Below are 111,682 nucleotides of genomic sequence, written 5' to 3' on the forward strand. Positions count from 1 at the left end.
CATCCACCGGAGTGGACGGGGTATCAACTTCTGGCGTTGATTTTTGGCACGCTGTTGAGTTCTCAAGGAACGGACGCTTCCTTTGTACTCACCCTCTCGGGCTTTCCTCCGGGCTTTCGTTCTTGCGTTTCCGACTCTATCAGACTCTTTCGGGCCTGACCCCCAGTCAGCGGGGTTTGTCTTCCGGGCTGTTGGGCCCTTCCGACTCCCAGAACTCTAGTGGATTTCCCGGTCGATTCATAATCGGCCTTCGGGAATTAATTCGGGCATGCCAAATTCGTTCCCGGTGGGAGATCGTGCTGAGTTGGGTGCCGCAACGAGGCGGCGGGATGTGTCGTCGCCAAAACCTTCCGGCTCTGGGGCAACTCGAAGAACCTTACGGATCCGCGGGGCCGGTGTCAACCCCACGACTCGCGGCAGGTCAGCTCCGCGACTGGAGGTCCTCCACGCGGTCCAGGAGCCGGGTGAGCATGTCGCCCAGCACGCCGCGTTCCGCCGTGGAGAGGTCCTGGAGGAGGTCCTCCTCGAAGACCGTGGCCGCGCGCATCGCGTCGAGCCACTTGCTGCGGCCCTCGTCCGTGAGCTCCACGATGACGCGGACCCGGTTGGACTCGTCCCGCTCGCGGGTCACCAGTCCCTCTGCCGTCATGCGGTCGATCCGGTGGGTCATCGCCGCCGGCGTGAGGCCCAGCTGCTTCGCGAGCTCGCTCGGGCCCATCCGGTACGGAGCTCCGGAGATGACGAGGGCCTTGAGGACCTCCCACTCCGCGTTGCTGATGCCCAGAGCGGCGGTCTGGCGTCCGTATGCGACGTTCATCCGGCGGTTCAGTCGGCTCAGCGCCGAGACCACCTTCTCGACCTGGGGGTCGAGGTCCTGGAACTCGCGCTGGTAGACGGCGATCTGCTCGTCGAGGGTCGGCTCGTGGACGGGCGCAATGCCGTCGGGGGTGTCACCCATGGTTCGAAGTATCGCATGTGCCCGTTGGCATCTAACTCCTTCGATGTGTAGAGTTAAGGATCAAAGTTTAGCTATGAAGTCTTCGGGCTTCAGTTCTCAAGGCAGGTGAGAAGTGACCAAGGTGATGGGCGCTGCGATGCGGCGGATCCAGGCCGGCAACGCGTTGACCGCGTTCGGCATCGGTTTCACGGTTCCGTTCCTCTACATCTACGTGGCGCAGGTGCGGGGTCTGGGTTCCATGGCGGCCACGAGCGTGTTCGTGGCCTTCGCCGTGAGTGCCCTGGTCGCGCTGCCCCTCACCGGTCGGGTCATCGACCGCCGAGGTCCCGTCCCCGTGGTCATCGGTGCGGCCGTCGCCGCCTCGGCCGGCGCCCTGTCGCTCGGGCTGTCCACCGGCATCGCGGCGATCCTGCTGTCCGCCCTGGCGCTCGGCGCCGGGCAGGCCGTCATGCAGCCCGCGCTGGCCACGATGATCGTGTGGTGCTCGACCCCGAGCACCCGGACGCGCGCCTTCGCCCTGCAGTTCTTCATGCAGAACCTGGGTCTGGGCATCGGCGGCCTCATCGGCGGCCAGATCGTGGACGAGAGCCGGCCCGCCAGCTTCACCCTGCTGTTCGGCATCGAGGCCGTGATGTTCCTGGTCCTGGCCGGGGTCATCCTCACCGTGCGGATGCCGCACGCGCCGAGCATCAGGGACGCCGTGCCGAAGGACCCGTCCCGGGCGGGCGGTGCCTGGAAGCGGCTGCTCGGGCACCGGGCCATGGTCGAGCTGCTGGTGCTGGGTTTCGTGATCTTCTTCGCCTGCTACGGGCAGTTCGAGTCCGGTCTCGCCGCCTTCGGTACCGAGGCCGCCGGGATCTCCCCCTCCACCCTCGGCTTCGCGCTGGCCGCCAACACCGGTGCAATTGTCGTGGCGCAGTTCGTCGTGCTGAAGCTGGTCGAGAAGCGCCGCCGGTCCCGCGTGATCGCGCTGGTCGGCCTGATCTGGACCGTCGCGTGGGTCATCGCCGGGTTCTCGGGCCTGGGGCACGGCAGCGCGATGATGGCCGCCGCCGCATTCGTCACGGCGTACGCGCTCTTCGGCATCGGCGAGGCGATGCTGTCCCCGACCCTGGCGCCGCTCGTGGCCGACCTGGCGCCCGAGGGTTCGGTGGGCCAGTACAACTCGGCCTTCGCGCTGGTCAAGCAGATGGCGCTGGCTCTGGGGCCGCTGGGCGTGCCGTTGGGTGCGGGTGTGCCGATGCTCTACGTCGGGGTGTTCATCGCGGTCTCGCTGGGCATCGCGTGGTTGGCGCTGCGGCTCGGCAAGCAGCTGAGCGCGGTGCAGGACAAGCCGTCGCTGCTGAAGGGCGGTGCGGTGCCGGCCGTGGCAGTGAAGGCCGCCGAGCCGGAGCGTGTGCCCGCGTAGCAGCCGGCCGTGCGCCCGTACGGGTGTGGGCACAAGGCCCGGTCCTCCTGGACCGGGCCTTCGTCGTGTCCGTACGCGGCTACTTGTCCGGCAGGGCGAACTCGCACCAGACGGCCTTGCCGCCGCCCGGGGTGCGGCGGGAGCCCCAGGAGGAGGCGATGGTCGCGACGATCGAGATGCCGCGGCCGGTCTCGTCGGCCGGTTCGGCGCGGCGGCGGCGCGGGAGGTGGTCGTCCCCGTCGGTGACCTCGATGATCAGGCGGCGGTCGGTGCGGCGGAGCCTCAGCCGCATGGGCGGGGTGCCGTGCTGGAGGGAGTTCGCGACGAGCTCGCTCGCGGCCAGGACGCCCAGGTCGCACAGTTCGACCGGGAAGCGCCAGGAGGCGAGGACTCCGGACGCGAAGGCGCGGGCGCGCGGGGCGGCCTCGACGCCGCCGAGGAGTTCCAGGGCGGCGTTGTGGAACAGCTCGGCGTCCGCACCGATGCGATGCGGCTGCTGGAGGACCATGACGGCGACGTCGTCGTCGTGGTCGGCGTCCACGCCGAGGGCGCGCATCAGGCGGTCGCAGATGACCGCCGGGGTGCCCTGGGCGCCGGAGAGGGCGCGCTCCAGGGCGGCGACGCCCTCGTCGATGTCCTCGCCGCGCCGTTCGACCAGGCCGTCGGTGTAGAGGACGGCGGTGGAGCCGGGGCCCAGGGCGATGGTGCCCGAGGTGTGCAGCCAGCCGCCGGTGCCGAGCGGCGGGCCGGTCGGGTCGGCTGCGCGGCGTACGGTGCCGTCCTCGTCGCGGACCAGGATCGGGAGGTGGCCGGCGGAGGCGTACGCGAGCAGGCCCTCGTTGGGGTCGTGGACGGCGTAGACGCAGGTGGCGATCTGGCTGGCGTCGATCTCGGCGGCGAGGCCGTCGAGGAGCTGGAGCACCTCGTGCGGGGGCAGGTCGAGGCGGGCGTAGGCGCGGACTGCGGTGCGCAGCTGGCCCATGACGGCTGCGGCGCGCACTCCGCGCCCCATGACGTCGCCGATGACGAGGGCGGTGCGGCCGGCGCCGAGGGTGATGACGTCGTACCAGTCGCCTCCGACGGCGGCTTCGGTGCCGCCGGGCTGGTAGGTGGCGGCGATGCGGAGGTCGTCGGGCTGTTCGAGTTCCTGGGGGAGGAGTGAGCGCTGGAGGGTGACGGCGGCTTCGCGCTGCCTGCGCTCGCTGGCGCGCAGCCGTTCGACGGCTTCGGCGTGGTCGGTGACGTCGGCGAGGTGGATCAGGACCCCGGTGTGGTGGGGGTCGAGGTCGCCTTCGGCGGGGGCCTTGGGGAAGTCGACGGGGGTGCAGGTGACCGTGTACGAGCTGGCGCCGCCGGGGGTGGTGCGGTTCTTGGCGGTTCGGGGCTTGCCGCTGCGCTGGACCTGGTCGAGGAGCGGGAGGAGGCCGAGTTCGCCGAGTTCGGGGAGGGCCTCGTGGGCGGGTGCGCCGGTGGGGCGGGGGCCGAAGCCGGCGGTGTAGGCGTCGTTGACGTAGGCGACGCGGTGTTCGGGGCCGTGGACGAGGGCGACGAGGGCCGGGAGCCGGCCGAGGACCTCCCGTACGGAGAGTTCGTCGAGGGAGGGCACGGCGGCGAGGACGCTGCTGCCGGTGCCCGGGGCGGTGCCCGTGCCGGAGACCGTGGGGTCCGTGGGGATGACGGGGCTGCCGTCCGGCGCCGTGGCCGGTCGGGCGGCGGCGCCGCGGGCTGCCGGGACGGCCCCTTCACCCCGCTTGGCATGGGCGGCGGCGTGTTCGGACCGGGCGGCGGCGCGGCGCTGCGTTCCGGGAAAACGGGCGCTCCAGCGCGTGAAGTTCACTGCGTTCAAGCCTCGTGGTGTCGCAAGTGGTCGCTGTTCCCCCAGCTACCGCTGGGCGGTACCCCCAAGGTGGTCGGTCGCTGGCCGGTGTCGCTCGGTGAATGTCACTGTGTGCAGGTGTGAGCCCACCTATGGTCACACGCCCAGTGTGGCCGACCGCACTGACAACGTCAGCCCTGGTCGTCCTGCGGGGGGTTGGGAGGGGGCGGGGGCGGGGTGTGTCTGTGGCCGTGTCCGGCGGCGAGTTCGAATTCTGCCCTGGGGTGTTCGAGGGAGCCGAGGGAGACGATCTCACGTTTGAAGAGGCCCGAGAGGGTCCATTCGGCGAGCACCCGCATTTTGCGATTGAACGTGGGGATCCGGCTGAGGTGGTAAGTGCGGTGCATCAGCCAGGCGGGGTAGGCCTTGAGCTTGCGGCCGTAGATGTGGGCGACGCCCTTGTGGAGGCCGAGGGAGGCCACGGAGCCGGCGTATTTGTGGGCGTACTCGGTCAGGAGCTCGCCGCGCAGGGAGGCCAGCAGGTTGTCGGCGAGGACCTTGGCCTGGCGGACGGCGTGCTGCGCGTTGGGGGCGCATTCGCCGCCGGGTTGGTCGGCGGTGATGTCGGGGACCGCGGCGGCGTCGCCGGCGGCCCAGGCGTGTTCGACTCCGTCGACGGTGAGGAAGGCGGTGCAGACGAGGCGGCCGCGCTCGTTGCGCGGGAGGCCGGAGGCGGCGAGGACCGGGTGGGGTTTGACGCCGGCGGTCCACACGACGGTGCGGGTGGGGAAGCGGGCGCCGTCGCTGAGGACTGCGACGCGGTTCTCGCAGGATTCGAGCCGGGTCTCCAGGCGCACGTCGATGTTCCGGCGGCGCAGTTCACGGACGGTGTAGACGCCCAGTTCGGGGCCGACCTCGGGGAGGATGTGGTCGCTGGCCTCGACCAGCACCCACTTCATGTCCTCGGGTTTGACGTTGTGGTAGTACCGGGTCGCGTAGCGGGCCATGTCCTCCAGTTCGCCGAGGGCTTCGACGCCCGCGTAGCCGCCGCCGACGAAGACGAAGGTGAGGGCGGCGTCACGGAGGGCGGGGTCACGGGTGGAGGAGGCGATGTCCATCTGTTCGATGACGTGGTTGCGCAGGCCGATGGCTTCTTCCACGGTCTTGAACCCGATGGCGTAGTCGGCGAGTCCTGGGATGGGCAGGGTGCGGGAGACGGATCCGGGGGCGAGGACTAGTTCGTCGTACTCGATCTCCAGGGCGCCGGTGCCCTCGTCGGCGGTGGCGAGGGTGGTGACGGTCGCGGTCCGCTTGGCGTGGTCGATGCTGCGGGCCTCGCCGGCGACGATGCGGCACTTGTCGAGGACGCGGCGGAGCGGGACGACGACGTGGCGTGGGGAGATCGAGCCGGCGGCCGCCTCGGGGAGGAAGGGCTGGTACGTCATGTAGGGCTCGGGGCTGACCACCGTGACCTCGGCTTCGCCGGATCTGAGTTTTCGCTGGAGCCGGAGGGCCGTGTACATGCCGACGTAGCCGCCGCCGACGACGAGGATGCGCGTGCGGGGCGGGGTACCGGGGGCCGTGCCCCGCGAGTTAGCAGCCTTCACCATCCCATGACGCAACGTGGCCGGGAGTTTGTCCACAGGCCTGACACATTGTGTGACCGGAGAGGGTGCCGGTACGGGGCTGCTGGATGGCCTGAGTGGGGGTGGAGTTCCGCAGGTCAGGCAGTGCGGAAGGGGTGATTCCGGAGACTTGGGTCGGAAAAGTGGGGGTGAATGCTCCGATCGGGCGGTGGTCCGTCGGGGGCTGCCTCTTCTGAATTGACTCTGGCTCAACTATGTTCGTATCTCGTCGAGGAGTAAGACCGGGGCCCACCTGACCGTGGCCCACCTCGGCGCGAAGGCGGGGAATGTCTCCGGGGGGAGACAAATGATTACCGGGGGATACATATGCATATTTCCGATTTCCATGGTTCCGCGACCGCACTCTCGGGTGAGAGCAACGGGCGCCTGATGACAGGCGGCACCACGCACGGCGTGGGGCGCTCCACGCCGCTGCGCGTCGACGCCCAGCGCAACCTGGAGCACGTGCTGCGCGCGGCCCGCGAGGTCTTCGGCGAGCTGGGCTACGGAGCTCCGATGGAGGACGTGGCGCGGCGCGCACGGGTCGGCGTCGGCACCGTGTACCGGCGCTTCCCGAGCAAGGACGTCCTGGTCCGCCGAATAGCCGAGGAGGAGACTGCCCGGCTGACCGAGCAGGCCGAGGCGGCCCTGGGCCAGGAGGAGGAGCCGTGGCAGGCGCTGTCGCGCTTCCTGCGCACCTCCGTGGCCTCGGGCGCCGGGCGGCTGCTGCCGCCGCAGGTGCTGCGCGTCGGGTCGGCGGGCGAGGACGGCGTCGACGAGGCGGAGACGGCGCGGGTTCCGCAGCAGCGCCAGGCCGGCGTGACCGGTGGCGGGGCTCCCGAGCTGCGGGTCGTGGGCGGGCGGATGCCCGTCGAGGACGAGCCCTCGGAGGACGCGGGCGCGGGCGCACTGCTCGAAGTGGTCGGCCGGCTGGTGGACCGCGCCAGGGAGGCCGGTGAGCTGCGCGGCGATGTCACGGTGGCCGATGTGCTGCTGGTGATAGCGACGGCCGCTCCGGCGCTGCCGGACGCGGCGCAGCAGGCGGCGGCTTCGTCCCGGCTGCTCGACATCCTGCTCGAAGGGCTGCGGTCCCGGACGGCCTGAGCCGTACGGGAGGCAGTCCTCGCGGACGCCCCTGCAGGGGTGCGCGCGGCTGCCCGTTCCACCCGTTCCACCCGTCCACCGGCCCGCCCGGTTCGTCGACCTGTTCGTCGAACGGTGCCCCGAACGGCTGCTCGCTCGAAAGAGTGAGGATCGGTACGGGGTTTGACCGGATGCTGCCCGGACGGGTGGATGGTGTGGAGTGGGGTCCGGCACGCGCCCCCCGTGTGACAGGCTTCGACGGTGTACCGGTTGAGTCTGTCCTGCGGGGGCTTCCGCGATGAGCGTTGACGGTCGGGAAGAGCCGCTCGGTGGTCCCGGCGGCGAGGTCGAGGCGGACAGCCCGGCCGTACGGCAGGTCCCGGCGCAGCGCCAGCCGCGCCGGCGGCACGCGGCCTCCGGATACTCCGGTGCCGAGCTGCCGCCGTCCGACGGGGACCTGATCGCCCGGATGCGCGGGGGCGACGACGGTGCGTACGAGGAGCTGTTCCTGCGGCACGCCGATTCCGTTCGGCGCTACGCGCGTACCTGCTGCCGGGACGCGCACACGGCCGACGACCTGACCGCCGAGGTGTTCGCCCGGACGCTGAAGGCAGTACGGGGCGGGGCCGGGCCGGACCAGTCGGTGCGCGCGTACCTGCTGACCACGGTGCGGCGGGTCGCGGCGGCGTGGGCGAAGACGTCCCGGCGGGAGCACCTCGTCGAGGACTTCGCGGTGTTCGCGGAGCAGGCGGCCTCGGGGACCGAGGTCGGCAGCGGGCTGTCCGGCCTGTCCGGGGACGACACCCTCGAACTGGGTGCGGATGTCCGGGCGATGCGCGAGGCCGAGCAGTCGCTGGCGATGCAGGCCTTCCGGAGCCTGCCCGAGCGGTGGCAGGCCGTGCTGTGGCACACCACCGTCGAGGACGCCTCGCCGAGTGCGGTCGCCCCGCTGTTCGGGCTGAGCGCCAACGCGACGGCGGTGCTGGCCGGCCGGGCCCGGGAGGGGCTCAAGCAGGCCTACCTGCAGGCGCACGTGAGCTCCGCGCTGAGTGCGGGCGGGGATTGCGCCCGGTATGCGGACCGGCTGGGCGCGTATGCCCGGGGCGGGCTGCGGATGCGGGCCGAGCGGGGGCTGCGCAGGCATCTGGAGGAATGCGTGAAGTGCCGGCTGGCCGCCGGGGAGCTCAAGGACGTCAACGCGGGCATTCCCGCGCTGCTGCCGGTCGCGGTCATCGGGTGGCTCTCTGCCGGGTACGCGGCGAAGGCGGCCGGTGTGCTGGCCGGCGGAGCCGTCGTCGGGGGCGCGGGGGCTGCGGCTGCGGGCGCAGGTGGATCGGGCGCGGGAACAGGTGCCGGGGCCGGTGGAGGGACCGCGGGGGCCGGTGGATCGGCCGCGGGGGCCGGTGGAGGGACCGCGGGGGCGGGTGCCGGGGCCGGGGCCGCCGGGTCTGGTGCCGGAGGGGCCGGGTCCGGGCTCGGGAGTGTGGCGGTGTCCGAGGGGCTCGGGCTGCCGGCCAAGGCCGCCCTCGCCGCCGGGATCGCGGTCGCCACGGCCGCCGGGGTGGTGTTCGCACTGGCCGGGGACGATCCCGAGCCGGGCGTCCGGGCGCAGCCCGCGCCGAGTGTGGCGGCGCCGGCCGTGCCGCCGGCCCCGGCTCCGCGCACACCGGCGCCGGCCGATGCGGAGCCCCCGGCCGCGCAGGGCACCGCAGCGTCCGAGCCGGGCATGGCTCCCGCTTCGCCGGCTCCCTCCGCGCCGCAGCCGAAGGCCCCTGCCCCGGCCGTGTCCCGGGCACCGGAACCCGCGCCGACGGCGAGCCCCGTACCGAGCCCGAGCGCGAGCCGGGGCAAGCCGACTCCGGCCCCGTCGCCGTCCGCGCCGAAGCCGCCGCAGGAGTTCCGGCTGGCCGGGCTCGGACACTCGGCGTTCGGCGACCACAGCGGTCCCGAGCTCGACACCTGGCGCAGCAGCTGGGTGTGGCAGCGGTGGGGGCTGCGGATCGCGGACGGGCGGTTCACGCAGGGGATCACCGTGAACTCCCGTTCCTCGGTGGAGATCACCCTCAACCGGCAGTGCGCCGCGTTCTCGGCGCGGGCCGGGGTGGACGGCATGTCCCTGTTCACCAACGGCACGGTGCGGTTCTCCGTCTACGCCGACGGGCAGCGGCTGTGGCGGTCGGGCGCGCTCGGGTACCGCGATCCGGCCGCCGTCGTCGACGTCCCCCTGACCGGGCGCAAGACGTTGCGGCTGGTGGTGGAGCAGGCCGGGCAGGGCAGGGTGGCGACCCTGGCGAGCTGGGCCGACGGTGTGATCAGCTGCCGGTGAGGAGGGCGACGACGTCGGCCGGGGACAGTTCCGCGCCCGCCGTCTCCTCCTCCTCGTAGCGGTCGGGACCCAGTACGGCGCGGGCGTCGTCCGGGACCCCGCCGACGGCGCTCTGTTCCGGGACCGAGCGCGGGTGGCCCGCACGCCAGGCGGTGGCCGCCGCAAGCACCCGTACGGCCTCCGCGCTGCGGCCGGCGGCTGCCAGCAGCACGGCCGCGGTGTCGGCGAGCGAGGCCAGGACGCGCTCGGCGCAGTGTGCGGCGACGGCGGCGGCCAGAGCCGGTCCGAGCTTGGCGAGGCCGGCCTCCGGGACGTGTTCGCGGGCGGTGAGGGCGGCGTCGATGTTGTCGAGTCCTGCGGTGAGCTGTACGGGCACCGAGGTCTTTCGGGCTGCGGCCCGGGCGCGTTCGTACTCGGTACGGGCCCGCACGAGGTCCCCGCGGACGAGGGCGAGGAGCGCTGTGAGCATGCCGCCGTAGGCCCGGACGTCGTACACCCCGCCGTAGCGGTCGGCTTCGGCGCTCGCCTCCGCCAGCAGCTGCTCGGCGCGCGTGAAGTCCCCCGAGCAGAAGGTGGCCTCGGCGATGCGGGCGAGGGCCAACGGCGCCTCCATGTGGGCCCCGACCTCGCGGGCCAGGCGCAGGCACTCCTCGTACTCGGCGCGGGCCCGGTCGTACTGGCTGCGGGAGAGCGCGACCTCACCGGCGGCGCTCGCGACTTGGGAGCGGGTCCAGCGGTCGCCGACCCGGTGTGCGATCTCGTGCAGTTCCGCAAGGTCGGCGTCGACGGCGGGCAGGCCGCCGGTGATGTCGATGGCCACGTGGGTGCGGAGCATGAGGGTGACGCCCAGCTCCCAGTCGCCGCCGTGGCGGCGGCAGTTGTCGACCGCCTCGTCGAGCCCGTCGCGGAAGTCGAGGGCGTCGCCGGTGAGGAGGGCGGTCATCGGCCAGAGCATGCCGGGGAAGCAGGCGGCTTCGGGGCCGCCGCCGCGCAGGACCCGCCGGAGCCGGTCGGCGTGAGCGATGTTCTCGGGGGTGCGGAACTCCTCGGGCGAGTGGGCCTCGGCGAGCAGGAAGACGTGGAACATCTGGACGCGTATGAAGCGCCAGTACTCGGGAGTGCCCTCGGGCGGCTCCTCGGCGGGGCTGCACTCCAGGACCCGCCCGACCCATTCCGCGCCCTCGGTGCGGTAGTTGCGCAGCCACCAGAACCAGCCGAGGGCGAGGACGAACCGCTCGGCGGTCTCGGTGGCGCCGGTTTCGGTGGTGTGCAGGAGTGCGGCGCGGAGGTTGTCGAGCTCGGTCTCGATGCGCCGGATCCAGGGGAGCTGGACGGCGTGGCGCAGCAAGGGCTCGGCCTCCTCGGCGAGGGCCAGGAAGTGCGCGGCGTGACGGTGGGCGGCGGCGCTGCGGTCGGCCGGGTGCGCGGCCGCGCGCTCGGCGGCGTACTCGTGGATGGTCTCCAGCATGCGGTAGCGCATGCCGGTGCCGTCGGGGCCGGGGGCGGCGACGACGAGGGACTTGTCGACGAGGGAGCCGAGCAGGCCGAGGGTGTCGGGGTCGGCGCACACGGCTTCGGCGGCGGCCACGTCGCAGCCGCCGGCGAAGACGGACAGCCGGCGCAGTACCGCCCGCTCGGGTGCGTCGAGCAGGTCCCAGGACCAGTCGACGACGGCCCGCAGGGTCTGCTGGCGGGGCAGTACGGTACGGGATCCGCTGGTCAGCAGCCGGAAGCGGTCGTCGAGCCGGTCGGCGATCTGGCGCGGGGTGAGCAGCCGCAACCGGGCCGCGGCCAGCTCGATGGCGAGCGGCAGCCCGTCGAGGCGGGCGCAGATCTCGGCGACGGCGGCCGGGTCGGCGGCGGGGGTGAAGCCGGGGCGGACGGCGGCGGCGCGGTCGGCGAAGAGCCGCTGCGCGGGGTCGGGAGGCAGCGGGTCGACGGGGCGGACCGTTTCGCCGGGTACGCCGAGGGGTTCGCGGCTGGTGGCCAGGATCCGGATGCCGGGGCAGTGGGTGAGGAGGTGCTCGGCGAGTTCGGCGGCGGCGCCGATGACGTGCTCGCAGTTGTCGAGGACGAGGAGCAGGCGGCGGTTCGCGCAGTGTTCGACGAGCTGGGCAGCGGGGTCGGCTGTGGTGGTCTTCTCGCGGGCGACGAGGGTGTTCTCGCGCAGGCCGAGGGCGCTCAGGACGGCCCCGGGTACGGCGGCGGGGTGGTCGAGGCGGGCGAGTTCGACGAGCCAGCCGGGTTCGGGGTGGGCGCCGGCCGCGTGCTCCGCGAGGCGGGTCTTTCCGGAACCGCCGGGGCCGGTGAGGGTGACGAGGCGGAAGCGGGCCAGGTCGTCGTGGAGGGCGGCGAGTTCGGGCTCGCGGCCGACGAAGGAGGTGAGGCGGGGGCGCAGGTTGCCTTCGGGTGCCGCGGGCGCCGCTGCCGGCGGTGTGGGGGGCGCGGGCCGGAGCAGCTCCGCGTGCAGGGCGGCGAGTTCGGGCCCGGGGTCGGCGCCGAGGGCGTCGGCGAGGGTGCGGCGGGTGCGCTCGTACGCGGCGAGGGCGTCGGCGGGGCGGCCGGCCGCACGGAGGGCCCGGAGCTGCCGGGCGCGCATCGGCTCGTCGTACGGGTGCTCCCGGATCAGTGCCTCGATCTCCGGCAGGAGGGACGCCGGGTCGGCGGAGCCGCTCCGGAGCTCGGCGTCGATCCGGTCGCGGAGGGCGGCGGTGCGGTGCGCTTCGGGGGCGGCGGCGTGGTCGGTACGGGCCGGCTCGGCGAGGTCGGCGAGGGCCGGGCCGCGCCAGAGGGCGAGGGCGGCCCGGAGGGTTCCGGCGGCGGTGCCGGGATCGGCGGCCAGCTCACGGGCGCCTTGGCGGGCGAGCCGGGTGAAGCGGTGCAGGTCGACGTCGTCGCGGTCGGCGACGGCGAGGCGGTAGCCGCCGGCGGGGTCGGCGTGGACGGTGTCCCGCCCGCCGAGGGCCTTGCGGAGGCGGGCGACGAGGGCCTGGAGGGCGGCGGGTGCGTCCTGGGGCGGGTCGTCGCCCCAGATCTCGTCGACGAGATCGGCGACGGACGCGGCGGCCGGGCCGCCGGCGCGGAGCGCGAGGGCGGCGAGGAGCGCGCGCAGGCGGGCGCCGCCGATGGGGAGGGGGGCGCCCGTCTCGTCACGCGCCTGGGTGACGCCGAGGATGAGATACCGCACCGGTCAATTCTGCCTTGCCACCGGAGGGTTCAGGGCTGCCGGTGAAGGGCTCCCGCACCCCACCGCGCCCCCGCGCCTCAAAACGCCGGCAAGGCCGGCCGTGCCGGAGCGGCCCCGGACAGCCGACAGCGGGCGCGGGGACGGGCACGCCGGGCAGCGGACCCGCACACGGCCGCAGGCAGGAGGGCGCACACGGCCCCGGGGCGCGCGGCAGCCAGACACGGGACGGGCACAGCCGCAGGCAGGCGGCCGCAGGCGGGGTCTGCGCGCCCCGGCCGGGGGCGGGGGCACGGGGTCAGGAGAGGGCCGGGCGGCGGACCGGGACTCCTGTCGGGACCGCTCGGCGGCGGGGGGTGGAGGTACCCGTCCAGCAGGTGCCGCGGCGGGCGAGGAGGCGGCCGAGCCACAGCTCCATCGAGACGAGCTCGGCCAGGCCGTCCAGCGGGACCGGGCAGCCCTCCGCCGCGTCCAGCAGGGCCTGTTGGACGACGCGGGCCTCGATCAGCCCGGCGTCCGCGAGGAGCGGGGACGTGAAGAGGGCCAGCAGGGAGGTGAGCGCCGCGCGCAGGCCGACGCGGGTGGCCGTCTCGTTCGGGGTGTGCGCCGAGGCGCCCCAGCCCGGCGGGAGTTCGCGTACGCCCGCCGAGGACAGCACGCTGCGCAGGATCGCGGCCCGGGCGCCCGGCTGGACCCGCAGGGATTCCGGGAGGGCCCGGGCGGCCCGTACGACCTGGTTGTCCAGGAACGGGGCGTGCAGGCGCTGGCTGCGGACCTCGACGGCCTGTTCGAAGACCCGGTGGTCCGCCGCGTGGCGGGTCAGCGCGGCGCGGGCCCTGGCCTCGCCGGGACGCAGCGAGAGCGGGGGCCGGCCCGCGGCGGCCGCAAGGCGGATCGATACTTCCGCCAGGGCTTCGCCGGTGAGCCAGCCCGCCGCCGGGCCGGGGCGGGACCAGGTCAGGGCGGCCAGCGAAGCGTCGACCGGGTTCGACGCACCCCCTGCGACAGAGCCTTCGCGCAGCCGGGCCGCCGCCGCCTCCATGCCCGCACGGTACGGGGTACGGGCGAGCCGGCGGGCCGCCGAGTAGACGGAGAACGGGACCAGCAGGGAGAGGGCGGAGTCGCCCGGCGCCGAGCGGGCCAGTGCCGCGACGGGGCGCAGCAGGTGGCGTCGGCGGCGGTCCATCAGGAGGTCGGCGAGCCGGGCCGGGTGTGCGTCGAGGACCTGGCGGGCGCCGTGCCCGGTGAAGTGGTCCGCCGAGCCGGCCGCCAGCCGGCGCCGTTCGCGGGCGGCGGTGACGAGGGAGGGACCGGGTTCGTCGGTGAGGGGGCCGTCGAGTTCCGCGTACGGGAGGGCTTCCTCGGCGGCGGCCACGACCACGTGGTGCAGCCGGGGGCTGGCGGCGATGGCCCGGGCGCGTTCGAGTTCGGCTTCGCGGCCCTGTGGGGTGGCGAGGTCGTTGAAGGTGACGGCGAGGAGCCGTTCGCCGGTGCGGTTGACGATCGTGCCGGGGGCGCCCGGGAGGCCGGCGGCGAGCAGCGCGAGGGTCGCGGAGGCGCTGCCTCCGGAGAGGTCGGCGCCCACGCCGGGCACCGGCGCGGGTGCGCCCCGGGCCGCACGCCGGTCGGCGGGGCCCATTCCGGGCACGGGGCCGGGGTCGTGGGGCAGTGTGTCGGGGGCATGCCGCGGTGCCGTGAGCCGGGCGCGCACCGCGTCCACCAATGCTTCGCGTACGCCCTCCACCGCGGCCTCGGGATCGGCCGCGGGCGCCGCGACCGCGAGGGAGGCCACCGGTTCGTACCCGGTGATCTCGCGCGAGCCCTCGCGCAGGATCAGCGCGTGCCCGGGCGGGATGCGCCGCACGCCGACGTACGGTGTGCCGTCGCCCAGTGCCTCCGGGCTGTCGGGGCAGGCCAGCAGGGCCGCGAGGTGGCCGATGTCGAGCTGGGCCTCGATGAGGTCGGCGAGCGGCAGCGCGGCGGTGGCGTACGCCGTCCCGCCGGCCCAGGGCGTGTAGAAGACGGGCCGCGCGCCCGCGAGATCGCCGACGACGGTGATCCGGCGGCCGGTCTGGACGACGGCGGTGTAGCTGCCGGACCACTGGGTGAGGTGGCGCAGGGCGCCGCCGCGGGCGGCGAGGAGGGCGCTGCGCAGCTCGGCGTCGGTGGCGCCGCAGCAGCCGAGGACGGCGAGCCGGGTGAAGGGGTCGCCGGGGTCGGCGGCGAGGGTGCGGATCTCGTCGGGGCGCCAGTCGCCGACGGCCCAGAGGGGGTCGGGGTCTCCCCAGAGCAGTTGGGCGCCCACGGGCACGACGGTGCGTTCGGCGTCCTGGGCGGCCGGGTCGTCCGGATGGCCGGCGTCCGCGATGCCGCCGGTCAGGGGTCCGCCGGAGGAGCCGGAGGAGCCGGGTCCGCCGGGTCCGCCCTGGCCGGAGACGCGACCGGCCGTGCCGAAGCTCGCGGCGATACTGCTCCACCCCACCAACCAGCGCACCGCCGCCTCCCCAGCCCGTGGGCAATTGACCGGGGCATGAACGGCGTGGTCGGCGCTGAGGGCGCGGCCGAGGGGACCCCGGGTGGCTCGGGGTCCATGCTGCCACGAGACAGGCGTGCGAGAGTGACCGAGGAGGGCGCACATGCAAACGAACACACCCCGGCCACACGGTATTTGACGTTCCGTTCCCACCGTCCCATAGGTCGGTTTCGGCCATTCTTCGGCCGTACTGAGTGCCGTCGCACGCCCAGGGGCGCCCGGCCGCGGCGGTGCGCGTGGCGCGGTCCGAGAGGCGGGACTCGCCCCCCGGACCGTTCCGCCACCCGCGGGGATTGGGGCGGCGGCATCCCCCGGCCCGCCGGATCCACGCAGCGGGCCGACCCACGCACGGCACATCGAATCGCCGGGCCCGGTGACCGGCCAGAGCGCACGGACGGGCGCACGGCCACACGGACGGAGCACGGGAGGGGGCGTACGCCCTCGGCGCGGGCCCCTCCCCGACTGTGCATGCGGACAACAATCCCGCCATCCGGAAGTCGGGGCCTTAACGCTTGGGAGGCGGGGAACTACGCTGGGTTTACGAAATGCCGGGCAACTATGCCTCGGCGGCGTATGCGTTGTGTGCGTTCCGCGTGTGACGAGGGGTGGCGCATGTCCAGGGAGCTCCGCGAGCCCAATGAGAAGCTCGGCGCCGTCCTCGCCCTCGCCGGCATCAGCAACGCAGGGCTGGCCCGGCGGGTCAACGACCTCGGCGCACAGCGCGGCCTGACGCTTCGTTACGACAAGACGTCGGTGGCCCGGTGGGTGTCGAAGGGAATGGTGCCGCAGGGCGCGGCCCCGCATCTGATCGCCGCCGCGATCGGCGCGAAGCTGGGACGCCCGGTGCCGCTGCACGAGATCGGGCTGGCGGACGCGGACCCCGCGCCCGAGGTCGGCCTCGCCTTTCCGCGGGACGTGGGCGAGGCGGTGCGCTCGGCCACCGACCTCTACCGGCTCGACCTGGCCGGCCGCCGGGGCGGTGGCGGGATCTGGCAGTCGCTGGCCGGCTCCTTCGCCGTGTCCGCGTACGCAACGCCCGCCTCGCGCTGGCTGATATCTCCGGCCGACGGTTCGGTGGCGCGCGAGCCCGCTCCGTCCCGCGAGACCGTGGCGTCGCGCGAGCCGGTGGCGGACACGGCGTCCGCGGCCCCGGCGCAGGGGCCGACGGCGTCGCCGGCAGCGGCGTCTTCGTCAACGGGTCTGCCCGCACAGTCTTCGGGTGAAACACCGCACGCCCCGCCCGCAGCGGTGCCCGCGACCGCCCCCGTGGCCGTGCCCGTATCCGTGACCGTGCCGGCCGCCGTCGTGGGGCTGTCGGATCCGTCGCCGCAGCGGGTGGGCCACAGCGATGTGACCAAGCTGCGCGAGGCGGCCGAGGACGCGCGCCGCTGGGACTCCAAGTACGGCGGCGGGGACTGGCGTTCGTCGATGGTCCCCGAGTGCCTGCGCGTCGACGCGGCGCCGCTGCTGCTCGGCTCGTACAGCGACGAGGTGGGCCGCGCCCTGTTCGGAGCGACCGCCGAACTGACCCGGCTGGCCGGGTGGATGGCCTTCGACACCGGCCAGCAGGAGGCGGCCCAGCGCTACTACATCCAGGCGCTGCGCCTGGCCCGCGCGGCCGCGGACGTGCCGCTGGGCGGGTACGTGCTGGCCTCCATGTCGCTCCAGGCGACCTACCGGGACTTCCCGGACGAGGGCGTGGACCTCGCGCAGGCGGCCGTCGAGCGCAACCGCGGCCTGGCCACCGCCCGCACCATGAGCTTCTTCCGGCTCGTCGAGGCGCGGGCGCACGCGAAGGCGGGCGATTCGGCGGCCGCCGAGGCGGCGCTGCGGGCGGCGGAGGGCTGGCTGGAGCGGGCGCGGGCGGGTGATCCGGATCCGACCTGGCTTGGTTTCTACTCGTACGACCGTTTCGCGGCGGATGCTGCGGAATGCTACCGGGACCTCAAACTCCCCCGGCAGGTCCGGCGCTTCACCGAGCAGGCGCTGTCGCGGCCGACGGAGGAGTACGTACGCTCGCACGGGCTGCGGCTGGTGGTGAGCGCGGTCGCCGAGCTGGAGTCGGGCAACCTGGACGCGGCGTGCGCGGCCGGTACGCGGGCGGTGGAGGTCGCGGGCAGGATCTCCTCGGCGCGGACGACGGAGTACGTACGGGACCTGCTGCACCGGCTCGAACCGTACGGGGACGAGCCGCGCGTGGCGGAGCTGCGGGAGCGGGCACGACCGCTGTTGGTGGCCCCCGCGTAGCCCCTTTGTCAGTGGCGGGGTGCAGTATGCAGGGGTGGGAGGTGGCAGCTTGGGCGGCGGCATGGGCAGCGTGGGCAGGATGGACTGCGATGTTCTGGTGATCGGCGGTGGCATCGTCGGCCTGTCGACGGCGCATGCCCTGGCGCAGCTCGCCCCGGGGACGCGGGTGGTGGTGCTGGAGAAGGAGTCCGGCCCGGCCCGCCACCAGACGGGCCGCAACAGCGGGGTGATCCACAGCGGGATCTACTACCGGCCGGGGTCCCTCAAGGCGCGCTTCGCGGTGCGCGGGGCCGCGGAGATGGTGAAGTTCTGCGCCGAGCACGGGATCGCGCACGAGGTCACCGGGAAGCTGATCGTCGCCACCGGGCGGGACGAGCTGCCGCGGCTGCACGCGCTGGTGCAGCGGGGCCGGGAGAACGGCATCCCGGTGCGCGAGCTGGGCCCGGCGCAGATCTCGGAGTACGAGCCGGAGGTGCGCGGCCTGGCCGCGATCCACGTCGGCACCACCGGGATCGTCGACTACGGGCAGGTGGCGCAGCAGCTCGCGGAGTCCTCCGGGGCGGAGATCGTCTACGGCGGGGCGGTGGACCTGGTCTCCCGGCGGGCGAGCGGGGTCGCGGTCCGGACGACGGCGGGGCTCGTGGTGCGGGCGCGGGTGCTGGTGAACTGCGCGGGGCTCCAGTGCGACCGGGTCGCGCGGCTGGCCGGGGACGACCCCGGAATGCGGATCGTGCCGTTCCGTGGGGAGTACTACGACCTGGCGCGGCCCTCGCTGGTCCGGGGGCTGGTCTACCCGGTCCCGGATCCGGCGTTCCCCTTCCTCGGCGTGCACCTGACGCGCGGGATCGGGGGCGGTGTCCACGTCGGGCCCAACGCGGTGCCGGCGCTGGCCCGCGAGGGGTACGGGTGGGGCGTGGTCCGGCCGCGGGACGTCGCGGACGAGCTGGCCTGGCCGGGATCCTGGCGGATGGCCCGGCGGCACTGGCGGTACGGGGCGGGCGAGATCCACCGGTCGCTGTCGAAGCAGGCCTTCACGGAGGCGGTACGGCGGCTCCTGCCCGGGGTCTCGTCCTCGGACCTGGCCCCGGCCGGGTCGGGGGTCCGGGCGCAGGCCGTCCTGCGGGACGGGACTCTGGTGGACGACTTCCTGATCCGGGACGCCCCGCGTACGGTCCACGTCCTGAACGCGCCGTCCCCGGCGGCCACGGCCTCGCTCCCGATCGGCCGCGAGATCGCCCGCCGAGCCCTGAACACCCTCCGGGTGTCCTGACCCCTCCCGATCCGGAGCGCCTCAAACGCCAGCGGGGCTGAAGGAGCCGGGCCCCTGCCCCCGGTCCCCGGGCGGAGGCGGCGGGGGACGGGGGAGGGGTCGTAGAATCTGGGCATTGTGTCTGAGTCCCTCACCCCCCAGCCCAGCGCCCCGGAAACCGCTCCGGAGGCGAACTCCTACGTGCCCCCGAAGTGGCGGACCGAGCCCCGTTTCCCCGACGGGCCCTCCCCCGACCCGGCCGGCTCGCACCACGAGCGTCGGATCCGGAGCTTCCAGCCGCGGCGCAGCCGGGTGACCACCGGGCAGGGCGAAGCCCTGAAGCGGCTCTGGGGGACCTGGGGGCTCGACATCGACGGGAACTCCGTCATCGACCTCGAACAGCTCTTCGGCGGGCTGCCCGTCGTCCTGGAGATCGGGTTCGGGATGGGTGAGGCCACCGCGCAGATGGCCGCCGCCGACCCCGCGACCGGCATCCTCGCGGTCGACGTGCACACCCCCGGCCAGGGGAACCTGCTGGCGCTCGCCGAGCGCGGCGGTATGACCAATGTCCGCGTCGCCAACGGCGACGCGATCATCCTGCTCCGCGAGATGCTGCCGCCCGCCTCCCTCGCCGGGCTCCGCGTGTACTTCCCGGACCCGTGGCCCAAGGCCCGCCACCACAAGCGGCGGCTGATCCAGCCCGAGTTCCTCGACCTGGCCGCCACCCGGCTGGCCCCCGGGGCCGTGCTGCACTGCGCGACCGACTGGGAGCCGTACGCCGAGCAGATGCTCGAAGTGCTCACCGCGCACCCGGAGTTCGAGAACACCCAGGCGGACGGCGGCTACGCGCCGCGGCCCGCCTTCCGGCCGCTCACCCGCTTCGAGGGACAGGGCCTGGACAAGGGTCACGTGGTGCACGACCTGCTCTTCGCCCGCCGGGCGGCCCCGGACGCGTAGCGCTTACGGGCGGAGAAACGTCAACGTCACTCCCCGTGTCGGAACGACTCGCTAGAGTCATCGCGTGTTCCGAGCGCTCCCTGGTGTCCGTGCGTGCGTGTTCGCCGTGCTGTCGCTGTCGGGGCTGGCGATCCTCGAACTCGTGCGGGAGCAGACCGGCACCGCCGGGTTCTTCGCCGGCCTCGGTCTGGCCGTGCTGCCGGTGCCGCCGCTCATGGCGGCCTTCCGGTGGCTCGGCCGGGCCGCGCCCCGGCCCTGGGCGCAGTTGCTGTTCTGCTTCGGCTGGGGCGCCTGCACCGCGGCCCTGATCTCGATACTGGCCAACAACTTCGCCACTGAGTGGATAACCGCGGCCACCGCCGATGCCTCCGCCGCCGACCGGCTCGGCTCGGTGGCGGTCGCCCCGGTGGTCGAGGAGAGCGCCAAGGCCGCGGCCCTGCTGCTGCTGTTCGCGTTCCGAAGGCGCCAGTTCACCGGCCCCGCGGACGGATTCGTGGTGGCCGGGTTCACCGCCACCGGCTTCGCCTTCACCGAGAACATCCTCTATCTCGGCAACGCCTTCGACGAGGACGCCCAGAGCGGCGCCGCCGCGCTGGACTCGGTGACGGCCGCGACGTTCTTCGTGCGGATCATGGTCTCGCCTTTCGCGCACCCCCTGTTCACGGTGCTCACCGGGCTCGGGTTCGGCGCGGCGGCGCTCGGCACCGGCCGGGCGCGCAGGACCGGGCTGCCACTGCTCGGGCTGCTGGCCGCGATGGGCCTGCACGCGCTGTGGAACAGCTCCTCGCGATTCGGGGAGTACGGGTTCTACGTGGTCTACGGCTGCGTGATGGTCCCGGTGTTCGGGCTGCTGCTGTGGCTCGCCGTGCGGATAAGGCGGCACCGGCTGCGGGCCGTCGCCGGGGAGCTGGCGGTGTACGCGGCCGCCGGGTGGCTGCGTCCGGCGGAGGTGCCGGCCCTGGTGTCGATGCCGGCCCGGTCGCTGGCCCGCGCGCTGGCCCGGAGCACCGGGGGCCGGGCGGCGGGCAGGGCGGTCGCCCTGTACGAGGCGGATGCGGCCGCGCTGGCCCTGCTGCGGCACCGGGCGCGGCACGGGGGACCTGCGGGAGAGCCGGATTTCGCCTGCCGGGAACGGGAGTTGCTGCGCCGGCTGTGGCTGCGCAAGGCGACGGCGGGGCCCGCCCTGGCCCGGGCCGCGGTCCTGGAGGAGCTCCTTCCGCCGCGGCCGGTGCCGCTCGGGCCGCTCGAACCCCTGGAGCTGGTCTTCGTACCGCCCGCTAGACGCTCAGGCCCTTGGACTCCAGCCACGCCAGCGGGTCCGTCGTCGCACCGCCCACGCGCACTTCCAGGTGGAGATGGGGTCCGGTGACGTTGCCGGTGGCGCCGACGCGGCCGATGGTCTCGCCGGCGGAGACCGTGCCGGAGGTCACCGACATCGAGGACAGGTGGCAGTACCAGATCTCCGTACCGTCTTCGAGCTCCAGCACGATCCGGTAGCCGTACGCCCCGGACCAGCCGGCCGAGGTGATCTTCGCGCCGGCGACGGCCTTGACGGGGGTGCCGGTCGGGGCGGCGAAGTCGAGGCCGGTGTGGTAGCCGGAGGACCACATGGAGCCGGCGTCGCCGTAGTGCGAGGTGAGGGTGTAGGCGGAGGTGGGGAGGGAGTAGCTGCCGGCGGGCTGGGCGGGGCGCTCCTGCTCGGCCTTGGCGTCGGCGGCCTCCTTGGCGTCGGCGGCCTCCTTGGCCGCCTTCTCGGCGGCCAGGCGGGTGTCGTCGGCCTCCTTCTGCGCGGCCTCCCGACTGGCCTTGGCCTCCGCGGCGGCGGCTTCCTGCGCGGCGCGCTCGGCCTGGGCCCGGGTCTGGGCCTCGGCGGCGCTCTCCTGGGACTCGGCCTGCTGGAGGATGCGGCCCAGGAGCATCTCCCCGGCGTCGGTGTGCTGCCCCGCCTGCTGCGCGATGATGCCGGTCGACCGCGCGGAGGCTCCGGCGCCGTGCGCGGTGTCCGACGCGTTCGCGTGCTGCGCGTCGGCCTCGGTGTGGCCCAGGCCGAGGTCGGGCAACGAGGGCATGGATATGGCGACTTGGGGCCGGTCCTGTGCCGTGGCGATGCCGCCCGCGCCGACCGCCGCGATGACGCCGACGCCGAGCACGGTGGAGCTGCGGGCAAGTCCCCCGCGCTGCTTGGCGACCCGGTGCTTGCCGCGGGGCGGGCGGGCGGAGTCCTCGGTGGGGTTCCACTCGCCCCAGGCGCCCGCGGTGGGCTCTTCCTGGAGCTCGATGCCTTCGGGGGCAGGCGAGTTGGAGGCCACCGGGCCACACTCCTCATGGACGCGCACGCGCACGGTGCCGTCTCTTGCGACGGCTGGGACGACCGCGCTGCGTTATCGAACGGTAATAGACGGAGGGGAATGATTCCAAGCTGTTGCGATTGATCGTTAGCGGCAATCAGCCACTCCCTGCGGAACCTTGGCCATCACTAATGCCGTTTAAGCGGATCAATCAGGGCAAAAATCAAGCAAGATCCACATCTCTCCAGCCACACCCGTGCATTGACGGCCCGTCATAAACCTTGCGGAGCGCACTTTTTCAATTACAGACCGTCACGGAGCGACCGCGGGTACGGCATCCCGCCGCTCCGGCCGGCCCACCGCGAGCAGCGCCATGTCGTCGGTCGCCGCGCCGCCCGTGTGCCGGCGCACGTCGCTGCCGAGCGCCCCGAGCAGTTCGCCGGGCCCGCCGAAGACCCGCCCGCTCAGCCGGGCCGCCGGATCGTAGAAGACCCCCGCCGCGTCGCGGGCCTCCGTCAGCCCGTCCGTGTACAGCAGCAGGGTGGCCCCGGCCGGGAAGGCCCACTCCTGCGCCCGGACCGGCCAGGCCTCGGCCAGCTCGCCCATGCCGAGCGGCAGCGCGGGTTCCGCCGGGGCGAGGACCGCCAGGTGCCCGTCCGCGTGCAGCAGCAGCGGCTCGGGATGGCCCCGGTTGAGCAGGCGCAGCCGCTCCGCGCCCGCCGGGATCTCCCCGAGCACGCAGGTCGTGAACCCCTCCACCGAGTCCAGGCCCTCGCGCCGGTCACCCTCGCGGGCCAGGGACCGCTCCATCCGCCGTGCCAGACCCTCCAGCGTGGGCTCCGTCTCCGCCGCCTCCCGGAAGGCTCCGAGGACCACCGCCACCGCCTCCACCGCCCCGAGCCCCTTGCCCCGTACGTCGCCCACCGCCAGCCGCACTCCGTACGGGGTGTCCTGGACGGCGTACAGGTCCCCGCCGATGAAGGCGTCGGCCTGTGCGGCCTCGTACCGGGCGCAGACGTGCAGGCCGGCGATGCGCTCGGCGGGCGTCGGCAGCACGGCGCGCTGGGCGGCCTCGGCGATCCCGCGCGCCGAGGCGAGCTGCTCGCCGCTGCGCCGTACGACCCGGTTGATCAGGACCGCGAGTCCGGAGACCGTCAGCACGGTCACCAGCTCGGTCAGCGCCTCCACCTTCCAGGTGGTGCTGTTGAGGATGTGCAGCAGGACCACCGCGAGCGAGGCCAGCACACCGGTGAGGACCGTGGCCACGAGGGAGGCCAGCGGGGCGGCGATCAGCGGGGCCGCGGAGAAGAGGGGGGACCCCGTGTAGCTGGGCGGGGTCAGCATGTCGAAGGCGAGGCCGAGCGCGATCAGTGCGACCGGGAGCGTCCGGACCACCTTCCGGGCCGTACCGCTGCCGGCGCCGGTGCCGCCCGTGCGCCCGCCGCTGCCCTGCTGCCCCAGCCCCACCACGCTGCTCTCCTGCCCGGTCCCTCACACGGGTGCGGGCCGCTGCCGCATCGCCCCTCAAGGCTGGGGGCGGCAGGGGCGGTACGGCGACCCGGCCCGGGCCGATCGGGTGAGGGTGCACCAGGGAACGACGAAGGCCCGGTTCCCAAGGGAACCGGGCCTCGTACTGAGTAGCGGGGACAGGATTTGAACCTGCGACCTCTGGGTTATGAGCCCAGCGAGCTACCGAGCTGCTCCACCCCGCGTCGGTAGACACAACTCTACGTCATCGGTGGGACCAGTCGCGCCAATTAACCTCCCGGCCACCCTCAGGACCGACATATGTGCAGGTCAGAGCCGTCCAGACCGGTGAAATCCCGGTTCCGTCAGCCGGTGATCATGCGGAGCAGGGCCAGGGATCCGATGCCGAAAGCGATCGTGAGGTAGAAGTTCCGGGTGTGCCGGGCCAGCAGCAGGGTCGGCACGGCCAGCCAGAGTCCGTAGTTGCCGGGACCGAGGTCCAGCGTGCCGGCGGGCGCGAACAGGGACGGGGCGAGCAGGGCGGCGATCACTGCGGGCGGTACCTGCCGCAGCCAGACCACGACGGGCCGGGGCAGCGCCGCCGCCGCGAGGAAGAGCGTGGGCACCAGGCGGGGGCCGAAGGTGACAGCGGCCATGCCGACGATGGTCAGGGCGAGCGTGAGGCCGCTCATCGGACCGGCCCTCCTTCCGGGCCGGGGTTCTCCGAACCGGGGGCTGCCGTCCCGTCTGCCGCAGTTCCGGCGTGTCCCTCACGGGGTGCGATGACCAGTCCGAAGGTGGCCGCGGCGGCCGCCGCGGCCAGGACGGCCCAGTACTGGAGGCTCAGCAGGGTCAGCCCCACCGCGCCGGCGCCCGCGACGACGGCGACGGCGAGCCCGCGCCGGTCGGTGATGATCCCGGCCGCCAGCAGGGCCATGAACATGGCGGGCAGGGCGTAGTCGAGGCCCAGCGCCTCGACGTCGGTGACGAGGTCACCCGCCAGCACGCCCACGAGCGTCCCCGCCACCCAGGAGCCGTGCACGGCGGTGTTGAAGGTGAAGACCTCGGCCTTGGGGCGCTCCGCGCGGTCCGCGTACTGGGCGGAGTGCACCGCAAAGGCCTCGTCGGTGAGTTCGTACGCGAAGAGCGCCTGCTCCCGGCGCCGCCATCCGGCGAGCCGGGGGGCGATCGCGGCGGACAGCAGCAGGTGGCGCAGGTTGACCACGAAGGTGGTCAGGACAACGGCGTACGGGGCGGCGCCGACGGCCAGCAGCTGGAGGGCCGCGAACTGGGAGGAACCGCCGTACACGAAGGCCGACATGGCGACCAACGCCCACCACGGCAGTCCGGCGGTGTGGCCCAGCACGCCGAAGGCGAAGGCCACCGGCACGTATCCGAGCATGACGGGGACGGCCTGCCCGAATCCCGCCGCACCGGCGGCCCGGGCCCGGCCGGCCGGAGCGGGGGCGGCCGGTCGGGCGGCCCCCGCCCCGGGGGCCCCGGCCGCGGCGTGGTGCGCCGGGGCCGGGGGGTCGGTCGCTACAGATCGCACTCGAAGGTCCTCTCTCCGAGGGCCGGACGGAATCCCACGCCCGTCCAGAGGGCGGTCGCGGCCTCGTTCCCGTCGAGGACGGCGAGGAAGATCCGGTTGACCCCGCGGCGGCGGAAGGCCGCCAGGGTGTCGACCGCCATCACCCGGGCCAGCCCGAGCCTGCGGTGGCCGGGGTCGACCACGGCGTGGCTGATGCTCCCCCGTACGCCGAACGAGCCGGCGAGCAGCGCCGCGACGACCCGGCCCGAGGGGGTGCGGACCACCCGGCACAGGTCGCAGGAGTGGGCGAGGTGCCCGGCGAGCAGCCTCTCGTCCTCCCATTCGCAGTACGCGGCCTGCGGCGCGGCCCGCAGCAGCTCGATGACCTGCGGGATGTCGGCCGCCGTCATCTCCGCGGACACCGCTGTGGCGGCCGGTACGGCGGCGGGCGCCTGGGGCTCGTACGGCCCGACCAGTACGTGCGGCTCTTCGAGCGCCAGAGCTGCGGCGCTCATCAGACCAGCGTCTCGTACGGAGAGCCGGGCAGGGAGAAGGAGATCGCGAGGACGTCGCGGTAGCCGCCCTTGTCCTCGGCCGCGCTCAGGCCCGTGACGTGGTGCTTCATCGCGCGGTCCTCGAAGATCAGCGAGTCGAGCGGGGTGAGGAAGGTGCCCTTGGCGAGCGGCTCCTCGTCCCAGGTGAAGACGGTGCTGTGGCCGCCCTCGACGTCGACGCGGGAGATGAGGTGCAGGCCGGCCCACGGGTAGCCGTCCGAGTGGATTCCCTCCGGGACGAGCTCGTTGTACCGGCCCGGGTTGATCTCGATGCGGATCTGGTGGATCTGGCAGACCCAGGCGCGGTCGCGGTACTCGTCCTCGATCGGCAGGTTGTCGAAGTCGTAGCGGACCAGGGCCTGGAAGAGCGGGTTGCGGTACGTGGCCTCCTCGACGTCGCCGAAGTGGCGCTCGATGCCGCCGACGAAGGCGTTCATGGCCTCGCTCTGGTAGTACGCGACGTGGTCGAGCGGGGCGAGCTCGCCGGTGGCGGGCACGTACGTGAAGTCGCTGTAGCGGCGGGTGCGTACGGCGCGGTCGCCGCCGCCGAAGTGGGTGTCGGGGGTGAGCCGGCCCCAGGACGCCTGAAGGCCGTCGAAGGCGGCGGCGAGTTCCGGGGACAGGGTCAGGTCGGCGGCCGCCACGAGGGCGTAGCGCTGCTCGCGCAGCGCGTCACGGAGGTCGGGGCCGACGGCGGTGATGGTGTCGGGGGCGGGCGTCCGGGCAACGGTGGTCATGGCCGTGTTCTCTCTGTGGAGGGGTCGGGATGCGGCGGGCAGGCCTCAGCGCAGGCCCAGCGATTCGTACGTGGCGTCGAGTTCGGCGACGTCGAGGCCGGCGGCCTGGCGGACGAGGCGGATGGCCCGGTAGATCTGGTTGATGTGGGCGATGTCGTGGCCGATGACCTTGCGGATCATGACCTCCATCGTTTCGCCGCCCTGCTCGCCGTGGCGTCCCGTGCGCTGCCAGTCCTCGGGCGGGAGCGCCGCGAGGAGGGCGACGTTGGAGGCGCGCAGGCCGGTCCAGGCGTCGAGCATCCGGCGGAACGGGAGCCGGGGCAGCGGGGCCCACAGCTGCTCGTCGTAGCCGGGGTAGACGGGGTTGTCCTCGGTGGCCACGAGGCGCCAGCGGAAGCCGTAGACGATGTCGACATCGAAGAGGTGGCCGACGATGAAGGCGGCGGGCCACTCGCCCGGCTCGGGGACGGTCTCGGCGAGGTCGGTCGGCAGGTCGGCGAAGAGCTGCGCCGCCCAGACGGGGGTCTTGGCGAGGACGTCGAACGCGTCGCGGTCGCCGGCGACTTCGAGGAGCGCGGCGACGTACGCGGCGGGGTCCTCGGTGGCGGAGGGGATGTCGATGCGGTGGACGTCGGCGCCGGCTGCGGTGGTCGTGGTCATGCGGATTGCCTTTCGGGTGGGCTTGTACAGGGGACGGGGTCGGGGCGGCTGCGCGGGATCTGTCAGGGGCTCCGCCCCCGGACCCCCGCGCCTCAGACGCCGGCGGAGCTGAAAGAGGTCAGGCCGCGGGGGCCGGTTCGGGGGTTTCGGACTGCTGCGGGGTGCTCGCCTCCCCCCGCGCGCCGGGGTCGGCACCCAGGATCAGGAGGGCGCCGAGGGCGGCGACGGCTGCGCAGACCGTCCAGTGCAGCGGCGGCGAGATGCTGTAGAGGAGGCCGCCGACGGCCGGGCCGAGGGCGCCGCCGAGGGTGTGGGCGATGCCCTCCGCGCCCTGGTAGCGGCCGCGCAGGTGCGCCGGTGAGAACTCTGCGGGGTAGGCGTTGGCGATCGGCGTGTAGACCGTCTCGGCGACCGTCCACACCACGACGGTCAGCGCGAGCAGCCAGACGGCGTGCATCACGCCGGTGAGGGCCATGCCGATGCCCAGCAGGGCCAGCCCGGCGGCGATCACCCGGCGCGGGTTGCGGCGCTCGGTGTGCTTGGTGAGCGGGAGTTCGACGACGACGCAGAGCAGGGCGTTGAGGCCGAGCAGCAGGCCGTAGACCTTGTTGTCGAAGCCCGCGTCGGTCACGTGCAGCGGCAGTGTCGCGGTGGACTGCCCGTACACGAAGGTCGCGGCGCCCATCGAGCCGAGGAAGAGCAGGTAGGGGCGGTCGGAGAGCACTTCGCGGTAGCCGCCCCTGTTCTTGCCCTTCGTCGTGTCCGGTGCGGGGGCTCCGGTGCGCGGGCGCCCGCCGGGCAGCGTGCACAGGGCGAGCACGCCGAACGCGAGGGAGAACAGTGCGTCGCCGAGGAAGACGTACGTGTACGAGGCCCCGCTGAGCAGGCCGCCGACGAGCGGGCCGACCGCCATGCCCACGTTGATGGCGAGCCGCAGCACGGCGAAGGCCGTCACCCGCTGCTTCTCGGGGACCACGTCGACCAGCAGCGCGCCGGCCGCGGGCCGGTAGAGCTGGGCGAAGACGCCGACGAGGCCGACGAGCGCGGTGGTCGCGAACAGCCCGTGGGTCAGCGGGACGAGGGCGGTGGCGGCGCTGCTGCCGGACATCGAGACGGCGATGGCGGTGCGCCGGCCGAAGCGGTCGGCGACGGCGCCGCCCACGGCGTTCCCGACGAAGGCGCCGACGCCGACCACGCCGAGGGCCGCGCCGGCCTGGAACGCGGAGAATCCCTGGGCGACCAGGAAGAGCACCAGGAATACGTTCAGGAAATTGCCGAATTTGATGAGGAACATTCCGGAGAAGATCACCCAGGCGCTTCTGGGCAGGTCCTGCAATCGTCGGCGCAAGGGGTCCTCGCCGGCCATGGGGGGCTCCTTCTCGATGGGGGGATGAGGTGGTGCCCACCATGAAACCCACCGGTCAAGGCCTTGCCCATAGCTGAGTGCTGGCACAAAAGAGGCTGGCACATTCCTGCCCGGACGCCCTCCCCCAGATCACCAACGGCCCTGTCCTGCGTCATTCGTGCCGGGCATTGTTGTGCCAGCCCGAATCCATTTCCCGGCCCGGAATTCTGCTGCAGAGTTCCGGCCATGACCGAACACAAGCTTCTCGTCGTCGGCGGACGGATACAGACGCTGCGCAAGGCGGCGGCCCTCGGAATCCGCTTCGTGCTGATCCAGCACAAGGACCAGTTCGTACCCGAGGCCGCCGAGCTCGCCGAGGCCGTCCTCATCGCCGACTACACCGACTGGGACGTCACCCGTCCGCTGGTCGAGGCCGCGCAGCGGGCGTACGGCTTCACCCGGGTCGCCTCGATCACCGAGCCGGGCCTGGTCCCGGCCGGCCGGATCAGCGACCACCTGGGGCTCGGCAACACCTCCGAGCAGGTCGCCGAGCTGCTGCGCGACAAGCACGCGATGCGCCGCCACCTGGCCGCGTCCCCCTCCCCCGAGGTGCGGGCCCTGTCGGTGGCCGCCGCCGAGGTCGACAGCGCCGAGGCGCTGACCGCCTTCGGCACCGAGCACGGCTACCCGATCGTGCTCAAGCCCGTGGACGCGACCGCCAGCCTGGGCGTCGTACGGATCGACGGGCCGGGGCAGGCCGCCGAGGCCTGGGCCGAGGCGCGGGCCCTGCGGGCCCGCACCGACCTCCAGTGGGGTGCGTTCTTCACCATCGGCCGCTTCATCGCCGAGCAGTACATCCCCGGCCCCGAGTACAGCGTCGAGAGCTTTTCGTTCGGCGGCCGGCACATCGTCCTGGCGGTGACCGAGAAGCTCACCGGCGAAGGGTTCGTCGAGCTCGGCCACGCCCTGCCGGCCCGCCTCGACGCGGCCGACGAGCGGAGCATCGAGGAGGCCGTCGCCCGCTTCCTGGACGCGATGGGGCTCACCGACGGGGCCGCCCACACCGAGCTGCGGCTGTCCCCGGCCGGCCCGCAGATCATCGAGAGCCACAACCGCATGGGCGGGGACCGGATCTTCGACCTGCTGCGCTCCGCCTACGGCATCGACCTCGAAGAGTGGATCGTGGCCTGGCAGTTCGGGCTGATCCCGGCCCTCACCGGGCGCCCCGCCCCCCGCCACGCGGCGGCCACCCGCTTCCTGTCCGCCGAGCCGGGCACGGTCGTGGAGATCCAGGGCGCGGACGAGGCCAGGGCCCTCGACGACGTCATCGACGTGGAGACCACCGTGCGGCCCGGCGACACCGTCGAAAAGCTGCGCGGCAACTGGGACCGGGTCGGCCAGGTGCTGGTCACCGGGGCGGACACCGAGGCGGCCGTCGCCGCCGCCGAGCGGCTCACCCAGAAGGTCACCGTCGTCACCACCCCCTCCTCCAGCAACGGAAAGACCGCGTCATGAAGATCCTGCTGATCATGCGGAACACGTACGCGTGGCACCGCGAGCACATCGAGACCCTGGAGCGGATGGGTCTGGAGATCCACCTGGCGACCCGGGTCGCGCAGGCCGCGGACGACGGCCGGTTCGCGAACGTCGTGCCGCTCCCGGAGGAGCTGGAGGGCACGGAGCTCGCCGAGTACTGCGCCGCCGCGGCCCGCCGGCTCGGCATCGCCTCGGCGATCACCTTCTACGACAGCGACATCGCCGTCACCTCCAGGGTCAACCAGCTGCTCGGGCACACCTGGCCGCGGCCCGAGGCCGACCTGGTCTCCCGTGACAAGCAGCTCCAGCGGTCCTTCCTGGAGCGGCACGGGCTGCCGGGGCCGCAGTTCGCGGGCGTCACCGGCGTCGAGGCCGGTCTCGCCGCCGCGGAGGCCTTCACGTACCCGTTCATCGTCAAGCCGAGCGCGCTGGCCGCCAGCATCGGTGTCAGCCTGGTCCGCGACCGCGCCGAGCTGGAGCGGGCGCTGACCGACGTCGCGCGGCTCGCCGAGGAGTGGGGCGGCTACTTCCCCAGCGACGGCCCGGAGATCGCGCTGCTGGAGGAGTTCCTGCCGGGCAAGGAGGTCACCCTCGACGGGGTGGTCCTGAACGGGACGTTCCACCTGGTGGGCGTGACCAACAAGATGCAGATGCCCGGCCCGTACTTCGAGGAGGACTTCTACACCCTTCCCTTCCGCACCCCGGAGGAGGAGCCGGAGCTGGTCGCGGTCGCCGAGGGCATCGTGGCGGGCCTGGGCGTGCGCCACTGCCTGTTCAACGCCGAGTTCCGGCAGGACTCCGAGGGCCGCTACCGGGTCGTGGAGTTCGCCACCCGGATGAGCGGCGGACAGAACTACCGGAACCTGCGCGAGGTCCACGGCATCGACGCGGTCCGCCTCTACGCCAAGGCCGTGCTCGCCGGGGACGACGCGTACGCCCTCGCCGCGCTCCTGGACGGCGAGGTGCTGCGGGCCGCGGTCCCGCGCGCCGCCACCTGCATCAAGTTCGCGTACCGGACCGGGACCCTCGTCCGCAACAACCCCGGCGACGCGACGCACTCCCCGTACTTCCGCTCGTACATCCCCGCCTCGAAGCCGGGCGACCGGCTGCGGCGCGCTCCCGAGGGCTGGTACGAGATCGCCGGCTCGCTCGCGGTGGCCGCGCCCTACCGGAGCGCCGCCGACATCGACCGGGTGGAGCGGATCGCCGCCGACCTCGACGAGCGGCTCGACGTGGTCGTCGTACCGGCCTGACCTGTCACCCCACCCGGCGCGCTGTTTCACGTGAAACATCGCCCGCCGCCCCTTCACTCCACACTCCGCCGACCACGGAAAGAGCCCCACGTGCACGCCAACGACCCCGTGTTCCGGATGGGAATCACGGAGCCCACCGCCATCGACCCGTACAAGGCCCAGGAAGGAGAGGGGATCCTCGTCTGCAAGGCGCTGTTCACCGGGCTCCTCGCCCTCGACGCGGACGGCGCCCTCGTCCCGGCCACCGCCCGGTCCTGGGAGAGCGACCCGACCGCCACGACCTGGACCTTCACGCTGCGCGCAGGCACGGTGTTCAGCAACGGGGAGCCGGTCACCGCGCACAGCTTCGTGCGGGGCTGGGCGCGGGCCCTGGACCCCGAGGCCAACACGGAGACCGCGTACCACCTGGCGGGCGTGCGCTCCTTCACCGCGGTCGACGACACCACGCTGGTGGTGCGGCTCTCCGAGCCCGACGTGCAGTTCGACCTGAAGACCCTCCAGCCGATCTTCAGCCCGGTGCCGGAGTGCGCCGGTCCGGCGCTGAACCCGGCGTACAACGACCTCCCCGTCGGCAACGGCCCCTTCAAGATGGCCGGTCCCTGGGAGCACGGGGTCGCGATCCGGCTGGAGCGCAACGAGCTGTGGGCGGGGCCCGCGCCCGAGGTGCGCGAGGTGCACATCGACATCCTCGACGCGGTCACCGGCCTGGACGACGAGTACGAGCGGTTCCTGGCCGGCACCTACGACTACGCCCGGATCCCCCCGGCGCGCACCGCCGAGGCGGCTGCCCAAGGCGGCTTCCTCGAACAGGAGGGCGCGGGCCTCTTCTACCTGATCCCCTTCTGCCACCAGGCGCCCATGGACTCGCTGGACGCCCGCCGTGCCCTGTCCGCGGCCATCGACCGCCAGGCCCTGATCGACACGTACTTCCAGGGGCGGCGCAGCGCGGCCCACTCCCTGCTCTCCCCCTGGTTCGGCAAGGCACACACCCCGTACGCGGAGCCCGGCGACGGCCCGGACGGCGGCTGGACGGCGTACGACCCGGAGCGGGCCCGCGCGGCGGCCCTGAGGGCGGGCCTGGGGCCCGGCAGCCGCGTCGAGTTCGCGTACAACACCGGCGCCGGGCACGACGACTGGGTCCAGGCCCTCGCGCGGGGCCTGGAGGAGGTCCTGGGCTGGCGGGTCGAGCTGCTGCGCACCGACGCCCGCGGGCTGGTCGACCACCGCACCTCGATCGCGGCGGCCGGTTTCTGCCGGGCCGGCTGGGCCTGCGACTATCCGACCCCCGACAACATGCTCTTCCCGCTGCTGCACTCCTCGTGCACGGCGCCCGACGCCGAGGGCACGGCCCACGGCGACAACGAAGGCCGGTACGCGAACCAGGAGTTCGACGCCCTCGTGGCCCGCGCCCGGGCCTCGACGGACCCGGCCGAACGCGCCGACGCCTGGCGCCGCGCGGACCGCGCCGCGATGGCGGACCTGGCGCTGATCCCGCTCTGGTACCGGACCGACCAGCGGGTCCACGCCGCCGGCCGGATCACGGACCTGCGCATCGACTTCGACGGAAACCCCACCCTCACCACTGTCAAGGCAAGGAAGACCACCCGATGAGTGCGAGCACGACTCCCGTCCACGACATCCTCGGCATCGGCTTCGGCCCGGCGAACCTGGCCCTTGCCATCGCCCTGGAGGAGCGCGAGTCGCCCCTCACGGCCCGCTTCCTGGAGGCCCGCCCGAGCCCCGAGTGGCAGCCCGGGATGCTGCTGGACGGCTCCGACATCCAGAACCACCCGAGCCGCGACCTGGTGACCCTGCGCAACCCGCGCAGCCGCTACACCTTCCTGAACTACCTGCACGAGCAGGGCCGGCTGCTGCGCCACCTCAACCTCCCCTCGGAGTTCCCGCTCCGCAAGGAGTACGCGGGCTACATCCGCTGGGCCGCCGGCTTCTTCTCGCACCTGGTCGACTGCAACCAGCGGGCCGCACGCGTCGAGATCGTCGAGGAATCCGGCGAGCGCGTCTACGAGGTCACCACCATGTCCGGCAGCCGCTACCTGGGCCGCACGCTGGTGATGGGCCCGGGCCGCACCCCGTACGTCCCCGCCCCGTACGACACGCTGCGCACCCCGCGGATCTTCCACCTGACCCAGTACCTGCCGAAGCTGGCGGAGCTGACCGGCCAGGGCCGCGCACCGGAGTCGGTGGCCGTCATCGGCGGCAGCCAGAGCGCCGTCGAGCTCGCTCTCGACCTGCACCGCCGCTTCCCGCGCACCAAGGTCACCACGTACACCCGCTCGCACTCGCTGCGCCTGAAGGACACCAGCCCGTTCAGCGAGGAGGGCTACTTCCCCGAGTTCACCGACTACTACTTCCGGGCGTCCCGCGAGGGCAAGAAGGCCCTCGACGCGTACATGCACGGCACGAACTACTCCTCCGCCGACGGCGACGTGCTGCGCGATCTGTACATGACCATCTACGAGCAGGAACTCGACGGCGACCAGAAGGTGTTCGTCCGCGGCAACCACGAGGCCGTGGGCGTGGCCCCGGAGACCGGGGACCGGATCGCCCTGGACTTCGTCGAACGCACCACCGGCGAGCGGATCAGCGAGGTGGTGGACTTCGCGGTCCTCGCCACCGGCTTCCGCAACATGGGTCCCGGCCCGCACGAGGAGCTGTGCCCGCCGCTGATGGCCCCGCTCACGCAGCTCTTCGCCGCCGAGCCGGACGGCCGTCTCCGGGTGGCCGCCGACTACGCGCTCGAACCGGTCGCCGACGGCACCCCGCCGCTCTTCCTGAACGGCCTGTGCGAGTCCAGCCACGGCATCGGCGACGCGGGCTCCTTCAGCCTGCTGTCGCTGCGCGCCGCGACCCTCACCGACGCCCTCACCGCCCGCCTGACCGCCACCGCCACCGCCACCGCCACCGCCACCGCCACCGCCACCGCCGACCGCAGCACCGTACTCGCCGCCGCCTGACCGGAAAGGTCCACGTTCCCATGACTGCCACCATCGACCCCCCGGTCTCCGCCCCGCGGGTCTACAGCGCCCCCGTGATCACCGGCCCGCTGCCCGGTCCGCGCAGCGCCGAGCTGCTGGAGCGCCAGGCCGGCCGCGAGTCCAACTCCCGCTCGTACCCGCGCAAACTGCCGATGGCGATCCGCCGCGGCAAGGGCAGTTACGTGGAGGACCTCGACGGGAACGTCTTCCTCGACTTCCTCAGCGGCGCCGGGGTGCTGTCGCTCGGCCACAACCACCCCGAGCCGCTCGCCGCCGCCCACCGCCAGCTCGACGAGTTCGTGCACGGGCTGGACTTCCCCACCCCGGTCAAGGACGAGTTCACCGACCTGACCATCGGGATGCTGCCGGAGCCGATGCGCGAGCGCACCCGGATCCACTTCTGCGGGCCGACCGGAGCCAACGCCGTCGACGCCGCCCTCAAGCTCTGCAAGACCGCCACCGGCCGCGAGGAGGTCATCACCTTCCAGGGCGGGTTCCACGGGGCGACCCTGGCCGCGCTGAGCGTCACCGGCCTCGTCGAGCAGAAGGAGCCGGTCCGCGGCCGGATGCCGGGCGTGCACTTCTTCCCGTACTCCAACTGCCACAACTGCCCGCTCGGCCTCAAGCGCGACAGCTGCCAGGTCAACTGCGCCGCGTTCCTGGAGAAGGCGCTGACCGACGTCAACGGCGGGATCACCCTGCCCGCCGCCGTGATCATGGAGCTGGTGCAGGGCGAGGGCGGGGTCATCCCGGCCGAGGTCGAGTTCGTCCAGCGGATCCGCGAGGTCACCAGGCGGCTCGGCATCCCGCTCATCGTCGACGAGGTGCAGAGCGGCTGCGGCCGCACCGGGACCTGGTTCGCCTTCGAGCAGTACGGCATCGAGCCCGATGTCGTGTGCGCCTCCAAGGCCCTGTCCGGCATGGGCCTGCCGGCCTCCGTGATCCTCTACGACGAGAAGCTGGACGTCTGGAAGCCCGGCGCCCATTCCGGCACGTTCCGCGGCAACCAGCCCGCCTTCGCCGCCGGCGTCGCCACCATGAAGGTCGTCAGGCGCGAGCGCGTCCTGGAGAACGTCCGGGCCCGCGCCGACCAGCTGATGGTCCACCTCCAGGGCCTGCGCGAGCTCACCCCTTACGTGGCCGACGTACGCGGCCTCGGCCTGATGACCGGCGTCGAACTGACCGACCCGGACACCGGTCTGCCCGCCGAGAAGCTCGCCAAGCGGGTGCAGTGGGAGGCGGTCAGCCGCGGCCTGATCATCGAGCTCGGCGGCCGCGACGACTGCGTGGTGCGCATGCTGCCGCCGCTGAACTGCTCGGCCCGCGAGATCGACCAGGCCGGCCGGATCATCCGCGAGTCCCTGGCCGCCGCCCTGGCCGCCCTCGGCCTGCCGACGGCGGGTGCCTGATGACGACGCACGACACCGCCGTCCAGGACCTGGTGGTCGCCGGCTTCGGCCCCTCCGGCATCGCCCTGGCCGCCGCGGTCGAGGACCACGACGACGCCACCGGCGCGGCCCCGCTGGCCGCGCGCTACCTGGAGAAGGCCGCCGACTCCGCGTGGCAGCCCAATCTGGTCCTGCCCGGCACCGACATCCAGCACCACTTCCTGCGCGACTTCGCCACGCCGCGCGACGCCCGCTCCCGCTTCACCTTCCCGCACTACCTCCGGCAGAGCGGCCGCTTCTACCCGTTCACACTGCTGGGCGGCTACGTCAGCCGGCTGGAGTGGTCGGACTACGTGCAGTGGGCCGCCCGCCAGGTCCGCGGCACCGTCGACTACCACCGCGAAGTGCTGAGCGTCGAGCCCGTCACCGCCGCCGACGGCCGCGTCCGCACCGCCCGCGTACTGTCCCGGGACACCCGCGACGGCTCCCTCCACACCGTGGAGGGCCGCAACGTCGCGCTGGCCACCGGCCACGAGGCGTACGTACCCGAGCTGTACCGCCCGCACCTGGGCGAGCGGGTCTTCCACGCCTCGAAGCTGCTGCCGGGCCTGGCCGCCCTCGGCGACCGGCCGCTGCGCAGCATCGCGGTCATCGGAGCCGGGCAGACCGCGGGCGAGATCGTCCTGCACCTGGCCGCGCAGCACCCGGACGCCGAGATCCACTCGGTGGTACGGCACGCGGGCTTCCGGATGTACGAACTCGGCCACTTCAGCAACGAGGTGTACTTCCCCGACGAGACCGACTACTTCTACGGGCTCGAAGGCGACCAGCGCGAACGCGCCCTGGACCAGGCCCGGGCCACCAACTACGCGGCCGTGGACCCCGACGTGTCCACCGCCCTCTACCAGGCGGTCTACCAGGACCGGTTCACCGGCCGGCAGCGCCTGCACATGCACAAGCGCACCGACGTCACCGACGTCGGCGAGGCCCCGGACGGGCGGGTGCTGCTGTACACCGGCGAGGTGTTCACCGGCGAACGCGGCCTGATCGAGGCCGACGTGGTGATCGTCTGCACCGGCTACCGCGAGGCCGCCCTCCCCCGCCAGCTCTCCGCGTTCGTCCCCCACCTGCGCCTGGACGTCCAGGGCCGGCCAGAGGTCACCCGCGCCTACCGCGCCCTGACCACCGACGACTGCGAGGTCGGGATCTACCTCGACGGACTCACCGAGTGGCGGCACGGCATCGGCAGCGCCACCTCCTTCAGCCAGATGGCCGCCAAGGCCGACACCATCCACCGCGACCTGCGCGCCCGCCTGCGCCGGCCCGTCGCCGCCTGATTGGACCCGTACGCGATGCACATCTTCACCGCCCACGAGGACGACATGGTCTTCGAAGAGCCGTACAACGTCAGCGGCCGCCGGATCTTCCCCTGGCCCGAGGCCGTCGAGGAGCCCAACTGGGGCGGCGCCTGGGTCGACGTGGCGCCCGGCGCCACCTCCACCCCGCACGACCACGACGAGAACGAGATGTTCTTCATCGTCGAGGGCAGCGGAGTGATGCGGATCGGCGAGGAGACCCGCCGGGTCCGCGCCGGCGAGACCGTGTTCATCACCCCGTTCCAGGACCACGACCTGACCAACGACGGCGACGTCCGGCTGCGCTTCGTCACCATCTGGTGGGGCGGCTCGGACGCCGTCGCCCGGGACCGGGCCAAGTGGGCCGCCGAGTTCGGCATCACGGACCCGGGCGCCCCCGCGGCGGACCGGACGGTGGACGCATGAGCCCCATCGTCCACGCACACGCCGACGCGATCGTCGTCGGCGGCGGGGTGATCGGCGCGGCCATCGCGCACCAGCTCGCCCTCGCCGGCGTCGGCCGCATCGTCCTGTGCGACCAGGGCCGGGTCAACGCCCAGGGCGCCACCTCCCGCTCCGGCGGCCTGCTGCGGCTGCACCACACGGCCGTCGCCGACACCCGGCTCGCCGCCCGCAGCCTGCCCGTCTTCGAGCAGTGGTCGGACATCATCGGCGGCTGCTGCGGCTACCGCCGCACCGGATTCGTCATGATCGTCGGTGAGAACCATGCCGACGACCTGCGCTTCAACGCCGCCGCCGCGGGCGAGGCCGCCGGATACCGGCGGGTCGAGGTCATCGACGCGGCCGAGCTGAAGGAGCTCTACCCCGGCCTGCGCACCGACGACGTGGCCCTGGCCGCGTACGAGCCGGAGGGCGGCTACGCCGACCCGATGCGCGCCTCCAACTCCCTGCTCACCGCCGCCTACCGGCTCGGGGTCTCTCCCTCGGAGGGCATCCGGGCGGTGAAGGTGCTGGAGAAGGGCGGCACCGTCACCGGCGTCCTCACCTCCATCGGCCGCATCGACGCCCCGCTGGTCGTCCTCGCCGGCGGCGCCTGGGGCTCCGCCCCCGCCGAGCACCTCGGCATCCACATCCCGGTCACCGCGCGCCGGATCGGGCTGGCCCAGGCCGAGCTGCCGGGCGCCGGCCGGCGCGGGTCGCCGTCCTCCGTACCGACCTGCATCGACGACACCACCGGCAGCTACTTCCGGCCCGACGGCCTCGACCGCTTCTACTTCGGCGTCCCCAGCAAGCCCGACACCGAACTGGGCCGCGACGTGGAGCCGCTGACCGAGACCGAGCTGGAGTCCGCGATCGCCGCGATCGCGAACCGGGTCCCGGCCGCCGCCACCGCCCCGCTCGCGGGCACCCGCTCCGGCCTCGACGGCTACACCCCCGACAAGCGCCCCGTCGTGGGCGCGGCCGGCCCCGACGGCCTGTACCTGGCCCTCGGCTTCAGCGGCGGCGGCTTCAAGCTGGCGCCCGCCGTCGCCGAACTCGCCGCCAAGGAGATCGTCGAAGGCGGGGCCGTCCCCGGCAAGGCCGTCCAGGAGCTGCTGGAGCCCTACCGGCCGCAGCGCTTCCTCGCGGGCCGCCCGATCCGTCCGGAGGCCCCCTATGACCACATGTGACACCGAACCGGAGGCGGAGGCCGGGCGCCCGCTGCGGGAGGTACTGCGCGAGGACGTGCGGACCGTCCTCGCCAAGGACCCGGCCGCCACCTCCCGCGCCGAGGTGCTGCTCTACCCGCACATCCACGCCCTGTGGACGTACCGGGTCGCGCACTGGCTGTGGGGCCGCGGCCACCGGGTCCTGCCCCGCGCCCTGTCCCTGCTGGCCCGCGCCGTCTCCGGCATCGAGATCCACCCCGGGGCGCGGATCGGGCGCCGCTTCTTCATCGACCACGGCACGGCCGTGGTGATCGGCGAAACCGTCCGGATCGGCGACGACGTGATGCTCTACCACCAGGTCACGCTCGGCTCGGTGGGCTGGTGGAAGGACCTGCGCCGGCCCTCCGGATCCCGCCGCCACCCCGTCGTCGGCGACCGCGTCGTCATCGGCACCGGAGCCAGCGTCCTCGGCCCGGTCACCATCGGCGCCGACTCCCGGATCGGCGCGCACTCGGTCGTCCTCGACGACCTGCCGCCCCGCAGCCGGGTCGTCGCCGCCGCCTCCGCCGCCCTGCCGCCGCTCGACACCGCCGCCCCGGCGGACGCCGCGGCCCTCGACACCTCCTCCCTGATCCTCCCCGAAGGAACCCACGCGTCATGACCTCCTACGTCGTCACCAGCGCCCCGCCGAACCCGAACGGCGACCTCCACCTCGGTCACCTCTCCGGCCCCTTCCTCGGGGCCGACGTCCTGACCCGCCACCTGCGCCAGCGCGGCCACGACGTGCACTACGTCGGCTACTCCGACGAGCACTCCTGCTACGTACCGCGCCGGGCCGCCGAGATCGGCTCCACCGCGTACCCGACCGCGAAGCTCTTCGGCGACCGCATGGAGGAGACGCTCTCGCTGGGCGCCATGCACCACGACTGGTTCACCCGCCCGCTCACCGACTCCGCCCACACCGAGTTCGTCCAGCGCTTCTTCCTCGAACTGTGGGAGTCCGGCGCCCTTGAGGTCCAGGAGCTGCCCGTCTTCCGCTGCGCCCCCTGCGAGCGGTACCTGTACGAGGCCGAGGTGCGCGGCGAGTGCCAGTTCTGCGCCGAGCCCTCCGACGGCGTGTACTGCGAGGCCTGCGGCCTGCCCCAGGACCCGGCCGGGCTCGCCGCCCCCCGGTGCACCTCATGCCGGAACACCCCCGAGACGACGACCATGCGGCGCATCGTCTTCCCGCTGGAGCGCTGGCGCGACCACCTGCAGGCGTACTACGCCGAAGCCCAGGCCAAGGCCGAGTGGCGGCCCCGGCTGATCTCGTACCTGGACGGCCTGTTCGAGCGGGCCCTGCCCGACACCGCGATCAGCCGTGAGGCGGACTACGGCGTCCCCGTCCCGCTGCCCGGCTGGGAGGGGCACATCCTCGACACCTGGTTCAGCGGCATCTGGGGCTACGCGGCCGGCACCGCGCGCCTCGCCGAGGCGAACGGCGACCGCTCGCAGTGGGAGCGGCTGTGGACCGACCCCGAGACCCGGATCGTCAACTTCATCGGCTTCGACTGCTCGTTCTCGCACGCCGTGCTGTGGCCGGCGCTGCTGCTCGCCCAGGGTGAACTGACCCTGCCCGCCCAGGTGGTCATCAACGAGTTCTACCGGCTGGAGGGCGACAAGTTCTCCACCAGCCGCGGCCACGCCATCTGGGGCGGCGAGTTCCTGCGCCGGGTCAACGCGGACGCCCTGCGCTTCCACCTGTGCCTGACCGGCCCGGAGCGGGCCCAGAACAACTTCTCCATGAAGGAGTTCGCCGACACCCTCAGCACCGTCCTCGCCGGCGGCCTGGAGCGGTGGACCGACACCGTACTGGACCTGCTCGCCCAGGACTTCGACTCCGTCGTGCCGGCCGCCGGGCCCGCCGGCGGCCCGCCGGCCGCCGACCGCGCCGCGCTGCCGGGGCAGACGGCCGCCGCCCTCGGCGCGGAGGCGTTCTCCCCGCAGCGCGCAGCCGAGGTCCTGGCCGCCGTGATCGAGCGGGCCGACGCCGACCTCCGGGACCTCGCCCTGCTGCGGGCCTCGGGGCCCCGCGGGCAGTACGCGGCCCGACTCGCCGCGCACGTGGAGCTGCTGGCCGCGGTCGCGGTCACCGCGGCGCCGCTGATGCCGGGCTGGTCCGCCTTCCTCGCCGGGCACCTGGGGCTGCCGGTGGACCTCGCCACGCGGATGCCCGAATGGGCCGGCGTGGAGGGACGGCTCCTGGCGGAGGGCGCGACGCTGCCGGCCGCGGTCCCGCTGTTCTTCCACGAGTTGTCGTGACCCCGGATCCCGCTCGTACTCCTGCCGCGGCCGGCGGCGACGGCTCGACCGCCGCAGCGGCGAAGACACTGGGTGCGGTCCTGGGGGCGGGAGCCCTGCTGCTCCCGGCCGCCTTCGCCCCGCAGCCCGGCCCCTGGACCGGGATCGCCCTGGCGGGGGTGCTGGCCGGCTGGTGCCTGCTGGTCGCCGCCGCGGGCGGTACGCAGGACTCCGGGCCCGTGGCCTTCGTACGGGACCGGCTCGGCCCGGGACCGGCCCGGGCGGCCACCGCGCTCTACTTCGGCGGTTTCGCCACCGGGCAGGCGGGAGTGGCCCTGGGGGCCGCCGGGTTCGCGCTCGGCGACTCCGGCTGGCGCGCGTATCCCGTCGCCGCCGGGATCCTGTGCACGGCCGCCGCGTACGCCTGGTCCGCCCCGCGGGGGCTGTCCCCGGCGGGCCGGCGGCTGCGGCTCGCCGCGGTGCTGGCGCTGGCCGTCTCCTGGCGGGTGCTCGGCGGGCCGCTCCCGCATCCGGGGACCGCCGGCCGGGCCGCGCTCCTCCTCGCCGTGCCCCTGCTGTTCGGCTGGGTCGGCCTCGAAGGGGCGGTTCCCGCCCTGCCGCGGCGGCGGGCACTGGGCGGAACCCTGCTGGGCATCGCCCTGGCGGCCGCGCTGTACGCCGTACTGCAGGGTCCGCCGCCCGCCGCGCCGGCCCCGCCCGCGGCCGCGGCGGCCGCTCTCGGGCTCGGCTCCGCCGCCGTCTGCTGGACGTACTGCCGTACCAACCTCCAGGCCACGGCCGCCCGTTGGACCGAACTCACCGGGCGGTCCCGGCGCGGCGGCGTCCTGGCCGCGGCCGCGATCGCCCTCGGCGTCCTCGCCGCCGGGCGGGCCGCCCACTGGGACGTGCCCGTCCTGCTCCTCGGCCCCGGTGCAGCCACCGCGGCCCTGTACACCCTCATCGCCCTGGCGGCCGTACGCCGCCCCCGTCCTCAGGAGCCCACCGATCATGACCACGACCACGCAGACCGTGTCCCCGTCCTCGAAGGTGCTGCGCGTCCCGCCGGCTGACCCGGCGACCGCCGCGGCCCACTTCCACCGCCGCTTCACCTTCGAGGCCGACGTCGCCGACGTGCACGCGGACGTGGAATCCGCCGCCGGGGGCTTCGTCCTCGTCGACAGCCGCAGCGCCGAGGCCTGGGCCCAGGGCCACATCCCCGGCGCCGTGCACCTGCCCACCGACGAGATCCCGGCGCGGGCCGCCGAACTGGTGCCGCCCGGCAGCGTGGTGGTCACGTACTGCTGGGGCCCCGGCTGCAACGGTGCGACCCGCGCGGCGTACGCGTTCGCGAGCGCCGGGTACCCGGTCAAGGAGATGCTGGGCGGCTTCGAGTACTGGTCCCGGGAGGGCTTCCCGGTCGAGGACCCGGCCGGTATCCGCCAGTCGCCGCCGGACCCGCTGACGGCGCCCGTCGCGGCGGGCGCGGCCTGCGGCTGCTGAGCCGGGAGCGCGGGCCCGGCCACGGGCTCAGAGCAGGCCCTCCTCGACGGCCCGCTGCCCGAGCTGGAAGCGGCTCTGCGCGTCCAGCCTCTCCATCAGCTCCGAGATGAGCCGCCGCTCGCTGCGCAGGGAGATCCCCAGCCGGCGCGCGGCGGCCTCGTCCGTGTAGCCCTGGGCGAGCAGGCGCAGCAGCTCGCGCGGCTGCGAGCCGGGGTCTTCGAGGCTGCGCCGGGGCGGCTCGCCGAACGGGGCGGCCGTCTCCCACACCGAGTCGAACAGTGCGCAGAAGGCGGCGACCGCGCCCGGTTCGCGCAACAGCACGGCGCCGAGCGCGCTGTCCGCCGGGTCGATCGGCATCAGCGCGAACTCCCGGTCGGTGATGACCATGCGCATCGGCAGCGAGGGGACCGTCCGCACCTCGCCGCCCCGCTCGGTCAGCCAGCGCGCGTGCTCCAGGCTGCCGGGATCGTTGCGGATGGCGTCCTGGTAGATGGTCCGGATCTTCACGCCGCGCGCGATGAGGTCCTCGGTCAGCGGCTCACTGGCCTTGAACTGCGCCGCGGGGACCGGCCCGCCGGGATGGAAGCTGATCGACTCTCGGCGGGTCCGGGCCGACATCTCGCTCAGCTTGGCGCGGACCGCCTCGACGCCGAGGAACCGCTCGGCCTCGTGCGCGGGCTGGGCCGGGTGCAGTTCGGCGTACTGCACCAGCAGCGCACTGGCCGCGGCCTGGCTCTCGGCGAGGGCCCGGTGCCGCTGGGCGATCTCCGCCTGCTGATGGGCGAGCAGCGAATCGAGCGCGGCCTTCGGGTTCACCGCCCGGAGCCGGCCGTCGGTCCGCCAGGACGGTGCGAGGAGGGAGAGCCGGGTCAGCTCCTCCAGGTCCGCGCGTACGTCGTCCTCGGACCGCGCGAATTCGGCGGCGACATCGGAGACGGCGATGTCCGGCCGTCTGAGGATGAGGCGGTAGAGCGCGTCGGAACGCTCTGTCAGCCCAAGAGAAACCAACAAAGGGAGCCCCCCAGCTCGCGGTTCGGAGCGGCAGCACAGCTGTGAACCGACAACGCTGGCGGCATGCGGCCCTCCGAGGGCCGATCTTGCACCCTGGATTGTCCATACCGGCCATCTGCCGCACAAACAGCGTCCATCACGCGGACACGGCAGCCGGAAAACCGGCCGGCTGGCACGGATATGTCAGAGCGCTTTGTGCCAGCTCAAACCGGGGACACGGCCCGGCCCGGATCGGCACGATGGCGGCACGCCGGAACGCGAGATCCGGCCAACCACCCCGTCCCCAACGGCTCGATAAGAGGCATCCCCACCATGCGTCGCAAGCTTGTCACCCTCATCACCGTCACCGCCGCCGCCCTGATCGCCGTGATCGGCACGAGCACCTCCGGCCAGGCCCGCGAACTCGCCCCCGTGACCTCGGCGGCCCCCGCCCCGACCGCGACCCCGCTTGAGCCGGGCTGGTCGTAGAACGCCGAAGCGCCCCGCCCGGCAGGAACCGGACGGGGCGCTTCGCAAGCGGTAGGCCATGTCGGACTCGAACCGACAACCAACGGATTAAAAGTCCGCTGCTCTGCCAATTGAGCTAATGGCCCTCACGTGCTCACCCCAGAGCATAGCGGGAGACCACCGGCCCGCCGATCGAGTATCGACCGACCGGCCCCGTCACGGCTCGCCGGCGCCCTCGGCAAGACGCGGACAGGGCCCCCACGACGATGTCGTGGAGGCCCTGTCAGGCAGTCAGCTCAGTGCTTCGTGCGATCAGCCGTTGCGCTTCCAGCGGGGCTTGTCGTCACGGCGGCCGCCGAAGGAGCCCGTCGAGCCGGAGGGGCGGTGGTCGTCGCGGCGGCCGTACGGGCGGTCGCTGCCGCCGGAGCGGAAGCCGCCGGAGGGACGGTCGTCACGGCGGAAGCCACCACGGTCACCGCCGCGGTCGTCACGGTTGAAACCACCGGACGGACGGTCGTCGCGGCGGAAGCCGCCGGACGGACGGTCGCCGCCGGAGCGGAAGCCACCGGAGGGACGGTCGTCGCGGCGGAAGCCACCACGGTCACCGCCGCGGTCGTCACGGTTGAAGCCGCCCGAGGGACGGTCGTCACGGCGGAAGCCACCACGGTCACCGCCACGGTCGTCACGGCGGTCGCCGCCGGAGCGGAAGCCACCGGACGGGCGGTCGTCGCGGCGGAAGCCACCACGGTCGCCACCGCGGTCATCGCGGTTGAAGCCGCCCGAGGGACGGTCGTCACGGCGGAAGCCACCACGGTCACCGCCACGGTCGTCACGGCGGAAGCCACCACGGTCGCCACCGCGGTCGTCACGGCGGAAGCCGCCACGGTCGCCACCGCGGTCGTCCCGGCGGTCGTCGCGACGGTTGTCGCGGCGCTCGTAGTTGCCGCGCTCGTCGCGGGCCTGGAAGGCCGGGCGCTCGTCGGCGGCCGGCGTGGCCGCGACGGCGGCCGCGACCTCGGCCTCGGCGGCCTCGGCCACCTCGGCGACAGCGGCCTCCGGGTCCTCGCCGCGCTCACGGGCGGAGCGGGCGACCAGGCGGTCGGCCTCCTCGCGCAGCTCGGCGGCACGGCGCGTCAGGCGCTCCAGCTGCTTGGTGAGGTCGGCGACCTCGCGCTCGGCCTGCTTGGCGGCGTTGTTCGCGGAGTCGGCCTGGACCTCGGTCAGCGAACGCGCACCGGTGATCTCGGCGACCTCCGGGTCGAAGGCGCCGGCGCCCTGGACGATGTGGCGCGAGGCGTCGACGCCCGCGTCCTCCATCAGGCGGAAGATCTGGCGGCGCTGGTGCGGGAGCGCCAGGGAGACCACGACACCGGACTTGCCGGCGCGGGCGGTACGGCCCGAGCGGTGCAGGTAGTCCTTGTGGTCGCCGGCCGGGTCCACGTTCAGGACCAGGTCGATGCCGTCCACGTGGATGCCGCGGGCGGCGACGTCGGTCGCGACGAGCGCGTTGACGTAGCCGTCCTTGAAGTCCGCGAGGACGCGGGTGCGGGCGCCCTGCGTCATGCCGCCGTGCAGCGCGTCGGCCTTCACGCCGGCCTCGACGAGCTGCTCGGCGATGCGGTCGGCGCCCAGCTGGGTGCGGACGAAGATGATGGTGCGGCCCTTGCGGGCGGCGATGGCGGCCGTGACCGGCGCCTTGTCCTTCGGCTTCACGACGAGGACGTGGTGCGTCATGGTCGTGACGTTGCCCTGGGCGCTGTCGACCTCGTGGCTGACCGGGTTCGACAGGTAGCGCTTGACCAGGGTGCCGATCTCGTTCTCCATCGTGGCGGAGAAGAGCATGCGCTGGCCGCCGGCCGGGACCTGGTCGAGCAGCTCGGTGACCTCGGGCAGGAAGCCCAGGTCGGCCATCTGGTCGGCCTCGTCGAGGACCGCGACCTCGACGTTCTCCAGGGAGCAGGCGCCGCGGTTGATGATGTCGCGCAGACGGCCGGGGGTGGCGACGAGGACGTCGACACCGCGCTCCAGGGCGTAGATCTGGTTGCCCATGGAGGTACCGCCGCAGACGACCTTCATCTTCAGGCCGAGCACGTCGCCGTAGGGCTGGAGGGCGTCCGCGACCTGCATCGCGAGCTCGCGGGTCGGGGTGAGGATGACCGCGCGGGGCTTCTTCTTCTCGGTGTGGCCACCGGCCAGGCGGGCCAGGGTGGGCAGACCGAAGGAGAGGGTCTTGCCGGAGCCGGTGCGGCCGCGGCCGAGGATGTCCTTGCCGGCCAGGGCGTCCGGGATGGTCGCGGCCTGGATCGGGAAGGGGGTGGTGACGCCGTTCTGCGCGAGCTTGCGCACGACGCCCTCGGGCAGACCGAGGTCGCCGAAGGTGACGGTGGGCTCGGCGTCGTCCGACTCGGCGTCGATGGACTGGTCGGTCGTCACGTCGGCCTCAAGAGCCTCGATGATCTCGTTGGCCTCAGCGGCCTCGATCGCCTCGGTGACCACAAGGGCCTCGACGGCGTCGACGATCTCGTTCGAGTCGTTCTCGGACATGACGGCACGGTCAGAGCTGGAAATGGACATGCGAAATGCGAAACCTTCCGGAGTCTCGGCACGCGCCCAAACTCCGTGAATCGCAAATCGACCGCCTCAATGCGGTCAGCCACGGCTAGGGAGAGTACGCGCCACACGGCGCTCTTCGGATTCGGCGCCGGGCAATGGGATCAAACGATCTATAACCATACGCACCCTCCCCGGGGTCTGGCAAGTCGCTCCGGCCCGATCCGCCCTGACCTGCGACGATCCCTCCGGCCAAGGGGGCCGGCCGCGTCCGCGGGCCGCCCCCGGGAGCCGTCCTCGGCTACGGCGTGGACGTTGCGCTGGGCTCCGGGGCCGGGGGTGTCGGGGCGGGCGGAGTGGGCGAAGTCACGGGCGGTTCCGGGCTCGGCGACTGGGCGGGCGGAGTGACCTGCGTCCCACCGGGGCCACTGCTTCCGGATCCGCCCGAGGTGGGCTGCTGCGGACCCTGGCCGCCCGCGCCCCCGCCCGGACCGGCCGACGGCGAGGGGGCTCCGGGCCGCCCGGCGGGCGCACCCGGGCTGGGGGAGGCCCCGGTGGCACCGGACGCCTTGCCCTCCTCCGCCGGCTTGCCCTCCCCGCCCGCGACGCCCGCCTTCGAGCCGTGGCCGCTGCCGTGGATCCCCGGGCCCTTGCCGGAAACGGAGGCTCCGGCACCCTCGGCGGCCGCCTTGCGGTCCGCCGAGGAGGAGGGCCCGGGCTTCGCAGCGTTCTCGCCGACACTCATACAGCCCGCCGTGGCCGCGACCGCGAGCGCGGAGACGGCCAGTCGGAGGGAAGCGGACAACGGGCGCACGGGGCACCTCCTGGGGGTCCCCCCGGCGGCGGCCGGGGAAGGGCGGTCAGGGTCCGCGGTGAGCGGGTCAATGTGCCCAACTCCCTTTACCCCGTAAGAGACACGCCCTCGGTAACACCGCCCGTCCGCAATCCGCCGTGCCGGCCGCGCGCACACCCGCGGAACCGGCGGACGGTGCGGCGGCTCGTGCAGGGGACGGTCCGGCGGACGGCTCAGGCGAACAACTGCCGTGCCACCTGCGACCCCAGCGTCACCGCACCCAGCCCCGCCAGCACCGAGGCCCCCGCGTTCGCCGCCGCGAGGAACCTCCAGCCGCGCTCGTACAGCCGCAGCGTCTCGTACGAGAACGTCGAGTACGTGCTCAGCGCCCCGCACAGCCCGGTCCCCAGCAGCAGGTTCATCCGCGTCGGGGCCGCACCGGCCAGCACCGCCCCCGTCAGCGTCCCGAGCACCAGGCAGGCACCCACGTTCACCACGAGGGTCCCCCACGGGAACACCGAATCGTGCCGCGCCTGCACCGCACGGTCCGTCAGATAGCGCAGCGGCGCCCCCACGACCGCACCCGCCACCACCAGCACCCAGTTCACGCCCGCCTCCGCAGCCCGCCCCGCACCGCCAGGCCGGTCGCGAGGCGGGTCGCCGCGGCCCCCGCCCACACCGCGCCCATCGCCGCGGCCACCGTGAGCCCGGCGTACGCCAGCGCCGTGCCGGCCTCCCCGGCGTCCAGCAGCCGCGAGAACTCCACCGCGTACGTGGAGAACGTGGTGAACCCGCCGAGCACCCCGACCCCGGCGAACGGCCGCAGGAGCGGATGCGGCGCCGACCGGCCGCCCTCGCTGATCAGCACCATCAGCACGCCGATCAGCGCACAGCCGGTCACGTTGGTCCAGAAGGTCGCCCACGGGAAGCCGCCGGGCCCGGCCGGCCACAGCAGGCCCGCCCCGTACCGCGCGCAGGCCCCGAGGGCGCCGCCCGCCGCGATCGCGGCGAGCACCGGGCCGGGCCGTTCGGCGCGCTGCCCGGGCACATGGAGGTCGACGTCCGGATCGATCGCCTCGGCCTCCACACCGGACTGCGGGCGGCTCATCCGTAGCCCAGCGCGTGCAGCCGGTCGTCGTCGATCCCGAAGTGGTGGGCGATCTCGTGCACCACGGTGACCTCGGTCTCCGCGATCACGTCCTCCCGGTCCTCGCACATCCGCAGCGTGGGGTTGCGGTAGATGGTGATCCGGTCCGGCAGCACCCCGGCGTACCACTCACCGCGGTCCGTCAGCGGGGTTCCCTCGTACAGGCCCAGCAGATCGGGAACGTCCGCGGGCGGCTCGTCCTCGACGAACACCGCCACGTTGTCCATCAGCCGCGTCAGCTCCGGCGGGATGCGGTCCAGGGCCTCTGCGACGAGCTCCTCGAACTCCTCGCGCGTCATCTCCAACACGCGGCCATTGTCCCTCCGGGAGAAACCGTTTTGGCGATAGCTCCCCGGATCCCATATGCTTCTCACGTCCCCGACGCGCTGGAAAGTGCCCGGCGGGCCTTTAGCCCTCATCGTCTAGTGGCCCAGGACGCCGCCCTTTCAAGGCGGTAGCACGGGTTCGAATCCCGTTGGGGGTACGCATTACCGTGTGCAAGACTTGGTCTCGCACACTGCAAGGTCCTGTGGAGCAGTTGGTTAGCTCGCCACCCTGTCAAGGTGGAGGTCGCGGGTTCAAGTCCCGTCAGGATCGCTGAGGCCGGAAACGGTCTCGTGGCTGGGTAGCTCAGTTGGTACGAGCGATCGCCTGAAAAGCGATAGGTCGCCGGTTCGACCCCGGCCCCAGCCACAACAAGAAGGCCCCGTCCATCGGACGGGGCCTTCTGCGTTACCCGGCCCCGCCCTCGGGGCGGGAGCGGCGGCGCCACTGCGTCAGGCCGACCGCGGCCGCCCCCGCCGCCACCAGCCCGAGCAGCGCCCAGTCCGGGACGGCGGCCGCGACCGACCTGACCCGCTGCTCCACCGCGTACGAGTCGTCCACGTCGAGCAGCCCCGGCAGCGCGCTCGCCCCGTCGTACGCGAGGAACAGCGCGCCGAGGGCGATGAAGAACAGCCCCGAGAGCAGCGAGGTGGTGTGCAGTTCGAAGCGGCCCACCCGGACGGCCCGCCCGCGCAGCCAGCGCCGCCGGCCCAGGTCGAACCGCTCCCACAGCAGCGCCAGCACGAACAGCGGTACGGCCATCCCCAGCGCGTACACCGCCAGCAGCAGCCCCCCGTAGACCGGACTGCCGCTGACCGCGGCCACCGTCAGGACGCTGCCGAGGATCGGGCCGGCGCAGAACCCGGCCAGCCCGTAGACCGCGCCCAGCGCGTACACCGACAGGGCGGTGGTCGGCCGGATCCGCCCGGACAGCTCCGAGATCCGCTTCGAGGCGAAGCCCAGGCCCAGGATCTGCGCGAGCCCGAGCCCGATGATCAGCCAGCCCCCGGCCAGGACGAGCCCGTCGCGGTGGCCGTGGAAGAACCGCCCGGCGTACGAGCCCGCCGCGCCCAGCGGGACGAGGGTGCTCGCGAGTCCCGCGTAGAAGATCCCGGTCCGCGCCAGCAGCCGCGAGGCGGAGTCGATCGAGTACGCGAAGAAGGCGGGCAGGAGAAGCGCGCTGCACGGGCTGAGCAGCGCGAGGAGGCCGCCCAGCAGGGCGGCCAGGTAGCCGATGTCCGCGACGCCGGTCACTGCGCGGCCGCCTGGGCCCGGGCCTTGGCCTTGGCGATCGCCGCGGCGAAGGCCTCGAACGGCTGGGCGCCCGCGATCGGCTGTCCGCCCACCAGGAAGGACGGGGTGGAGCTGACGCCGATGCGGTAGCCCTCCTCCTGGTCCTTCTGCAGGGCGGCCGCGGCGGCCTCGCCGTCCATGTCCCGTTCGAAGCGCTCCGGGTCCGGGACCCCCGCCTCGCGGGCGAGCTCCAGCAGCCGCGCCCGGCCGAAGCCCTTCTGCTTGGCGCCGTCGGCGTACGCGGCCGTGTGGAACTGCGCGAACCGGTCCTGCTGCCCGGCGGCCCAGGCGGCCTTGGCGGCGGCCTCGGAGTCGGCGCCGAAGATCGGGAAGTTGCGCCACTCGATGCGCAGCGTGCCGTCCTCGACGTACTTCTTCACCAGTTCGGGCTCGGTGTCGCGGGCGAATTTGCCGCAGTAGCCGCACTTGAAGTCGGAGTACTCGATCAGCACGACGGGGGCGTCGGCCCGGCCGAGGGCGAGCTTGTCGCCGGACTCGCGCCGGGCGAGCTTCGCCAGCTCGGCGTGGGCGTCGGAACCCTTGGGCGCGGACGCGGCGGAGGAGGTCCCGGCGGGGGCCTCGTCGGGCGCGGTGGCCTGCCAGGACACGAGGCCGAGGGTGACGGCGGCGAGCGCGACCCCGGCGGAGATCAGCAGCGGCTTGCGCGCGGAAGAGGAGGAAGGGGAAGAGGAAGAGGGCATGCGGGTGCTCCAGGGCAACGGGTGGTGGATCGGACCGGCGGGCGGGGCCGGTCCTCTACACCCGCATCACGGACAGCTCCACCGGACCCGGCGCCGGCTGGTCCGGCCCGCGTACGAGGACCCGCACGGGCAGCGTCCGGGACGCCCAGGCCTGCTCCACCGCGGGCCGTCCGGCGGGTACGTGCGCCTGCTCCCCCGACCCGCGCGGCGGCACGACGGGCCCGTACGGCCGGTCCGGGGCACCGGGCGTACACCCGGCCCCCCGCCCACTCCCGGCGGCCGCGACGACGCCCCCGGGAGCCGGCCCGGCCCTGGAGGCCTGCACGGCCCGCCCGGCGGGCGCGGCGTGTGCGACCGGCGCAGCCTGGGAGGCCGGCATGGCCCGTGGGGCCCAAGCGGCAGGAACGGCCTGCACGCCCGGCACGGCCCGCGCGGCCCGGGAGGCCTGCTCGGCCGGCACCGCCTGCACCGCCCGGGCAGGGCGGACGGGTGCGGCGGCCGGGGCCGTCAGAGCTGCGGTCCGGCCGACGGCCTGAGCCACGGCTCCGGCTCCGGCCCCGGCCCCCGCCACCGTGACGACCCACACCGCCAGCGCAGCGACCACGCACCACACTCCACGGGCGCGGGACATGGCGGGCCTCTCACTCGGACGGCGGGTGGGTTCTGGCGATCTCGTCCCGAAATGGTACGGGGACGGTACACAAATGCGTTCGCCACCCGACGCTCCCGGGTGAGATCCTCGACCAGGTATGTCTACTTCCTTCGCCGCCCTGCAGACGCTTCTCGGTGAGATCTCCCTCCGCGACGCGCACCGCCTCGGCCGCCGCCTCGAAGGCGCCCGCCGCATCCGCAAACCCGAGGCCAAGCAGGCCGTGCTCGACGAGATCGCCGCGGAGGCCGAGAAGGCCGCCGCGCGACTGGCCGGCCGTGCCTCGCGGATGCCGGAGGTCACGTATCCCGAGAACCTGCCCGTCAGCCAGAAGAAGGACGAGATCGCCGAGGCGATACGCGACCACCAGGTCGTGATCGTCGCCGGTGAGACCGGCTCCGGCAAGACCACGCAGATCCCCAAGATCTGCATGGAGCTGGGCCGCGGCGTCCGGGGCATGATCGGGCACACCCAGCCCCGCCGGATCGCCGCCCGCACGGTCGCGGAGCGGATCGCCGAGGAGCTGAAGTCCGAGATCGGGCAGACGGTCGGATGGAAGGTCCGGTTCACCGACCAGGTGAACCAGGACGCGACCTTCGTGAAGCTGATGACCGACGGCATCCTGCTCGCCGAGATCCAGACGGACCGCGAGCTGCGCGCGTACGACACGATCATCATCGACGAGGCCCACGAGCGGTCCCTCAACATCGACTTCCTGCTGGGCTACCTGTCCCAGCTGCTGCCGAAGCGCCCCGACCTCAAGGTCGTGATCACCTCGGCGACGATCGACCCGGAGCGCTTCTCCCGGCACTTCGGCGACGCCCCGATCGTCGAGGTCAGCGGCCGTACGTACCCGGTGGAGGTCCGGTACCGCCCGCTCCTGGAGGGGGCCGATGAGGACGCAGCGGACAGCGACCGGGACCAGATCACCGCGATCTGCGACGCCGTGGACGAGCTCCAGGCCGAGGGGCAGGGCGACATCCTGGTCTTCCTCTCCGGCGAGCGGGAGATCCGCGACACCGCGGACGCCCTGATCAAGAAGAAGCTCCGGTTCACCGAGGTCCTGCCGCTCTACGCCCGCCTCTCGCACGCCGAGCAGCACCGGGTCTTCCAGCAGCACACCGGCCGCCGGATCGTCCTGGCCACCAACGTCGCCGAGACCTCCCTGACCGTGCCCGGCATCAAGTACGTGATCGATCCGGGCACCGCCCGGATCTCCCGCTACAGCCACCGCACCAAGGTGCAGCGCCTGCCCATCGAGCGGATCTCCCAGGCCAGCGCCAACCAGCGCAAGGGCCGCTGCGGCCGCACCAGCGACGGCATCTGCATCCGGCTCTACTCCGAGGACGACTTCAACGCCCGTCCCGAGTTCACGGACGCCGAGATCCTGCGCACGAACCTGGCCTCCGTCATCCTCCAGATGACCGCGGCCGGCCTCGGCGAGATCGAGAAGTTCCCCTTCATCGACCCGCCGGACCACCGCAACATCCGCGACGGCGTCCAGCTGCTCCAGGAGCTCGGGGCACTGGACCCGACGGAGAAGGACCCATCGAGGCGGCTCACCCAGATGGGCCGCCAGCTCTCCCAGCTCCCCGTGGACCCCCGCCTGGCCCGCATGGTCGTCGAGGCCGACAAGAACAACTGCGTCCGCGAGGTCATGGTCATCGCGGCGGCCCTGTCCATCCAGGACCCGCGCGAGCGGCCCTCGGACAAGCAGACCCAGGCCGACCAGAACCACGCCCGCTTCAAGGACGAGACGAGCGATTTCCTCTCGTTCCTGAACATGTGGCGCTACATCCGCGAGCAGCAGAAGGAGCGCGGCTCGTCCTCGTTCCGCCGGATGTGCAAGCAGGAGTACCTGAACTTCCTGCGGATCCGGGAGTGGCAGGACATCTACTCGCAGCTGCGTACGGTCGCCAAGGGCATGGGCATCCACGTCAACGAGACCGACGCGCCCGAGCAGCACGTCCACATCTCGCTGCTGGCCGGCCTGCTCTCGCACATCGGCCTGAAGGACACCGACAAGAACGAGTACCTGGGGGCCAGGTCCGCCAAGTTCGCGGTCTTCCCCGGCTCGGCGCTCTTCAAGAAGCAGCCGAAGTTCCTGATGTCGGCGGAGCTGGTGGAGACCTCGCGGCTGTGGGCCCGGGTCAACGCCAAGGTGGAGCCCGAGTGGGTCGAGCCGCTGGCCCAGCACCTGATCAAGCGCACGTACAGCGAGCCGCACTGGGAGAAGGACCAGGCGGCCGTCATGGCGTACGAGAAGGTGACGCTGTACGGCGTGCCGATCGTCGCCCAGCGGAAGATCAACTACGGCCGGATCGACGCCGAGGTCTCGCGCGAGCTGTTCATCCGCAACGCCCTGGTCGAGGGTGACTGGCGGACCCACCACAAGTTCTACGCCGACAACCGCAAGCTCCTCACCGAGGTCGAGGAGCTGGAGAACCGGGCGCGGCGCCGCGACATCGTGGTCGACGACGAGACCCTCTTCGACTTCTACGACCAGCGGATCCCCGAGCACGTGGTCTCCGGCGCGCACTTCGACTCCTGGTGGAAGCACAAGCGGCGCGAGGAGCCCGAACTCCTCGACTTCGAGCGCGAGATGCTGCTCACCGAGAAGGCGGCCGGGGTCACCAAGGCCGACTACCCGGACTCCTGGCGGCAGGGGCAGCTCACGTTCCGGGTGACCTACCAGTTCGAGCCCGGTGCGGACGCGGACGGCGTGACGGTCCACATCCCGCTCCAGGTGCTGAACCAGGTCACCGACGAGGGCTTCGACTGGCAGATCCCGGGCCTGCGGGAAGAGGTCGTCACCGAGCTGATCCGCTCCCTGCCGAAGCCGATCCGCCGGCACTACGTGCCCGCGCCGAACTTCGCGACCCGCTTCCTGGACACGGCCGTGCCCCTGCAGGAGCCGCTGCCGGTCACCCTGGCGCGCGAGCTCCAGCGGATGGTCGGGGTCCCGGTCTCCGCCGAGGACTTCGACCTCACCCGGATCCCGGACCACCTGAAGATCACCTTCCGGATCGTCGACGAGCGCCGCAGGAACCTCGCCGAGGACAAGGACCTGGAGGCCCTGCGGCTGAAGCTGAAGCCGAAGGCCCGCCAGGCCCTTTCCAAGGCCGCCGCGGCCACCGCCGAGCGGGCGGGCGGGGAGTCGGTGGAGCGCACCGGTCTGACCGACTGGACGATCGGCACGCTGACCAAGGTCTTCGAGACCCGGCGGGCGGGCCAGCCGGTGAAGGCGTACCCGGCGCTGGTCGACGAGGGCGCGAGTGTGTCCGTACGGCTCTTCGACACGGAGGCCGAGCAGCAGCAGGCGATGTGGCTGGGCACCCGGCGCCTCATCCTGCTGAACATCCCGGTGAACCCGGCGAAGTTCGCCTCCGACCACCTGACCAACCAGCAGAAGCTGGCCCTGTCCCGCAATCCGCACGGCTCCATCCAGGCGCTGTTCGACGACTGCGCGACCGCGGCGACCGACAGGCTGATCGCCGACCACGGCGGTCCGGCCTGGGACGAGACGGGCTTCCGCAAGCTCTACGAGGCCGTGCGCGCGGACCTGGTGGACACGACCGTGCGGACGGTGGGCCAGGTCCAGCAGGTGCTGGCCGCCTGGCAGGCCTGTGAGCGCCGTCTGAAGGCCGTGAACAGCCTGGCCCTGGTGGCGAACGTGCAGGACGTGAAGACGCAGCTGGCGGCCCTCGTGCCCGCCGGCTTCGTGACCCTGACGGGCCTGCGCCGGCTGCCGGACCTGATGCGCTACCTGGTGGCGGCGGACCGGCGGCTCCAGCAGATGCCGACGGGCGCCCAGCGCGACACCACGCGCATGGAGAAGGTCCACGAGATGCAGGACGAGTACGCGTGGCTGCTGGAGCAGCTGCCGAAGGGCCGGCCCGTGGCTTCCACGGTCACCGACATCCGCTGGATGATCGAGGAGCTCAGGGTCAGCTACTTCGCGCACGCCCTCGGGACGGCCTACCCGGTCTCCGACAAGCGGATCGTGAAGGCGGTGGACGCGGCCGCTCCGTGATCGGGTTCGACTGCACCCCCTGAGCTGCGGTACAGTCTGATTCGCAGCCGCCCAGCGGCAGCAAATCAAGGACCTGTGGAGCAGTTGGTTAGCTCGCCACCCTGTCAAGGTGGAGGTCGCGGGTTCAAGTCCCGTCAGGTTCGCAGCAACATCAGGGCCCGCATCCCCAGGGATGCGGGCCCTGATGCGTTGCGCTCTGCTGCGCTCCACTGCGCCCCGTTGCGCTCGGCTGCGCCGCATTGCGCGGGCCCGGACGCCGTTCTCCCACCCTCCGTCCCTACGGGCGCCCCTGAGGGCCTGCCAGAGGCCCCAGGAGGCCCCAGGAGACCCACCCGGGACATCTGCGGTGCATCTGCCGGTGCATCCGACGCGCGATGACCACCGCCTGCCGGGGTCGCCGTCACCCGGCTGCCCTCCCGGAACGGGTCCGTTCGGGAAAATCCCCCGTCCGCATGAGGCGCTCTGCGACGCACGTCCCCTTACGGGTGCATTGCGGGTTGGACAAGAGTCACAGCCTGTGACGGGAGTCACCACATGAGTTTTTGGGACTCACACATTTATCGCACCCATACGCGTGCTCGATTTAATATGTGCAATGGCACCCTCCTGCCGACGTCCCGCATCGGCCCGATTCCACCCCCGTCTCCGGGCATAAAAAGATCGCGCTGGACCCGGCGGAGTCCAGCGCGATCGAACGGCAAGCACCTGTTGGGGCAGGTCCGGCCGTTTGAAGCCATGTGGGTTTCATCGGATTGGGGGACCCGATTCAAGCCCGGTAAAGCGGGGGTGCTTGCGCGACCTCAGGCCTCGCTGCGCTGCTGCGGAATTCCCGCGAGCAGTGCGCGAACCTCGGCCTCGCGGTAACGGCGGTGTCCACCCAGGGTGCGGATGGACGTGAGCTTGCCGGCCTTGGCCCAGCGGGTCACCGTCTTCGGGTCCACGCGGAACATCGTGGCAACCTCAGCCGGGGTCAGCAGCGGCTCGGCATCAGGGGTGCGAGCGGTCATGAGCGGCCTCCTCGGGAGAACCGAACCATCTCGGTTCTTTCCTCTAAATTCTGCACCTTGGCCCGCGTTGCCCGAAATGGACATACGCGGGCCGAGTCGGTTATAGGACGAACGGCTTGTCCTCGGCACTACAACTACACCATCCGTCCAGCCTCGACGGCCAAACCGATGGAATTGCCCTCCGAGGTGTTCATCAGCGGCGGAAGCCGATGGACCGCCCCATAACGGACAGTCACCCCACTGTGACGATCAGTCACAGAGCGATCAGGAGTCGTCAGGACCCCCCGTAGAGTGCAATGCCGAGCATTCCGCCCTCAGTTGGGCGGAAGGAACCCTCCCCGGACTCCTTGTCCTATTTTGGCACGAGGGTAGGGGAAGGGCGCAAGGGTGTGGTTAGTGCGGTCCGTCACGCTTGGGCCAATGGCCCGTATCGGGACGTAGGTCCTGGCATCAAGGCCCGAATGGCCAGGTCATGCCTCTGATCAGCGGTTTATGGCCGATCGACCGATACGCACGGTACGCGGGGCTTTCGCCTGCGCGCCCCACCACCCGCCGGCCGGCTCCCGGCGATCAGTTCGCGAACAGTCTCTCCCGGACTTCCCGCCAGCGCTCAGCCAGCTCCTCGTACGCCTCCGCCGCCCCGGCCTCGTCCCCGGCCCGCAGCGCCGCGATCCCCACCGCCATGTCCCGGGCCGAGTGGTCGGCGCGGAGCCGGTCCGCCGACAGCGCGTGCACCAGCCCCCCGTAATCCAGTTCGACCATCGAGCGCGGGTGGAACTCCTCCAGCCAGCTGCCGACCTCCACCAGCCCCTCCGCGAGCCCCCCGTACCCCTCGGCCTCCCGAAGGGTCCGCAGTCCCCGTGCGAGGCGCCGCCGGGCCTGCACCATCGGCGTCCGGTAGCGCATCCGCTCGCCCGAAAGGTACTCCCGCTCGTCATCGGCCACCAGCACGAACCAGCGCAGCGGCACCTGCCACACCGCGGTGCGGATCCACGGGCGCGCATCCGGATTCCGCTCCCGCCAGCGCTCGTACTCCTCGGCCGCCCGCCGCCTCGCCGCCGGTGGGAGCGCCGCGTCCAGCACCGGGAGCGGGAACTGCCCGGCCAGCTCCTGGAGCGCCAGCCAGCCGCGCAGTCTGGTCCGCCACGGACAGACCAGCAGCACCCCGTCCACCTCCGCCGTGAAGGCGTCCGCGCTCTCGTGCGCCGGCACCCCGACCACCGGGACCCGGACCAGATCGGAGAGGGAGCGACGCAGTTCGTCCTGGGCGGTCGGCACCACCCCGCGCCGGGCGTACGCGGCCCAGTGCGTGCGCTCCGGCTCCGCGAAGACCGCCAGCGGCTCGTAGACGCGCAGGTAGGAGGCGTACGGGACGGTCGGCGCCGAGCGCGCGGAGGGCAGCCGGGGGTCGGAGGATTCGCTCACGCTCTCGTACTCCCCCGCACCGCCCGGTGATACTCCGCCGGGCGTCCGCCGACCCTCCAGGGCCGGGGGCAGTACTGCGGGAGTGTTCCGATCTCTGGACAGGTCGACTGCACACGCCCTGCAGGTCTTACGCTGCTCCCAGCGCGCCCTCCCCCCACCCGCAGGGCGGGCGTCATTCCGCCGCATCTCTTCCATGGGAGTCACCACCGTGACCGAAATGACCGACGGCGTCCTGCACACCCTGTTCCGCACGGAACAGGGCGGCCACGAGCAAGTCGTGCTGTGCCAGGACCGAGCCACTGGCCTGAAGGCCGTCATCGCCATCCACTCCACCGCCCTGGGTCCCGCCCTCGGCGGCACGCGCTTCCACGCGTACGCCTCCGACGAGGAGGCCGTCCAGGACGCGCTGAACCTCTCGCGGGGCATGTCGTACAAGAACGCCATGGCCGGGCTCGGCCTCGGCGGCGGCAAGGCCGTGATCATCGGCGACCCGGACGTCATCAAGACCGAGGAACTGCTGCTGGCCTACGGCCGGTTCGTCGAGTCCCTCGGCGGCCGCTACGTCACGGCCTGCGACGTCGGCACCTACGTCGCGGACATGGACGTCGTCGCCCGCGAGACCCGCTGGGCCACCGGCCGCTCCCCCGAGAACGGCGGCGCCGGCGACTCCTCCGTCCTGACCGCCTTCGGCGTCTTCCAGGGCATGCGCGCCAGCGCCCAGCACCTGTGGGGCGACCCGACCCTGCGCGGCCGCAAGGTCGCCGTGGCCGGTGTCGGCAAGGTCGGCCACTACCTGGTCGAGCACCTCCTGGAGGACGGCGCAGAGGTCGTCATCACGGACGTGCGCGAGGAGTCGGTGCGCCGCATCCTCGACAAGCACCCGCAGGTCACCGCCGTGGCCGACACGGACGCCCTGATCCGCACCGAGGGCCTGGACATCTACGCCCCCTGTGCCCTCGGCGGCGCCCTGAACGACGAGACCGTGCCCGCCCTCACCGCCTCGATCGTCTGCGGTGCGGCGAACAACCAGCTCGCCCACCCGGGCATCGAGAAGGACCTCGCGGACCGCGGCATCCTCTACGCCCCGGACTACGTGGTCAACGCGGGCGGCGTCATCCAGGTCGCCGACGAGCTGCACGGCTTCGACTTCGACCGCTGCAAGGCCAAGGCGACGAAGATCTTCGACACCACGCTGGAAATCTTCACTCGCGCAAAGTCGGACGGTATTCCGCCGGCCGCCGCGGCCGACCGGATCGCCGAGCAGCGGATGGCGGACGCCCGCGCCGCGAAGGCCGCGCAGGCGGCGACCCCGGCCGCAGACCCGTCGTAACGGCCCCTGACGTGCGCCCGCCGGGGTTGCGGCGAGACGGAACTCACTGCACTTCGGCGGGTCGCCCGCCAGGAAAGGGTTAAAATCGCAGCTGACCAGCGAGGACGGGGCGCCTCATTGGTCCTGCTCCGGGGCACGTCATGCGGGCGGCGTACCGTATGGCCGCGGAAGCAGGTACCGTTAAACCCCTACGGACGGTCTCTCCACGGAGAGCCCGCTCCGAACCATGAACGCGTGTCAGACTCTGGGGCCGTCGAGCCCCGTCACCGAGGGGGTCGAGCCATGGGGCGCGGCCGGGCCAAGGCCAAGCAGACAAAGGTCGCCCGCCAGCTGAAGTACAACAGCGGCGGGACTGACCTCTCGCGTCTGGCCAATGAGCTGGGCGCATCGCCGACGGAACCGCTGCTGCCTGTCAGCGAGCCGGTCGAAGTCGATGACGATCAGGACGACGACGACCCGTACGCCAGGTACGCGGATCTGTACAACAGCGATGATGACGACGACGAGGACGAAGAGTCCGGCCCGTCGGCACAGCGTCGCGGCGCTTGACGCTTTCGCGTCTGCACCACGCGGGTGGCAGCCAGTGGCTGACCCCGGCTGAGCAAACACAAACCCGGTCCAGGGCATCGCCCCGGACCGGGTTTCGGTGTTGTCTCAGCTCGCGTACGCGCCGGTCAGGGTCGCGCCCTCGGTGTGTGCGCCGCGGTCCAGGATCTCTCCCGCGACCCAGGCGTCCACGCCCCGGTCGGCCAGCGCGGTCAGGGCCACGTCCACCGACTCCTGCGGGACCACGGCCATCATGCCGACGCCCATGTTGAGCGTCTTCTCCAGCTCCAGCTGCTCGACCTGCCCGGCCTTGCCGACGAGGTCGAAGACGGCACCCGGGGTCCAGGTCGAACGGTCGACCGTGGCGTGCAGGTGGTCCGGGATGACCCGGGCCAGGTTCGCCGCGAGTCCGCCGCCCGTGATGTGCGAGTACGCGTGGACCTCGGCCGTACGGGTGAGAGCCATGCAGTCCAGCGAGTAGATCTTGGTCGGCTCCAGGAGCTCCTCGCCGAGGGTCCGGCCGAGCTCCTCCACGTGCTGGTCGAGCGACATCCCGGCGCGGTCGAAGAGGACGTGCCGGACCAGCGAGTACCCGTTCGAGTGAAGGCCGGACGACGCCATCGCGATGACGGCGTCACCCGTACGGATGCGATCCGCGCCGAGCAGGCGGTCGTACTCGACGACACCGGTGCCGGCGCCCGCCACGTCGAAGTCGTCCGGACCCAGCAGACCCGGGTGCTCGGCGGTCTCACCGCCCACCAGGGCGCAGCCGGCGAGGACACAGCCCTCGGCGATGCCCTTGACGATCGCCGCGACACGCTCCGGGTGGACCTTGCCCACGCAGATGTAGTCGGTCATGAAGAGCGGCTCGGCACCGCAGACGACGATGTCGTCCATGACCATCGCGACGAGGTCGTGGCCGATGGTGTCGTACACGCCCAGCTGGCGGGCGATGTCCACCTTCGTGCCGACCCCGTCGGTGGCCGAGGCCAGCAGCGGACGCTCGTAGCGCTTGAGGGCGGAGGCGTCGAAGAGGCCGGCGAATCCGCCGAGGCCGCCGAGGACCTCGGGGCGCTGCGTCTTCTTCACCCACTCCTTCATCAGCTCGACGGCGCGGTCTCCCGCTTCGATGTCGACGCCCGCGGCTGCGTAGCTGGCACCGGTGGTCTTCTCTGTCATGACAGGGAGAGCTTTCGTGTCGTTACTGCGTGTGGTGCCGGGCCCTGGGAAAAGCTTGAAAGGCAGGGCCCGGCGCAGGTGGAGCCGGTCTCGCGGGACCTACGGGCGACGGAGCGCGTCTGCGGCGTCGGCGCCGCCCGCGAGCTCGGTCTCCAGCAGCTGCTTGCCCAGGAGCTGCGGGTCGGGCAGCTCCATGGGGTACTCGCCGTCGAAGCAGGCGCGGCAGAGGTTGGGCTTCTGGATGGTCGTCGCCTCGATCATCGCGTCGAGCGAGATGTACGAGAGCGAGTCCGCGCCCAGCGACGTGGCGATCTCGTCGACCGTCATGCCGTTGGCGATGAGCTCGGCCCGGGTCGCGAAGTCGATGCCGAAGAAGCACGGCCACTTCACCGGCGGCGAGGAGATCCGGATGTGGACCTCGGCGGCGCCGGCCTCGCGGAGCATCTTGACGAGGGCTCGCTGGGTGTTGCCGCGGACGATCGAGTCGTCCACGACCACCAGGCGCTTGCCCCGGATGACTTCCTTGAGCGGGTTGAGCTTCAGGCGGATGCCCAGCTGGCGGATCGTCTGCGAGGGCTGGATGAAGGTCCGGCCGACGTAGGCGTTCTTGACCAGGCCGGAGCCGTACGGGATCCCGCTGGCCTCGGCGTATCCGACGGCGGCGGGCGTGCCGGATTCCGGCGTCGCTATCACCAGGTCGGCGTCGACCGGGGCTTCCTTGGCCAGGCGCCGGCCCATCTCGACACGCGAGAGGTAGACGTTGCGGCCTGCGATGTCGGTGTCCGGGCGCGCCAGGTAGACGTACTCGAAGACACAGCCCTTGGGCTTTGCTTCCGCGAAACGAGAGGTGCGCAGACCGTTCTCGTCGATCGCGATGAGCTCGCCCGGCTCGACCTCGCGGACGAAGCTGGCGCCGCAGATGTCGAGGGCGGCGGTCTCGCTCGCGACCACCCAGCCGCGCTCCAGGCGGCCGAGGACCAGCGGGCGGATGCCCTGCGGGTCACGGGCGGTGTAGAGGGTTCCCTCGTCCATGAACACGAGCGAGAACGCACCCTTGACCTGCGGGAGGACCTTGGCGGCCGACTCCTCGATGGTCAGGGGCTTGCCCTCGTCGTCCGTCTGGCCGGCCAGCAGGGCCGTGACCAGGTCGGTGTCGTTGGTGGCCGCCACCTGGGTGGCGCGGCCGTCCTGACGGGGGAGGTCGGCGACCATCTCGGCAAGCTCGGCGGTGTTCACCAGGTTGCCGTTGTGACCCAGGGCGATGGAGCCGTGGGCGGTCGCGCGGAAGGTGGGCTGAGCGTTCTCCCAGACGGAGGCTCCGGTGGTCGAGTAGCGGGCGTGACCGACCGCGATATGACCCTGGAGCGAGCCGAGAGAGGTTTCGTCGAAGACTTGGGAAACTAGTCCCATGTCCTTGAAGACGAGGATCTGGGAACCGTTGCTCACAGCGATTCCCGCGGACTCTTGTCCACGGTGCTGCAGCGCATACAGTCCGAAGTAGGTGAGCTTGGCGACCTCTTCACCCGGAGCCCAGACACCGAAGACGCCGCAAGCGTCCTGGGGGCCCTTTTCGCCGGGGAGCAGGTCGTGGTTGAGTCGTCCATCACCACGAGGCACGCTTCCGAGTGTAGGCGAGATCGACCACTGGTCCGAATTGGGGACGGCCGGGAAATGTCACAGCACAGAGGGTGACCGAATGCCTCCGTCTCGGTATCCGGATCGTTTGTTGACAGCTACAAGAGGATTCGTACGGGCTCTCGCCCCATGCAGCCTCTCGGTGACCGTGCCGTCACCCTCGTCGAGCGCCGCCACGTAGACCTGGTCCGTGTCGCGAGCGCCATCTGTCGCTGTTCCGCGTAGCCGCAACTCTTCTCCCCCCTTTCACATTTCCGCTTCGCCCTGCCCTGCCCTGCCGTGCCGCGCGCCGTCCCGCGCCCCGCCCGGGGCGGGTGGGTGAACCGTGCCTTGGAGTACCTGTGTCTTCGCACAACAGCAAGCTGTCCCGGCGTGCCTTCGGGGGCGCCGTCGGAGCGGCCGCGGCCGCCGCCTCGGTGGGTCTGCCGGCGGCCCCGGCACAGGCCGCCGACGCCCGGGAGCCCGCGTCCGCGCCGGCCGGCGGGGAGCGGGAGTTCCGGGCCGGTTCAACCTGGCGGGGGACCTGCGCGAGCAGGCCGACAAGGCGGCCGTGGAGCCGGCCCGGCTGGCGGAGCTCCGCGCGGCCTGGGAGAAGACGGACGCGGGGCTGCTTCCGTACCCGGGCTGAACCCCCTTGCCGTGATCACCACATGGCCGAACTCGGCGAGTACGCACGCCGGTTGCCGGTCGGCGAGCGGATACCGTCCGGTCTCATTCGGCGGCCGAGGCGGCCTTCGCGGTCAGGCCCTTGCCGTCGGGCGCGGTGAGGGTGAGGGTCCGGCCCTCGATGCTCCAGGTGAGCGGGGAGGCGGCGAAGAGCTCGGTCAGTGTCCGCTCGACCTCGCCCACCGGGCCCTCGCAGGCCATCCGGGTCGTGGTCAGCGGCCCGAAGGTGAGCTGGGCGCCGTCGCCGGTGGCCTTGGCGCTGAAGTGGTTGCAGCCGAGGCTGCCGCTCGCGGCGAGGTCGGCGGTCAGCAGGAACCGTGCCTTGCCCGCGGCCTCGGCGGGCAGCGGGGACACGCTGTCGCCGCTGATCAGGGACTCGACGGTCCACTCGGTGGCCGTGAGGGGGGCGTCCGGGACCGGGGGCTTCGTGCTCATCGCAATCGTGCTCCCGTCGGCGGTCTTGAGCGTGAGCCGGTCGGGCCCCCGGTCGATGGTCAGCCGGCCCTTGAAGAGCTTGGCGAACTCCTGCTCGAACTCGATGTCCGCGCAGGACGTGACGGTCGTGGGGCCGGGGGTGACGGTCACCGCGGAGGTGCCGGCGAAGGCGACCGCCGCCTTGAAGCGGTTGCAGCCGTAGTTGCCCGTGGCCTCCTTCTCCGCGAGGTCCAGGCGGGCGTTGTCGGGCGCGTGCAGGGTGCGGCCGCCGGTGGTCAGGGACTCGACGGCCCACGAACCCTTGGGGTTCGGAAGCACACGGGTCCCTCCCTCCCCGCCCTGGCTGCAGGCGCTGAGGACGAGCGCGAGTGCCGATGCGACGGCCAGGCTGGTCGGGACGTGCCGATGGGTACCCATGGCCATGGGACGGGCGGGTCCGGCGGGCGGTTCCACCTCAGCTCATCACGGGCAGCAGCGCCGCCAGGTCGGCCCGCTCGCCACTGGCCCTGACCTGCGCGTCCTCGACGGCCGCGGCCCAGTCCGTACGCCCGGTGGCCAGCCGGATCCAGGTCAGCGGGTCCGTCTCCACCACGTTCGGCGGGGTGCCGCGGGTGTGGCGGGGCCCCTCGATGCACTGGACCACCGCGAAGGGCGGGATCCGCACCTCCACCGAGCCGCCCGGGGCCTTGAGCGCGAGGGCGTCGGCGAGCAGCCGGGTGCACGCGGCCAGGGCCTGCCGCTCGATCGGGATGTCCACGCCGGCGGCCCGGTTCAGGTCGTCGGTGTGCACCACCAGCTCCACGGTCCGGGTGACGAGGAAGTCGGCCAGGGTCATGTCCCCGATCCACAGGTCCAGCACGCGGCTGCCGGGGTTCGCGGCCAGCTGCTCGGCCAGGCGGGCACCGGCGCGCTCGTACAGCTCGGGCAGCGGGGCGCCCCCGAGGGTCTCCTTGGCCGCCTCGGCGATCTTCCCGGCGAGGGAGGCCGTCGCGAAGGGCCATTCGATGGCCGCCAGCTCCGGCACCGCCGCCGGGGGCCGGGCGAGCCCGGCGGCCAGCGAATCGGCGATCCACGCGATGTGTCCGGCCAGATCGGCCACGGTCCAGTCGCCGAGGCCGCTGGGGCGGCCGAGCTGCTCGGGGGTCAGCTCCCGGACGGCTGCCGCGATGTGGCCGAACTGCGCGGTGACGGCCGAGCGGATCTTCGCGGCGTCGTACGTACGGGTGCGGGTCCTGGATGCCATGCGGCGAGTCTGCCGGATCAGTCGCCGCCGCCGCAGCCTCCCCCGCAGCTGCTGTGCGGATGCGCCCGACCGGGTCAGACGTCCTGCACGGGCACGGAACTGCTGCAACCGGCAGGCCGGGAAGCCCGCTCCGGATCCGGCACCGGCCGCCGCGGGCCCCGGAAAGGCCCGGGCCCCCGCCCGGAAGATCCGGACGGGGGCTCGGAAGCGGAAGCGGGATCAGGCCAGCAGCGCAGGGATCGTCGCCTCGTGAGCGGTACGCAGCTCCGCGAGCGGAATCGTGAACTCGCCCTGGACCTCGATCTCCTCGCCGTCCACCACGCCGATGCGGGTGGCGGGCAGGCCCCGCGCACCGCACATGTCGGTGAAGCGGAGCTCCTCGCTGCGCGGGACGGCCACGACGGCCCGGCCCGCGGACTCGGAGAACAGGAAGGTGAAGGCGTCCAGGCCCTCCGGGACCACGATCCGCGCGCCGTTGCCGCCGCGCAGGCAGGACTCGGTGAGCGCCTGGATCACGCCGCCGTCGGACAGGTCGTGCGCCGCGTCGACCATGCCGTCGCGGGACGCCGAGATCAGGATCTCGGCGAGCAGCTTCTCGCGGCCCAGGTCCACCTTGGGCGGCATGCCGCCGAGGTGGTCGTGCACGACCTGGGACCAGGCCGAGCCGCCGAACTCCTCGGCGGTGTCGCCGAGCAGGTACAGCAGCTGGCCGGCCTCCGCGAACGCCATCGGCGTGCGGCGGTTGACGTCGTCGATGACACCGAGGACCGCCACGACCGGGGTCGGGTGGATCGCGGTCTCACCGGTCTGGTTGTACAGCGAGACGTTGCCGCCGGTCACCGGGGTGCCCAGCGCCAGGCAGCCGTCCGCGAGACCGCGGGTGGCCTCGGCGAACTGCCACATGACGCCCGGGTCCTCGGGGGAGCCGAAGTTCAGGCAGTCGGAGATCGCGAGCGGCTTGGCGCCGGTCGCGGCAACGTTGCGGTACGCCTCCGCCAGCGCGAGCTGCGCGCCCGTGTACGGGTCGAGCTTCGCGTAGCGGCCGTTGCCGTCGGTGGCCATGGCGACGCCGAGGTTGGACTCCTCGTCGATGCGGACCATGCCGGCGTCCTCGGGCTGCGACAGGACGGTGTTGCCCTGCACGAAGCGGTCGTACTGGTCGGTGACCCAGGACTTCGAGGCCTGGTTCGGGGACGAGACCAGCGCCAGGACCTGCGCGCGGAGCTCCTCGGAGGTCTGCGGCCGCGGCAGCTTGCCCGCGTCGTCGGCCTGGAGGGCGTCCTGCCACTCGGGGCGCGCGTACGGGCGGTGGTACACCGGGCCCTCGTGGGCGACGGTGCCCGGCGGCACGTCCACGATCTGCTCGCCGTGCCAGAAGATCTCCAGGCGCTCGCCGTCGGTCACCTCACCGATGACGGTGGCGATGACGTCCCACTTCTCGCAGATCTCCATGAAGCGCCCGACGTGCTGCGGCTCGACGATCGCGCACATGCGCTCCTGCGACTCGCTCATGAGGATCTCCTCGGGCGAGAGCGTCGCATCGCGCAGCGGCACGGTGTCGAGCTCGACCCGCATGCCGCCGGAACCGGCGGAGGCGAGCTCGCTGGTGGCGCAGGAGAGCCCGGCACCGCCGAGGTCCTGGATGCCCGCGACGAGCTTCTCCTTGAAGATCTCCAGGGTGCACTCGATGAGGAGCTTCTCCTGGAAGGGGTCGCCGACCTGGACGGCGGGGCGCTTGGTGGGCTTGGAGTCGTCGAACGTCTCCGAGGCCAGCACGGACACGCCGCCGATGCCGTCGCCGCCCGTGCGGGCGCCGTAGAGGATGACCTTGTTGCCGGGGCCGGAGGCCTTGGCGAGGTGGATGTCCTCGTGCTTCATGACGCCGATGCAGCCGGCGTTGACGAGCGGGTTGCCCTGGTAGCAGGCGTCGAAGACGACCTCGCCGCCGATGTTCGGCAGGCCCAGGCAGTTGCCGTAGCCGCCGATGCCCGCGACGACGCCCGGCAGGACGCGCTTGGTGTCGGGGTGGTCGGCCGCGCCGAAGCGCAGCGGGTCGACGACCGCGACCGGGCGGGCACCCATGGCGAGGATGTCGCGGACGATGCCGCCGACGCCGGTGGCCGCGCCCTGGTAGGGCTCGATGTACGAGGGGTGGTTGTGCGACTCGACCTTGAAGGTGACCGCGTAGCCCTGGCCCACGTCGACGACGCCGGCGTTCTCGCCGATGCCGACGAGCATGGCGTCGTTCTCCGGGACCTTCTCGCCGAACTGCTTCAGGTGGACCTTGCTGCTCTTGTACGAGCAGTGCTCGGACCACATGACCGAGTACATGGCGAGCTCGGCGCCGGTCGGGCGGCGGCCGAGGATCTCCCGGATGCGGGCGTACTCGTCCTCCTTGAGGCCGAGCTCCTTCCAGGGCTGCGCCGAGTCCGGGGTTTCGGTGGCGTTCTTGACGGTGTCGAGGCTCATGCGGAGACCAGCTTCTTCAGGACCGAGGTGAAGAACGGGAGGCCGTCGGTGCGGCCCGTCCCGATCAGCGGCTCGACCGCGTGCTCCGGGTGCGGCATGAGGCCGACGACGTTGCCCGCGGCGTTGGTGATGCCGGCGATGTCGCGGAGCGACCCGTTCGGGTTCATGTCGACGTAGCGGAAGGCCACGCGGCCTTCGGCCTCCAGCTCGTCGAGCACACGCTCGTCGGCGACGTACCGGCCGTCCATGTTCTTGAGCGGTACGGAGATCTCCTGGCCGGCGGTGTAGTCGCCGGTCCACGCGGTCTCCGCGTTCTCCACCCGCAGCTTCTGGTCGCGGCAGATGAAGTGCAGGTGGTTGTTCCGGAGCATCGCCCCCGGCAGCAGGTGGGCCTCGGTGAGGATCTGGAAGCCGTTGCAGATGCCCAGGACGGGCATGCCCGCCTTGGCCTGCTCGATGATGGTCTCCATCACCGGCGAGAACCGGGAGATGGCCCCGGCGCGCAGGTAGTCCCCGTAGGAGAAGCCGCCCGCGAGGACGACCGCGTCGACCTGGTGCAGGTCCTTGTCGCGGTGCCACAGCGAGACCGGCTCGGCCCCCGCGAGGCGGACGGCGCGCAGCGAGTCACGGTCGTCGAGCGTTCCGGGGAACGTGACGACTCCGATGCGAGTGGTCACCGTCAGGCCTCGACCTTCACGGTGAAGTCTTCGATGACGGTATTGGCGAGGAACGTTTCGGCCATCTTGTGGATGCGGTCGAGGGCGGCCTGGTCGACCGGTCCCTCCACTTCCAGCTCGAAGCGCTTCCCCTGGCGGACGTCGGCGATGCCCTCGAAGCCCAGGCGCGGCAGTGCACGCTGCACCGCCTGGCCCTGGGGGTCGAGGATCTCCGGCTTGAGCATGACGTCGACTACGACGCGTGCCACTGGCACTCCCGATGAGGTGGTTGGTGCGAAGGCGGTTCCCTCAGCGTACCCGGCCAAAATTTCTACGCGGGTAGATATCCGGGGACCGTGATCGTCGGCCCGTTTCGGCTTCACCAACGCTTCGCAAAATCCACCGGAAAACCACGTACCCGGGATTGCGGCGGGACACGCGGAGACAATTAACTGGGCTTCGCAATTCAATGGGAATCGCGGTACAAAGGATTCCACCGGGATTCCGGCGGAATCATGCATTGATCCGAAACATCCACACAGGCGACATCACCGCACGTCCTACGGGTGGGCGGCGTCGCGCGAAGGGACCGATATCCGTGGCGCAGCGCGTAGTAGTCACGATCTCCGACGACATCGACGGCGGAGAAGCAGCGGAAACGGTCACGTTCGGCCTGGACGGTAAGTCGTACGAGATCGACCTGAATCTGACCAACGCAAAGAAACTGCGGACGAGCCTCGCGCCCTTCGTGGCCGCCGGCCGCCGGCAGGCCCGTTCCGGGAAGACCTACAAGCACACCTCGCTGGCCCCGGACCCGGCGGTCGTCCGCGCCTGGGCCCGGTCCAACAGCCTCGACGTGCCCCCGCGCGGCCGCATCCCCAAGCGGGTCTACGCGGCGTACAACGAGGCCCACTGAGGCCGATTTGGCATCCACCCCCTCCGATCGGCTAGTGTGTGGATCACGCCGAGGGGCCAGACCGCAGGTCAAAGCCCCGAAGGTCGTGCGGGTGTAGTTCAGTAGCAGAACATCCCCCTTCCAGGGGGAAGGCGCAGTGTGCGATCCCTGTCACCCGCTCTGCAGAGCTTTACCGACCACTCCGGTGGATCAGGTAGAGTGATGCACGCATCGCTCGGCAATAGCCATTGCGAGTATGCGGACGTAGCTCAGTTGGTAGAGCACCACCTTGCCAAGGTGGATGTCGCGCGTTCGAGTCGCGTCGTCCGCTCAGAGGACAAAGGCCCTGATCATTGATCAGGGCCTTTGTCGTATGCAGCCGCACGGACTCACATACATCGGCTTGCGCTGACAAATGTCATCGGTGGCGATGACGGTGCGCACTGGTGCCGCCCGCGGGCCGCCGCGAGGCTGGATTCGGGCCCGGCGGTGACCGCCGGAGGGTGATCGGGGGACTGGAACCGTGTCGAAGCTGACCGGGTGGTGGAGGAACCGCAGCAGCGCGGCGAAGGTCGAGCTGTACACACGCTGCTCGTTCCACTTCTTCATACTGATCGAGGTCATGTCGTTCGGGCTGCCCCTGGTCGGCTCGGCGGCGATGAGGACGTCCTCGCGTCCCGTGTCCGTCGCGTTCTTCCTGGCCCTGGCCGCGCACTCCGTGCTCGTCGCATTCCTCTCCTCCAGGGCGCTGGACTGGCTGGTGGGGGGCCGGGGGCGTCCGGTGCGGCTCGCGGTGGCCACGGCGGTCCTGACGGCCGTCGCGTGCCTCGCCGCCCTCGTCCTGCGCAAGACCGGGCACATCGACGCGTCGGTGACCCCGTCCCTGGTGATCGGCATGAGCTGCTTCGCCACGGGATCGGTGGTGCTGTGCCTGAGGAGGGTCCGGCGCATGTGGTGCGTCGCCCCGTCCGCGGCGGCCGGCACGGCCGCCGCGATGGTCGCCCTCGGCCTGCCCCTGGGCGAGGTCGTCGGCTACGCGTTCGGCGTCCTGCTGAGCGGCCTGTTCATGAGCCTGGCCTACGGGTTCTCCGGGTGGCTGCTGAACACCGTCTACGAGCTGGACCGCGCCCGTGAGCTCCAGGCGCAGCTGGCCGTCGCCGAGGAGCGGCTGCGCTTCGGGCGGGACCTGCACGACGTGATGGGCCGCAACCTGGCGGTGATCGCGCTCAAGAGCGAGCTGGCGGTCCAGCTGGCCCGCCGCGAACGCCCGGAGGCGGTGGACCAGATGATCGAGGTCCAGCGGATCGCCCGGGAGTCGCAGCGCGAGGTGCGGGACGTCGTACGCGGCTACCGCGAGGCGGATCTCACGGTGGAACTGGAGGGCGCCCGCGGGGTCCTCAGCGCGGCCGGGATGGACTGCCGCGTCGAGGTCGAGACCGGCCGCGAACTGCGCCCCGAGGTGCAGTCGGCGCTGGGCTGGGTCGTCCGCGAGGCGACCACGAACGTCCTGCGGCACGGCGACGCCCGCAGTTGTGTGATCCGGCTGACGGCGCCCGACGACGGCGCGCTGACGCTGGTGGTGGAGAACGACGGGGCCCCCGACGTGCCGGCCGGACCGCCGGGCTCCGGGCTGGCGGGGCTGCGGGAGCGGCTCTCGGTGCTGGACGGCACCTTGGAGGCCGGCCCGGTCGGCGGCGGCCGGTTCCGGCTGCGGGCGCGGATCCCGGGCGGACAACTGCGAGGACTGGAGGTGCGGGCGTGAGCCCCGTACGCGTACTGCTGGCCGACGACGAGCACCTGATCCGCGGTGCACTCGCCGCGCTGCTGGCCCTGGAAGACGATCTGCTGGTCGTCGCGGAGGCGGCCTCGGGGCCGGAGGCCCTCGCGATGGCGCGCGCCCACCGGCCGGACGTGGCGGTGCTGGACCTCCAGATGCCGGGGGCGGACGGTGTGAGCGTGGCCACATCGCTGCGGGCCGAACTCCCCGACTGCAAAGTCATGATCGTGACGAGCCACGGGCGTCCCGGGCACCTGAAGCGGGCCCTCGCGGCGGGGGTGCGGGCGTTCGCCCCGAAGACGGTTTCGGCGCAGCGGCTGGCAGAGCTGATCCGGACCGTGCACGCCGGAGGCCGTTACGTGGACCCGGAGTTGGCGGCCGACGCGATCAGTGCGGGGGACTCCCCGCTGACCGCGCGCGAGGCCGAAGTGCTCGAACTCGCGGGGGACGGGGCGCCGGTCGCGGAGATCGCGGAGCGGGCCCGGCTGTCGCAGGGGACGGTCCGGAACTACCTGTCCTCGGCGGCGACGAAGCTGGGTGCGGAGAACCGACACACGGCAGTGCGTCTCGCACGGGAGCGAGGTTGGGTATAGTAGGTCTCGCGTTACGGCGCATGCGGACATAGCTCAGTTGGTAGAGCACCACCTTGCCAAGGTGGATGTCGCGCGTTCGAGTCGCGTTGTCCGCTCCATCGAAGAAGCCCCCGGTCCTCGGACCGGGGGCTTCTTCGTGTCTCAGGCCCAGGTGAGGCCGGTGAGCCGCTCGTACGCCTCGATGTACTTGCCGCTGGTCTGCAGGGCGACCTCCTGCGGGAGGGCCGGCGGCGGGAGTTCGCTCTTCCTGTCCCAGCCTGAGGCCGGGGAGGTCAGCCAGTCGCGGACGTACTGCTTGTCGAACGAGGGCTGCGCGCGGCCCGGCTCCCACTGGTCCGCCGGCCAGAAGCGGGAGGAGTCCGGGGTCAGCACCTCGTCGCCGGCGACGAGAGTGCCGTCCGCGTCGAAGCCGAACTCGAACTTGGTGTCGGCCAGGATGATCCCGCGCTCGCGGGCGATGTCCCGGGCCCGGCCGTACACGGCCAGGGTGGTCTGCCGCAGCAGCGCCGCCGTCTCCGCGCCCGTGGTGCGCGCGACCTCCTCGTACGAGACGTTCTCGTCGTGCTCGCCGACCTCGGCCTTGGCGGCCGGGGTGAAGATCGGGGCGGGCAGCTCGGAGCCGTCCACGAGCCCCTCGGGGAGGGCGAGTCCGCAGACCGTACGGGTCTGCTCGTACTCGGCGAGGCCGGAGCCGGTGAGGTAGCCGCGGGCCACGCACTCGACCGGGACCATCGTGAGGTTCTTGCAGATCAGGGTGCGGCCGGCCCAGTCGGCGGGGGCGCCTTCGGGCAGGTCGGTGCCGATCACGTGGTTCGGGACGAGGTCCCTCAGCTGGTCGAACCACCAGAGGGAGAGCTGGGTCAGGACGCGGCCCTTGTCCGGGATCTCGGTGGGGAGCACCCAGTCGTACGCGGAAATGCGGTCGCTGGCGACCATGACGAGGTTGCCGTCGCCGTCGCGGTAGAGCTCGCGCACCTTGCCGGTGTGGAGGTGGACGAGGCCGGGCACCTGAACCGGCTCGGGCTTTTCGACGAATCCGGACACGGGGTCTCCCTGTGGTTCTGTACGAGCGCAGCCCCATTCTCCCGTACCGGGGCCGGTGCACGGCCCAGGGGGTGCCCGGCCGGGTCTCAGTCCCGCTTGCAGATCCGGTCGAGGAGGTTGGCGGTCGCCCGCTGGACCCGTTCGTCGACGTGGCCCGGGCGGTCCAGCGCCGGGGACCAGGCGAAGGTGCCCGACGCGAAGACCAGGGCGCCGCTCGGGGCCCGGTACAGGGAGGTCTCCTGGTGGCGCTTCGCGCCCTCGCTGTCGAGGTACGGGGAGTGCGCGAGCAGGATCCGGTCCTGGTGCTCGGGGAGCTGGGTGCGCGGGAAGTACCGGTCGGCCTCGCCGGCGACCAGGCCGGGGAGCTCGTCGTTCTCCGCGGCGCCGGTCGAGTCCCAGAGCCAGTGCGTGGCGTTGCGCACGATCAGGGGCGCGGGCTCGGGGACCCGCCCCGCGTACTGGATGCCGAGCAGCTGCTGTTCGGGGCGGTCGACCTCGCGCCAGAGGCTGGGGCGGCCGGCGCCGCGGCGTTTTCGGCAGGTGAGGAGCCGGTCGTCGACCCCGGAGGGGGAGGGGCCCAGCTCGACCTGCCAGTACATGGTGTTGGCGGAGAGGAAGACGAGCGAGGTGCCGTGGTCGCGGGCGCGCTCGGCGGTGCGGCGCATGGGGGCCGACCAGTACTCGTCGTGGCCCGGGAAGACCAGGCCGCGGTAGCGGGTGGGGTCGACGTGGCCGGCGTGCAGATCGCGGGTGTCGGCGTAGGCGAGGTCGTAGCCGTAGCGCTCGGCCCAGCGGATGAAGTCGTAGGCATGGCCGACGTGCAGGGGCAGGCCGGCGCCCGCGTAGGGGCGGTCGAAGGAGACGGTGACGGCCGCGTCCTGCGCGCCGAGCAGCCGGCCCTCATCGTCCCAGGCGTGGTAGAGGCTCGCGCCGGTCCGCCCGTCCTCCGGGTAGAGGTTGTAGGCCTGCCAGGTGATGTCGGGCAGCAGCAGGAGCAGGTCGGCGGGGTGGTCGTCGCGGACTGTGAACGGGATGTGGGACCGGTACCCGTCCGCGGTGGTGAGCACGGCGACGTACGCGCCGACACTCCAGTAGGAGGGGACCTGGAGCCGCCAGGACAGCCACCAGTGGTGGCAGGAGACGGTGCGGTCGGCGGTGAGGGGGGCCGGCTGGACGATGCCCGAGAGCCGGGGACTGGTGGTGATCTTGGAGGCGCCGTCGCCGCCGTAGTGGCCGATGCGGTAGACGTCGACGGAGAACTGCTGGGGCGGGTCCACGGTGATGTGGAAGTCGATGGCCTCGCCGGGTGCGACGCCCCCGGTGGACGCGAACCCCTTGATCTGCCGGTGCACGTCGTCGGCGGTGCGCGGGCCGCCGTTGCTGCGGGCCCGCGGATTCTGGCCGGGGGCCAGGGCCGGGTCCACGTACCAGGGCACGACCTGCCCGGTGTCGTCGAAGTACAGCTCGCTGCCCCGGAACCACGGCAGCGGCCCCTGGCCGAAGGGATCGTTCACCGCGTGCGCGAGCGCACCCGACTCCCAACGCCGGATCTGGTCCGCACCCATACCGCTCCCCCTCCCTCGCTCCCCCGAACGGCCCCTGCACCGCGTCCGCGCGGCGCGGTCGCGGCACATCGGACCGCGACCGGTCCCAGCACATCACATAACGCACTCATTCCGTCACCGTTCGCCATATCCGGAGTGCGCAGTGCGGATCGGCCCGGGTCCCGGGTCCTGACCCGGGTACGGCCAAAAGGGGCGTCTCACGGTCACGGCTGCGGCCGCCCGGCCGTCGGGTGCGCGGGCGCGGGCGCCGGCGCACGGTCACACCAGGCGGACCGGCTTCTCCGGGCGTACGCCGAGCTCCGCGAGCCAGTCCCGCAGGGGCTCCGGATCCCCGTCCTCCACCAGGCTCAGCACCCGGGGCGCGAGGTCCGCGCGCCTCTCGCCGCCGACCAGGAGGACCGGGCCGTCCAGCCAGTCCAGCCCGGGCGCGGCATCGGCCGAGTCCACGGCCGCGGCGCACACCATCGCCGTCACGTGGTCGGCGAGCAGGTCCCGCGCGCTGCGGGGCGGCTGGAGCGGGAACAGCGGCACGGTGTCCGCCCCGCGCGCCACTCCGGCGCCGCCGCCGGCCCCGGCGGCACTCGCGGAACGTTCCTCCCTGGCCACGTCACCGCTGAGCCGGCCGGCCAGCGTCTCTCCGGCCGCGCCCTCGCCGGCCGCGTCCGCGAGATATCCCAGCACCCGGTCGAGCGTCGGCCCCGGGCCGGCCGGCACGGCAAGGGCGTCCAGCGCCGCGTGCAGACGGGTCGATTCCGCACGCCACTTGCGGTCCACGACCTCCTCCGGATACGCCGCCCAGTCCACAGGCGACCAGTCCGGACCGGCCTCGGCCGGGCCGCCGTGGAAGAGCCGCGCGGCCAGCAGCGAAGCCGCCTCGTCGATCGCCCCCGGCCGCTCCAGCAGATCGCACGCGGGCCGTTCGCCCAGCCGCGAGGTGAAGCCCTCGGCCAGCCGGTCCCGCCGGGACAGCTCGGTCAGCGCGGACACGACCCCGGCGTCGAGGTGCGCCGGCCAGCGGCCCATCCGCCACGCGGGGAGCGCGACCCGGGTCAGCAGCCGGTCCCAGCCCGCGTAGGCGAGGCCGACCTGCTCCTGGGCGACGATGCGGAGCCCGTAGTCCACACCCTGTGCACGGTCGGAGGCGGCGGCGGCCACCCCGCGCTCCATCTCGGCTGCGTCCGCCTGGCACAGCCTCAGCAGCAGCCGGGCCGGCCGGCCGATCCAGCCGAGGCCGGGCCGGCTGCCCACGTCCACGGCGGCGTCGAGCCCGCGGACGAAGCTCCGGGCGTCGGCTATGTCCGGATGGGCGGAAGGACCCGTACCGGCGACGACCGGTGCCAGGACCGCCCGCAGCTCGGCGACCCGCATCCACCACAGGAACGGCGAGCCGATCACCAGCACGGGAGCCGCACCCGGCTCGGATGCGCGGCCACCGGATATGCCGCTGCGGCGGTGCGCCGCATGCGTGCGGTCCTCCAGCCAGCTGTCGCAGTCCGGCGTCAGGGCTATCGCGGAGGGCGCGGGCACGTCCATCCGATCGGCCAGGTCCCGCACCAGCCGGTAGAGGTCGGGCGCGGCGGACTCCGCCAGCGGCACCGTCGGCGTCACGGCCGGACCCGCCCGCAGCACCACCGCGGCGAACACCCCGCCGACGAGCAGCACCAGCACGGCGAGCACGCACACGACGAGCGTCACCAGCGGCCAGGGGCCCCCGGCGAGCCGGCCCGTCATCCGGGCGCTGAGCAGCACCACCGCGAGGGCGGCGGGCAGCACCCCGAGGGCCAGAGCCCGGCTGCGCACGCGCAGGACGGCCAGGGCCCGGGAGCGCGCGGACGGCGCGCCCACTTCCACGATCGAACCGGTTCCGGACACGGCCGGACCTCACCCCCTCTGCCCTGCGGCGGTTTTGCTCACTCCCCCACTGTGACACCCGCCACTGACATCGCAATGCCGGTGGGCCAAGTGCCGGAATGCTTGCGCCGCACCCTAGTTGGGGAGCGTGCGGCAGTCAGCCGGACCGGGTGACGATCACCCGATGGAATGGCTTTGGGTAAAGGTGGCTGCGTTCGAACGCGGCCGGATGCACTCGCACGCGGATACGCGCGCGGGCCCGGGCGCACCTGGGTGCGCACCGGGCCCGCGTCGCGGACGCCCTGCTCTTCAGCGGCCCTCGGCCGCCTTGGCGGCGATGTCCGTACGGTGCTGGGAGCCGTCCAGCCGGATCCGCGCGACGGCCTTATACGCCTTCTCGCGGGCCTGTGCCAGATCGGAACCGGTCGCCGTCACCGACAGCACGCGGCCGCCCGCGCTGACGACCGCGTCGCCCTCGCGCCGGGTCCCGGCGTGCAGCACGTACGCGTCGGGACCGTCCTCGGCGGCCACCTCGTCCAGGCCCTCGATCGGGTCTCCGGTACGCGGGGTCTCCGGGTAGTTGTGGGAGGCGATGACCACGGTGACGGCCGCGTCCTCGTCCCAGTGCAGCGGGGGCTCGGTGTCCAGGGTGCCCTTGGCGGAGTTCAGCAGCACGCTCGCGAGCGGGGTGCGCAGCCGGGCCAGGACCACCTGGGTCTCGGGGTCGCCGAAGCGGGCGTTGAACTCGATGACCCGGACGCCGCGCGAGGTGATCGCGAGGCCGGCGTAGAGCAGCCCGGAGAAGGGGGTGCCGCGGTGGCGCAGCTCGTCGACGGTCGGCTGGAGGACGGTCTCCATGACCTCGTCGACCAGCTTCGGGTCGGCCCAGGGCAGTGGCGAGTACGCGCCCATGCCGCCGGTGTTGGGGCCCTCGTCCCCGTCGAGCGCGCGCTTGAAGTCCTGGGCGGGCTGGAGCGGCAGCACGGTGACGCCGTCGGTGATGGCGAAGAGGGAGACCTCGGGGCCGTCGAGGTACTCCTCGATGACGACGCGGTCGCAGCCGAGCGCGTGCGCGCGGGCGGCGGCCCGGTCCTCGGTGACCACGACGCCCTTTCCGGCGGCGAGGCCGTCGTCCTTGACGACGTACGGGGCGCCGAAGGCGTCGAGGGCGGCGTCCACCTCTTCCGGGGTGGTGCACACGTAGCTGCGCGCGGTCGGGACGCCGGCCGCGGCCATCACGTCCTTCGCGAACGCCTTGGAGCCCTCCAGCTGCGCCGCTTCCGCGGACGGGCCGAAGACGGGGATGCCGACGGCGCGGACGGCGTCGGAGACGCCCGCGACGAGGGGCGCCTCCGGGCCGACGACGACCAGGTCGGCGCCGAGTTCGGTGGCGAGGCGGGCCACGGCCGCGCCGTCGAGGGCGTCGACCGGGCGCAGCTCCGCCACCTCGGCGATGCCGGCGTTGCCGGGAGCGCAGTACAGCGCGTTGACGTCGGGGTCGAGGGACAGAGAGCGGCACAGGGCATGTTCGCGGGCGCCGCCGCCGATGACGAGGACCTTCACGCCATGCAGCCTAGCCCGCTCGCGCGCCTGCCCTTCGTGCGGCCACCCAAGTACGCCCCCTTACTCGTTTGTGTATTCCTCTATGACGGTGGCTCCGAGCTCGCGCACGATGAGGTCGTGTCCGGTCAGGGCACTCTCGACGAGATCCGGATCGTCCTCCTCCGGTACGTCGTCCTCGGGAGCGACCGGCGGGGGCGCCTGCTGTACGGGAGGCTGCGGTGCGGAAGGGGCCTGCTGGGACTGCTGCGGCGGCTGATACGGCTGCTGCGGGGCGGGGGCCTGGGGCGCCGTGGCCGGGACGGCCGGCGGCGGGCTGTAGGCGGGCGCGGCCGGGGCGGAGTACGCGGACGACGGGGCCGCGGGCTGGCCGCCGCCCCCTCCCACCACGGCGTCGATCTTCCAGTTGACCTGGAACTGCTCGGCCAGGACGGCCTTCAGTACGTCCTCGCTGCCGCTGCTCGCGAAGTTGTCGCGGGCTCCGACGTTGGGGAAGCCGAGCTGGAGGGTCGTCCCGTCGAAGCCGGTGACCTGGGCGTTCTGGCTGAGCAGGATCCAGGTGAAGCGGCGGCGGTTCTTGACGGCCTCCAGGATGCCGGGCCACATCGCCTGGACCTGTCCGGCGCCGGCGGCCATGCCGGGTGCCGGGGCGGCCGGCACTGCCGTGGGCGCGGGGGCCGCCGGGGCCGGAGCCGGGGCGGGGGCCTGGGCAGGGGCCGCGGGCCGGCCCGACCCGGGCGCGGCGGCGCTGGGCCAGGCACCGGCCGCGGGGGCCGCCGGAGCGGGGGCGGCGGCTCCGGGCCAGGCGCCGGGGGCTCCGCCGCCGGGCTGCGCGGCCCCGGGCCAGGCGCCGGGCGCGGCGGCGGGGGCGGCGGCGGGGGCCGGGGCGACCGGGGCGGGGGCCTGCACGGGGGCGGGCTCGGCGGTGGGAGCCTGCACCGGAGCCGGAGCCGCGGCCGGGGCGGCCGCGGCCGCGGTGGCCGGCTCGGGAGCTCGTACGGCGGCAGCGGCGGCCCGCGCGGCGGCGACGCCCCCGCCGGGCCCGGCCGGGGCCATGGCATGCGCCTCGGGCCCGGGCACGTACCCCATGGCGGGCGCGCCGGCCGGGGCGGCGGCCAGGCCTGCGGCGAAGCCGCCCCGCTCCAGGCGGTCGAGCCTGGCCTGGAAGGACCGCTCGTCGTCGAAGGCGGCGGGCAGCAGCACCCGGGCGCAGATCAGTTCGAGCTGGAGCCGAGGGGAGGTCGCGCCGCGCATCTCGGTGAGCCCGGTGTTGACCAGGTCGGCGGCGCGGCTGAGCTCGGCGGCCCCGAACACCGACGCCTGGGCCTGCATCCGCTCGACGACGTCCGCGGGGGCGTCGATGAGCCCCTTCTCCCCGGCGTCGGGCACGGCGGCCAGGATCACCAGGTCCCGCAGCCGCTCCAAGAGGTCGGCGACGAAGCGGCGCGGGTCGTTGCCGCCCTCGACGACCCTGTCGACCACCTCGAAGGCAGCCGCCCCGTCACCGGCCGCGAAGGCGTCGACCACGGAGTCGAGCAGCGACCCCTCGGTGTACCCCAGCAGGGAGGTGGCCATGGCATACGTCACACCTTCCTCGCCGGCCCCGGCGAGGAGCTGGTCCATGACGGACATGGAGTCACGCACGGACCCGGCGCCGGCCCGCACGACGAGCGGCAGCACGCCGTCCTCGACGGCGGCCCCTTCGCGCCCGCAGACGTCGCCGAGGTACTCCCGCAGCGTCCCGGGCGGCACGAGCCGGAAGGGGTAGTGGTGGGTCCTGGACCGGATGGTCCCGATGACCTTCTCCGGCTCGGTGGTGGCGAAGATGAACTTGAGGTGCTCCGGCGGCTCCTCGACCACCTTCAGCAGGGCGTTGAAGCCCGCCGAGGTGACCATGTGGGCCTCGTCGATGATGTAGATCTTGTAGCGGCTGGAGGCGGGCCCGAAGAAGGCCTTCTCCCGCAGGTCACGGGCATCGTCCACACCACCGTGCGAGGCGGCGTCGATCTCGATGACGTCGATCGACCCCGGCCCGTTGCGCGCCAGGTCCCGGCAGGACTGGCACTCGCCGCAGGGGTCGGGAGTGGGACCCTGCTCACAGTTCAGGCAGCGCGCCAGAATCCGCGCACTGGTGGTCTTGCCACAGCCTCGGGGGCCGCTGAACAGGTACGCGTGATTGACCCGGTTGTTCCGCAGGGCCTGCATCAGGGGGACAGTGACATGCTCCTGCCCGATGACCTCGGCGAACGACTCGGGGCGGTAGCGGCGGTACAGCGCAAGGGACGACACGTCTACGAGGTTATCCGGGCCCACCGACAAAGACGGCCCGCCGACCGCACCGGGCCCGCCCGTCCCACCTGCCCGGGAACGCAAAGCGCCCCCCACGCACCCGCCAGAGCCCACTTACCCTTGCTGCCTTCCGGCCCTGGGGGAGTTGGGTGAGATAGCGCCACGTGAGGGGCTGGGCCCCACCCTAGCGGATGAAAGCCCCCGGAATCGAGCCGGACCCCGGACCGCCTCCCTGCCGGATCCCCCGCCGGCGATCACGTTCGCGAGCACCCCTCAACGTCTTGTATTGTTTGCGGCGGAGGATTCGCCTAGTGGCCTAGGGCGCACGCTTGGAAAGCGTGTTGGGGGCAACCCCTCACGAGTTCGAATCTCGTATCCTCCGCAGCCGCCCGAAAGGGCGAAACGAAGACCCCGGACCGCTCCAGCGGCCGGGGTCTTCGGCATGCTCTGGTTGCATTTCTGGCCGCGCTGACATCTCCACGATCATGGACATTTCAACATCTCTGGGAGTGGCGCCGATGGCGAGAGGCCGACGCTCACCGGGGAATCCGCCTACGAACGGCACTGGCGGCCAAGGCGAATGCGCCATGCTGTGAACCTGTGCCGGGGCGACCCTGGTGCTGTCGCGGCCCTGCCTCACGAGGTGCACCCTTATGAAGTCCCGATCAACGCTGACAGCATGGCTGGGCCGTCTCGACCCCCAGCGCCTGGCGCGCGTACTCGCGACGCGGAACGACGCGACGTCACCCCCGGAGCCGCGCACGGTGGGGGAGCTGGCGGACCGCCTCCAGCGCCCAGGGGCGGTGGCTCTCACCCTGCCCCGGCTCACGCTGCCGTGCCTGCAGGCAGCCGAGGCGCTGGCGGCGCTGGGAGGAGCTGCGACGCCTGATGCCCTGGCGAAGCTGCTGGGAGCGACAGACGGCCAAGCCGCCCGCGGACTGGACGCCGTGCTGGAGACACTGGCCGATCACGCGCTGGTCTGGCCGGACGGTAACGGGACACTCCGCATGACCGCGCCCCTGCGGCAGGCGTGGGACGCGCCCCTGGGGCTGGATGCTCCCCTGGAGGAGCTGCTGGCGGGCGCGACCTCGGACGAGCTGCGCGGCATGCTGGTGGCGCTGGACATCAAGCCGCCCGGCACCAAGCAGCAGCGGCTGGCCGCCTTGGCAGAACACCACAGCTACCCGGAAGCCATCGCCGAAGTGGTGGCACGGGCACCAGCGGTCACACAGAAGCTGCTGGCCCACCGAGCAGGGTCTGCGCCGAGGCAGCCGCAGGTCATCTTCTTCGGGTCCGCCGGCCCCGTCCTCGAACCGGGTGCGCGATGGGCACTCGACCGGGGACTCCTGATCCAGGACCGCCACAGGTACGGCGGTCCTGCGCGCATGCCCGTCGAAGTCGCGCTGGCGTTGCGCGGGCCCGGGTGGCACGCCCCCTTCGACCCGCTTCCGCCCTCCCCTCAACTGGTGTCCATCACCCCCGCCGAGGTGCAGCGGGAGGCCACAGCCGCGGCCACGGCGTTCGCGGCCCATGCCGCTTCGGTCCTCTCGGCCTGTTCCTCGGCTCCGCCGGCCAGACTCAAGTCCGGCGGAATCGGCGCACGTGAGCTGGCCCGGATCTGCAAGGCCGCCCAGGCCGACGATGCCGTGGTCCGCATCACTCTGGAGACCGCGTTCACGGCCGGGCTGCTCGCCCGGGACGGCGACCACGTGGCGCCGACCGGGGCATACGACGTCTGGGCGGAACAAGAGCCCGCGGAGCGGCTCGCCACGCTGCTCCAGGCATGGCGCGACCTGCCGCTCACCCCCACCCGGACACGCGACGAGGACAACAAGGCGCTCCCCGCCCTCGCGGGGGCACCGCCCTGCAACGGCTGCCGCCAGGCCCGCCACGGGCTGTTCGCCGCAGCGGTACAGCTTCCGGCCGGCCGGGCTGTGACGGCCGCCTCTGAACTCGGACCGACGGTGGCCTGGCACCGCCCGCTCGCCGACACCTCGCCCACGGACGCCACCCCGTTCGCCGCGGTGATCCGCGAGGCCGAACTGTTCGGAGTGATCGCCCGAGGGGCCCTGTCGGCTCTGGGTGCCCATCTGCTCGCCGACGACGTACAAGGACTGACCGCCGCCTGTCGGCGGCTGCTGCCCCCGGCCACCGGAACGGCCCGGATCGGCGCCGACCTGACGGCCGTCGTCGCCGGCACACCGGCCTCACGGCTCGCCATGGTCCTGGATGCCACCGCGGACCGGGAAACCAGCGGCACAGCCTCGGTGTGGCGGTTCAGCGCCGACAGCATCCGACGGGCCCTGGACGCCGGCCGCACTCCGGGCGACATCACAGCCGATCTGGCCGTCATCGCCGCCGGGCCGCTGCCCCAGCCGCTGTCCTATCTCATCGCCGACACCGCACGCGGCCACGGACGCGTGCGCATCGCCCCGGCCGCCTGCGTCCTCCATGGCGAGGAGCCGGCGCTCCTCACCGAGCTCGCCGCCCACCGCAAACTCGCCAAGCTCGGCCTGCGGCAGCTCGCACCTACTGTGCTCGTCAGCCGCAGTTCGCTCGACACGACCCTCGCAGCGCTCCGCGCCGAGGGCTACGCCCCCGTAGCCGAAACGGCCGGGGGAACCGTACGCGTCGAGAAGGTCCGGCCCCAGCGGGCGGCCGCTGCTGTTCCGGCCCCTCGGCAGACCGGCAGCAAGCGCGGCATCCGAGGCACAGCCGTCCGCACCTCGAAGGTCCCGGCCGCCGCCGCCATGGATGCTCTCGCCGTCCGGCTGCTGGCCGCACCACCGACCGCGCCGGAACCCGACCCTTTCGGCAGCGGAGTCCCCGTCGGAACGGACACCGAAGAGATCGTCGCCGGATACGCGAAGCACCTGTCGTACAGCGATGTCCGCCAGCTCGCCCATGCCATCGACGCCGACACCGCCATCACGGTCGAGTACGTCGCCGCCTCGGGCAGTCGCACCGTACGCACCCTGAGCAGCCTGGAACTCGACCCGCCCTACCTGAACGCCTGGTGCCGGCTGCGAGACGACGAACGCGTCTTCACTCTCTCCCGCATCCACAGCGTCATGCCGGCATAAACCCGCGGACGCGGCCCGGTGAGACCAGGCGGCGGCCGCCGGCCTGATCGCCACGTGCCCCATCACGGAGCTGGAGTTCTGCCGACAGGCGCATACTGCGAACTTCGGGGCGACCGAGGCCGCCGATGCCGAGTCCCTACGAAGGATCAGCGCGGCGTTGACCACCCATCGTCGGCGGCACTCCCGCCTACCGGCGCGAGTTCGCACGTGGGGCCGCGCCGACGGGACCGGACGACTTCGACGACTGGGTCGTCCGCACCGTCCTCAATCCCGAAACCCCCCTGTTCCGCGAGGCCCGCTACCTACTGGCCGAAGAACCCGACCTTCGAGACACCGCCCTTTACCTGTCCGTTCTGGCTGCGGTCGCCGACGGCAACGCCACCCGCGGGGACATGGCCGGCTCCTTGGAGCGCAAGGCCACCGACATCGCCCGCCCCATCAACGTCCTCGAAGATGCGGGCCTGCTGCACCGGGACGCGGCCGTCTTCCGCGACAACCGGCCCACCTACCGCATCGCCGAGCCGCTGATCGGCTTCTACCACGCGATCACGCGACCGGTCTGGGACTCTGGTCTCATGTACCCCCGACCGAGGTTGTTCGGCCGCGCGCCGATCTGCGGCTCGCGTGGGTTGCGGCCGGCTAGCGGATCTGGCCGGCCGCCCACTCGGCCCACTCGCGGCGCATCGCGTTGAAGCGCAGGCCGTACTCCAGGGCGATCTTGCCGTGGACCGACAGGGGGTCGTCGCCCCAGTCGATGGACTCGTCCAGCCGGCGCAGGCCCTCGTACTCCTGCGCGGACATGTCCATCAGCTCGGTGAGGTAGCCCCGCGCCTGTTCGGGGGAGAGCACGCCGAGGAAGAAGACCCTCAGCAGGATGTCGCTGCGGGTGTTGCGCTGCGGCTTGGTCTCGGTCAGCCAGTGCCGCAGTTCGGCCAGGCCCTCGTCGGTGAGGGTGTACTCCTTGCGCCCGCGCGGGCCCTCGGCCGAGACGCTGATCATCCCGGTGTCGGCGAGTTTGGACAGTTCTGTGTACATCTGGCTCTGGGTGGCGGGCCAGACGTTGGCCAGTGAGGTCTCGAAGCGCTTGAGCAGGTCGTAACCGCTGGCCGGGCGCTCTGACAGGAGTCCGAGAAGGGCGTGTCGAAGGCTCATGCCCCTCACCTTACATTCCATCCTTGACATGTCAGTAGTGGAACATCTACTTTCGACATGTCAGAACAGGAACGTCAGTCGCCAGCCGGGGGTCTTCGATGTCGTACGTACGCACCTTCCTTCCGTGGATCGTCTTCGCCGTGATCCCGTCCGCCCAGTGGCAGTGGGGCGCGCTCGCCGCCCTGGTCGCGGCCGTGGCGCTGGCCCTCCAGCAGCGCCGCGAAGGGGCCGGCTTCGACGCGCTGATCATCGAGATCGGCTCGGCGGTCTTCTTCGCGGCCCTGGCGGCCGTCGCCTTCGCCGACCCGCACTCGGGCGTGCACGACTACTCGGCGGCCCTCTCCTCGGCCACCCTCGCCCTCATCGCCGGGATCTCCCTGCTCGTGCGCAAGCCGTTCACCCTGGGCATCGCCAAGCGCACGACCCCCCGCGAGGTCTGGGGCCTGCGGCCGTTCATCCGGACCAACGTCGTCATCACCGCCGTGTGGACCGCCGCCTTCGCCCTCACGGCCGCCGCGCTCGCCGCGCTCGCCCACGCCGGCAACGGCCACTCGACGGCCGCCACGCTCGTCCAGGCCGCCGGGTTCGTCGTCCCGATGCTCTTCACCGTCCGCTACGTCGCCGCCGTGCAGGCCAAGGCCGGTGCCCGATGACCACCCCACGGCACCTCGCGGCGCGCTGTCACCGCCGAATCCGGGCCTCTGAGGACGGACTCAGGCAGTAGCGAGCGAGATCTCGGTCGACTTGATCAGCGCGACCACGGAGGACCCGGCGGACAGACCGAGCGCCTCGACGGCGTCCTTGGTGATGGCCGCGGTCAGCCCGCCGCCGTTCACGTCCACCTTGACGGAGGCCATGGCGCCACCGGTGGCGACGTCGGCGACGGTGCCGGCCAGCTGGTTGCGGATGCTGATGCCGTCGACGGCGCCGGTGGCCAGCGCCACCTCGGTGGCCTTGACCAGCGCCTTGACCGCGGAGCCCTCGGCGATGCCGAGGTCCTTGACGGCGTCGGTGGTGATGGCGGCGATGATGTCCTGGCCGCCCTCCAGCCGGACCTTGACCGTGGCCATGGCCTCGCCAGTGGTGACGGCGGTGACGGTACCGGCGATCTGGTTGCGGATGCTCAGGCTCATGGGGTGTCCGACCTCTTGGGTAGTGATGTCGCACGGCCCGGAAGAACCGCACAAGATCGACCGTAAGCACCCCCGCCGCGACTTGCTTTCAAGCCATCGCATCCACTACCCGGAACCACCCGAGCGGCTCGCCCCTGCGGCTGCCGGGTGTGATGTCAGGCGTGCTGGGGCACCTCGGGCTTCAGCATGCCGCGCAGCGCGTCGCGGAACTCCTGGGTGTCCTCTTCACCATGCACGGTGACGCCGTGCTGGACGGCCGCGTCCATGACTTCGTCTTCCTCACCCGCGATGGTCAGGGAGCATCCGATTTCGCTGGGGTACTCCCTGCAGTCCATGACCTTGCGCATGACGTGCCTCCCGGTCTGGCGAAGGCTGCCGACGTCGCCGCCGAGCGGCGCCCGGGCGGGAGGGCGGGGGCAGGTGCGTACAGGTTCACTCCCCACGATCCTCCGGATGCCGCCGGTGCGAAAGCCGGGCCGCTCCCGGCCTGGCTAGGCCTCGCGGGCGTACGAGACGAAGCCCGCCCAGGCCCCGGGGGTCAGGGCGAGCTGGGGCCCGTCGAGAACCTTGGAATCCCGAACGCGCACGGCTTCGGGGCAGGCCGCCACCTCGATGCAGTCGTTGATGTCGCTACTACTGCTGTGGCTGCTCTTGGTCCACCCGACCTCGACACAGGAGTCGCCCTCGGACCCACCGCTATAGCTGCTCTTGAACCATGCCACCTCGACGCAGGAGTCACCCTCGCTGCCATCGCTGTAGCTGCTCTTGAACCAGGCCAACTCGCGCATCATGTGTCTCCCAGCAGGTGCTCGACAAACGCCCGGGACTCCCGTGGCGAGAGAGCCTGGGCTCGGATCATTCCATAACGCAGCTCAAGGATCCGAAGCCGCTTCGCATCGGAGACCGGACGACCGTTGAAGGCGCCTTCGGAGCGCCCCACTGCCGTTCCGTCTCCGAACTTCAGCACATCGATCCCGCCGTCCATACCTGCGTGGACCTCACGGTCAAGCGGCATGACCTGGAACGACATGTTTCGCAACTCACTGGCCTCCAGCAGTCGTTCGAGCTGCTGACGCCACACCATTGTGCCTCCGATCGGGCGGCGGAGCGTGCTCTCTTCGTGCACGAAACTGAGCGTGGGCGCCGGTGTGCGGCTGAAGATCGACCACCGGGCCTGGCGCGCGGCCACGAACCGCTCCACCTCGTCCGCCGCGTACGCGGGCTGGCGCATCTCGAACATCGCCCGCGCGCAGGCCTCGGTCTGAAGCAGGCCATGAACGTGGTGGATGCTGTAACCCGCGACTTCGACGGCCCGGGCCTCCATCTTGGCCAGCTCGCGGATCTTCTTCGGGTACCGAACGTGCGACAAGTCCTCCCGCATGGCCCGGATCAGGCCGCCGGCCTTCAGCGCGTCGTCCACCTTGTCCAAGTACTCCGGCTTGGCGATCCGCTTGCCGCCTTCGACCTTGTAGATCAGGGCCTCGCCGTACTGGATCGCCGCCGCCAGGTCGGCGACCCGCAGCCCCATCGCCTCCCGCCGCGCCCGCATCTGACGGCCCAGGGCCGCGACCACGGCCGCACCCTGTTCGTCCTCGGGGTCCACGGACCAGCTGTGCTCTTCCGTTCCGTCACTGTCCACACCCATGCGCACCCACCTCCTCAACGCGCCTTACCCGTCACTCGCGTTGAGGCAGTCTCGACAGCCTTGGACAAAGTCGTGGACATGCGTGCGGTCCGCTCGCACCGGCGGGTCGCGCCCGGGCGCGACCCGGCACGGCACGACGCTTTTCTTTGGAATAACCAAGAGAAAGAACTCCAGCCCTGCCCCTCCAGCCTCCCCGGAGCGGCGCTCACTCACACGGGTGAATAGTCCCAACTCGGCTGGATTTCAGGGTGGTTGCCTGGCATATGCTCGCCGCGACCAACTCCAGACACAGGACGGCCCCCGCCGGGACTCGCAATCCCGACGAGGGCCTGACCACGAGAAGGCAACAACTTCCCGATGGCTTTCCAGCACTCTAACGCGCCCTCGCGCGCCCCGTACGGCGTTCAACACGCCAACGTCCGGCAGACCCGCAATTTCACAGTCGTCAGCAACGACCTGATCCGGCACCCGCACCTGTCGATGAACGCGCGGGCCCTCGCCTCGTACATCCAGTCGGTGCCCCGCGGCACGCCTGTCGGCATCAAAGCCCTGGCCAAGCAGCTGCCCCTCGGGGAGAAGGCGATCGGCAAGGCGCTGGGCGAGCTGGAGGCGTACGGGTACCTGCGGCGGCTCCAGGAGAAGCTGCCGGACGGGCGGATCGTCACCCGTACGGTGTTCCACAACGCCCCGAAGGCCGTCACCCGACCGAGCCACAAGCCCGAACCCGAGCCGAAGCCCGCACCAGAGCCGAAGCCGGAGCCCGAGCCGGAACCCGAGCCGAAGCCGGAGCCCGAGCCGGAACCCGAGCCGAAGCCGGAGCCCGAGCCGGAGCCGGAACCCGAGCCCACACCGGAGCCGGAGGTTCGCCCCGCACCCGAGCCCGATCCCGCGCCCCAACCGCAGACGGCCCTGTATCCCCCGAAACCACCGGAGGTACCGGCTCCGCGCAACCCCGACAACCCGGCCCGCCGACAGCTCGCCGAGGAGCTCCTGGCGGAACTGCGCCGGGCCGATCCACGCCTGCTCCTCGGCGCCCGGGACGTCCAACGCCTCGCGGGCGGCGTCGAGGCCTGGCTGGAACGCGGGGCCACCCATCAGGCGGTGACCACCGCCCTCACCGCGAACCTCCCGGACCACCCCCGCAATCCGGCCGGCCTGATCGCCCACCGCCTCGCGGTCCAGCTACCGCCCCTCCTGGCACCACTGCCCTCCAGAGCCCCCTTCGTCCCACCGGACCCCTTCCAGACCTGCGAGAAATGCGACCTGGCCTTCCGCAGCCCCACCCCCGGCACCTGCAACGGCTGCCGGACGCACCCCGGAGACGCGGCCTAGCATGAAAGCGATGACTCGGACCCGGACCACGGGGCACAGACGAGGAGCGAGTTCCATGACCATCGCCCCGGACGACGTACAGCCTGCAGTCCGTTGGTACCAGGCGATGCGGGAAGCCGTTCAGTCGCTGGACGACACCGTTCCCGGCAAGTTCGAGATCACCAAGGAAGGCATCGTCCACGACATGATGGCTCCGTCCGGTCCCCACGAGCTGACCACGCTGCGTCTGCGCAAACGCCTGGAGAAGGTGATGCCGGAGGAGCTGGCAGCCCACACCGGAGCCCCCGATGTGGAGGACGAGCCCCAGGGCATCCTGCGACTGCCCGACATCATGCTGATCGCCGAGGCGGACATGGAGGTCCAGGGGTCCTTCGACCCCCACACCCTCATCGCCGCGGTCGAGGTCGTCTCCCGTTCCAACCCGGACAACGACTGGGTCGGCAAGATGCGGGACTACCCACTGCTCGGCATCCCGGTCTACGCGGTCTTCGACCCCCGCACCGGGACGGGTGCCGTCCTGTCGGACATCCACCAGACCCCCGCTGGGCCGCGCTACGCGACCCGCAAGGACTTCGTGTACGGCGAGGACGTCACCATCGGGGAATGGACCATCGCCACTGACGGACTCCCCCTCTACGCGTAGAGGCGGTCGGCAAATGGGGCGGGGCCACCGGACCCGGCCGGTGGCCCCGCCTCCCCCGGAGGGGGCGGCTACGCGTCCGACATCTTCGGCATGGCCCCCGACGTCTTCGACATGTCGATGACGGCGAACGCCGCGCCCTGCTGGTCCGTCAGCGCGGCGAAGCGCCCGAAGGGGCTGTCCATCGGGCCGAAGTGGAGGGTTCCGCCGCGCTTCGTCGCCTTGGCCACCGCCTCGTCGCAGTCCGGGACCGAGAAGTAGACCTGGACGTACGAGGGGATCTCGGGCGGGAACTCCTCGCCCATGTTCATCCGGCCGAGGACCGGGTTCTCCGTGCCGCCCACGCTGAAAATCTTGTAGTCCATCCCGGCCATCTCCGGATCGTCGCCGGGCTCCATCTTCTGGGCGCCGTACGGGAAGACCTTCGGGAGGAATCCGTCCACCTTCCCCACTTCCCGGGTGAAGACCTCCGCCCACGCATACGCGCCCGGCTCCCCGACCTTCTCGAAGCCCTTGTGCTCGCCCGGCTGCCAGACGCCGAAGACCGCACCGCTCGGCTCCTTGGCGATCAGCATCGTGCCGAAGGTGCCGACCTGCATCGGCTCCATCATCAGATCGCCGCCGGCCGACTTGATCTTCTCGGCGGTGGCCGCCGCGTCGGGCGAGGCGAAGTACAGACACCACTGCGAGGGGGCGTCGCCGCCCGGCATCGGCGGGACGACGGCCGCCACGGCCTTTCCGTCGGAGTAGGCCTGCGTGTAGTTGCCGTACTCGCTCGCCGCATCACCGAAGGTCCAGCCCAGCACGTCGGAGTAGAAGGCCTTGGCGCCCTCCACGTCCTTGAACATCGCGTCCACCCAGCACGGAGCACCTTCCGCGAACTCAGCCATGATCGATCGACTCCCGTGTCGTCGCGTTTGTCTTGCGGGTCGCTTTTCGCGCGGTTCTCACGCTAGGCCCGCGGTGCGGCGGCCGCGCGGGGAGGGCGGCCACGCGGGACGCTGGATCCATGGACATCACGATGCGGCTGGCCCAGCAGCCGGAGGCCGACGAGCTCCTCGGCCGCAGCCCGCTCGCCGCGCTCGTCGGCATGCTGCTGGACCAGCAGGTGCCGATGGAGTGGGCGTTCTCGGGGCCGTACACGATCGCCACGCGGATGGGCGCGGACGATCTGGACGCCCACGCCATCGCCGCCCACGACCCCGAGGCCTTCGCCGCGCTGCTCTCCGAGAAGCCGGCCGTGCACCGCTACCCCGGGTCGATGGCGAAGCGGGTGCAGCAGCTGTGCGCGTACCTCGTGGAGCACTACGACGGGGACGCGGAGGCGATCTGGCGCGGCGTACCGACCGGGGACGAGCTGCTGAAGCGGCTCAAGGAACTGCCCGGGTTCGGCGAGCAGAAGGCCCGGATCTTCCTGGCCCTGCTGGGCAAGCAGCTGGGCGTGCGCCCCAAGGGCTGGCGCGAGGCGGCCGGCGGCTACGGCCAGGCGAACGTCTACCGCTCGGTGGCCGACATCACCGGGCCGGAGTCCCTGGCGAAAGTACGGGCGCACAAGCAGGAGATGAAGGCCGCCGCTAAGGCAGCCAAGACAGGAAATTGACCGGGAATTCCGGCCTGCCGTTGACCCCTGTCACCGGTCACCTGGCTGCGTAGATTCATGGTCATGACGAACGAGATCGTGACCCGCGCCGCCACCGCCGAGACCATCACCGACGGCCCCGGCAGCGTCATCACCCTGCTGACCGACACCGCCGAACTCACCTGCAACACCGCCACGTTCGACGAGGGCGCGGCCGGCGCCCCCGTCCACTTCCACACCAAGGCGACCGAGTTCTTCCACGTCACCGCCGGGCGGCTCGACGTGCTCGTCGGCGACCAGGTCAGGACCCTCACCGCGGGCGACTTCCTGTCCGTCCCGGCGGGCGTGAAGCACGCCTTCGCACCCCACCCGGGGCACGGTGCGAGCGTCTTCGTCGGCTTCACGCCCGGCATGGGCCGCTTCGACTACTACCGGCTCCTCGGCCGGGTCCGCGCGGGCGAGGCCACCGTCCAGGACATCATCGACAGCCAGCCCACGTACGACAACCACTACGCGGAGAGCGAGGCCTGGGCCGGCCGCCTGCGCAACGCCGAGGCGTAGACCTCGTCCGCGTCGAGGCGCCGCAGCTCCTCTGAGATCAGCTCGGCCTTGCTGCGGATCTTCAGGGCCACCCTGCGGTCGGGGCCGTCCGGCAGGACCAGCGTGGCCAGCGCCCCGTCGGGGCGGTCCACCCTGATCTCCCCCGCCGCACTGTCCAGCCGGACCCGCGTGATCACCGGGCCGTCCGTGGTCACCCGCTGGAACGGCACCCCCAGCCGGTCCTCCAGCCAGCGGGCCAGCAGCTCGGCACTCGGGTTGTCGGCCTCGCTCTCCACCGCCCCGCCCGTCACCGGCAGCGGCTTCTGGTCCATCGCGGCGGCCAGCAGCGCCCGCCACGGCGTCAGCCGGGTCCAGGCGAGATCGGTGTCTCCGGGGGCGTAAGAGGCGCCCCGCTCGTCCAGTACGCCGACCGGGTCAGCGGCGGCCTCCGCATCCGTGATCCGGCGCTGCGCGAGCGCGCCCAGCGGGTCCTGCGCCGGGTCGGCGGGGGCGTCGGCCGGCCACCACGCCACCACCGGCGCGTCCGGCACCAGCAGCGGGAGGACCACAGAGCCGGCCTGCTCGGTGAGCGCCCCGTGCAGGCGCAGCAGCACGATCTCCCCGGTACCGGCGTCCGAGCCGACCCGCAGCTCGGCGTCCAGCCGGGTCTGGCGGAGCTTGTGCGGGCCGCGCGAGGTGCGCTTGATCACCGCGATGATGCGGCACGGGTGCTCGCGCGAGGCCTCCGAGGCCGCGCGGACGGCGTCGTACGCGTTCTCCTCGTCGGTGGCTATGACGAGCGTCAGCACCAGGCCCATCGTGGGGCTGCCGATGGCCCGGCGGGCGTCGAGCAGCGCCCGGTCGATCTTGCTGGACGTGGTGTCGGTGAGTTCGGTCCGCATGGGGCGAAGTCTGTCAGCGACGGCGCCTCCGACGGCACCCGGCTGCGGATCCGGCCGCGGAATCCGTCACGTGCGCCACGCACACCCCTCACCTGCGCCGGGTCATCACCTGCGCCGCTTCGCCGCCCCGAACAGCGACCGCGGGGCGCGCAGCCGTCCCGGAGCGGGGCACCCGGTTCGAGCGCGGGTCCGGTGAAGGCGCACCCGGCCGCGATCCGGTCGGCCGGGGACGCGAGGTCGGTGCTCTCACTCATACATCACTCCCGAAATGGCCTTGTCTGCCACTTTTGCACCGGCATAGCAAGGCTGCGCCCGCAAGCACCGGCCCGGTAGGCTTTCCGTGTGATCTTCAAGCGCATCGGAAACGGGCGGCCGTACCCCGACCACGGCAGGGAAACCACCCGGCAGTGGGCGGATGTCGCCCCGCGCCCGGTCCGGCTCGACCAGTTGGTGACGACCAAGGGGCAGCTGGACCTTGAGACGCTGCTCGCCGAGGACTCGACGTTCTACGGGGACCTGTTCGCCCACGTCGTGAAGTGGCAGGGCGACCTGTACCTGGAGGACGGCCTGCACCGCGCCGTGCGCGCGGCCCTCCAGCAGCGCCAGGTGCTGCACGCGCGCGTCCTCGAAATGGACTACTGAGCCCGGACGTATTCGGGACACGCCGGGACACGCCGGGGCGGGACCTGAGGACCGCCGCCGCGACGAGCCCCGTCACGGCCCTCACCAGGGATTACACCGGGTCTTTCGTCGCGCTTCGCCCGGGGTTTTCCGCTTCGTTGGGGATTGCGCCTTTCGGGTCGGTCTTGCCCTATCAACAGATCATTGGTGGGCAGCGACGGCGGGCGGTACTACGCTGCGCCCATGAGCATGCTCACTCCCCCCGGCATGGGCGGAAAGTACCGCGTCACGGGAGCGGCCTACCCCCGTATGAGCCGGCCCCGGCGCCGCCGCCGGATCATCTTCACCGCGCTCGGAGCAGTCCTCGGCCTCGCCCTGCTCGGCTATGGAAGCCTGCAGCTCATGAACGTGTTCCGCGGCGAGAGCGGCAGTGGCAAACACAGCGCGGCGGCGGGCAGGGACTGCGCGACCCCGAAGCCCGGGGCGGGCGCCCAGGCGGCCGTCAGCGCCTCCGCCAAGCCCGCTGTCGTGCTGCCCCAGCCCGGCGAGATCACGGTCAACGTCTACAACGCGACGCCGCGCGCGGGCCTCGCCAAGGCGGTCGGCGACGAGCTGAAGAAACGCGGCTTCACCATCGGCAAGGTCGGCAACGCGCCCGCCGACTTCGACAAGAAGGTCCCCGGGACCGGGACACTGCTCGGCTCGCCCAAGACCGACAAGGCGGCCTTCTCCGTAGTGGGCGCCCAGCTCGCAGGCGACACCCTGCAGACCGACGACCGCGAGGGCACGGACATCGACCTGATCCTCGGCGACGCCTTCCAGGACCTCAGCCCGAAGGACGTGGCGGACAAGGAGCTGGCCCTGCTGGCCAACCCCCAGCCGGCGCCCGCCAAGACCTGCTGAAAGACCGGCTGAACGCGTGGAGCCGGCCGCCGGGACGGCGGCCGGCTCCACGGCGTCGGGGCAGACGCCCGGGGGCGTCCTACTCGGCCGAGCCGTACATGCGGTCGCCCGCGTCGCCCAGGCCCGGCACGATGTAGCCGTGCTCGTTGAGCCGCTCGTCCACCGCGGCCGTCACGACCGTCACCGGGGTGCCCGCGAGGTCGCGCTCCATGACCTCGACGCCCTCGGGCGCGGCCAGCAGCACCACGGCGGTCACGTCGTCTGCGCCGCGCTTGATCAGTTCCTGGATCGCCGCGACGAGCGTGCCGCCGGTGGCGAGCATCGGGTCGACGACGTAGACCTGCCGCCCGGAGAGGTCCTCCGGCATGCGCGTCGCGTACGTGGAGGCCTCCAGGGTCTCCTCGTTGCGGACCATGCCCATGAAGCCCACCTCGGCGGTCGGCAGCAGCCGCATCATGCCGTCCAGCATGCCGAGGCCGGCGCGCAGGATCGGCACGACCAGCGGGCGCGGGTGCGAGAGCTTCACACCGGTGGTCGGGCCGACCGGCGTGACGATGTCGGCCTGCTCCGTGCGCACGTCGCGGGTGGCCTCGTACGCAAGGAGGGTCACCAGCTCGTCGGCGAGCCGACGGAAGGTGGGGGAATCGGTGCGCCTGTCGCGCAGGGTGGTCAGTTTGTGCGCCACCAAGGGGTGATCGACGACCTGCAAACGCACAACATCCTCCAAGGTTCAGCTGCCGGGTTTCGACCTGCGACCTGCAAAAACGGCCGCACTTTTCGCGACCCACAATCAAAAGGCTACGCGGTGTGCGCACCCCTGTGCGCCCGAACCGGCGGCCGCGCCCGCGGCGGCCCTCCCGGCGCCCGCGGATGCGGCTGCGGATGCGACCCGCCCGGACGCCCAGCACGCTGGACTGATGAGCAACGCACCGGTGGTCGCGGCCGTCGACGGATCCGAGCACAGCCTCGACGCGCTGGAATGGGCGCGGACCGCTGCGCTCCGCCACGGCACCGGCCTCGTGGTCGCGCACGTGCTGCCCGACACCTCCCAGCTGTACGCGGCGCGCCGCTCCTCCCTCGCCGACCGCTCGCAGCCGGAGCAGTACGCCGACCCCGTCGGCGACCAGGTGCGTGGCATCCTCGCCAAGGCCCCCGAACTGCCGGACGAGGTCCGGTACGACGCGCTGGAGGGTTCCGTGCCCGAGGGCCTGCGGGTGTCCGCGGAGGGCGCCCGGATGCTGGTGATGGGCTCCCGCGGCCACGGCGGCTTCGCGGCCCTGCTGATCGGTTCGAACAGCCGCGCCCTGGCCTCGACGGCGGCGTGCCCGGTGGTGGTGGTCCCGCACGCGGCGCGGAGGGCGCCGGAGGCCTCGGCGGACTCGGCGGAGCCGTCCAGCGGGCGGGTGGTGCTCGGACTGCACGCCGCGGAGACCGCGGACGACGTACTGGCCTTCGCCTTCGCGGAAGGGGCCGCACGGGGGACCACCGTCCAGGTGGTCTCCGCGTACGCGATCCCGCCGGCGCCGACGACGGTGGTGGACAGCCCCTTCCAGGTGATCCCGCCGGAGGGCCTGGCCGACGACGGCGACGCGGTACCGGCGGAGCGCGAGATGCTGCGCTCCCAGACGGAGCGGCTGGCGCCGTTCCGGGCCCGATGGCCGCAGGTGCCGGTGGAGCAGGCGGCGGTCCCGGGCGACCCGGCGGAACGCCTGGTGACGGCCTCCCGGTCGGCGGCACTGGTGGTGGTGGGCCGCCACCACCCGCGGCGCAGCGTCGGGCCCCTGATGATGGGCTCGGTGGCCCACGCGGTGCTCCACCACGCGCACGGCCCGGTGGTGGTCGTCCCCACGCTGTCGGACGACGCGTAGGGCCGCCCGACCCGCCTGAGCTGCGAAGGGGTGGCATCAATCGGCCCGGCCGGGGGAAGGTGGGGTGCGGGGGGTCTGCTTCGCGCCGGCGGAGGAGGACGACCGGACCAGCCGGGGTGGTGGCCGATGCCCGAGACGCAGCCGAGCCGAGAGAACGACGCGCCGGAGACGGCCGCGCAGCGCAGAGCGCGCCGCGCGCAGTTCCTGCGCGATCTGATGGAGGCGCGGGCACTGCGCGACCGCGTCCAGCCCCGCCGCGCCCGGGCGGCCCGCATGCGCCAGCAGATGCGCATGCGCACGTTCCGCTGGTGAGGCCGAACCACGAAGCCACCCCCGGCGCGCCGGCGCCCGCTCCCCGCAACTGCGAGGCGCGGTCGGCGCGCCCCCGACCGCCTACGGAGCCCGAACCACAACGCCACCCCGGCTCGCCGGCGCCCGCTCCCCGCAACCGCGAGCCGTAGGCGGTCGGCGCGCCCCCGACCGCCTGCGGCCCCGGACCGTCACCCCCGGCTCGGCGGAGCCCGCTCCCCGGCGGCCCAGGCCACGCACGGCGCGTCGCGGACCGCTCGCGGACCCGGTCCCGGACCGCCCGTACACCCGGCCGGGTGGAGACGGCCCGCGGCCGGCCGCGGCGCGCCCGGGCGCGGGACGGGCCTCGGCGGGCGGTGCCGGCCGGGCGCGGCGCGGGCCCCGCGTGGGGTGGTCACGGGGCCCCGGGCACCCCGCGGGGCGGGCGGCAGGGGCGGGCCGGGCGTGCCCGGCAGCGGCCGGCAGTGCGCCCGACCTGCCCCCGTACGACCCCCCGCGGCAAGCGGCACGGCACGACGCAAGCGCGGAAGACCTCTCGCAAAGCCGCTGTTTCTGCCACGATGCCGATTGGGCGGGGCACGAAACGGCGAGCAGGACAGCCGTTCCAACCCTTCCCACCTCCGGCCGGGGGGACCTCCAACCGGCACGCCTATGACCAGTGGGAGAGTCACGGTGTACTTCGCCGCACTGCTCGCGCGCACCGAAGACGGGTGGGAAGCGAGCGACATGGAACTCGACGACGTCGAGTCCCTCAGTGATCTGATCGATCTCGCCCGTGCCGCCGCTGTCGACGACGACACGGTGGTCGCCCTCATCGAGCAGGAGGACGCCTGGTTCGGCGTCGTCCGCGTGGACGGCGAGGAGGACCCGCGGTACTTCGTCTCGAACGCCTCCGCGGCCTCCCGCAGCTCCTACGGCTCGATGCTGACCGACGAGCTGCTGGGCAGCGACGAGGAGGACGACGAACTCGACGAACTGGACCTGGACGGCACCGAGGACGGCGAGGAGGAGACCATCGCCGCGTTCTCCGGCGCCGAGGACGACGAGGACGGCGAGGACTCGCCCGGCGCGGAACCGGTACCGGCCGGCCCGCTCGGCGACCCCCGGCTGCTCGACGACCTCGGTGTCAGCCACAAACAACTGATGACCCTCGACGGGGACGCCCTCTCGGAGATCGCCGATTCCCTCGGCGCCACCGAGGTGCTGGAGGCCGTCCGCTAGTGATCACCACGCACCACCACCTGCACGGCCCCGATCCCGTACGGGACCCGTGGCGGGACTCCATGGGCCTCGCGCTCCGGGAGGCCGCCCGGGCGGTGCCGGCCGGCGACGTGCCGGTCGGCGCCGTCGTGCTGGGCCCGGACGGGGAGCTCCTCGCCACCGGGCACAACGAGCGCGAGGCCAGCGGCGACCCCACGGCGCACGCCGAGGTGCTGGCGCTGCGCCGGGCGGCCGCCCGGCTCGGGGAATGGCGGCTTCCGGGGTGCACCCTCGTGGTGACCCTGGAGCCGTGCGTGATGTGCGCGGGCGCGCTCGTGCAATCGCGCGTCGCCCGGGTCGTGTACGGCGCCGACGACGAGAAGGCGGGAGCCGCGGGGTCGCTCTGGGACCTCGTACGGGACCGCCGGCTCAACCACCGTCCGGAGGTGATCCGCGGCGTGCTCGCGGAGGAGTGCGCACGGCAGCTGACGGACTTCTTCCGCGGCCTCTGAGGCGGCCGCGGATCACCGATTTCATCGGATGCCGCTCCGTAGGCTAGGATCCATCTCGGTAGTGTGTCCGAGTGGCCGAAGGAGCTCGCCTCGAAAGCGAGTATGGGGCAACCCATCGGGGGTTCAAATCCCTCCACTACCGCTTCGATCGAGAGCCCCGCCCCTGCAAGGGACGGGGCTCTCGGCATGTCCGGACCCGTCCTCCATGCGTCTTCGCCCGCAGCCGCACGCGTCTTTACGGATGACGGCCGCGTGACCGCCCGCCCGCTCGGCCGTTGTCACGGCATGACCAAGACCCAGCGCATGCTCGCCGCCTTCGCCCTCGCGGGGGCCGCCGCGGGCCTCGCCGCACCGGCCGCCTCCGCCGCCCCCAAGGTCCCGATCTCCCTCCCGGACCTGCCACAGGCGGCCCAGGACATGCCGGAAGGCGCGACCCCGGGTTCCGTCCAGGAGATCGGCGAGAGGATCACCCCCGGGGTCAACCAGCTCAACCAGCTGATGAACCTGCCCAACCAGCTGGCGCCCGCCATCGCCCCCGTCGAGCCCGTCCTCGGACTGGCTTCCGGCGCCGTCCAGTAACCGGCAGCACGCGGCGAAGGCCTCGACCGGAGTCGGGGCCTTCGCCGTACGGGACGGGGGAAGCGGCATCGGGGGGACAAGCCACTTCCCCCCAACGAGGACGGGACCTGCCGGACCGAACCGCAGTCAGGGGGGAAGCGTGCGGTTCGGACCCCGCAGAGAGGCCCTGTCCCTCACCCTCCGGTTTCCTGCCAGAACCGGCGGGCTCGCCTCCCATGTTGCGCCACCCGCACCCGTCCGCTCCGGGGCAAAAGACCCGGACCACCGGGTCATTGGTCCATAAAGGCCTGATGAGTGTCCGAAGACGACCGGTTAGACTCACCCGACTTTGCAGGACCGGTTGGGGAGGCCGACACCGCTCATGGACACCAAGAAGATGATCATGGGAGGGCTCGTCGTGTTCGTGCTCTTCGTGATCATCACCCAGCCGGTCAAGGCGGCCGACATCGTCAAAATAGGCTTCCAGGGCATATCGGACGCGGCCCATGGCATCGGCGCGTTCATGACCGAACTGGTGCGCTGAACCCGTACGCTGACGCGGCTTCCGGACTGACCGGCCCCCCACTCCGACGGGTGGGGGGCTTTTGCGTTCCCGCGTCTTCCGCGACGCCATATTCCGAAACACACCACTATGCCCAACTTGCCGTCAACACGGCGATATACGGTGCTTGCACACAGTGCACATGTCTTGTGATGCTATGACCGCTTTTGACGGATGAGTCAATACATGGAGGGGTGGCGTGACCGTGCCGGCCAGTACTGCGCCTCAGGTGCCGCCCCAACAGGACCCCCAGGGGGACTCCCGGACCCCGGCCCCCTCCCCGGCCCCGCCTTCGAGCCCGGCCCCGCCCCGCCAGGAGCCCCCCGAGGAGCCTCCAGCGGCCCCGAGACCGCAGAGCCGGGGCGCGGACACCCGAGCCCTCACCCAGGTCCTGTTCGGGCAGCTGAAGGGCCTCCAGCCGGGCACGAACGAGCACCTCCGGGTGCGCGGGGCCCTCATCGAGGCGAACCTTCCGCTCGTCCGGTACGCGGCCGCCCGCTTCCGCAGCCGCAACGAGCCGATGGAGGACGTGGTCCAGGTCGGCACGATCGGCCTCATCAACGCGATCGACCGCTTCGACCCGGACCGCGGCGTGCAGTTCCCGACCTTCGCCATGCCGACCGTCGTGGGCGAGATCAAGCGGTACTTCCGCGACAACGTCCGCACCGTCCACGTGCCGCGCCGGCTCCACGAGCTGTGGGTCCAGGTGAACGCGGCCACCGAGGACCTCACGACCCTGCACGGGCGCACGCCGACCACGCACGAGATCGCCGAGCGGCTGCGGATCACCGAGGACGAGGTGCTGTCCTGCATCGAGGCCGGCCGCAGTTACCACGCCACCTCGCTGGAGGCCGCCCAGGAGGGCGACGGGCTGCCGGGACTCCTGGACCGCCTCGGCTACGAGGACCCCGAGCTGGCCGGGGTCGAGCACCGCGACCTCGTCCGCCACCTCCTCGTACAGCTGCCCGAGCGTGAACAAAGGATCCTGCTGCTGCGGTACTACAACAATCTGACGCAGTCCCAGATCAGCGTCGAGCTCGGCGTGTCCCAGATGCACGTGTCCCGGCTGCTCGCCCGGAGCTTCGCGCGGCTGCGATCCGCAAACAGGATCGAGGCGTAACCGGAACGAGTGGAGATCGTTCCGTCGTTTCCCGACAGAACGGGCTCATTCCGTTCTGTCGCTGGAGATATATGTCGACATGACGCTACAGCGCGTTGCCGACATGTGACATTCTGCTGGAACCGCGTTTGCCGCAGCCCCGCCTCCGGTATTCAGGTGGAGGCTGCGTTCCTCCGACGGGCGCGCAGTACGCGACCGTCCGCGACCTCAAGGGGGTGGCATGTCCGTAGACCAGGGCAGCTCCAAGGTGCTCACGCTCGTCAAGAGCGCGGCACCGGCAGCGCCGGCAGCGCCTGTCCGCTCGGAAGCCATCGACACCCGCACCCTCTCCCGCTCCCTCTTCCAGCGGCTCGCCGCCCTGGACGCGGACAGCCCCGAACGGGCGTACGTACGCGACACCCTGATCGAGCTGAACCTGCCGCTGGTGCGGTACGCCGCCGCGCGCTTCCGCAGCCGCAACGAGCCGATGGAGGACATCGTCCAGGTCGGTACGATCGGCCTGATCAAGGCGATCGACCGGTTCGACTGCGAACGCGGCGTGGAGTTCCCGACGTTCGCGATGCCGACCGTCGTGGGAGAGATCAAGCGATTCTTCAGGGACACCTCCTGGTCCGTGCGCGTCCCGCGCCGCCTCCAGGAGCTGCGCCTCGCCCTCACCAAGGCCAGCGACGAGCTCGCCCAGAAGCTCGACCGCTCGCCGACCGTGCCCGAACTGGCCGCGGTGCTCGGGGTGTCGGAGGAGGACGTCGTCGACGGCCTCGCCGTGGGCAACGCGTACACCGCCTCCTCGCTCGACTCGCCCTCTCCCGAGGACGAGGGCGGCGAGGGTTCGCTGGCGGACCGCCTCGGCTACGAGGACACCGCGCTCGAAGGTGTCGAGTACCGCGAGTCCCTGAAGCCGCTGCTCGCCAAACTCCCGCCCCGGGAACGGCAGATCATCATGCTGCGGTTCTTCGCGAACATGACGCAGTCGCAGATCGGCGAAGAGGTCGGCATCTCCCAGATGCACGTCTCCCGGCTGCTCACGCGCACGCTGGCGCAGCTCCGGGTGGGCCTGATCGGCGAGTAATCGCCCGCTTCGGGTTCCCATCTGACGCGGAGTCAGCCAGACTGCCGCGATGCGAAGGGAACGTCGCGCCGCCGCCCTGCTGACCCTGCTCGCGCTGTCCTGCTGTACGGCCGCCGCATGCCTGACCGGGTGCGGCGGCCCGGCACGTGGCGGCTACGCGGCCGCGGGCGCCGTGGCCCCGGGCCCGGAGCGGCGCGCGGGCGACAACGTCGCGCCTCGGGGACCGGTGGAGTTCCAGCAGCTCGGAGCCCCGCCCCCGGCGGGCGGAGCCCCGTCGGGCAGCACGACGAGTACGACGCCCACGGCCCCGGATCCGCAGAGCCCTGCCGGCTCCGCCCGGAGCGGAGCCACGACCACCCCGCCCGGGACCGGCCCGTCCGCCCAGCCCCCGCCCGGGCCGGGCCCGTCAGGCCCGTCAGGCCCGTCAGGCCCGTCAGGCCCGCCAGGCCCGCCAGGCCCGCCAGGCCCGTCAACCCCATCAGCCCCGCCGGCTCCGCCCGCACCCGGGCAGGGCACCGCGCCGCCCCCGGCCACCCCCGCGAGCCTGACGCTGAGCACCCCGGCACGCACCACGGCGGCGGACCGCTGGTGCGAGAGGGTCACGGTGGGGTTCACCAACACGGGCACCACGGCGGCCCGTTCGGGCACGGTCACGTTCGCGACGCACATCATCGGTGCCCTCGGCATCGACTGGGCCACGATCACGACCGCCCAGCCCCTCCCGGGCCCCATCCCCGGCGGCACGACGAAGACGCAGACCTACACGGTCTGCGTCGAGTCCTGGCGGGTCCCCCTGGGCATGCACGTGGAAACCCGAACCGCGACGGCCGCCTGGACCTGACCGGGGCCACCGCAGGGCCGGCCCGGGGCTGCCCCTGGGCCCGACCGGGGCTACCGCAGGGCCAGCCAGGCCACCGCCCCGACCAGCAGCACCAGCCCGATGCCCAGCCCCAGCCAAGCCCCGGCCTTCGAGCCGGACCCCGAAGCCTGCGCCTGCCGCCGCCGGGACCCGGGCGCCGCGGGCCCCGGCGCGGTCGGCGCGGCCTCCTCGACGAACGCCCGGAACATCTGAGTGCTGCCCGCGGGGTCGTAGTTGCCCTCGGGGACCTGTGAGTTGTGGTTCGCAGCCATGCCTCAGGACCCTAGCGGGTTTTCCGATTCCTTTACCGCCCCCACCCTCCGATTCATTTGCCTGTAGCAACCAATCGCTCCTATGGTTGCCCTAAGCAACAACATGAGGAGAGGAGGGAGCCTCCGATGACCACCGAGACACCGCACGCGCTGCATGCACCGAACAGCACCCGCTACGAGGAACTGGCCCGCCAGCTCACCGGCATCGGCGCCGTCAAGCGCGACCTCGCCCGCCTGCTCCCCCCGGACTGCCCGCCCGGCTCCGCCGCCGTGCTCACCCTGCTCGACCGCCACGGCGAGATGCGGCTCAGCCGCCTCGCCGACCTCATGGCCATCGACATCTCGGTGACCAGCCGTCACGTCGCCCACGTCGCCGACCACGGGTGGATCACCCGCGACACCGACCCCGGCGACGGCCGCTGCCGCATCCTGCGGCTGACCCCGGCCGGCCACGCGCTCCTCGCCGAGCTGGGCGCCCGCTACACCGGCGCGCTGGAGAAGGCCCTGGCCGACTGGTCCCCCCACGACATCGACGTACTCAACACCCTGCTGACCCGGCTCCGATCGAGCTTCTAGACAGAAGGAACCACATGGCGACGACCGCACCCACCGGTGTGCAGGGAGGCAGCCGGCCGGAAACCACGTCCGACTCCGCGTCCGCACCCGCGCCCATGACCCACCCGCAGATCATGAAGGCCCTGTCCGGGCTGATGCTCGGCATGTTCGTGGCGATCCTGTCGTCCACGATCGTCTCCAACGCCCTGCCGCAGATCATCAGCGACCTCGGCGGCACCCAGTCCTCGTACACCTGGGTCGTCACCGCCGCCCTGCTGTCGATGACGGCGGCGACGCCGCTCTGGGGCAAGCTGTCCGACCTCTTCAGCAAGAAGCTGCTGGTCCAGATATCCCTGGTGATCTACGTCCTCGGCTCCGTGGTCGCGGGCATGTCCCAGAACACCGGCATGCTCATCGCCTGCCGCGTGGTCCAGGGCATCGGCGTCGGCGGCCTGTCGGCCCTCGCCCAGATCGTGATGGCCGCGATGATCTCCCCGCGCGAGCGCGGCCGGTACAGCGGCTACCTCGGCGCGGTCTTCGCCGTCGCCACCGTCGGCGGCCCGCTCCTCGGCGGCGTCATCACCGACACCTCGTGGCTCGGCTGGCGCTGGTGCTTCTACGTCGGCGTGCCCTTCGCCGTCATCGCGCTGATCGTCCTCCAGCGGACCCTGCACCTGCCGGTCGTCCGCCGCGAGGTCAAGGTCGACTGGCTCGGCGCCTTCCTGATCAGCGGCGCCGTCTCGCTGCTGCTGATCTGGGTCACGCAGGCCGGCGACTCGTACGGCTGGGTCTCCTGGACGACCCTGGCGATGACCGGTGGCGCGGTGGTGCTCGGTCTGCTCTTCCTCCTGGTCGAGTCCAGGGCGAGCGACCCGATCATCCCGCTGCGCCTGTTCCGCAACAAGACCATCTCCCTCGCGTCGGCGGCCTCGATGTTCGTCGGCATCGCGATGTTCTCGGGCACGGTCTTTTTCAGCCAGTTCTTCCAGCTGGCCCGCAACGAGTCCCCCACGATGTCCGGAATCCTCACGATTCCGATGATCGGCGGGCTCTTCGTCTCCTCCACGGTTTCCGGTCAGGTGATCACGAAGACCGGCAGGTGGAAGGCCTGGCTCGTCTCCGGCGGCGTCCTCCTGACGGCCGGCCTCGGGCTGCTGGGGACCCTGCGGTACGACACCCCGTACTGGCACATCGCGATCTACATGGCGCTGACCGGACTCGGTCTCGGCATGATGATGCAGAACCTCGTCCTCGCCACCCAGAACCAGGTGGCCCCCGAAGACCTGGGCGCGGCCAGCTCGGTCGTCACCTTCTTCCGCTCGCTCGGCGGCGCCATGGGCGTCTCGGCGCTCGGCGCCGTCATGGCCAACCGGGTCACGCACTACGTCAAGGACGGGCTGGCCGCACTCGGCCCGAAGGCTGCGGCGATGGGCCACGGCGGTACCGCCGGCGGCGGGATCCCCGACCTCGACAAGCTGCCCGCGCCGTTCCGCGCGGTCATCGAGTCGGCGTACGGGCACGGCGTCGGCGACGTCTTCCTCTACGCGGCCCCCGCCGCGCTCCTCGCGCTCGTCCTGGTGCTGTTCATCAAGGAGGTCGCGCTGAAGTCCAAGCCCGCGGCCCACACCCCTGGGGCGTCCGCGGCGGCGGAGGCGGCGGCAGAAGCGGCCCCCTCCCCGGCGCAGTAGCGGCACGGCTCGGCATCGCGCGATGCCGAGCGGCCCCCGTCGGGCCGTCTCCCGCCCCTCTCCGACAGGGACAGGAGGCGCCCGGCGGGGGTCTGCTACATGCCCGGCCGGGCGGCTGCCTTCGCCTCGATGCCCGCGATCAGGACGTCGAGGGCGAGGACGAAGTCCCCGTCGGGAGCCCGCCGGGCGGTGCCACCGCAGCCGTGCAGGAACTGCGACACGGCGAGGTGCGCGCCGGTCCGGCAGGCGCCCGCCAGGCCGGTGGCGTCGAGCAGCCGTTGCAGGGCGGAGTCGAAGGCCCGCGCGTGCGGGCCGATGTTCGGGTAGGCGGCGGTCAGCGGGGCCACCCACGGGTGCTTCGCCAGCAGCCTCCGGTAGCCGCAGGCCAGCGACCGCAGCCGGCCGGGCCAGCCCTCCTGGACCGGCCCGGCCGGGGCGGGCCGGGGCAGCGGGAGTTCACCGAGGGCGCGGTCCAGGGCGAGTTCGAGCAGATCGTGCTTGGTGTCGACGTACCAGTACAGGGACATCGCGGTGACCCCGAGCCCGGCCGCGAGCCGCCGCATCGAGAACCGGGCCAGCCCCTCGGCGTCGAGCAGCCGTACGGTGGCGCCGGTGATCCGGTCCCGGTCCAGGCCCGAGGGGGCCTCGCTGCGGCGTCTGGCGGGTGCCGTGTGCCCGGCCAGCCACACGCTGGTCCGGGAATTGCCGGGATCGGCCGCGGTCACCATGGAGGCACCCTCCTCACGACAGCTGGATCAGCCCGGAATGCCCGGTCCGCCGACTTGATGCTAGAGGGTGCCTCTCGCGTTCAGGCAGGTTCAGGACGGGCCGGACGGGCCGTTAAAAGGGGCGGTCAGGTCGTAGAAGGTAACTCCACCGACCGTGGTGGCCCTGAAGTTGGCCTTGACCCAGCTCGTGATGGCGGTGCTGGTGCTGCCGGTGCTGCTGCCCGGGCGGCCGCGCATGCCCGGGCCTTCCCCGTCGGCCATGCCGCCGTTGTCGCCGATGAAGTAGTGGATCTTCCCGGTGCGCACGTACTCCTGGAACTTGGCGAGCGTCGGCGACGGGTCGCTGCCGTTGAACCCGCCGATCGGCATCACCGGCTTGCCGGAGGCCAGCTGGTAGCTCGCCGCGTTCTGGGCGCCGGTGGCGGCCGCGGCCCAGGTGTACTTCTCCGCGTCCTTGCGCAGGGCCGCCGTGGCCTGTGCATTGACCTTCGTCCCGTTCAGCAGGCCGCCGGGGCCTCCGGCGCCGCCGCGCCCGCCGGGGGCTCCCTGGCCGCCCTGGACTCCCTGGCCCCCGGGGAACTGCCGGGGACCGCCCTGGGGCCGGCCCTGGAAACCGCCGGGAGGACCACCCTGGGGACCGCCCTGAGGACCGCCCTGCTGCCCCTGCCCCTGCCGCGCCGCGCCCTGCGGGGCCGCGCCGGGCGGGAGTTCACCACCGATGAACCGCATGCCGCCCCGGCCGCCGGAGACCGCGGGGCCCGCCGTCACGATCGAACCGCCGCGCGTGGAGTCCACGGTGGTCAGGCAGTACGCGAGCGGGCCGGCCAGCGCCGCACCCAGACCCAGCGCCGCCACGCCCAAGGCGAACCGGCGGCCGAGCCGCGCACCGAGGAGCAGCCCGCCGGCCGCAGCCAGGCCGGCCGCGAGGACCGTCCAGCGCAGCCACGGCAGGTATCCGGTCGCACGGCCGAGCAGGACGTACGACCACCAGGCCGTCAGCGCGAGGGTGCCGGACAGGGTGAGCGCGGCGGCCTTGCTGCCCCGCTCCTCCCACAGCATCGCCACGCCCATGCCGACCAGCGCGGCCACGAACGGCGCCAGCGCCACCGTGTAGTACTCGTGGAAGATGCCCTGCATGTAGCTGAAGACGAGCGCCGTGATCAGCAGGGCGCCACCCCATACGAGGAAGGCGGCCCGGGCCATGCCCTCCAGGGAGTCGGCGGCCCGCCGGGCCCGCCAGGTGATCACCAGTCCGCTGACGAGCATGACGAGGGCCGCCGGCAGCAGCCAGGAGATCTGCCCGCCGATGTCGGCCGAGAAGAGCCGGTCGATGCCCGTCTCCCCCCAGCTCGGGCCGCCGCCACCGGGGCGGGAGCCGCCGCCGACGCTGCCGGTCTCGTTGCCGTTGATCCGGCCGAGGCCGTTGTAGCCGAGGGTCAGCTCCAGGAAGGAGTTGGTCTGCGAGCCGCCGATGTACGGGCGGGAGGAAGCGGGCCAGAGCTCCACGATCGCCACCCACCAGCCGCCGGCCACCACCATGGCGGCCCCGGCGAGCAGCAGCTGGCCCAGCCGGCGGCGCAGCCGGGTGGGCGCGCAGACGGCGTACACGAGGGCGAGCGGCGGCAGGATGACGAATGCTTGGAGGGTCTTGGTCAGGAAGGCGAAGCCGACCGCGACGCCGGCCCAGACCAGCCACTTGGTGTGCGCGCCGTCGAGGGCGCGCAGGACGCAGTAGACGGTGACGGTGAGCAGCAGGGTCAGCAGCGCGTCCGGGTTGTTGAAACGGAACATCAGCGCGGCGACCGGGGTGAGCGCGAAGACCGTCCCGCTGATCAGCGCGGCCGCGGGCCCGAAGTGGCGGCGGACTGCGGCGTGGAGGACGGCGGTGGTGCCGACGCCCATCAGGGCCTGCGGGACGAGGATCTGCCAGCCGCCGAGCCCGAACAGCCGGACGGACAGGGCCATCGGCCACAGGGCGGCCGGGGGCTTGTCGACGGTGATGGAGTTCCCGGCGTCGGAGGAGCCGAAGAAGAAGGCCTTCCAGCTCTCGCTGCCCGCCTGGACGGCCGCGGAGTAGAAGGAGTTGGCGTAGCCGGAGGCTCCCAGGTTCCACAGCAGCAGGACGGCGGTGGCCAGCAGGAGCGCCGCGTACGCGGGGCGCTCCCAGCGGGGCCGTCCCGCGGTCGCGGTACCGGCCGTGGCGGCCGACGCGGCCGGGGTGGTCGGGGCACGTTCGGGGAACGGGGAGTCCATGGGTGGTACGGCCGTTGTCATCGGGTGTCGTCCTTCGCGGGAATGGCGCGCCGCTCGGGGAAGACCCAGGCGCGGAAGAGCAGGAACCTCAGCACGGTCGCGGCGAGGTTGGCCGTGATCAGCACGGCCAGTTCGGTGCTGTGGGAGGGATCGGGTGTGGCGGCGCCGAGGGCGGCGAGCGATCCGCTGGTCAGGGCCAGTCCGACGCCGAACACGACGAGGCCCTGGGCCTGGTGGCGGACGGCCCGGTCCCGCCCCCGGACGCCGAAGGTGAGCCGGCGGTTGGCGGCCGTGTTGGCGACGGCGGAGACCAGCAGGGCGCCGGCGTTGGCGAGCTGCGGTCCGGCGCCGAGCCGGAAGAGGGAGTACAGGGCGAGGTAGGCGAGCGTGGACAGCACGCCGATGGCACAGAAGCCGAGGAGCTGGCGGGCCAGTCCGCGCGGGACGCCGGGCAAGGCACTGCGGTCGCGCGGATCGTCGCCGAAGGGGCGGGCGAGCCGGTCGAGCGGGAGCGCACCGACGGCCAGGGCGCGGCCCACCCGCCAGACGCCCTTGAGGTCCTCGGTGGCGGTGCTCAGGATGTGCACGGTGGAGTCCGGGTCGTCGACCCAGTCCACCGGCACCTCGTGGATCCGCAGCCCGGCCCGCTCGGCGAGCACCAGCATCTCGGTGTCGAAGAACCAGCCCGAATCCTCCACCAGCGGCAGCAGCCGCTCCGCGACCTCTCGCCGGATGGCCTTGAACCCGCACTGGGCATCACTGAACCGGGCGGCCAGCGAGGAGCGCAGGAGCAGGTTGTAGGCGCGGGAGACGAACTCCCGCTTGGCGCCGCGCACCACCCGCGAGGAGCGGGCGAGGCGGGTGCCGATGGCGAGGTCGGAGTGCCCGGAGATGAGCGGGGCGACCAGCGGCAGCAGCGCGTTGAGGTCGGTGGACAGGTCCACGTCCATGTACGCGAGGACGGGTGCCTCGGACCGGGACCAGACGGTGCGCAGGGCGCGGCCGCGGCCCTTCTCCTCCAGCCGGGTGATGCGTACGCCGTCGACGGTGGCGGCGAGGCCGGCCGCGACCTCGGGGGTGCGGTCGGTGCTCGCGTTGTCGGCGATCGTGATGCGGAAGGGGTACGGGAACGTGCGGGTGAGGTGGTCGTGGAGCCGGCGCACGCACGGGCCGAGGTCCTTCTCCTCGTTGAAGACCGGGATCACCACGTCGAGTACGGGCTCGCCGGGCACGGGCGCGAGGTGCGCCCGTGCCGGGAGGGCGCCGGAAGAGGTGTCGGTTGGCATGCACCGACCTTCTCCGGGCGGGCTGTCACCGCTGTGTGGTGAGCCTGTGCCCCGTCTGTGAGTCCGACGGAGTGCCCGCCGGTGCACCCTTTCGGGCGGGCGCGTTCTCCTGGTCCGGGGCGAGCGGGAGCAGGACCTCGAAGCAGGTCCACCCGGGTTCGCTCCGTACGCCGACCTGTCCGCCGTGCGCCGTCACGACGGCCTCGACGATGGCGAGCCCCAGGCCGGTGGAGCCCGCGGACCGCGAGCGCGAGGCGTCGCCGCGCGCGAACCGCTCGAAGACGTGGGGGAGCAGCGCGGGCGGGATACCGGGCCCGTTGTCCTCGATCCGCAGCCGGACCGCGGATGTTTCACGTGAAACAGCGGCGGTGACGGTGGTGCCGGGCGGGGTGTGCGTACGGGCGTTGGCGAGCAGGTTGACCAGGACCTGCTGGATCCGGGCCGGGTCGGCCATGATCGGCGCGGGCTCGTCGGGCAGCTCAAGGCGCCAGTGGTGCTCGGGCCCGGCGGCACGGGCGTCGCTGACGGCGTCGATGACGAGCGGGGCGAGGTCGGTGTCGGCCGCACTCAGCGGTCGGCCGGCGTCGAGCCGGGCGAGCAGCAGCAGGTCCTCGACGAGTCCGGTCATCCGGGTGGCCTCGGACTCGATGCGGCCCAGGGCGTGCCGGGTGTCGGGACCGGGCTCCTCCCGTCCCCGGCGGGTGAGTTCGGCGTACCCGCGTATGGAGGCCAGGGGCGTGCGCAGCTCGTGGCTGGCGTCCGCGACGAACTGCCGGACCCGCATCTCGCTCTGCTGGCGGGCCGTGAGGGCGGAGGAGACGTGCCCCAGCATCCGGTTGAGGGCGGCGCCGACCTGGCCCACCTCGGTCCGGGGATCGGCCTCGGCGTCGGGGACCCGCTCGTGGAGGGCGGGTTCGCCGCTGTGCAGGGGCAGCTCGGAGACGCGGGTTGCGGTGGCGGCCACCCGGCGCAGCGGGCGCAGGGCGACGCCGACGAGGGCCTGCCCGGCCAGGGAGGCCGCGATCAGCCCGGCGAGGGTGACGAAGACCTCGACGGCGATCAGCGTCTGCACCGTGGAGTCGACCTCGGCGAGCGGGAAGCCGAGGACGAGGCTCCCGTCGGGGGCGGTGACCACCCGGTACGCGCCGAGATCCGGCAGGTCGAAGTTCGCGGGGCTGGGCCGGCCATGCACCTCGGCCTTGCGGGCGGCGCGGGCCAGGGCCTCGGTCTGGGCTGTGGTCAGGGGCTGGATGTGGTCGAGCCCGGGGCCGCCGACGGCGGCGCTGCGTGCCGTGCTGGAGACCGTGCCGTCGGCGCGGAGGCGGATCCCGGCGGCGCCCAGCGGGGTGCCGGGGGCCAGGACGAGAGCGTCGCCCCTGTCCCTGAGCGCCTTCGCTCCGGCGGGGTTGTGGGTGGCCATCTCGACGGAGATTCTCAGCTGCTCGTCGAGTTTGCCGACCAGGTAGTCGCGCAGCGCCAGGGTGGTGACGGTCCCGATGGCCGCGCCCACCACGGCGATCAGCGCCACCGCCGAGACGACGAGCCGGGACCGCAGGGACCAGGAGCGGATCGGGCGGGGCCACCGCCTCGCGCGCCCAGGCCGGCGGACGGTGCGGGAGGGGAAGAGGCGGGAGCGGAAGGCGCGAAAGGGCCGCGGCAGGCGGAGTGCCACTACTCGGCCGGCTTGATCAGGTAGCCGGCGCCGCGCCGGGTGTGGATCATCGACGGCAGACCGGGGCCGCTCTCCAGCTTCCGCCGCAGGTAGGAGATGTACAGCTCGACCACGTTGGCCTGGCCGCCGAAGTCGTACGACCACACGCGGTCCAGGATCTGCGCCTTGCTCAGCACCCGCCGCGGGTTGCGCATGAGGTAGCGCAGCAGCTCGAACTCGGTGGCGGTCAGGTGGATCTCGCGGCCGCCCCGGGACACCTCGTGGCTGTCCTCGTCGAGCCGCAGGTCGCCGACTGCCAGGACGGAGCCCCCGCGCGCGGCCTGCGCCGCACCCGAGCGGCGGACCAGGCCGCGCAGCCGGGCCACGACCTCCTCCAGGCTGAACGGCTTGGTGACGTAGTCGTCGCCGCCCGCCGTCAGGCCCGCGATCCGGTCCTCGACGGAATCCTTGGCGGTCAGGAACAGCACCGGGATCTGCGGGATCTCCCGGCGCAGCTGTCCGAGAACGGCGAGTCCGTCCATGTCGGGCAGCATGATGTCGAGGACCACGACGTCCGGCCGGAACTCCCGTGCGGCCCTCACCGCACCGGCCCCGTCGCCCGCGGTGCGGACTTCGCAGCCCTCGTAGCGCAGTGCCATGGAGAGCAGCTCGGAGAGCGAGGCCTCGTCGTCGACGACGAGCACGCGGCAGGGGCCGCCATCGGGCCGGACGAGGGCCGTGGGGTTGCTGGTGGACGTGGACGCGTGGGCGGTGGTCGTCGCAGTCATGCGACCACGCTGGCCGCGGCCTCTGAGAGCGTTCTTGTCCCTACCTGTGAATTTCCTGAGAAACCCCTGTCGGGCCGCTCAGGCCAGGCGGAACAGCCGGGCGCCGTTGTCGTGGCAGACCGCGCGCAGCCAGTCGTCGCCGAGGCCGAGCCGTTCGAGGGCGTCGAGCTGGTGCTCGTAGGGGTAGGGGATGTTCGGGAAGTCGGTGCCGAGCAGGATCCGGTCGCCGAGGTCCGCGAGCCGCCCGAGTTCTCCGCGCGGGAATCCGCGGAACTGCTCGGAGAAGTCGGTGAAGGCCATGGTGGTGTCGAGGCGCACCGGGGCGTGCCGGTCGGCAAGGTCCAGGAAGTCGGCGTACTCGGGCATGCCCATGTGCGCGACGATCAAGGGCAGCCCGGGGTGCCGGGCCAGCAGCCGGGCGATCGGCTCGGGTCCGGTGTGCTTGCCCGGGGCCGGCCCCGACCCGCAGTGGATCACGGTCGGGATGCCCGCCTCGGCGAGCAGCCCCCAGACCGGGTCGAGCCGGTCGTCGTTCGGGTCGTACCCGCCGACCTGGAGGTGTGCCTTGAAGACCCGGGCCCCGGCCTCGACGGCCTGCCGGACGTACGCCTCGACCCCGTCCTCCGGGAAGAAGGTCGCGGTGTGCAGGCAGTCGGGGGTCCGGGCGGCGAAGTCCGCGGACCAGGAGTTGAGCCAGGCGGCCATCGCCGGCTTGTGCGGGTAGAGCATCGAGGTGAACGCCCTGACCCCGAACTCCCGCAGGAGAGCGACCCGCTGCTCCTCCTCGTGCCGGTAGGTGATGGGCCACTCGACGCCGGTCAGCGGCCCCATCGCGTCGAAGTAGTCCCACACCTTCCCCAGGACCCGGTCGGGCATGAAGTGCGTGTGCACGTCCACCAGTCCGGGCAGCCCGAGCCGGTCCCGGAAGGCACGGACCGCGTCAGCCGTTGCGGGCAAAGCCGTGGCTCCTTTCGACGGTGGCGACGTGCAGGGTGTAGCTCTCGTACCAGTCGGCGCGGCCCTGCTTCATGGCCGCCTGGTGCTCCATGTCCTGCCGCCACACGGCGAGGGACTCGTGGTCGCGGAAGTAGGCGACGGTGATGCCGAGGCCTCCGGGGTTGCGGGCGGACTCGTAGCCGAGGAAGCCCGGGTTGGCGGCCACGAGCTCTTTCATACGGTCGAGGGTTTCCGCGTAGCCGTCGTTGTTGGAGGTGTGGACATTGCTGAAGACCGCCATCACGTACGGCGGTTCGAAGGCAGGTACGGGCTGGATGCTCATGACCACCACCCTCTGCGGCGGCCCCTCGGCGTGTCCACCGAAAAGGGGCCCGGGAGCCGGAAGGGATCCAAGTTTTGACCTTGGACACCGGCGCCCGCGAGGGGTGCGGTGGTCAGAACAGCCCGTCCTGTCCGCCCGGGGCGGCGAGGGGCGGCAGCCCGGCGGCCGGCGCATCGGTCGTGCCGTCCGGGGCGGGGGCGACGAGCTCCCAGCCGGCGAGCAGCCGGGTGTCCACCACCAGCCCGTCCCCGAAGTGCAGATCGGGTCCGGCCGCGCCGGCGAGCCGGCCCACGACGGCCCCGCCGGGGACCATGGCGGTGATCACCCGCGCGGGGGCGGGCAGTCCGTCCAGCCCGAACGGCGCGGCGTGATCGGTGATTTCGCACACCAGCCGCTCCAGCGACTCCGGCCATCCCGGCAGGGCCGCGGCCCTGCCGTGCAGTTCGGCGACCTCCCGGGCCCGGTCGGGCGCCGCCGGCAGGTGCCCTCGTACGGCGCGCTTGCGGGCATACGCGATCCGGTCCGGCACCCCCAGGGCGGCCCGCAGCAGTTCCTCGGTGCGGCGGGTGGCCATCAGCGGCCCCCGGCCCAGCCAG

The 111,682-nt window shown here is 72.5% G+C and carries 99 protein-coding genes, 11 tRNA genes, 1 other RNA gene and 1 pseudogene (1 of these 112 cut by a window edge); 56 read left to right on the top strand and 56 right to left on the bottom strand.

Translation table 11 applies throughout. From position 1 onward, the window contains the following. Positions 1–421: 421 nt before the first annotated feature. The gene (locus ABTY04_RS01640; protein ID WP_352211304.1) at positions 422–958 is read right to left on the bottom strand and encodes a MarR family winged helix-turn-helix transcriptional regulator; all 537 of its coding nucleotides are present in this window, start codon (positions 956–958) and stop codon (positions 422–424) included. 112 nt (positions 959–1,070) lie between these two features. On the opposite strand from ABTY04_RS01640, the gene ABTY04_RS01645 reads away from it, so the two are divergent. Further along, on the top strand, positions 1,071–2,366 hold the full coding sequence (locus ABTY04_RS01645; RefSeq protein ID WP_352211305.1) for an MFS transporter: 1,296 nt from the start codon (positions 1,071–1,073) through the stop codon (positions 2,364–2,366). Positions 2,367–2,445: 79 nt separating this feature from the next. On the opposite strand, the gene ABTY04_RS01650 is transcribed toward ABTY04_RS01645, so the two are convergent. Then, positions 2,446–4,203, bottom strand: coding sequence for an ATP-binding SpoIIE family protein phosphatase (locus ABTY04_RS01650; RefSeq protein WP_352211580.1), 1,758 nt, complete (start codon positions 4,201–4,203; stop codon positions 2,446–2,448). Between the two features lie 170 nt (positions 4,204–4,373). Next, positions 4,374–5,792 (bottom strand): NAD(P)/FAD-dependent oxidoreductase, encoded by a 1,419-nt coding sequence (locus tag ABTY04_RS01655; RefSeq protein ID WP_352211306.1) that lies wholly within the window; start codon positions 5,790–5,792, stop codon positions 4,374–4,376. Between the two features lie 342 nt (positions 5,793–6,134). Here ABTY04_RS01655 and ABTY04_RS01660 point away from each other — a divergent pair, with 342 nt between their 5' ends. Continuing rightward, positions 6,135–6,911, top strand: a complete 777-nt coding sequence (locus ABTY04_RS01660; RefSeq protein WP_352211307.1) for a TetR/AcrR family transcriptional regulator — start codon at positions 6,135–6,137, stop codon at positions 6,909–6,911. Positions 6,912–7,188: 277 nt separating this feature from the next. Beyond that, entirely contained in the window at positions 7,189–9,216 is a 2,028-nt protein-coding gene (locus ABTY04_RS01665) for a sigma-70 family RNA polymerase sigma factor (protein ID WP_352211308.1), read from the top strand. Here ABTY04_RS01665 and ABTY04_RS01670 read toward each other — a convergent pair. Both ABTY04_RS01670 and ABTY04_RS01675 read right to left on the bottom strand, forming a co-directional pair. Beyond that, positions 9,203–12,403, bottom strand: a complete 3,201-nt coding sequence (locus ABTY04_RS01670) for an ATP-binding protein (RefSeq protein WP_352211309.1) — start codon at positions 12,401–12,403, stop codon at positions 9,203–9,205. The genes ABTY04_RS01665 and ABTY04_RS01670 overlap by 14 nt on opposite strands. Before the next feature lie 295 nt (positions 12,404–12,698). Continuing rightward, the gene (locus ABTY04_RS01675; RefSeq protein WP_352211310.1) at positions 12,699–14,894 is read right to left on the bottom strand and encodes an asparagine synthase-related protein; all 2,196 of its coding nucleotides are present in this window, start codon (positions 14,892–14,894) and stop codon (positions 12,699–12,701) included. Positions 14,895–15,545: 651 nt separating this feature from the next. Here ABTY04_RS01675 and ABTY04_RS01680 point away from each other — a divergent pair. The 4 genes from ABTY04_RS01680 to ABTY04_RS01695 all read left to right on the top strand — a co-directional run bounded on the left by ABTY04_RS01680 (position 15,546) and on the right by ABTY04_RS01695 (position 20,755). Then, a complete protein-coding gene (locus ABTY04_RS01680; protein ID WP_352211311.1) occupies positions 15,546–17,180 on the top strand; it encodes an NsdA family TPR-like regulatory protein in 1,635 nt (544 codons plus the stop codon). A gap of 79 nt (positions 17,181–17,259) precedes the next feature. After that, positions 17,260–18,450, top strand: coding sequence for an L-2-hydroxyglutarate dehydrogenase (gene lhgD / locus ABTY04_RS01685; RefSeq protein ID WP_352211312.1), 1,191 nt, complete (start codon positions 17,260–17,262; stop codon positions 18,448–18,450). A 117-nt stretch (positions 18,451–18,567) separates the two neighbouring features. Continuing rightward, entirely contained in the window at positions 18,568–19,386 is an 819-nt protein-coding gene (gene trmB / locus ABTY04_RS01690; protein ID WP_502996532.1) for a tRNA (guanosine(46)-N7)-methyltransferase TrmB, read from the top strand. 64 nt (positions 19,387–19,450) lie between these two features. Further along, the gene (locus ABTY04_RS01695) at positions 19,451–20,755 is read left to right on the top strand and encodes a PrsW family intramembrane metalloprotease (protein ID WP_352211313.1); all 1,305 of its coding nucleotides are present in this window, start codon (positions 19,451–19,453) and stop codon (positions 20,753–20,755) included. Here ABTY04_RS01695 and ABTY04_RS01700 read toward each other — a convergent pair. The 9 genes from ABTY04_RS01700 to ABTY04_RS01740 all read right to left on the bottom strand — a co-directional run bounded on the left by ABTY04_RS01700 (position 20,664) and on the right by ABTY04_RS01740 (position 27,989). Further along, a complete protein-coding gene (locus ABTY04_RS01700) occupies positions 20,664–21,695 on the bottom strand; it encodes a M23 family metallopeptidase (RefSeq protein ID WP_502996533.1) in 1,032 nt (343 codons plus the stop codon). The two genes, ABTY04_RS01695 and ABTY04_RS01700, sit on opposite strands and share 92 nt — an antisense overlap. A gap of 291 nt (positions 21,696–21,986) precedes the next feature. Continuing rightward, a complete protein-coding gene (locus tag ABTY04_RS01705) occupies positions 21,987–23,135 on the bottom strand; it encodes a PP2C family protein-serine/threonine phosphatase (protein ID WP_352211583.1) in 1,149 nt (382 codons plus the stop codon). 177 nt (positions 23,136–23,312) lie between these two features. Next, positions 23,313–23,386, bottom strand: a tRNA-Met gene (locus ABTY04_RS01710). 120 nt (positions 23,387–23,506) lie between these two features. Beyond that, positions 23,507–23,833 carry an AzlD domain-containing protein gene (locus ABTY04_RS01715; RefSeq protein WP_352211314.1) on the bottom strand — a complete coding sequence of 109 codons (327 nt, stop codon included), beginning with the start codon at positions 23,831–23,833 and terminating at the stop codon, positions 23,507–23,509. Continuing rightward, positions 23,830–24,693 carry an AzlC family ABC transporter permease gene (locus ABTY04_RS01720; RefSeq protein ID WP_352211315.1) on the bottom strand — a complete coding sequence of 288 codons (864 nt, stop codon included), beginning with the start codon at positions 24,691–24,693 and terminating at the stop codon, positions 23,830–23,832. Before ABTY04_RS01720 ends, ABTY04_RS01715 begins: the two co-directional genes overlap by 4 nt. Continuing rightward, the gene (locus ABTY04_RS01725) at positions 24,681–25,187 is read right to left on the bottom strand and encodes a GNAT family N-acetyltransferase (RefSeq protein ID WP_352211316.1); all 507 of its coding nucleotides are present in this window, start codon (positions 25,185–25,187) and stop codon (positions 24,681–24,683) included. Before ABTY04_RS01725 ends, ABTY04_RS01720 begins: the two co-directional genes overlap by 13 nt. Further along, positions 25,187–25,963: a 2OG-Fe dioxygenase family protein gene (locus ABTY04_RS01730; protein WP_352211317.1), complete on the bottom strand. Its 777-nt coding sequence runs from the start codon at positions 25,961–25,963 to the stop codon at positions 25,187–25,189. Before ABTY04_RS01730 ends, ABTY04_RS01725 begins: the two co-directional genes overlap by 1 nt. A gap of 45 nt (positions 25,964–26,008) precedes the next feature. Beyond that, positions 26,009–26,623 carry a DinB family protein gene (locus ABTY04_RS01735; protein ID WP_352211318.1) on the bottom strand — a complete coding sequence of 205 codons (615 nt, stop codon included), beginning with the start codon at positions 26,621–26,623 and terminating at the stop codon, positions 26,009–26,011. 118 nt (positions 26,624–26,741) lie between these two features. Continuing rightward, positions 26,742–27,989 carry an MDR family MFS transporter gene (locus tag ABTY04_RS01740; protein WP_352211319.1) on the bottom strand — a complete coding sequence of 416 codons (1,248 nt, stop codon included), beginning with the start codon at positions 27,987–27,989 and terminating at the stop codon, positions 26,742–26,744. 225 nt (positions 27,990–28,214) lie between these two features. Between ABTY04_RS01740 and ABTY04_RS01745 the strand changes: the two genes are divergently transcribed. The 12 genes from ABTY04_RS01745 (at position 28,215) to ABTY04_RS01800 (ending at position 41,886) form a co-directional block, all read left to right on the top strand. Next, the gene (locus ABTY04_RS01745; protein ID WP_352211320.1) at positions 28,215–29,483 is read left to right on the top strand and encodes an ATP-grasp domain-containing protein; all 1,269 of its coding nucleotides are present in this window, start codon (positions 28,215–28,217) and stop codon (positions 29,481–29,483) included. Then, positions 29,480–30,757, top strand: coding sequence for an ATP-grasp domain-containing protein (locus ABTY04_RS01750; protein ID WP_352211321.1), 1,278 nt, complete (start codon positions 29,480–29,482; stop codon positions 30,755–30,757). The genes ABTY04_RS01745 and ABTY04_RS01750 overlap by 4 nt, the downstream gene beginning before the upstream one ends. Before the next feature lie 90 nt (positions 30,758–30,847). Beyond that, positions 30,848–32,368, top strand: a complete 1,521-nt coding sequence (locus ABTY04_RS01755) for an ABC transporter substrate-binding protein (protein ID WP_352211322.1) — start codon at positions 30,848–30,850, stop codon at positions 32,366–32,368. Next, positions 32,365–33,732, top strand: coding sequence for a lysine N(6)-hydroxylase/L-ornithine N(5)-oxygenase family protein (locus ABTY04_RS01760; RefSeq protein WP_352211323.1), 1,368 nt, complete (start codon positions 32,365–32,367; stop codon positions 33,730–33,732). The genes ABTY04_RS01755 and ABTY04_RS01760 overlap by 4 nt, the downstream gene beginning before the upstream one ends. A gap of 20 nt (positions 33,733–33,752) precedes the next feature. Continuing rightward, positions 33,753–35,162, top strand: coding sequence for a diaminobutyrate--2-oxoglutarate transaminase family protein (locus tag ABTY04_RS01765; protein WP_352211324.1), 1,410 nt, complete (start codon positions 33,753–33,755; stop codon positions 35,160–35,162). Further along, positions 35,162–36,478, top strand: a complete 1,317-nt coding sequence (locus tag ABTY04_RS01770; RefSeq protein WP_352211325.1) for a SidA/IucD/PvdA family monooxygenase — start codon at positions 35,162–35,164, stop codon at positions 36,476–36,478. The genes ABTY04_RS01765 and ABTY04_RS01770 overlap by 1 nt, the downstream gene beginning before the upstream one ends. Before the next feature lie 15 nt (positions 36,479–36,493). Continuing rightward, positions 36,494–36,922 carry a cupin domain-containing protein gene (locus ABTY04_RS01775; protein ID WP_352211326.1) on the top strand — a complete coding sequence of 143 codons (429 nt, stop codon included), beginning with the start codon at positions 36,494–36,496 and terminating at the stop codon, positions 36,920–36,922. Further along, on the top strand, positions 36,919–38,127 hold the full coding sequence (locus ABTY04_RS01780) for an NAD(P)/FAD-dependent oxidoreductase (protein WP_352211327.1): 1,209 nt from the start codon (positions 36,919–36,921) through the stop codon (positions 38,125–38,127). Before ABTY04_RS01775 ends, ABTY04_RS01780 begins: the two co-directional genes overlap by 4 nt. After that, positions 38,114–38,767: a serine O-acetyltransferase EpsC gene (gene epsC / locus ABTY04_RS01785; RefSeq protein WP_352211328.1), complete on the top strand. Its 654-nt coding sequence runs from the start codon at positions 38,114–38,116 to the stop codon at positions 38,765–38,767. The genes ABTY04_RS01780 and epsC overlap by 14 nt, the downstream gene beginning before the upstream one ends. Then, the gene (locus ABTY04_RS01790; protein ID WP_352211329.1) at positions 38,764–40,407 is read left to right on the top strand and encodes a class I tRNA ligase family protein; all 1,644 of its coding nucleotides are present in this window, start codon (positions 38,764–38,766) and stop codon (positions 40,405–40,407) included. The genes epsC and ABTY04_RS01790 overlap by 4 nt, the downstream gene beginning before the upstream one ends. Then, positions 40,404–41,456 (top strand): hypothetical protein, encoded by a 1,053-nt coding sequence (locus ABTY04_RS01795; RefSeq protein ID WP_352211330.1) that lies wholly within the window; start codon positions 40,404–40,406, stop codon positions 41,454–41,456. Before ABTY04_RS01790 ends, ABTY04_RS01795 begins: the two co-directional genes overlap by 4 nt. Continuing rightward, on the top strand, positions 41,395–41,886 hold the full coding sequence (locus ABTY04_RS01800) for a rhodanese-like domain-containing protein (RefSeq protein ID WP_352211331.1): 492 nt from the start codon (positions 41,395–41,397) through the stop codon (positions 41,884–41,886). The genes ABTY04_RS01795 and ABTY04_RS01800 overlap by 62 nt, the downstream gene beginning before the upstream one ends. Before the next feature lie 27 nt (positions 41,887–41,913). Here the strand turns inward: ABTY04_RS01800 and ABTY04_RS01805 are convergent, their stop codons facing one another. Next, positions 41,914–42,897 carry a helix-turn-helix transcriptional regulator gene (locus ABTY04_RS01805; protein ID WP_352211332.1) on the bottom strand — a complete coding sequence of 328 codons (984 nt, stop codon included), beginning with the start codon at positions 42,895–42,897 and terminating at the stop codon, positions 41,914–41,916. 312 nt (positions 42,898–43,209) lie between these two features. Here ABTY04_RS01805 and ABTY04_RS01810 point away from each other — a divergent pair, with 312 nt between their 5' ends. Next, positions 43,210–43,365 (top strand): hypothetical protein, encoded by a 156-nt coding sequence (locus tag ABTY04_RS01810; RefSeq protein ID WP_352211333.1) that lies wholly within the window; start codon positions 43,210–43,212, stop codon positions 43,363–43,365. Positions 43,366–43,417: 52 nt separating this feature from the next. Here the strand turns inward: ABTY04_RS01810 and ABTY04_RS01815 are convergent. From ABTY04_RS01815 to ABTY04_RS01840, 6 genes are all read right to left on the bottom strand, one after another. Further along, a tRNA-Lys gene (locus ABTY04_RS01815) sits at positions 43,418–43,490 on the bottom strand. Positions 43,491–43,656: 166 nt separating this feature from the next. Beyond that, entirely contained in the window at positions 43,657–45,918 is a 2,262-nt protein-coding gene (locus ABTY04_RS01820; protein ID WP_352211334.1) for a DEAD/DEAH box helicase, read from the bottom strand. A 277-nt stretch (positions 45,919–46,195) separates the two neighbouring features. Then, complete coding sequence (locus ABTY04_RS01825; protein WP_352211335.1) at positions 46,196–46,699, bottom strand: hypothetical protein; 504 nt, start codon at positions 46,697–46,699, stop codon at positions 46,196–46,198. A gap of 221 nt (positions 46,700–46,920) precedes the next feature. Then, positions 46,921–47,295: a fluoride efflux transporter FluC gene (locus tag ABTY04_RS01830; RefSeq protein WP_352211336.1), complete on the bottom strand. Its 375-nt coding sequence runs from the start codon at positions 47,293–47,295 to the stop codon at positions 46,921–46,923. Beyond that, complete coding sequence (locus ABTY04_RS01835; protein ID WP_352211337.1) at positions 47,292–47,795, bottom strand: fluoride efflux transporter FluC; 504 nt, start codon at positions 47,793–47,795, stop codon at positions 47,292–47,294. The genes ABTY04_RS01830 and ABTY04_RS01835 overlap by 4 nt, the downstream gene beginning before the upstream one ends. Next, on the bottom strand, positions 47,792–48,142 hold the full coding sequence (locus tag ABTY04_RS01840; protein WP_352211338.1) for a metallopeptidase family protein: 351 nt from the start codon (positions 48,140–48,142) through the stop codon (positions 47,792–47,794). Before ABTY04_RS01840 ends, ABTY04_RS01835 begins: the two co-directional genes overlap by 4 nt. Before the next feature lie 103 nt (positions 48,143–48,245). Between ABTY04_RS01840 and ABTY04_RS01845 the strand changes: the two genes are divergently transcribed. The 3 genes from ABTY04_RS01845 (at position 48,246) to ABTY04_RS01855 (ending at position 48,527) form a co-directional block, all read left to right on the top strand. Beyond that, positions 48,246–48,318 (top strand) — tRNA-Glu (locus ABTY04_RS01845). A gap of 39 nt (positions 48,319–48,357) precedes the next feature. After that, positions 48,358–48,431: transfer RNA gene (locus tag ABTY04_RS01850), tRNA-Asp, on the top strand. A gap of 22 nt (positions 48,432–48,453) precedes the next feature. After that, positions 48,454–48,527, top strand: a tRNA-Phe gene (locus tag ABTY04_RS01855). A gap of 39 nt (positions 48,528–48,566) precedes the next feature. Here ABTY04_RS01855 and ABTY04_RS01860 read toward each other — a convergent pair. From ABTY04_RS01860 to ABTY04_RS01870, 3 genes are read right to left on the bottom strand one after another with little or no spacing between them, the layout of a single operon-like run. Further along, on the bottom strand, positions 48,567–49,412 hold the full coding sequence (locus tag ABTY04_RS01860) for a cytochrome c biogenesis CcdA family protein (protein ID WP_352211339.1): 846 nt from the start codon (positions 49,410–49,412) through the stop codon (positions 48,567–48,569). Next, positions 49,409–50,152, bottom strand: a complete 744-nt coding sequence (locus ABTY04_RS01865) for a DsbA family protein (protein ID WP_352211340.1) — start codon at positions 50,150–50,152, stop codon at positions 49,409–49,411. Before ABTY04_RS01865 ends, ABTY04_RS01860 begins: the two co-directional genes overlap by 4 nt. 55 nt (positions 50,153–50,207) lie before the next feature. Further along, on the bottom strand, positions 50,208–50,756 hold the full coding sequence (locus ABTY04_RS01870) for a hypothetical protein (RefSeq protein WP_352211341.1): 549 nt from the start codon (positions 50,754–50,756) through the stop codon (positions 50,208–50,210). 145 nt (positions 50,757–50,901) lie between these two features. On the opposite strand from ABTY04_RS01870, the gene hrpA reads away from it, so the two are divergent. Both hrpA and ABTY04_RS01880 read left to right on the top strand, forming a co-directional pair. Further along, positions 50,902–54,834: an ATP-dependent RNA helicase HrpA gene (hrpA, locus tag ABTY04_RS01875; RefSeq protein WP_352211342.1), complete on the top strand. Its 3,933-nt coding sequence runs from the start codon at positions 50,902–50,904 to the stop codon at positions 54,832–54,834. Between the two features lie 69 nt (positions 54,835–54,903). Next, positions 54,904–54,977: transfer RNA gene (locus ABTY04_RS01880), tRNA-Asp, on the top strand. A 657-nt stretch (positions 54,978–55,634) separates the two neighbouring features. Here the strand turns inward: ABTY04_RS01880 and bldC are convergent. Together bldC and ABTY04_RS01890 are read right to left on the bottom strand one after the other, a co-directional pair. Then, the gene (bldC, locus tag ABTY04_RS01885; protein WP_003949541.1) at positions 55,635–55,841 is read right to left on the bottom strand and encodes a developmental transcriptional regulator BldC; all 207 of its coding nucleotides are present in this window, start codon (positions 55,839–55,841) and stop codon (positions 55,635–55,637) included. Positions 55,842–56,411: 570 nt separating this feature from the next. Further along, entirely contained in the window at positions 56,412–57,266 is an 855-nt protein-coding gene (locus tag ABTY04_RS01890; protein ID WP_352211343.1) for a DUF8083 family protein, read from the bottom strand. A gap of 193 nt (positions 57,267–57,459) precedes the next feature. Between ABTY04_RS01890 and ABTY04_RS01895 the strand changes: the two genes are divergently transcribed. After that, positions 57,460–58,596, top strand: a complete 1,137-nt coding sequence (locus ABTY04_RS01895; RefSeq protein ID WP_352211344.1) for a Leu/Phe/Val dehydrogenase — start codon at positions 57,460–57,462, stop codon at positions 58,594–58,596. A 282-nt stretch (positions 58,597–58,878) separates the two neighbouring features. Further along, the gene (locus ABTY04_RS01900; RefSeq protein ID WP_352211345.1) at positions 58,879–59,145 is read left to right on the top strand and encodes a DUF3073 domain-containing protein; all 267 of its coding nucleotides are present in this window, start codon (positions 58,879–58,881) and stop codon (positions 59,143–59,145) included. A 105-nt stretch (positions 59,146–59,250) separates the two neighbouring features. Here ABTY04_RS01900 and purM read toward each other — a convergent pair whose 3' ends face one another. Further along, positions 59,251–60,321 (bottom strand): phosphoribosylformylglycinamidine cyclo-ligase, encoded by a 1,071-nt coding sequence (gene purM / locus ABTY04_RS01905; RefSeq protein WP_352211346.1) that lies wholly within the window; start codon positions 60,319–60,321, stop codon positions 59,251–59,253. Between the two features lie 99 nt (positions 60,322–60,420). Further along, positions 60,421–61,938 carry an amidophosphoribosyltransferase gene (gene purF / locus ABTY04_RS01910; RefSeq protein ID WP_352211347.1) on the bottom strand — a complete coding sequence of 506 codons (1,518 nt, stop codon included), beginning with the start codon at positions 61,936–61,938 and terminating at the stop codon, positions 60,421–60,423. A 147-nt stretch (positions 61,939–62,085) separates the two neighbouring features. Here purF and ABTY04_RS01915 point away from each other — a divergent pair, with 147 nt between their 5' ends. Then, positions 62,086–62,181, top strand: a complete 96-nt coding sequence (locus tag ABTY04_RS01915) for a putative leader peptide (RefSeq protein WP_352211348.1) — start codon at positions 62,086–62,088, stop codon at positions 62,179–62,181. A gap of 486 nt (positions 62,182–62,667) precedes the next feature. Here the strand turns inward: ABTY04_RS01915 and ABTY04_RS01920 are convergent, their stop codons facing one another. From ABTY04_RS01920 to purS, 5 genes are all read right to left on the bottom strand, one after another. Further along, the gene (locus tag ABTY04_RS01920; protein ID WP_352211349.1) at positions 62,668–63,375 is read right to left on the bottom strand and encodes an META domain-containing protein; all 708 of its coding nucleotides are present in this window, start codon (positions 63,373–63,375) and stop codon (positions 62,668–62,670) included. 136 nt (positions 63,376–63,511) lie between these two features. Further along, the gene (locus ABTY04_RS01925) at positions 63,512–64,300 is read right to left on the bottom strand and encodes a maleylpyruvate isomerase family mycothiol-dependent enzyme (RefSeq protein WP_352211350.1); all 789 of its coding nucleotides are present in this window, start codon (positions 64,298–64,300) and stop codon (positions 63,512–63,514) included. A 219-nt stretch (positions 64,301–64,519) separates the two neighbouring features. Then, on the bottom strand, positions 64,520–66,769 hold the full coding sequence (gene purL / locus ABTY04_RS01930; RefSeq protein ID WP_352211351.1) for a phosphoribosylformylglycinamidine synthase subunit PurL: 2,250 nt from the start codon (positions 66,767–66,769) through the stop codon (positions 64,520–64,522). Next, positions 66,766–67,446 carry a phosphoribosylformylglycinamidine synthase subunit PurQ gene (purQ, locus tag ABTY04_RS01935; protein WP_352211352.1) on the bottom strand — a complete coding sequence of 227 codons (681 nt, stop codon included), beginning with the start codon at positions 67,444–67,446 and terminating at the stop codon, positions 66,766–66,768. Before purQ ends, purL begins: the two co-directional genes overlap by 4 nt. A 2-nt stretch (positions 67,447–67,448) precedes the next feature. Beyond that, complete coding sequence (gene purS, locus ABTY04_RS01940) at positions 67,449–67,700, bottom strand: phosphoribosylformylglycinamidine synthase subunit PurS (RefSeq protein ID WP_008740952.1); 252 nt, start codon at positions 67,698–67,700, stop codon at positions 67,449–67,451. Between the two features lie 323 nt (positions 67,701–68,023). On the opposite strand from purS, the gene ABTY04_RS01945 reads away from it, so the two are divergent. The 6 genes from ABTY04_RS01945 to ABTY04_RS01970 all read left to right on the top strand — a co-directional run bounded on the left by ABTY04_RS01945 (position 68,024) and on the right by ABTY04_RS01970 (position 70,788). Next, positions 68,024–68,341: a histone-like nucleoid-structuring protein Lsr2 gene (locus tag ABTY04_RS01945; protein WP_352211353.1), complete on the top strand. Its 318-nt coding sequence runs from the start codon at positions 68,024–68,026 to the stop codon at positions 68,339–68,341. Between the two features lie 87 nt (positions 68,342–68,428). Then, positions 68,429–68,500 (top strand) — tRNA-Gly (locus ABTY04_RS01950). A 78-nt stretch (positions 68,501–68,578) separates the two neighbouring features. Next, positions 68,579–68,651 (top strand) — tRNA-Gly (locus ABTY04_RS01955). Positions 68,652–68,843: 192 nt separating this feature from the next. After that, positions 68,844–70,082, top strand: a complete 1,239-nt coding sequence (locus ABTY04_RS01960; protein WP_352211354.1) for a sensor histidine kinase — start codon at positions 68,844–68,846, stop codon at positions 70,080–70,082. Beyond that, on the top strand, positions 70,079–70,690 hold the full coding sequence (locus ABTY04_RS01965; RefSeq protein WP_352211355.1) for a response regulator: 612 nt from the start codon (positions 70,079–70,081) through the stop codon (positions 70,688–70,690). The genes ABTY04_RS01960 and ABTY04_RS01965 overlap by 4 nt, the downstream gene beginning before the upstream one ends. Positions 70,691–70,712: 22 nt before the next feature. Further along, positions 70,713–70,788 (top strand) — tRNA-Gly (locus ABTY04_RS01970). A gap of 43 nt (positions 70,789–70,831) precedes the next feature. Here ABTY04_RS01970 and ABTY04_RS01975 read toward each other — a convergent pair. The 6 genes from ABTY04_RS01975 to ffs form a co-directional block, all read right to left on the bottom strand. Further along, entirely contained in the window at positions 70,832–71,734 is a 903-nt protein-coding gene (locus ABTY04_RS01975; RefSeq protein WP_352211356.1) for a phosphoribosylaminoimidazolesuccinocarboxamide synthase, read from the bottom strand. 86 nt (positions 71,735–71,820) lie between these two features. Then, entirely contained in the window at positions 71,821–73,299 is a 1,479-nt protein-coding gene (locus tag ABTY04_RS01980; RefSeq protein WP_352211357.1) for a N,N-dimethylformamidase beta subunit family domain-containing protein, read from the bottom strand. Between the two features lie 258 nt (positions 73,300–73,557). Then, a complete protein-coding gene (locus tag ABTY04_RS01985; RefSeq protein WP_352211358.1) occupies positions 73,558–75,171 on the bottom strand; it encodes a hypothetical protein in 1,614 nt (537 codons plus the stop codon). A gap of 288 nt (positions 75,172–75,459) precedes the next feature. Continuing rightward, positions 75,460–76,713, bottom strand: a complete 1,254-nt coding sequence (gene purD, locus ABTY04_RS01990) for a phosphoribosylamine--glycine ligase (RefSeq protein ID WP_352211359.1) — start codon at positions 76,711–76,713, stop codon at positions 75,460–75,462. 60 nt (positions 76,714–76,773) lie between these two features. Next, on the bottom strand, positions 76,774–78,999 hold the full coding sequence (locus ABTY04_RS01995) for a DNA polymerase III subunit gamma and tau (protein ID WP_352211360.1): 2,226 nt from the start codon (positions 78,997–78,999) through the stop codon (positions 76,774–76,776). A gap of 78 nt (positions 79,000–79,077) precedes the next feature. Beyond that, positions 79,078–79,176, bottom strand: an RNA gene (ffs, locus tag ABTY04_RS02000) — signal recognition particle sRNA small type. Between the two features lie 120 nt (positions 79,177–79,296). On the opposite strand from ffs, the gene ABTY04_RS02005 reads away from it, so the two are divergent. The 3 genes and pseudogenes from ABTY04_RS02005 to ABTY04_RS02015 all read left to right on the top strand — a co-directional run. Then, positions 79,297–79,381, top strand: a tRNA-Ser gene (locus ABTY04_RS02005). 271 nt (positions 79,382–79,652) lie between these two features. Next, positions 79,653–82,082 (top strand): helicase-associated domain-containing protein, encoded by a 2,430-nt coding sequence (locus ABTY04_RS02010; protein WP_352211361.1) that lies wholly within the window; start codon positions 79,653–79,655, stop codon positions 82,080–82,082. Positions 82,083–82,249: 167 nt separating this feature from the next. Continuing rightward, positions 82,250–82,648, top strand: a pseudogene (locus ABTY04_RS02015) (AAA family ATPase); the annotation flags it as partial. Between the two features lie 73 nt (positions 82,649–82,721). On the opposite strand, the gene ABTY04_RS02020 reads toward ABTY04_RS02015, so the two are convergent. Continuing rightward, positions 82,722–83,234: a PadR family transcriptional regulator gene (locus ABTY04_RS02020; RefSeq protein ID WP_352211362.1), complete on the bottom strand. Its 513-nt coding sequence runs from the start codon at positions 83,232–83,234 to the stop codon at positions 82,722–82,724. 98 nt (positions 83,235–83,332) lie between these two features. Between ABTY04_RS02020 and ABTY04_RS02025 the strand changes: the two genes are divergently transcribed. Then, positions 83,333–83,887, top strand: coding sequence for a hypothetical protein (locus ABTY04_RS02025; RefSeq protein WP_352211363.1), 555 nt, complete (start codon positions 83,333–83,335; stop codon positions 83,885–83,887). A gap of 60 nt (positions 83,888–83,947) precedes the next feature. On the opposite strand, the gene ABTY04_RS02030 is transcribed toward ABTY04_RS02025, so the two are convergent. The 4 genes from ABTY04_RS02030 to ABTY04_RS02045 form a co-directional block, all read right to left on the bottom strand. Beyond that, a complete protein-coding gene (locus ABTY04_RS02030; RefSeq protein ID WP_352211364.1) occupies positions 83,948–84,367 on the bottom strand; it encodes a TOBE domain-containing protein in 420 nt (139 codons plus the stop codon). A 155-nt stretch (positions 84,368–84,522) separates the two neighbouring features. Further along, positions 84,523–84,714 (bottom strand): DUF1059 domain-containing protein, encoded by a 192-nt coding sequence (locus ABTY04_RS02035; protein WP_352211365.1) that lies wholly within the window; start codon positions 84,712–84,714, stop codon positions 84,523–84,525. 144 nt (positions 84,715–84,858) lie between these two features. Further along, positions 84,859–85,158, bottom strand: a complete 300-nt coding sequence (locus tag ABTY04_RS02040; protein WP_352211366.1) for a DUF397 domain-containing protein — start codon at positions 85,156–85,158, stop codon at positions 84,859–84,861. Next, positions 85,155–86,012 carry a Scr1 family TA system antitoxin-like transcriptional regulator gene (locus ABTY04_RS02045; protein ID WP_352211367.1) on the bottom strand — a complete coding sequence of 286 codons (858 nt, stop codon included), beginning with the start codon at positions 86,010–86,012 and terminating at the stop codon, positions 85,155–85,157. The genes ABTY04_RS02040 and ABTY04_RS02045 overlap by 4 nt, the downstream gene beginning before the upstream one ends. A 357-nt stretch (positions 86,013–86,369) precedes the next feature. Here ABTY04_RS02045 and ABTY04_RS02050 point away from each other — a divergent pair, with 357 nt between their 5' ends. Continuing rightward, complete coding sequence (locus ABTY04_RS02050) at positions 86,370–87,344, top strand: helix-turn-helix domain-containing protein (protein WP_352211368.1); 975 nt, start codon at positions 86,370–86,372, stop codon at positions 87,342–87,344. 55 nt (positions 87,345–87,399) lie between these two features. Continuing rightward, entirely contained in the window at positions 87,400–87,987 is a 588-nt protein-coding gene (locus tag ABTY04_RS02055; RefSeq protein ID WP_352211369.1) for a Uma2 family endonuclease, read from the top strand. 68 nt (positions 87,988–88,055) lie between these two features. On the opposite strand, the gene ABTY04_RS02060 is transcribed toward ABTY04_RS02055, so the two are convergent. Then, entirely contained in the window at positions 88,056–88,874 is an 819-nt protein-coding gene (locus tag ABTY04_RS02060) for a VOC family protein (RefSeq protein WP_352211370.1), read from the bottom strand. 119 nt (positions 88,875–88,993) lie between these two features. Here ABTY04_RS02060 and ABTY04_RS02065 point away from each other — a divergent pair, with 119 nt between their 5' ends. Together ABTY04_RS02065 and ABTY04_RS02070 are read left to right on the top strand one after the other, a co-directional pair. Next, positions 88,994–89,584, top strand: a complete 591-nt coding sequence (locus ABTY04_RS02065; RefSeq protein ID WP_352211371.1) for an HhH-GPD-type base excision DNA repair protein — start codon at positions 88,994–88,996, stop codon at positions 89,582–89,584. A 63-nt stretch (positions 89,585–89,647) separates the two neighbouring features. After that, positions 89,648–90,124, top strand: a complete 477-nt coding sequence (locus ABTY04_RS02070) for a cupin domain-containing protein (protein ID WP_352211372.1) — start codon at positions 89,648–89,650, stop codon at positions 90,122–90,124. Here ABTY04_RS02070 and opcA read toward each other — a convergent pair. Beyond that, a complete protein-coding gene (gene opcA, locus ABTY04_RS02075; protein WP_352211373.1) occupies positions 90,073–91,005 on the bottom strand; it encodes a glucose-6-phosphate dehydrogenase assembly protein OpcA in 933 nt (310 codons plus the stop codon). The two genes, ABTY04_RS02070 and opcA, sit on opposite strands and share 52 nt — an antisense overlap. 342 nt (positions 91,006–91,347) lie before the next feature. Between opcA and ABTY04_RS02080 the strand changes: the two genes are divergently transcribed. Together ABTY04_RS02080 and ABTY04_RS02085 are read left to right on the top strand one after the other, a co-directional pair. Beyond that, positions 91,348–91,647 carry a type II toxin-antitoxin system VapB family antitoxin gene (locus ABTY04_RS02080; protein ID WP_030160221.1) on the top strand — a complete coding sequence of 100 codons (300 nt, stop codon included), beginning with the start codon at positions 91,348–91,350 and terminating at the stop codon, positions 91,645–91,647. Between the two features lie 222 nt (positions 91,648–91,869). Then, positions 91,870–92,529, top strand: a complete 660-nt coding sequence (locus tag ABTY04_RS02085) for a LytR C-terminal domain-containing protein (protein WP_352211374.1) — start codon at positions 91,870–91,872, stop codon at positions 92,527–92,529. A gap of 79 nt (positions 92,530–92,608) precedes the next feature. On the opposite strand, the gene upp is transcribed toward ABTY04_RS02085, so the two are convergent. Continuing rightward, complete coding sequence (upp, locus tag ABTY04_RS02090) at positions 92,609–93,244, bottom strand: uracil phosphoribosyltransferase (RefSeq protein WP_352211375.1); 636 nt, start codon at positions 93,242–93,244, stop codon at positions 92,609–92,611. A 202-nt stretch (positions 93,245–93,446) separates the two neighbouring features. Between upp and ABTY04_RS02095 the strand changes: the two genes are divergently transcribed. The 10 genes from ABTY04_RS02095 (at position 93,447) to ABTY04_RS02140 (ending at position 100,568) form a co-directional block, all read left to right on the top strand. Continuing rightward, on the top strand, positions 93,447–94,397 hold the full coding sequence (locus ABTY04_RS02095) for a universal stress protein (protein ID WP_352211376.1): 951 nt from the start codon (positions 93,447–93,449) through the stop codon (positions 94,395–94,397). Between the two features lie 126 nt (positions 94,398–94,523). Next, on the top strand, positions 94,524–94,709 hold the full coding sequence (locus ABTY04_RS02100; RefSeq protein ID WP_352211377.1) for a hypothetical protein: 186 nt from the start codon (positions 94,524–94,526) through the stop codon (positions 94,707–94,709). Between the two features lie 669 nt (positions 94,710–95,378). Beyond that, the gene (locus ABTY04_RS02105) at positions 95,379–95,927 is read left to right on the top strand and encodes a tRNA adenosine deaminase-associated protein (RefSeq protein WP_352211584.1); all 549 of its coding nucleotides are present in this window, start codon (positions 95,379–95,381) and stop codon (positions 95,925–95,927) included. A 62-nt stretch (positions 95,928–95,989) separates the two neighbouring features. Further along, positions 95,990–96,418: a tRNA adenosine(34) deaminase TadA gene (gene tadA / locus ABTY04_RS02110; RefSeq protein ID WP_352211585.1), complete on the top strand. Its 429-nt coding sequence runs from the start codon at positions 95,990–95,992 to the stop codon at positions 96,416–96,418. A gap of 57 nt (positions 96,419–96,475) precedes the next feature. Further along, positions 96,476–96,560 (top strand) — tRNA-Ser (locus tag ABTY04_RS02115). Between the two features lie 143 nt (positions 96,561–96,703). Next, the gene (locus tag ABTY04_RS02120) at positions 96,704–96,997 is read left to right on the top strand and encodes a hypothetical protein (RefSeq protein ID WP_352211378.1); all 294 of its coding nucleotides are present in this window, start codon (positions 96,704–96,706) and stop codon (positions 96,995–96,997) included. 361 nt (positions 96,998–97,358) lie between these two features. Continuing rightward, positions 97,359–97,520 (top strand): hypothetical protein, encoded by a 162-nt coding sequence (locus ABTY04_RS02125; RefSeq protein WP_159046037.1) that lies wholly within the window; start codon positions 97,359–97,361, stop codon positions 97,518–97,520. Between the two features lie 223 nt (positions 97,521–97,743). Further along, on the top strand, positions 97,744–98,658 hold the full coding sequence (locus ABTY04_RS02130) for an RNA polymerase sigma factor SigF (protein ID WP_352211586.1): 915 nt from the start codon (positions 97,744–97,746) through the stop codon (positions 98,656–98,658). 220 nt (positions 98,659–98,878) lie between these two features. Continuing rightward, positions 98,879–99,727: an RNA polymerase sigma factor SigF gene (locus ABTY04_RS02135; RefSeq protein WP_352211379.1), complete on the top strand. Its 849-nt coding sequence runs from the start codon at positions 98,879–98,881 to the stop codon at positions 99,725–99,727. Positions 99,728–100,331: 604 nt separating this feature from the next. Then, the gene (locus tag ABTY04_RS02140) at positions 100,332–100,568 is read left to right on the top strand and encodes a hypothetical protein (protein WP_352211380.1); all 237 of its coding nucleotides are present in this window, start codon (positions 100,332–100,334) and stop codon (positions 100,566–100,568) included. Positions 100,569–100,618: 50 nt separating this feature from the next. Here ABTY04_RS02140 and ABTY04_RS02145 read toward each other — a convergent pair whose 3' ends face one another. Continuing rightward, positions 100,619–100,858, bottom strand: coding sequence for a hypothetical protein (locus ABTY04_RS02145; protein ID WP_352211381.1), 240 nt, complete (start codon positions 100,856–100,858; stop codon positions 100,619–100,621). A gap of 126 nt (positions 100,859–100,984) precedes the next feature. On the opposite strand from ABTY04_RS02145, the gene ABTY04_RS02150 reads away from it, so the two are divergent. Together ABTY04_RS02150 and ABTY04_RS02155 are read left to right on the top strand one after the other, a co-directional pair. Then, positions 100,985–101,434, top strand: a complete 450-nt coding sequence (locus tag ABTY04_RS02150) for a MarR family winged helix-turn-helix transcriptional regulator (protein WP_352211382.1) — start codon at positions 100,985–100,987, stop codon at positions 101,432–101,434. Positions 101,435–101,529: 95 nt separating this feature from the next. Beyond that, positions 101,530–103,101, top strand: a complete 1,572-nt coding sequence (locus tag ABTY04_RS02155; protein WP_502996541.1) for an MDR family MFS transporter — start codon at positions 101,530–101,532, stop codon at positions 103,099–103,101. 95 nt (positions 103,102–103,196) lie between these two features. Here the strand turns inward: ABTY04_RS02155 and ABTY04_RS02160 are convergent, their stop codons facing one another. From ABTY04_RS02160 to ABTY04_RS02195, 8 genes are all read right to left on the bottom strand, one after another. Then, the gene (locus ABTY04_RS02160; RefSeq protein WP_352211384.1) at positions 103,197–103,829 is read right to left on the bottom strand and encodes a TetR/AcrR family transcriptional regulator; all 633 of its coding nucleotides are present in this window, start codon (positions 103,827–103,829) and stop codon (positions 103,197–103,199) included. 90 nt (positions 103,830–103,919) lie between these two features. After that, positions 103,920–106,103, bottom strand: coding sequence for an ArnT family glycosyltransferase (locus ABTY04_RS02165; RefSeq protein ID WP_352211385.1), 2,184 nt, complete (start codon positions 106,101–106,103; stop codon positions 103,920–103,922). Beyond that, positions 106,100–107,368, bottom strand: a complete 1,269-nt coding sequence (locus ABTY04_RS02170) for a bifunctional glycosyltransferase family 2/GtrA family protein (protein ID WP_352211386.1) — start codon at positions 107,366–107,368, stop codon at positions 106,100–106,102. Before ABTY04_RS02170 ends, ABTY04_RS02165 begins: the two co-directional genes overlap by 4 nt. A 25-nt stretch (positions 107,369–107,393) precedes the next feature. After that, complete coding sequence (locus ABTY04_RS02175) at positions 107,394–108,938, bottom strand: sensor histidine kinase (RefSeq protein WP_502996542.1); 1,545 nt, start codon at positions 108,936–108,938, stop codon at positions 107,394–107,396. 101 nt (positions 108,939–109,039) lie between these two features. Continuing rightward, complete coding sequence (locus ABTY04_RS02180) at positions 109,040–109,807, bottom strand: response regulator transcription factor (RefSeq protein ID WP_352211388.1); 768 nt, start codon at positions 109,805–109,807, stop codon at positions 109,040–109,042. Positions 109,808–109,885: 78 nt separating this feature from the next. Then, positions 109,886–110,764 (bottom strand): amidohydrolase family protein, encoded by an 879-nt coding sequence (locus tag ABTY04_RS02185; protein WP_352211389.1) that lies wholly within the window; start codon positions 110,762–110,764, stop codon positions 109,886–109,888. Then, complete coding sequence (locus ABTY04_RS02190; RefSeq protein ID WP_352211390.1) at positions 110,748–111,086, bottom strand: antibiotic biosynthesis monooxygenase family protein; 339 nt, start codon at positions 111,084–111,086, stop codon at positions 110,748–110,750. The genes ABTY04_RS02185 and ABTY04_RS02190 overlap by 17 nt, the downstream gene beginning before the upstream one ends. Before the next feature lie 112 nt (positions 111,087–111,198). Then, a protein-coding gene (locus ABTY04_RS02195; protein WP_352211391.1) for a DUF2797 domain-containing protein crosses the window boundary here: on the bottom strand, positions 111,199–111,682 show its 3' portion. The gene runs 398 nt beyond the window's last position; the window shows 484 of its 882 coding nt (coding positions 399–882); its start codon lies off the right edge, out of view; the stop codon is at positions 111,199–111,201.

Source organism: Streptomyces sp. NPDC097981 (assembly GCF_040302565.1).
Taxonomy (GTDB): Bacteria; Actinomycetota; Actinomycetes; order Streptomycetales; family Streptomycetaceae; genus Streptomyces.

Excerpts from the sequence above, each read along its gene's own strand:
- ABTY04_RS01640 (WP_352211304.1), bottom strand. The coding sequence starts at position 958 with ATGGGTGACACCCCCGACGGCATTGCGCCCGTCCACGAGCCGACCCTC.
- ABTY04_RS01655 (WP_352211306.1), bottom strand. The coding sequence starts at position 5,792 with ATGGTGAAGGCTGCTAACTCGCGGGGCACGGCCCCCGGTACCCCGCCC.
- ABTY04_RS01660 (WP_352211307.1), top strand. The coding sequence starts at position 6,135 with ATGCATATTTCCGATTTCCATGGTTCCGCGACCGCACTCTCGGGTGAG.
- ABTY04_RS01665 (WP_352211308.1), top strand. The coding sequence starts at position 7,189 with ATGAGCGTTGACGGTCGGGAAGAGCCGCTCGGTGGTCCCGGCGGCGAG.
- ABTY04_RS01680 (WP_352211311.1), top strand. The coding sequence starts at position 15,546 with ATGTCCAGGGAGCTCCGCGAGCCCAATGAGAAGCTCGGCGCCGTCCTC.
- lhgD (WP_352211312.1), top strand. The coding sequence starts at position 17,260 with ATGGACTGCGATGTTCTGGTGATCGGCGGTGGCATCGTCGGCCTGTCG.
- ABTY04_RS01715 (WP_352211314.1), bottom strand. The coding sequence starts at position 23,833 with ATGAGCGGCCTCACGCTCGCCCTGACCATCGTCGGCATGGCCGCTGTC.
- ABTY04_RS01725 (WP_352211316.1), bottom strand. The coding sequence starts at position 25,187 with ATGAGCGCCGCAGCTCTGGCGCTCGAAGAGCCGCACGTACTGGTCGGG.
- ABTY04_RS01730 (WP_352211317.1), bottom strand. The coding sequence starts at position 25,963 with ATGACCACCGTTGCCCGGACGCCCGCCCCCGACACCATCACCGCCGTC.
- ABTY04_RS01735 (WP_352211318.1), bottom strand. The coding sequence starts at position 26,623 with ATGACCACGACCACCGCAGCCGGCGCCGACGTCCACCGCATCGACATC.
- ABTY04_RS01740 (WP_352211319.1), bottom strand. The coding sequence starts at position 27,989 with ATGGCCGGCGAGGACCCCTTGCGCCGACGATTGCAGGACCTGCCCAGA.
- ABTY04_RS01745 (WP_352211320.1), top strand. The coding sequence starts at position 28,215 with ATGACCGAACACAAGCTTCTCGTCGTCGGCGGACGGATACAGACGCTG.
- ABTY04_RS01750 (WP_352211321.1), top strand. The coding sequence starts at position 29,480 with ATGAAGATCCTGCTGATCATGCGGAACACGTACGCGTGGCACCGCGAG.
- ABTY04_RS01760 (WP_352211323.1), top strand. The coding sequence starts at position 32,365 with ATGAGTGCGAGCACGACTCCCGTCCACGACATCCTCGGCATCGGCTTC.
- ABTY04_RS01765 (WP_352211324.1), top strand. The coding sequence starts at position 33,753 with ATGACTGCCACCATCGACCCCCCGGTCTCCGCCCCGCGGGTCTACAGC.
- ABTY04_RS01770 (WP_352211325.1), top strand. The coding sequence starts at position 35,162 with ATGACGACGCACGACACCGCCGTCCAGGACCTGGTGGTCGCCGGCTTC.
- ABTY04_RS01775 (WP_352211326.1), top strand. The coding sequence starts at position 36,494 with ATGCACATCTTCACCGCCCACGAGGACGACATGGTCTTCGAAGAGCCG.
- ABTY04_RS01780 (WP_352211327.1), top strand. The coding sequence starts at position 36,919 with ATGAGCCCCATCGTCCACGCACACGCCGACGCGATCGTCGTCGGCGGC.
- epsC (WP_352211328.1), top strand. The coding sequence starts at position 38,114 with ATGACCACATGTGACACCGAACCGGAGGCGGAGGCCGGGCGCCCGCTG.
- ABTY04_RS01790 (WP_352211329.1), top strand. The coding sequence starts at position 38,764 with ATGACCTCCTACGTCGTCACCAGCGCCCCGCCGAACCCGAACGGCGAC.
- ABTY04_RS01800 (WP_352211331.1), top strand. The coding sequence starts at position 41,395 with ATGACCACGACCACGCAGACCGTGTCCCCGTCCTCGAAGGTGCTGCGC.
- ABTY04_RS01810 (WP_352211333.1), top strand. The coding sequence starts at position 43,210 with ATGCGTCGCAAGCTTGTCACCCTCATCACCGTCACCGCCGCCGCCCTG.
- ABTY04_RS01820 (WP_352211334.1), bottom strand. The coding sequence starts at position 45,918 with ATGTCCATTTCCAGCTCTGACCGTGCCGTCATGTCCGAGAACGACTCG.
- ABTY04_RS01835 (WP_352211337.1), bottom strand. The coding sequence starts at position 47,795 with ATGAGCCGCCCGCAGTCCGGTGTGGAGGCCGAGGCGATCGATCCGGAC.
- ABTY04_RS01865 (WP_352211340.1), bottom strand. The coding sequence starts at position 50,152 with ATGCCCTCTTCCTCTTCCCCTTCCTCCTCTTCCGCGCGCAAGCCGCTG.
- hrpA (WP_352211342.1), top strand. The coding sequence starts at position 50,902 with ATGTCTACTTCCTTCGCCGCCCTGCAGACGCTTCTCGGTGAGATCTCC.
- bldC (WP_003949541.1), bottom strand. The coding sequence starts at position 55,841 with ATGACCGCTCGCACCCCTGATGCCGAGCCGCTGCTGACCCCGGCTGAG.
- ABTY04_RS01895 (WP_352211344.1), top strand. The coding sequence starts at position 57,460 with ATGGGAGTCACCACCGTGACCGAAATGACCGACGGCGTCCTGCACACC.
- ABTY04_RS01900 (WP_352211345.1), top strand. The coding sequence starts at position 58,879 with ATGGGGCGCGGCCGGGCCAAGGCCAAGCAGACAAAGGTCGCCCGCCAG.
- purM (WP_352211346.1), bottom strand. The coding sequence starts at position 60,321 with ATGACAGAGAAGACCACCGGTGCCAGCTACGCAGCCGCGGGCGTCGAC.
- ABTY04_RS01915 (WP_352211348.1), top strand. The coding sequence starts at position 62,086 with ATGCAGCCTCTCGGTGACCGTGCCGTCACCCTCGTCGAGCGCCGCCAC.
- ABTY04_RS01925 (WP_352211350.1), bottom strand. The coding sequence starts at position 64,300 with ATGGCATCCAGGACCCGCACCCGTACGTACGACGCCGCGAAGATCCGC.
- purL (WP_352211351.1), bottom strand. The coding sequence starts at position 66,769 with ATGAGCCTCGACACCGTCAAGAACGCCACCGAAACCCCGGACTCGGCG.
- ABTY04_RS01980 (WP_352211357.1), bottom strand. The coding sequence starts at position 73,299 with ATGGGTGCGGACCAGATCCGGCGTTGGGAGTCGGGTGCGCTCGCGCAC.
- ABTY04_RS02010 (WP_352211361.1), top strand. The coding sequence starts at position 79,653 with ATGAAGTCCCGATCAACGCTGACAGCATGGCTGGGCCGTCTCGACCCC.
- ABTY04_RS02020 (WP_352211362.1), bottom strand. The coding sequence starts at position 83,234 with ATGAGCCTTCGACACGCCCTTCTCGGACTCCTGTCAGAGCGCCCGGCC.
- ABTY04_RS02025 (WP_352211363.1), top strand. The coding sequence starts at position 83,333 with ATGTCGTACGTACGCACCTTCCTTCCGTGGATCGTCTTCGCCGTGATC.
- ABTY04_RS02030 (WP_352211364.1), bottom strand. The coding sequence starts at position 84,367 with ATGAGCCTGAGCATCCGCAACCAGATCGCCGGTACCGTCACCGCCGTC.
- ABTY04_RS02035 (WP_352211365.1), bottom strand. The coding sequence starts at position 84,714 with ATGCGCAAGGTCATGGACTGCAGGGAGTACCCCAGCGAAATCGGATGC.
- ABTY04_RS02040 (WP_352211366.1), bottom strand. The coding sequence starts at position 85,158 with ATGATGCGCGAGTTGGCCTGGTTCAAGAGCAGCTACAGCGATGGCAGC.
- ABTY04_RS02045 (WP_352211367.1), bottom strand. The coding sequence starts at position 86,012 with ATGGGTGTGGACAGTGACGGAACGGAAGAGCACAGCTGGTCCGTGGAC.
- ABTY04_RS02050 (WP_352211368.1), top strand. The coding sequence starts at position 86,370 with ATGGCTTTCCAGCACTCTAACGCGCCCTCGCGCGCCCCGTACGGCGTT.
- ABTY04_RS02055 (WP_352211369.1), top strand. The coding sequence starts at position 87,400 with ATGACCATCGCCCCGGACGACGTACAGCCTGCAGTCCGTTGGTACCAG.
- ABTY04_RS02060 (WP_352211370.1), bottom strand. The coding sequence starts at position 88,874 with ATGGCTGAGTTCGCGGAAGGTGCTCCGTGCTGGGTGGACGCGATGTTC.
- ABTY04_RS02065 (WP_352211371.1), top strand. The coding sequence starts at position 88,994 with ATGGACATCACGATGCGGCTGGCCCAGCAGCCGGAGGCCGACGAGCTC.
- ABTY04_RS02070 (WP_352211372.1), top strand. The coding sequence starts at position 89,648 with ATGACGAACGAGATCGTGACCCGCGCCGCCACCGCCGAGACCATCACC.
- opcA (WP_352211373.1), bottom strand. The coding sequence starts at position 91,005 with ATGCGGACCGAACTCACCGACACCACGTCCAGCAAGATCGACCGGGCG.
- ABTY04_RS02085 (WP_352211374.1), top strand. The coding sequence starts at position 91,870 with ATGAGCATGCTCACTCCCCCCGGCATGGGCGGAAAGTACCGCGTCACG.
- ABTY04_RS02095 (WP_352211376.1), top strand. The coding sequence starts at position 93,447 with ATGAGCAACGCACCGGTGGTCGCGGCCGTCGACGGATCCGAGCACAGC.
- ABTY04_RS02100 (WP_352211377.1), top strand. The coding sequence starts at position 94,524 with ATGCCCGAGACGCAGCCGAGCCGAGAGAACGACGCGCCGGAGACGGCC.
- tadA (WP_352211585.1), top strand. The coding sequence starts at position 95,990 with ATGGGCCTCGCGCTCCGGGAGGCCGCCCGGGCGGTGCCGGCCGGCGAC.
- ABTY04_RS02120 (WP_352211378.1), top strand. The coding sequence starts at position 96,704 with ATGACCAAGACCCAGCGCATGCTCGCCGCCTTCGCCCTCGCGGGGGCC.
- ABTY04_RS02125 (WP_159046037.1), top strand. The coding sequence starts at position 97,359 with ATGGACACCAAGAAGATGATCATGGGAGGGCTCGTCGTGTTCGTGCTC.
- ABTY04_RS02135 (WP_352211379.1), top strand. The coding sequence starts at position 98,879 with ATGTCCGTAGACCAGGGCAGCTCCAAGGTGCTCACGCTCGTCAAGAGC.
- ABTY04_RS02145 (WP_352211381.1), bottom strand. The coding sequence starts at position 100,858 with ATGGCTGCGAACCACAACTCACAGGTCCCCGAGGGCAACTACGACCCC.
- ABTY04_RS02150 (WP_352211382.1), top strand. The coding sequence starts at position 100,985 with ATGACCACCGAGACACCGCACGCGCTGCATGCACCGAACAGCACCCGC.
- ABTY04_RS02155 (WP_502996541.1), top strand. The coding sequence starts at position 101,530 with ATGACCCACCCGCAGATCATGAAGGCCCTGTCCGGGCTGATGCTCGGC.
- ABTY04_RS02160 (WP_352211384.1), bottom strand. The coding sequence starts at position 103,829 with ATGGTGACCGCGGCCGATCCCGGCAATTCCCGGACCAGCGTGTGGCTG.
- ABTY04_RS02165 (WP_352211385.1), bottom strand. The coding sequence starts at position 106,103 with ATGACAACGGCCGTACCACCCATGGACTCCCCGTTCCCCGAACGTGCC.
- ABTY04_RS02170 (WP_352211386.1), bottom strand. The coding sequence starts at position 107,368 with ATGCCAACCGACACCTCTTCCGGCGCCCTCCCGGCACGGGCGCACCTC.
- ABTY04_RS02180 (WP_352211388.1), bottom strand. The coding sequence starts at position 109,807 with ATGACTGCGACGACCACCGCCCACGCGTCCACGTCCACCAGCAACCCC.
- ABTY04_RS02190 (WP_352211390.1), bottom strand. The coding sequence starts at position 111,086 with ATGAGCATCCAGCCCGTACCTGCCTTCGAACCGCCGTACGTGATGGCG.